Source organism: Halovivax limisalsi, from assembly GCF_023093535.1.
GTDB classification, from domain to species: Archaea; Halobacteriota; Halobacteria; order Halobacteriales; family Natrialbaceae; genus Halovivax; species Halovivax limisalsi.
In genome coordinates this window covers 1936722-2050843 of record NZ_CP095757.1, presented here as the reverse complement: position 1 = coordinate 2050843, position 114122 = coordinate 1936722, and the positions used below count along the sequence as shown (strand labels likewise).

Below are 114122 nucleotides of genomic sequence, written 5' to 3'. Positions count from 1 at the left end.
GGCTCGGAGACGACGATTTCGAACTCGTTGCCGAGCAGGTCGCCGAACTGGATCGCGCGGCCAGCCCGCCCGACCAGCTCGACGTCGGCGGCGGAGAGCGACGGGATATCGGACGGATCGACGTCCCGGACGGTGAAGAGCTGGGTCGTCACGGCCCGTTTGTCCTTCGTCCCGGCCCAGGAGACGCGTTCGCGGCTGATGCCGAGCGCGTCGGAGAGGCGGGCCGCGAAGTCGTTCGTATCCCAGCCGGACAGGGTGGCGCGGACGACGACGTGCGGGTAGGCCGAGGGGTCGGCGTCGAGGGGCTCCGCCGAGAACGATTCGCGCTCGCGAACGCGGAAGTGTTCGTCCCGTTCGCGGAGTCGGCCGCCGGTCCCGTCGGCGTCGCTGACGTAGTAGTCGACGCCGACGGTCCGCTCGGTCGGGTGGGCGGGGCGCATTCGAACTGTCCGGACGGTGGCGACGGACGGATAAATGCGTTCGTCTTCGTCGCGGGCGACCGAGTGGACGGATGCTCGGTCCGGCCACGGGTAGTCGGCGCTGACACCACACCGAAGCAGTTAGTCGTCGCTCGCGACGGACCCGACGAGGTCGCGGACGAAGTCCATCTCGTCCTCGATGATCCCGTGGCTCATCCCCTCGTAGATCCGTTTCTCGACCGAGGCGTCGAGCGAATCGAAGGCGTCGGCGGTCTCCACGACGCGTTCGACGGGGATGTGCGGGTCCTGATCCCCACAGCCCAGAAACACCGGCGTCCCGTCCATCGATCCGTCGTACGAAAAGTCGGTTCCCTCGGGGCCGATCAATCCGCCGCTCAGGGCGACGAGCCCACCGTACCGTCTCGCGTTCCGGGCGGCGAACTCGCTGGCGAGACACGCACCCTGCGAGAAGCCCGCGAGGATCGTCCGCTCGAGCGGAACGCCAGCGTCCGTGACGGTCTCGAGCTGGGCGTCGAGTTTCGACAGCGCCGAGCCGAGGTGGGGTTGGTTCGCCTCGATCGGCGCCATGAACGACTGGGGGTACCAGGTGCCGCGATGGGCCTGGGGCGCGAGGTAGGCGACGTCGTCGCGCCCGATCTCGTCGGCGAGTCCGAGCATTCCGGTCGCACGCGCGCCGCGACCGTGAACGAGGATCACGGCCGCGGACGCGTCCGATAGCGACGGTCCCGCTCGCTCGACGTCGGTCCCGGCGTGTGGATCGTCACCAGCTCGACCGGAACCGCTCGACTGACTGGGCATAGGCCACCCACGAGGTCGTCGCCCAAATCGCTTCGCGTCCCGGCGAACGACCGTCGCCCGACTCGATCGGTTCGAGCGGTCTCCGACAGCGACGGTCAGAACAGCGAGAGGTCGCCCGTCACTCGGTCGACGGCGTCCTCGGGCCCTGGACCGACCGCGAGTGCGGTGACTGTCCCGGGTTCCAGTTGCGTGTGGCCGGCGTCCCGGATGATGGCGTTCGCCAGACCCTCTCGGTCCGCGATCGACGCGAGTTCGTGCAGTTCCCGCTCGCCGGAGCCCTTGAGCACGATCTTCTTCTGGCCGCCGGTCTTCCAGGCGCGCCGATCCCGTTCGTCCGCTTTCTCGTAGGCCGAGAGGGAGGCGTGGGCGACCTGCGCGGCGAGCTTTCCGGTCCCCATCCCGACGTCGGTCCGGGCGACGATGGCCTGCTTCATGCCGGATACTCGCGGGCGGGCGCTATAGGGGCCACGATCCGCGGGCGGTCACGGTGATTCCGTGGACTGCACCAGTTTGCGGACCGGCCGACCAGCCACCTCGAACCCGTACGTATTAACTGGCGGCGCGCGAGTCACCGATCATGATCCTCTCGGACGCGGACATCCTCGATCGCCTCGAATCGGGCGATCTCGTCGTCGAACCGCTCGACGATCCGGAGTTGCAGATCCAGCCCGCGAGCGTCGACCTCCGGCTGGGAAACGAATTCCTCGAGTTCAGCCGGACGAACATCCCCTGTATTCACCCGAGCGCCGAAGGCGAGGTCGACGACTACCTCACCGAGACGGTCGTCGAACCGGACGAGGACTTCATCCTCCACCCCGGCGATTTCGTCCTCGGGACGACCCACGAGCGCGTGGAGATCCCGCCGGACCTGATCGCTCACGTCGAGGGGCGATCCTCGCTCGGCCGGCTCGCCGTGGTGGTCCACGCCACCGCCGGGCTGTGCGATCCCGGGTACCGCGGCCAGATAACCCTCGAACTCTCGAATCTCGGGACGGCACCGGTCGCCCTGACGCCGGGGATGCGGGTCTCGCAGCTGACGTTCACCGAACTCACGTCGCCGGCCGAGCGCCCCTACGGCGCGGCCCGCGGCTCGAAGTACCAGGACCAGTCCGGCCCGCAGGCGTCGCGGATCGGCGGCGATCACGAGTTCGGCGGCGATCAGCGCCCCACCGAATGATCGCTCTCGCCAGCGGCCGGAGGCGGGTTCGACCGGGTGGCCCCCGGGCGCACTGTCGAGGAAACGGTCGGACGGGTTCGAACGACCGTAGAGTTATTTCCTCGGGCGGCGTAGCGGAGGCCAGTCGATGAGGTTTATCGAGGAGATCGTCGTCGAGGAGTTCCTCCCGACGGTCCGGTCGCTGCTCGCCGCCGAGTTGCGCGATCGCGGACTCACGCAGCGGGAGGTCGCGACGCTGCTCGGCATCAGCCAGAGCGCCGTCTCGAAGTACGCCCACGGCGACGTGCGGATCAACGAGACGGTCGCCGCGGACGACCGCGTCGCGGAGGTGATCGCCGACCTCGCCGACGGGCTCGCCGACGACGAGCTCACGCCCGTGCAGGCGCTCGTCGAACTCGAGGTGCTCATCCGCGAACTCGAAGGGGGAAGCGACCTCCTCGCGCGGATGCACGAGGAGGCCGAACCGGAGCTGGCGAACTACCCGTCCTTCCGGGTGCACGATCCGGAGAACGAACTCAGGACGAGCGAACGCGTCCGATCGTCGCTTCGCCGGGGCCTCCACCTCCTCGAGAACGCGAGCGGGTTCGCCGGACTGATACCGGCTGTCGGATCGAATCTCGTGGCGTGTACGCCCGACGCGTCCGGGATCGACGACGTGGCGGGCGTGCCCGGTCGCATCGTCGACGTCAAGGGCCAGGCGACGATCCCGGCGGACCCGGAGTTCGGCGTCTCCGAACACGTCGCCTCCATCCTGCTGGCCGCCCGCGCGAACGGCAGCGACGCGCGAGCGGCGGCCAACGTCCGATACGACGACGCGATCCAGGACGCGCTCGCGGACGCGGGCCACGAACTCGCCGAGTTCGACGAGAGCGGCGACATGGAGAAAAACGCGGGTCGGGCCGTCGCGGCGAACCCAGACGCCACCGTGCTCTATCAGACCGGCGGCGAGGGAATCGAGCCCATCACGTACGTACTCGGCCCAGATCCCGAAACGGTCGCCGACTCGCTTCGCACGCTGGCGTCGTCAGTTCACGGCCCCTGAATCGACGGACATGACTACCGTTCCGATCTCCCCTAGCTAAACACGATCGATCCGTCTCACTACCCCGATGGACCATCCCTCGTCCACCGACCGGCCCGACGGCGCGACCCCAGCCCGGTCCTTCTACGACCGGTGGGCCCGTCTCTACGACGTCATTTCCAGATCCACGCCGGGCATCGGCGGCGTGCGCGAACGCGTCGCGGACGCGTGTCGACTCGAGGCGGGCGAGACGGTGGTCGAACTCGGTTGCGGGACGGGTGCGAACCTCCCCTACTTGCAGTCGGCTGTCGGTGAACGCGGGACGGTCGTCGGAATCGACGTCGCGCGCGGCGTGCTCGATCGGGCGGAGCGAGTCGTCGGACAACGGGAGACCGTCCACCTGGTCCGCGGCGACGCGACGCGGCCCCCGGTTCCCGACGGGTCGGTCGACGCCGTCGTCGCGACGTTCGTCGTCGGAATGCTCTCGGACCCGGCAGCGGCCGTCGATCGGTGGTGCGACCTCGTTCGACCGGGCGGGCGGGTCGTCCTCGCGAACGCCGCGTCGTCGGAGCGGTGGTACGCACCCGCGGTGAATCCATTCTTCGACGCGATCGTTCGTCTGTCGACGCCGCCGACCGCGCAGCTTCGGTACGAAACTGACCAGCGCGCGCGACTCGATCGGCGCGTTCGACAGGCCCACGACCGTCTCCGATCGAACGCGAGCGCGACCGTCCGGGCGGACTCGCACTTCGGCGTCGTTCGCCTCACCGGCGGCGTGATCGACTGATCTCCGCCCCGCCAGGGGAATCGGCGAAAATAACGGCGTTTAAGTCGCGGGTCGGACAACCTGCGGGCATGGACGATCGCACCTACACGGCAGACGCCGAGCCCGGCGAGACGGTCACGGTCGCCGGCTGGGTCCACGAGATCCGCGACCTCGGCGGGATCGCCTTCCTGATCCTCCGGGACACGTCCGGACGCATCCAGATCAAGTTCGAGAAGGACGACATGCCCGATGACCTCGTCGAGACGGGCCTCGGGGTCGCTCGAGAGAGCGTCGTCTCGGTCACCGGCGAGGTCGACGAGGAACCGCGCGCGCCGACGGGCGTCGAGATCGTCCCCGAGTCGGTCGACGTGGTCGCCGAGGCCGATCCTGAGCTCCCGCTCGACCCGTCCGGCAAGGTCGACGCCGAACTCTCGACTCGACTCGACAACCGGACGCTCGACCTCCGGAAACCCGAGGTGCAGGCGATCTTCGAGATTCGGGCGACGGTCCTCGAGGCCGTTCGCGATCGATTCCGCGAGCTTCGGGCGACCGAGATCACGACGCCGAAGATCGTCGCGACCGGCACCGAGGGCGGGACGGAGCTGTTCCCGATCACCTACTTCGGCGAGGAGGCCTTCATGAACCAGTCGCCCCAGCTGTTCAAGCAGCTGATCGCCGGCTCGAACGTCGAGCGGGTCTTCGAGATCGGGCCGATCTTCCGCGCGGAGGAGCACAACACGCCGCGACACCTCAACGAGGCGACCTCGATCGACTTCGAGGGCGCGTTCTGCGATCACCACGACGCGATGGACGTCGCGGAGGAAGCCGTCACCGCGGCCTACGAGGCCGTCGCCGAGGAGTGTGCGGATGAACTCGAGACGCTCGGCCTCGCCGAGACGTTCGAGGTTCCCGACGAGGGCTTCCCCCGTCTCTCCTACGAGGAGGCCATCGAACGCATCAACGCGACGGGGGAACTCGACGAGCAGCTCGTCTGGGGTGACGACCTCCCCACGGAGGGCGAGAAGGCCCTCGGGGACGACGTCGGCGGCCACTACTTCGTCACCGACTGGCCCAGCGAGATCAAGCCGTTCTACATCATGGATCACGCGGACGACGAGTCGCTCTCGACCGGCTTCGACCTGATGCACCCGCGCATGGAGCTCGTCTCGGGCGGCCAGCGCGAACACCGCTACGACGAGCTCGTCGCCGGCTTCGAACAGCAGGGCCTCGACCCCGACCAGTTCGAGTACTACACGAAGATGTTCAAGTACGGCATGCCACCGCACGCCGGCTTCGGCCTCGGCGGCGAGCGCCTCATCATGACGCTGCTCGACCTCGACAACATCCGCGAAGCGGTCCTCTTCCCGCGAGATCGCCAGAGACTGAGCCCGTAAGGGCGAAGCCTCCGGGAGCTAGCGAGGCGCGACCAACGGGAGCGCCCTCCGGTATGCCAGTGGGAGCGTAACGACCGAGCGGCGACAACGCATTCGTCGAGAGGGAGTTCGACGGCCCGAAGGTGCGACGGTATTCCCGCGGGGTCGCCAGTTGGTCGCGGTGCGAGGACGATGCGGCGCTACTCGGCCTGTTTCCGAAAGACGAGGACGTACGAGTGGTCGTAACCGTACCCGAAGTGGCCGTCGCGGTCGTACTCGTCCGTACCGGGTTCCCAGGTGATGACGTCCTCGCCGAGAAAGTGAAAGACGTTCGAGACCCGATCGGCCACGTCCCAGGCGAGCGGGGTCACGGCGCCGTCGTGGGTCATGTTCGCAATGTCGATTACCACGTGGGCGCCAGGGATCAGGGCGGGGTCGAGTCGAGTGAAGACCGTCTCCACGTCGTCGAGGTACTCGTCGTAGGAACTTTCGCCAGCGTAATTCTCGAACGGGTTGCGTTCGTCCGACCGCTCCATGAACGGCGGCGAGGTGAAACAGAGATCACAGGCCGGGAGTTGCGAGTAGTCGAACGAGAGGGCATCGCCGCGATGGACGTTCTCAGGGCTGTCGATCCGTTCTCGGGCGGAAGCCACGCGATCGGGTTCGTACTCGATGCCGTAGGGGATCCGGTCAAGTCGTTCGGCCGCGCGGAGCGTGGTTCCGAACCCCGCGAAGACGTCGAGGACGCGGTCGTCCGGCTCCGAGTACGATTCGAGATAGTGGTCCACGAGCGCGTCGGGCGTCCGCAGGTCGTGGTCGAGCGCCTCGGGCGACGGCGTCCGGTGAGCGTACTCGAACCGGTGATACGTCGGCATGGATGGGCCGTGTCACCGATCGACCAATATCGTTCTGGTCCGCAGCCAGTGCCGAGTCCCCGGGGCCAGCGACGGTCCGGTCGCGACGAAGCCGCGGCAGGGGGAGCCCGCGTCGAGGGTCAGTCCTCGGCTGGTGCCGGCGTCGTCTCGGGCGCGCTCGTCTCGAACTCGTCGAGCCGTTCCTGTAGCGTGCCGGCGCGGCCGGCGAGTTCGCTCGCGCTCTCGGTCACCTGCGAGATCGCCGTCGTCTGCTCTTCGGCCGCGGCGGCGGCCGTCGCCGCCTCGTCGGCCACCTGTTCGCTCAGCGCCTCGGCCTCGTCGACGAGTTCGATTACGTTCTCGATCGCGGCGGTCTGCTGCTGGCTCGCGGCGCTGATCTCGCGCGTGCCGTCGCGAGTGTCATCGGCGTGGTCCGCGATCTCGTCGAGCGCGTCGATCGCGTCCGCGACGGCGTCGGCGTTGCGGGCCACCTCCTCGCGCGTGCGCCGGACCTCGTCCGCGGTTCGGTCGGTCTGGGCGCCGATCTCCTCGACCAGTTCGTCGATTTCTGCGGCGGAGTCCTGAACGTCAGTGGCCAGTTCCTTGACTTCCTCGGCGACCGCCGAGAAGCCCTCGTCGCCCGCACCGCTGCGCGAGGCCTCGATGTTGGCGTTGAGCGCGAGCATGTTGGTCTGCTTTGCGACCTGCTGGATGGAGTCGGTGATCGCCTCGATCTCGACGATCTGCGACTGGAGCTGTTCGATCTCCGCGACCGCGGATTCGGCGTCGTCGTCGATCGCGTTCAGCGCGCTGACGGCGTCGGCCGCCGCGTCGCGTCCCTCGTCGCCGGCGGTCGCGGTCCGTTCGGCGATCTCCGACACCTCGGACGCCAGCGAGGCGATCTCCTCGGTCGTCGCGGAGAGGCCCTCCATGCGGTCGAGGACGGTGCCGAACGTCCCGTGTTGCTCGTCGGTCCGCGTCGAGATGCCCTGGACCGACTCCGTGACGCGCTGGCTGGCCGACTGCACCTCCTCGGTGCTCGCGGTCACCTCCTCGCTGTGGCTGGCGACCTCGTCGGCGAAGCGCTTGAGTTCGACCGTCGTCGCCTCGATCTCGCGCATCATCTCGTTGTACTCCGCGGCGATCTCCTCCATCGCGTCGTTCTCGCTGGTTTCGTCGAGGCGGGCGGTGAGGTCGCCCGCTGCCGCCGCGGCCATCACCTCGCTGAAGGATTCGGCTTTCGTCTGGAGGTGATCTGCGAGCTGGGCCAGCTCTTCGCCGCGCGCTTCGGCGCGCTCGCGTTCGTCCTCGACGGCCTCGAGCGAGTCCTTCAGCGAGTCGCGCATGGTGTCGAACGCGTGGTAGAGCTGGCCGATCTCGTCGCGACGGCGGGTTTCGAGTTCGGCGTCGAGATTGCCGGACTCGAGCTCCGCCGCGCGCTCGGCGAGGTCGCGCAGCGACCGACTGGTGTTCCGACCGACCACGACACCGATCAGTCCGAGCCCGAGGACCGACACGAGGATCAATCCGAGGACCGACCGCGAGACGGTGGATTGGAGCGCGAAGGCCTCGGATCGCTCCTCGTGTGCCATGACGTACCAGTCCGCCCCGGGAACCCTGGCGTACCCCATCGACATGACGCCGTCCGTGCCGCTCCAGTCGACGGTATCAGCCGAGAGCAAGAGGGGGTTGATCGCTTCCAGGCTGTCCCGGTACGCGCTCGGGGAACTCCCCGGCGCGTAGTAGGTCGTCCCATCGTCGCCCTCGACCTCGTGGACGGTCCCACCCAGCCCCCGGTTGCGCGACACGCGTTCGGCGTCCTCGCGATCGGCGAAGGCGGCGTACCCCTCGTCGGTCCGGATCGGCTCCTCGCCCAGATCCATCTCGACGTAGCCGGCGGCCTGTGCGAAGTCGTCGCTCGCGAGGTGCTGTTCGTCGACCTTGCCGATCCGTCCCGAATCGCCGCTCATGACGACGATCCCTTCCTCCGTGATGACGTGGAGGTTCGCCGCATCCTCGTCGGTAACGTCGTTGAGACGTTCGGAGAGCGCGACCATGTCGAGCAGGACGACGATGCGGGTGTTCTCGTCGAGGTCCATCGTGATCGCGCCGGCGGTGGTGTCGAGGGCTTCGTCCTCGAACGGGCCGATCATCTGCGGTCGTCGGGGCTGATAGTCCAGTTGCATCCACGGCTCACCCGAGACGTCGCGGTCGATCCCGTCTGCCGTGCTCACCGAGATCACCCCGCCCTGCCTGTCGACGAGGTGGATGGCGGCGACCGAATCGTCCATCGTATCGAGTTGCTGGTCGAAGAACGAGCGGATCGTCTCCGGGTCGCCGCTCCTGACGGCGCTGCTCTGGGCGATGAGGGCCGTCTGGCGTTGGTTCGCGGCCACGCCCTCGTAGATCGTCTCGGCCTGCAACTGCGCGGTCTGTTGGAGGTTTCGTTCCGTGTCGTCTTCGAGAGCATCACCGGTCTGTACGTAGATCAACCCCCCGATACCGCCGACGAGGATGCCGACGATCAGTAATAACAGGACGAGTTTGACAGTGAATCGACTCCGAATGCCGGCCAGTGGTGAGACGTCGAGGACACCCATGCGAGGTCGTTCACCCATTACGATGCGGGATAAATATAGGATTCGACCGATATATCCACGCAAATTACAGAGTAAATATATCCTTCTGGACGCCGTACCGACACGAACACCCGATTCGACCGGGTGGAAATCGGTAGCGAGCGTGCGAATGATACGGACGGGCGGTGGACGACCTGGCGGGTGATCGGTCGATCGAGTCGTGCGATGGTGCGCACGGACCGCGGCAGGTTCGACGGACCGACGACGGTGCCACCGACCGACGCCCTCGAGTGCGCGTTCGGCGAGCTGATGGCACGTTCGGCGTGGTCGACCGCGATGGGATCGCCGCTCGATCGGACGGAGAATATACACCGTTATGCCCCTCCCGCGGAAAGTGCGCCCCAATGCCCGCAGCGCGCACCGCGTTCGTCCCCGGACACATCACCGGCTTCTTCAGCACGCACCCGGACGACGATCCCACCAGAGCCGGGTCGCGCGGGGCCGGACTGACGCTCACCGACGGGGTGACGACGACGGTCACTCGCGCATCGGAAACGTCGATTTCGCTGAACGGGCAGCCGATCGACGTCGAACCCGTCAGGACGGTCCTCGACGCCCTGCGAGCGACGGCGCGCGTCGAGGCCGAGTCCGATCTGCCCGTGGGCGCCGGTTTCGGGGTCTCCGGGGCGCTTGCGCTCGGAACGGCGCTCGCGGCCAACGGCGCGTTCGACCGGCGGCTGTCCACGAACGAACTGGTGACGATCGCCCACGGCGCAGAAGTGCAGGCCGGAACGGGGCTCGGCGACGTCGTTGCGCAGGCCCGCGGCGGCGTGCCGATCCGGCTGGAACCCGGCGCGCCGCCCCACGGCGCGCTCGATAGCGTCCCCCAACGCGCGCGCATCGAATATTGCTCGTTCGGGGAGCGATCCACGGAAGACGTGCTGGCGGGCGATACGGGTTCACTGGACGAAGCGGGCCGAATCGCCCTCTCCCGGATCGTGGAGGAACCCACGCTCGGGTCGTTACTGTACGCCTCACGCCACTTCGCCCGCGAGGCCGGCCTCCTGAGCGAACCGGTCGAAGAAGCGATCCGGGCGGTCTCGGAGGCCGACGGGCAGGCGGCGATGGCGATGCTCGGAAACACCGTCTTCGCGCTGGGGTCGGGACTCTCGGACGCCGGATACGACGCTGCCGCGTGCACCACGCACCCGGCGGGCGCGATGCTGAAGTAACCGAGCCGGTCTGACCCGGCGAGCGGTCTATCGATTCGACGACACTTCCCCTCCCCGGCTCGACCTCGACCGGCCGTTCGCGACCGGCCGTCGTCGATCGTCGCCAACCGGGCGATCGGTCGGCGACGGGCTCCCGGTCGCGCTCCCGTCGGCCGGTTCGAGCGGGCGTTCAAGCAGACCCAGATCGGTCGGCGATCCTGTTCTTACATCGATACATAGCCAATAATTTATTAAGCTTCATTGGAGTTATCCGTTCGACTTCCAATGGCATCACCCGGGAATTTCAACGATACGCTGTACCGACTCTACGAACACTACGTCGGCGAACCGGAATCGAGCAAGGACGTCTACGGCTACTGGGTCTTCATTCTCGGCTGCCTCATCGCGTTCGTCGGCCTGGTGGCGTTTCTGGTCATGTACGGCGGCGGCGCGATGGAGACTGATTACATCAAGGTCGCCGGCATTCTCGGGATGATCGCGCTGACGCTCTGTCTGTTCGGGATCGTCCTGATGCTACCCGTCCGGAAACGGGGAATACAGGCGAGCGTGCTGGGGATGCTTATCGCGTTCGCCGGCGTCTCGTCGTTCGGCATCGTCTACCCCGACGACTGGCGCATGTACGGCGGCGACTACACCATCCCAGTGATCACGACCTACGCCGCCGGGATCGCCGTTCTGGCCGGCATCACCGCCCTGATCCCGGCGATCACCGGCCAGAAGGGCAAGTACGTGGCGGAGGAAGGCGCCACCGAGGATCCGCCGGTGCTGACCGGCGACGCCCTCGACGGCGCCCAGTTCGCCGCGTTCAGGGACGAGGACGGCGACTGGCAGTGGCGCATCCTCCACCTCGAGGCGCTGGCCGCGAGCATGGAGGGATCGCTCACGCGGCCCGACGCCGAGGCGGACATCGAGGCGGTCAAATCCGAGATCGGGTCGGCCGGCCTGATGGAACTCACCACGTCGGCGTTCAGGCTCTACGAGACGGCCGACGGCGAGTGGCAGTGGACGCTCGTCCGCGAGGACGGGAGCGTCGTCGCGCGCTGCGGGGACGCGTTCGCGGACAGGGACGGCGCCGAGGAGGCCGTGAGCTTCCTCAAGGATCGCGGGCCCGTCGCCGACGTCATCGAGATCGAGGACGCCGCGTTCAACTACTACGAGGAGCGCGATCGCTGGCACTGGCAATTGCTCGACGACGAGCGGCGGGCCCTCGCCGTCTCGCCGACCGATTACGGGAGCAAGGCCGACGCCGAAGCGGGCGCGTCGTCGTTCGTCGAGGACTTCGAGGACGCCGGGTTGCTCTCGATGGACGAAGTCGGGATCGAATTGCTCGACACGCACGAGGGGTGGACCTGGCGCGTCGTCGATACGGACGACGTCGAACTCGCGACGGCGGAAGACGCTTACGATTCGCGTCGCGATGCAGAGGCGGCGGTCGAAGCGTTGTTGCCGGCCCTGGAGGAGGCCGCCGTCACCGTCGCCGGCGAACCGACGTACGAACTGTTCACCGCGGGCCACGAGTGGCGCTGGCGACTCGTCGGCCGGAACGAACGAGTCGTCGCCAGAAATCCGAACACGGCCGGCACGTACCAGGAGATCGAGGAGACGACGGATCGCTTCGCCGAGAACGTCGAGGACGCGGACGTCTTCGAGATCGACGGGGCGCGATACGAGCGCTACCGGATCGGCGAGGACTGGCGCTGGCGACTCGTCACCGAGGATCGCTCGGTGATCGCCGCGAGCACGGAACCCCACCAGTCGGCCGACGCCGCCCAGGCCGCGATCGAGCGGATGCGCGAACAGGCCGACGAGGCCGACCTCATCGAGTTCGAACAGTCGGCCTTCCAGGTCTACGAGGCCGACCAGGGCGAATGGCGCTGGCGGCTGATCGACGAGGACGGCAACGTCCTGGCCGACAGCGGGGCCGAACACGGGTCGAAGAGCGAAGCGGCGGAGGCGATGATGACGCTGAAAGAACAGGCGCCCAACGCGGAGCTCCTCGAGATCGAGACCGCCGCGTTCGAACTGTTCGTCGACGACGGCGACTGGGGCTGGCGACTCATCGACGACGGCGGCAAGCTGATCGCGGAGGACCCGGGCTCGCACCCGACCCGCGGCGCCGCGCGCCAGGCGATGGACCAGCTCGTCGAGAACCTCGACACGGAGAGCCGGACGATGGAAGCCGCCGCGTTCCAGACGTACGTCTCCGGCGACGACTGGAACTGGCGGTTCGTGCTCCCCGACGGGACCGTCGTGGCCGAGAACGAGGAGGCCGCCTCGACCAGGGATCAGATCGAATCGGAGATCGAACGGATCCGGGCGGTGGCCTCGAGCGCCGGTCGCTCCCGCATCGGCGACGTGTTCGTCCAGATCTACGGCAGCGACGCCTGGCGATTCCGACTGCTCGACCGCGACCGGACGCCGGTGGCGACCGGGGCGGACACCTACGACGACCGCGACGCGGTCCACGAGGCGGTCGACGAACTCACGTCGGCGGCCAGCGAGGCGCCGATCTTCCAGATCGAGGACGCGGTGATCCGGCTCACCAACGGCTCGGGCTGGTCCTGGGAACTGATCGACAGCGACCGGACGGTCCTCGGGCGCTCCGGTATCACCGCAGAGAGTCGGGAGACGGCGACCGAGCTCATCGACGAGTTGCGACACCTCGCCCCGCTGGCCGGTCGCGTCGACTTCGACGTCGCCTCCTACGAACTGGTCTCCCGCGAGTCGGGCTGGAGCTGGCGCCTCATCGACGAGAACGGGGCCGTCGTCGCGGAGTGTGCCGAGCTGTTCGAGACCACCGACGGCGCACGTTCCTCGATCGAGGACACGCGCGACCTCATCCCCAGCGCGAGCATCCTCGAGATCGACGGGGTCTCGTTCGAGCTCCACGACAGCGGCGACGGCTGGGTCTGGCGACTGGTCGACGAGCACGGCGAGACCATGTCCGAGAGCACGAAGTCCTACCAGCACCGCACCGACGCCCGCGAGGCCATGACCGCGGTCAAGGTCCACGCCCCCGACGGCTGGATCGAGTTCACCGAGTGAGCGCGCCGCGCGAAACGCGTCACTTTTTTAGGCCGAACGCGAATCGGTCGGCCGTGAGCGACTACGAGAGCGTTCCCGCCGAGGTCGACCGCGAGACGGAGATCCCGGCGGACCACCCCCGGTACGAGGACCTCGTCTCGCGCCACCGGATCGAGGCGGGCGTCGAGCAGGGAATCACGCACCTCCAGGGGATGCACGCGGAGGGGCGCGGCAGCGCGTTCGACTACCTCCTCGGCGAGGAGACGATCCCGACGGCGGACGATGCCGAACGGGCGGCCGCCGCCCAGCTGTTGCTGGCCGACCACCCCGTCCTCTCGGTCAACGGGAACGTCGCGGCGCTGGTCCCCGGCGAGATCGTCGAGTTGGCGGACGCGACCGGGGCGAAGATCGAGGTGAACCTGTTCAACCGGACGCCCGAGCGGATGCGACGCATCGCCGACCACCTCCGGGGCCACGGGGCCGATGAGGTTCTAGGCCTCGAAGCGGACGCGCGCATCCCCGGGCTCGACCACGAACGGCGAAAGGTCGACGCCGACGGCATCGCGGCCGCGGACGTGGTACTCGTCCCGCTGGAAGACGGCGATCGCGCCGAAGCGCTCGCCGAACTCGATAAGACCGAGATCGTCGTCGACCTCAATCCGCTCTCGCGCTCGCCGCAGGTCGCCGCGATCCCGATCGTCGACAACATCATCCGGGCGATTCCGAATATGACCGATCACGCGCGCGATCTCGGTGGCGCCGATCGGGCGACGCTGCGGGAGATTGTAGATTCGTTCGACCGGGAGGAGGCTCTGGCCGCCGCGGAGAAACGAATTCGGTCGGGCGACCTCGCCGGCGAGTGAGACCGATTCGGGCCGACCCACTCCGAGGGGTTGCAGTCTCGATGCCACGCGAGTGGGTTCGAGCTGCGACAGTTGGTCTCCCGTTGTCCGGTCTGTGAATACCAGACAGCGGTGCGCGACGGCGGCCAACCCCGTTCGACAACCGGCGAGCGAGAGCGATCGGCGGCCGAACCGAGCCGGCGAAGCGGTCCGATCGTCGAATTGGTTCGGAAAACCCGTCACGATACCCTTTTCACTACCGGAGAATAACACCCGGTTGTATGAGCGACTTCGAACAGTTCAGCGACGTCGGCGAAGCGGACGTAACGCGCGCGATCGGACAGGAGTGGACCGAGGAGTTCATGGACTTCTCGGACTCGGACGTCATCGTCATCGGCGGCGGGCCGTCGGGGCTGACGGCCGCGAAGGAACTCTCCGAGCGCGGCGTGAAGACGATGGTCGTCGAGAAGAACAACTACCTCGGCGGCGGCTTCTGGCTCGGCGGCTTCCTGATGAACAAGGTCACCGTCCGGGACCCGGCCCAGCGCATCCTCGACGAGCTCGACGTCGATTACAAGCGATCGCAGGACAGCGAGGGGCTGTACGTCGCCAACGGGCCGGAGGCCTGTTCCGGCCTCATCAAGGCCGCCTGCGACGCGGGCGCGAAGATGCAGAACATGACGGAGTTCACCGACATCGTCATCCGCGAGGACCACCGCGTCGGCGGCATCGTCATGAACTGGACGCCCGTCCACGCCCTGCCCCGCGAGATTACCTGCGTCGACCCGATCGCGGTCGAGGCGGACCTCGTCATCGACGCGACGGGCCACGACGCGATGGCAGTCAAGAAACTCGACGAACGCGGCGTCCTCGACGCTCCCGGCATCGGCGAGGCCGAGGCGGCGGCGACGGGCATGGACCAGACCGGCGACGACAGCTACGGCGCCCCCGGCCACGACTCGCCCGGGCACGACTCGATGTGGGTCGGCAAGAGCGAGGACGCCGTCGTCGAGCATACCGGGCTCGTCCACGACGGCCTGATCGCGACCGGGATGGCCACGGCGACGACCTACGGCCTGCCGCGCATGGGCCCGACCTTCGGCGCCATGCTCGTCTCGGGCAAGCGCGCCGCCCAGGAGGCGATCGACGAACTCGGCGTCGACGCAGAGCCGGTCGACATAACCAGCCGCGCGACGCCCGCCGACGACTGATCGATCAGCCAGCCTGCCGAGTTCGGTCTCCGCTCCGGCGTCGGTGATCGACCACCCGCCGGGGTCGCCGATGCGAAACTGATCGAGAAGCTACCGCGAATTCCGACTCGGGCAGCGTACGTACGGACCAATAGACCGGGTAGTCTCCGGTTCCCTGCGGTTCGATGGGGATTACTGCGTTCCGTCTTCGGTGATCGAGACGGAATACTCGCCCCAGCCCTCGGCCGCGTAGACCATGATGCCGACGTCGGTCGTGCCGGAGAGGCTCCCCGAGACGGATTCGGTGGCCCCGGAGCCGGCCGATCGATCGTCGTAGTCCTCGCGGGTCGGCGTGCGCCCGTCGTAGGTGACGTACAGATCGAAGTCGGCGAAACCAGGTCCGTCGAGTTCGACCGTCACGCCGCACGGGCTGGCCGTCTGGGTTGCGTACGTGTGCACCTGCTCCTCGTTCCACCACGCGAGGTGGCCGTCGGCTGAGCCCGTCGCGGAATCGGCGCCGCAGTCCTCGCCCTCCTCGACCATGACCGTCTGCGTGGTCGAGTCGGTCGCGCCCGCGTCGTCGGTCACGGTGAGTTCGGCGGTGTACTCGCCGGCGGCGCTATAGGAGTGGGTGTCGGTCTCGCCGCTTCCCGTCGATCCGTCGCCGAAGTCCCACTCGTAGCTCGTGATCGACCCGTCGGGGTCGCTCGAGGCGCTCGCGTCGAAGGTGATCGTCTCGTCGACCGCGGGGTCGGTCGGGGAGATGTCGAAGCCCGCAGAGGGTGGCTGGTTACCGCCTTCGCCGTCGTCGTTCTCCCAGCTGTACTGGTTGGCCAGCGTCGTACACTCGGTCGGGGTGAGGACTTCCGTAGCGTTCGGTTCCTCGCGACCGCACTGGCCCGCAGCGGCGTGTCCGTCCTCCACGTATCCCGCGGTCATGGGCGAAATCTCAGCGCCTTCGAACACCTTCCCCAGACTGTGTTCGTAGTCCTGGGCGTAGCCCATCTCCCGGACTTCCGGGAGGCTGCTGTTGATGAAGTTGTGGAGCACCTCCTGGGAGAAGACGAACCCCTCCAGCATGGAGACACAGACCATCGGCTCGATCCACGCGTGGCCGGACCCTTCGGCGATGCCGCCGTATCCTTCGGCGCCCAACAGGTGCGAGCCGGGCCCCTGGAACGCGTCGTTTTGCTGCAGCCACTGCCGCCAGGGTTGAATCATATCGTATATCGAACCGGCCTGGATGTTCGGGTTCTCGTCCATGATCTGGACGTCGAACGCCGGAATCGTGGAATCGGCGACGATCATGTCGAGCGTCTCCTGAAGTCCGTTTGCCGGCGTTTCGACGTCGAGTCCCGACGTGTTCGCGTAGACGTAGACGTTGAACGCGTCCGTCATTGGGACTCACCCCCGGCGAACCCGAAGCTATCGAAGTGGGTTTGCGTCAAACGCACCTCGTCGGGATAGGCGACGACGTCGAGGATCCGATTGGAATCGCCGAGTCCGGCCTCGATCGAGATCGAATCGTACCGATCGTCCGCGTCCGAAATCGCGAGGGTCGCGCTGCCGGTCTCGCCGACGGTCTGGACGATCGTCGACTCGAAGACCGATCCGATCGAGTCGATGGTCGTCGATTCCATCGGCGCGAGGGAAACCGCCGTTCGATCAGTTTGCAGACCGGCCCCAGACGTCGTTGTCCCGAGCCTGAGTTCGAGCGTCCGCGCCCGATTACTCAGATTCGACAGCATGACGTCCGGCAGCGAAGCCGGCGTCGCGGTCGTTTCGTTCGCACCCGCGCCGACGCTGACGAACGGAACGAGGCCGGCCGCACCGGCCGCCCGAAGGACGGTTCGGCGTTCTATCGGCGAATTACTCTCGACCGGGTCGCTAGTGTGATCGTGACTGTCACCCATGGAAGAACGCACGCACGCATTATATTTCAGTATTTCTTAGTCTGAGAAATATATGCCTGTATTATAATTAAGTAATGTAACATCACAGTATAATAGGGGGCTGATAGCGGTGCCGGGGACGGAACTCGGTTCGATCACGTTCCGAGCAGTCCGATCCGACGCACGGATCGGCCACCCGGGCCCAGTACACGACCCAGCAATCCCCGGACGCGATAGACCTCGTGCTGTCGATACCGACGGCTGCACCGTGAGGAGGCACGGTTACGACGGAGTGACAGACATCGATGGTGTCGGGATCGCGTCGGCTGGCTTTATCGTCCTCGTTCGCCGATCGTCACCGAGTACTCGCCCCAGCCGTCGGCGCCATCGACGAGAATGCCGACGTCGGTCGCACCGTCGAGATCGCTCGAAACTGACTCGCTAGCGCCCGAGCCCGCCGACCGATCGTCGTAATCGTCGCGCGTAGGCGTGCGCCCGTCGTACGTGACGTAGAGGTCGAAGTTCGCGAAGCCGGGGCCCTCCAGTTCGACCGTCACCCCGCACGGATCGGACGTCTTGGTGGCGTACGTGTGGACCGCATCGCCGTTCCACCAGGCGAGGAATCCGGATTCGGTCGTCGTCTCCGTCTCGGCGCCGCACTCGCCGCCCTCGTCGCCGACCGTGATCAACTCCGACGCCGAGTCCGTCGCACCGTCGTCGTCGGTGACCGTCACCTCCACCGTGTACTCGCCGGTCGACTCGTAGGCGTGAGTAGCCGTCTCGCCGGTCGCCGTCTCGCCGTCGCCGAATTCCCACTCGTAGCCGTCGATGGAGCCGTCCGGATCGCTCGACGCGCTCGCGTCGACGGAGACGGTCTCGCCCACCGACGGATTCGTCGGCGACGCGTCGACGCTAGCGGTCGGCGGTCGGTTGCCGCCACCGCCATCGTCTGCCGGGTCGGGGAACGTATAGAACCCGCCGTCGCCACCCTGTACGGACGAGTTCGTGGAGATGAAGAATTCACCGGGAACGGCAACCTTGGCGGTCCAGAACGACGCGACGATCGATTGGAAGCTCGCGACCTCCTGTGGGTCCGACGGATCCGAAATATCGTGGACGCGAACGCCACCGTAGTACCACGAGGTGTAGAGGTAGTCGCCGACGATGTCCAGATTGTGCGACGTTCGGTTGCTGCCCGACTCCGGCGGCTGGATCTCCGCGAGGAACTCCGTATCCGTCTTGTCCGAAACGTCCCAGAGTTCGACCCCGAGCGGCTCTTCGACCATCTCCTCTTTGCCGATGGCGAGGATGGTCCCCGCCTCGTTGAGCGTTGTGTAGTGGTCGTTATTCGGATACTTGTCACTGCCGTCCCGAACCTTTCCGATCATCGACGGATCCGACGGACTCGAGACGTCGAGCATCACCGTGCCGTCGTCCCAGTAACTGAGGTAGGCGACGTCGTCTTGCACCCAGACGTCGTGGAGGATGCTGGCGTCTTCGGACAGGCTCCACTCGGTGAGCTTCGTCGGATCGTCGTCGGAAACGTCGATCAGGTTGATCGTCGCGTCCGCACTGTTGATAATGTACGCGATATCCTCGGTCAGGTACGCGTTGTGAATCGGGTACTCCGTCTCGTAAAAGGCGAGTTCCTCGGGGTTCGACGGGTCCGACACGTCGTAGAGGGCCATCCCGTTGACGTCCCCCGCGACACCCGATGGGCCGACGACGATCAGTCGATCGCCCTCGACCTTGACGTCCCACACGTCTTGCAGTCCCGAATCCGTCCGTCTGGCGATCTCCGTCGGATTCTCCGGGTCGGACACGTCGACGATCGCGACGCCCTCGTACAGCGACACATAGGCGGTCTGTCCGTCCTCGCTCACGACGCCCTCGGCGACACCGCCTTCCATATCGATCGAGGCGAGCGGTTCGAACTCCGCCCGTGCACTGACCGTGCCCGTACCGACGGTCCCGCCGACGACCGATGCAGCGAGCGACGAAAGTACCGTCCGGCGATCTGGTGTGAATGTATTCGGAGCCATGAGTAACGACATAGTACAATAATAGGCTATTATAATTTTTGTTTAAAGGTATCGGGGAAATTTGCCGATCGTGTGCGGTCGCGTTCGCGGTGTTTGACCCGCCAGTACCGCCACGGCGGGGACGGACATCGCGGTTACCGCGTGAGACCGATCGACTGTCTGGGGTGTCGAATCGGGGTATCTGCCCGCAATCGGTCGATCGCACCCATCGGGTCGACGGTACTGCAATTAAAGTCGGATCGTTACCGGCCGTCTTCGCCGATCGTCACCGAGTACTCGCCCCAGCCGTCGACACCGTCGACGAGAATGCCGACGTCGGTCGCACCGCTCAGGTCGCCGGTGATGGATTCGCTGGAGCCAGCGCCCGCCGATCGGTCGTCGTAATCCTCCCGCGTCGGTGTGCGTCCGTCGTAGGTGACGTAGAGGTCGAAGTTCGCGAAGCCGGGGCCTTCCAGTTCGACCGTCACCCCGCACGGATCGGACGTCTTGGTGGCGTACGTGTGGACCGCATCGCCGTTCCACCAGGCGAGAAATCCGCTCTCCGTGGTGGATTCGGACTCGGCGCCGCACTCGCCGCCATCGTCAACGACCGTGATCAACTCCGACGCCGAGTCCGTCGCACCGTCGTCGTCGGTGACCGTCAGCGCGACCGTGTACTCGCCGGTCGACTCGTAGGCGTGAGTAGCCGTCTCGCCGGTCGCCGTCTCGCCGTCGCCGAAGTCCCACTCGTAGCTCGTGATCGATCCGTCTGGATCGCTCGACGCGCCCGCGTCGACGGAGACGGTCTCGCCCACCGACGGATCCGTCGGCGACGCGTCGAACGCAGCCGACGGTGCCTCGTTGTCCCCTCCGTCTTCGCGCGGATCGGGGAACACGTACAGTTCAGTGTTGGCGTAATCGTTCGCGATGAACGACTCGCCGACGACGCCAACCTTGGCCGTCCAGAAGCTGACGTTGTTCTGGCGCCACCAGTAGATCTCCTCCGGATTCGCGGGATCGCTGATATCGTGAACGCGAACGCCACCGCCGTACCACGACGAGTAGAGGTAGTCGCCGACGATGTCGCAGTTGTGCGAGGTTCGAGTCCCACCTTCGGACGGCGGATCGATCTCCGCGAAGAAGCTGGTGTCGGTGGGATCGGAGATGTCCCAGATCTCGACGCCGAGGCCGTCACCGAAGGCCTCCTTGCCGATGATGATGATCGAGGCGTCCTCGTTGACCTGCACGTAGTGGTCGTTGTTCGGGAACTTGTCGCTGCCGTCGCGGACCTTCCCGATCAGTTCGGGGTCGGCGGGATCGGAGATGTCGACCATCGGCGTCCCGTCGTTCCAGTACGCCATGTACATGACGTCGTCCTGCACCCAGAGATCGTGCAGGAGGGGATTGTCGCCCAGGTCGCTCGGTTTGTACCGGCCGATCTCCTCGAACTCGTCGTTCGACACGTCGTACATGACGATCTCCGCCTCGGGATCGTTGATGGCGAACGCGATTCCATCGTCGAGAAAGCAGTTGTGGATCCCGAACCCGTTGTTGAACGCGTCCAGTTGCGTCGGGTTCGCCGGGTCGGAGATGTCGTACAGTCCGATGTCGCGGCGGCCCGCGAGGAACAGTCGATCGCCGTCGACCTTCGCGTCGAGGATCCCGCTGATCCCGGTGTCGCCGAGATTGGCCAGCACGGTCGGGTTCGACGGATCCGAGATGTCGACCGTGGCGAATCCGGTGTCTCGGGAGACGTACGCCACCGTGCCGTCGTCGCCCGTGACGGCCTCGTTCGTCGTTCCTTCTATCTGGACCGTCCCGAGCGGCTCGGTGAGCGCGGCCGAGTCGCTCGTACGGGCAGACGCCGTTGGCCCGGCGCCGAGCGCGCCGAGCGTGGTCGCCGCGCCGATCGATCGCAACACCGATCGTCGCTCGATAGGTGAGTCTGAGTCGGACATACGCCGATACCAACAACATTAATTGTATTAAGTCTATATTTGTATGCAAAATATATCACCTCCCGACCGGCGGCCAGTCGGACAGTTGGTACCGTCGCTACGGTTACTGCGTTGCCATCACAGCTACCGAAATCGTTCGAATCGAAGTACCGGGACGGACGGTCGGATAGCGAAACGGCAGTACGAACGCGGGACAGACAACTGGTTCGAGCAGCGGCGGGTAAGCAACCCGCTCCGCGATGGGAGCGCGGTGACTCCTTACGACCCGTTACTTGACGCCGTCTTCCCCGATCGCCACCGAGTACTCGCCCCAGCCGTCGGCGCCATCGACGAGGATGCCGACGTCCGTGGAGCCGGAGAGGTCGCCGGAGACGGACTCGCTAGCGCCCGAGCCCGCCGATCGATCGTCGTAATCGTCGCGCGTGGGCGTGCGCCCGTCGTACGTGACGTAGAGGTCGAAGTTCGCGAAGCCGGGGCCCTCCAGTTCGACCGTCACGCCGCAGGGGTTGGCGGTCTGGGTCGAGTACGTGGTTACCTCCTCGGTGTTCCACCACGCGAGGAAGCCGTCCGCCGAACCGGAGGCCGACTCCGCACCGCAGTCGCCACCACCGCCGCCGTGATCGCCCGGGTCGGGGAAGGTGTAGAGATAATCGTTGCCGTAGTCGGTGCCGATGAAGAACTCGCCGGGGACGCCGACCTTCGCGGTCCAGAAAGACGCTCCGTCGCCGCGCCAGTTGTAGATTTCGTCCGGATTCGCCGGATCGCTTATGTCGTGGACGCGGACGCCGCCGTCGTAGAACGAGGAGTACATGTAGTCGCCGACGATGTCGAGGTTGTGCGACGTCCGCTGACTCCCGGCCGACGGCGGTTCGATTTCGGCGAGGAAGGCGGTGTCGGTCGGGTCCGTGATATCCCAGAGTTCGATGCCGAGGGGCGACCCGGTCATCTCCTCCTTGCCGATCGCGACGATGGTCCCGTCCTCGTTGGGGATCACGTAGTGGTCGTTGTTGGGGTACCGATCGCTCCCGTCCCGGACCTTGGCGATCGGGCTCGGGCTCGAGGGGTTCGAGACGTCGACCAGGTGGGTTCCGTAATCCCAGTAGGCCATGTAGAGGACGTCGTCCTGCACGTAGATGTCGTGCAGGGGGCTGCCACCGCCGTCGTAGGTCGTGATCTCCGTCGGATCGTCGTCGGAGACGTCGATCAGGTGAATCTGCGCTGCGCCGTTGTTGATGAGATACGCGATGTCCTCGGTGAGGTAGGCGTTGTGAATCGTATAACTCGTCTCGTACCACTCGATGAGCTGGGGGTTCGCCGGATCCGTGACATCGTAGTAGCCCATCCCCCTCGGATTGCCGAAGTTCCCGGGACCGACCGCGATGACGCGGTCACCGGCCGTCTTGACGTCCAGCACTTCGCTCATCCCGGTGTCGGTCCGCCTGGCCAGCTCCGTCGGGTTCTGGGGGTCGGTGATATCGACGCTGACGAAACCCTGGTCGATCGCGACGTAGGCGGTCCGCAGGTCGTCCGAGACGACCCCTTCGGCGATGCCGCCGCCGATGTCGAGCCGCGCGATCGGATCGGCCGATTCGGTATCGATCCCTGCGACATTCGTCTCCGAGGCGAATCTCGTCGCCTCCCTCCCGTTCGCACCGGCCAGATTCGCACCGCCACTGGCCACGCCCAGCGCACCGAGCGCCCCCATCGATCGAAGAACCCGTCGTCGGTTCGGTCTCTCGTCATCGGATGCCATGCTCACCGAGACAACCCATTATTATAAATAAATTTCTTAGATAAAATTATTCAATTTATAGATCATATATAACCGCAGTCATATTCGGCGGGCGAGAGACGCAGGTCGAGGGGAAGGTCGAACCGACCAATGTGGCCGGACTGGTCAGACCTGAATGGGAACACAAACTCGGGGCTACAGCCCACCAACCAGTACACCGGCACTTCGATCTCTGCCACTCGCAACCACTGCCGACGGATCCGTGGCCGGCCCCAGCTGCGGCGCTCGAGAACGAGTAGAGCGTCCGTCACCGACGCGGAAACCCGGCGGGACAGCGCGTCAGCGTGCGGGAAGAGAAATCGCCACGAACGGGGGACGGGTGCTAGTTCGGTTCGATCTTAGGCGCCGTCTTCGCTGATGGAGACGGAGTAGTCGCCCCAGCCCTCGCTGGCCGCCACCAAAATGCCGACGTCCGTGGAGCCGGAGAGGTCGCCGGAGACGGACTCGTTAGCGCCCGAGCCCGCCGACCGATCGTCGTAATCGTCGCGCGTGGGCGTGCGCCCGTCGTACGTGACGTAGAGGTCGAAGTTCGCGAAGCCGGGGCCCTCCAGTTCGACCGTCACGCCGCAGGGGTTGGCGGTCTGGGTCGAGTACGTGGAGACTTCCTCCGTGTTCCACCACGCGAGGAAGCCGTCAGCCGAACCGGAGGCCGACTCCGCACCGCAGTCGCCGCCGCCCTCTTCGACGGTGAGCGACTGGGTCGTGGTGTCGGTGGCGCCTGCGTCGTCCGTCACCGTCAGCTCGGCGGTGAACATCCCGGTCGAGGAGTAGGAGTGGGTCGCGGTCATACCGCTGCCCATCGAACCGTCGCCGAAGCTCCACTCGTAGCTCGTGATCGACCCGTCGGGGTCCGAGGAGGCGCTCCCGTCGAACTCGACGGATTCGCCCACCGTGGGATTCTGGTTCGAAACGTCGAAATCAGCCATCGGCGGCTGGTTGTCCCCGCCGCCGTCCGCGGGGTCGGGGAAGACGAACAGGCGGTTGTTGCCGCCCGAGATGCCTTCGTCGGTGCCGATGAAGAACTCGCCGGGGACGCCGACCTTCGCCGTCCAGAAGGACGAATCGTCGCTCCGCCAGTGATACACTTCCTCGGGGCTGGCCGGGTCGGTGATGTCGTGGACGGTCACGCCCGCGTTGTACCACGAGGAGTAGAGGTGGCCGTTTTTGATGTCGAGATTGTGCGAGGTTCGCTCGCTCCCGACCGACGGCGGTTCGATGTCCGCGAGGTGGGTCGTATCGGTCTTGTCGGAGACGTCCCAGAGCTCGATGCCGAGCGGGTTGCCGCCCAGTTGCTCCTTGCCGATGGCGACGGTCGAGGCGTCCTCGGTCAGAATCACGTAGTGGTCGTTGTTGGGGTAGCGATCGCTCCCGTCGCGGACCTTCCCGATCATGCTCGGGTTCGACGGGTCCGACACGTCGAGCATCACGGTCCCGTCGTCCCAGTAGGCCATCCAGAGGATGTCGTCCTGCCACCAGATGTCGTGGAGGATCGACGCGCCGGAGAGCCCCCAGTTCGTGATCTCCGAGGGGTTGTCGTTCGAGATGTCGATGAGGTGGATCTGGGCCGCACTGTTGTTGATGAGGAACGCGATGTCCTCGGTCATCACCGAGTTGTGAATGGTGTAGCTCGTCTCGTACCACTCGAGGAGTTCCGGATTCGCCGGGTCGGAGGTGTCGTAGAGACCCATGCCGCTCGGGCTCCCGTAGTTACCCGGACCGACGGCGATGACGCGGTCACCGGCCGTCTTGACGTCCAGCACTTCGCTCATCCCGGTGTCGGTCCGCCGGGCCAGCTCCGTCGGGTTCTGGGGGTCGGTGATATCGACGCTGACGAAACCCTGGTCGATCGCGACGTAGGCGGTCTGCTGGTCGTCCGAGACGACGCCCTCCGCCACGCCGCCCGAGATACTGAGCGTCGAGATCGGCTCCTGGGCCGCGCTCCCGTCGAGCGTCGACCCCGTTTCCTGGGCGAGGGCACCCGTCGATCCGACCGCACCAGCGGCAGCGAGGCTGCCGGCGGTGCGCAGTACTGTTCGTCTGTCCGGATTGGAGTTATCGTCCGTCATGCAACAGTCAATGTTTTCCAGAGTATTATTAATCTATTTCAACCATAGATATATAAAATAATTAATTGCAAAGTGATCGGTCCGATATCGGTAGAGGTTGATCGGAAACGGCGGTGCGAGATGTAAGAGCGGACTTCAGCCCTGCCCGCGACGGGGAGCCGTGCGAACGAATTCAGAGTTCGAGGTTCGAGCGCAGCGGTCCAGAGAACCCGTCGACCCGTACACGCGAGGACAGAGCGAGACACGACCGCTCGACACCGGCGTCGGTGCGCCCGGTCGGTGGCAGCCGTACTATCGAGAATCAGTTCGCTTCAGCACGAGGCTATCAATCGGAGCGGCGACCGAAGGCGAACGAGGTCATCGGCGCCCGTCCGCTCGCCGCCGGCTCGAAATGTTCGGTCACGAGGTCGTCGAAAAACGTCAGTCCCAGGCCGCCGAGGTCGCGGTGGGCGTACGTCGCGAGGTACAACCGACCGAGCGTGAGTCCCGCTTCGAGGTGGGCAAGTCGGTAGCCCCGATTTCCGAGCGAATCGACGATTGCGTCGAGATCGGCGAGCAAGTAAACGGTCACGTGAGCGTCGCCGGCCCACGGCTGGTCGAGCGCCAGGTGCGCTTTCGTCTCGCGATCGACGTCGCCGAGGCGACCGAGCCGATCCGTCGCCGGCCGGTACCGATACGAGCCGTCGGGAAGCCCCTCGACACCGGTCGCGAGCACGTACGCGTCGAGGAACGACAGATGATCGGCGTTTCCGCCGTTCCAGTCGCCCGGCACGCCGCGCGTCGCTCGATCGAGGACGGTGGCCACCTGCCGTTTCGTCGGGCCGTCATTGGCGTAGTCCCGACACGAACCGCGGCGGAGGACGACCGAATGGAACGGGTGCGCGCCGGCTGTCGCGGGATCGGCCGGCGCGAAATCGATCCGCTCGGTCGTCCCACCGGTCGCCAGTTCGTCCGTCGCTCCGCTCGCCGTCTGGGCCGGGGAGTCCCCGGCCGGCGGGCCGTGACCGTCCCTCGAACCGACTGGCTCGGAACCCGTTCCGTTCCGTCCACGGCTCGGATCGGAACGAAACGCCCGAACGCGGTCCCGCCACTCGTCGGCGTCGGATCCGTCCGTCAGCGAACTGGCCGTCCACGCGTCCCTGATAGCCGAGACCGACACCGCCTCGTTCGTTGGCGATTCGATCGACGGATCGATCGCCTCGAGGGTCGTCGAGGCGGGCGCGGACCGACCGTCGCCGATCGGAACGACCGCGGTGGGACCTTCCTCGGTCGGATCGACGCCGAGCAGGCGAGCCACTTGGTCGTCCGCGAATCCGGCGACGACGTCTGCGGGGAGCGAACACCCGTGGGCCGCGGCGAGCAGATTCGCCAGGACGGTCCCGCTATCCCAGAAGGCGTGTCGGTAAGTCCGATCGGCGTACTTCCAGGCGTTGCGCCACCAGTGTGACGTCGTCACCACGGTCACCGGCGCGTTCGAGACGCGCTCGGCCGGTCTCGAGCCGGTCGACGGGTCGCCCACCGCCGTCGCGAGCGCGTTCCGGACGTCGCCAGTCCGGATGGCGTCGAGCCCGAATCGAGTCGGGTCGAAGTGGTAGACGCCCGCGTCGATCCCATCGAGATCGCCGCAGACGACGTAACACTCGACGTGATAGAGCTTGCCGGTGCAGGAAGCCGCGCGGAACGCGTACGGCGCCCCGTCCCGTTCGACCACGCTCGTGATCCCGGACGCCTCGTAACAGAGCGTCGCGACGGTCTCGGCGTCCACCCGGTCTGAGGCCGGCCCCGCCGCGTCTGGACGCGGGTCGGTCCGCGTCTCGGTGAGCAGCGACAGCGTCGAACTCCACGGCGGTGCGATTCCGTCTAGCTCGACGACGGGGCGATCCGCGTACCGCTTTTCCGGTGGCGGTCGAGTCGTCGAATCTCGATCCGGTGCCGCGTGGATATCCTCCGGGTGGTGGTTCGTCGCCTCGTGAAACGAGCGTGCGTCGGTCATACCCACAACGTACGGCGGCCCGACCAAAGCTATTGGGCCAGCCGAACGAGGCCATTGGCTCGGATCGACCCCCTCGCGCAGCCGGCCGAGCGATTTGGAGTTCCGCGAGCGTCGACGGCCGCCCTCGAGACCGCAACCGTTTCGGTGGGGGTGATCGTAGCGACGATATGGTCGATCGGGTCCGACTCTACGCCGCACCAACGACCCAGGCGGACGCGGACGAGCTGGCGTCGTGGCTCCGCGAACGCCTCTCGGTCGCGTTCGAGGAACCGCCGTCGGTTACCGTCGAAGAGCGGTTCCTGGATCGGTACGCGACCGAGGACCTCCCGCGCGAGTTCGCGAGCGCCAGGGTCACGTCGCCGTACGACCGCGAGACGGGCTCCACCATGCTCGGCATCGTCCGGTACGAGGAACGCGCCCTCGAGGACCCGACCCGCGAGGGCGGCGTCCTCTACGACGGGCTGGCCGTCCAGCGCGCGCTCAACGGACGCCTGCCAGAGAACGACGCCGATCTCTCGACGGCACACGTCGTGTTGCTCGATCGCGCGCTCGGCACCTGGGGCGACCACGACGGGCGCTGGCACAAGCGCGTGAGCGTCCTGGGCCAGCCCGCGCTGTGCTCCGTCCCCGGCCTCTACGAGGCGCCGGCCAAGCCCGAGGGGTACTACAAGGAACAGCAAAAACACGCCATGCTCGCGGGCGACGCGCCGCCCCGCGAAGTCCTCGAGAACCAGGTCGACGGCGACTTTCTGATCGAGGACGACCCCCGGACGACCGACGCGCTCAAGGGGTACGTCCTCGGGGCAGTCCACTACCTGACGACCGGGGAGGCGTTCTGCGAGACCGAGGGCTGTCGGCTTTACAACGCCCACTACCACGAGACGCTCGTCGAAGCGCAACTCCGCGACCCCGCGTTCTGTCCCGAACACGCCAGGCGGTACGACCCTGACGGGAGACGGACAGACGGTTCGGCCGCCGAGTAACGACCCGGGGCCTCAGAACAGGTTCGCTTGCTGGTGCACCGAGATGCCCTCGTTGGTGATCTCGTAGGGTTTCTTCTCGCGGGAGTGGTTGGCGTCGCGGATCTTCTGAATCTCGACGGCCAGGCGCGTCTCGCGGAAGTCGTCGGGGCGAACGTACTGGAGGACGAACACCGCGTCCGTGAGGTACTCGACGATGCCGTATCGCGAGGCATATGGCGTGTTCTCGGCCGCTTCGCTCGTCAGGAGCGCCGTCACGCCCGCCCGTTTCAGGCTCTTCGTGAAATCGTAGATCTCGTTGCGACGGGCGGCGCGGTCCTCGTACATCATTTCGAGCAGCGAGACCGAATCCAGGACCAGTCGACTCGCCCCGAAGTCCTCGATAAGCGCCGGGAGTTCGTCCTGGATCGCATCAAGCTGGGTCGCCATCTCGACGGGGTCGACGTCGACGATGGCCAGATCGCCGCGGTCGTCGAACTCGTCGAACCGCCAGCCCTTCTCCGTCGCGCTGTTGATGACGCGCGAGCGCGACTCCTCGAGCGTGATGTAGACGCCTCGTTCCCCGTTTTCGAGTCCGTGGTTCAGAAACTGCAACCCGCAGGTCGTCTTGCCCGTCCCCGCGCTTCCGATGGCTACCATGAGCGACCGTTCCGGAATGCCGCCCTGGATCATCTGGTCCAGCCCCTCGATTCCCAGTTGAATGCGCGCAAGCGACGTCTCGAGATCCTCGTCGAAATCCGGCGTCCCCTCGTCGAGGCCGAAGTCGACGTCGGAGAACCTGTCAGGCCCGCCGCCGGACCCGCCCATCGACGGCGCCCCGGCGGACTGGAGCGCGGATCCGAAGTCCTCCTCGAAGAGTCCGTCCGACTCGTCCGCGGACGCGGTCGCCTCCGGCGCAGCCGGTTCGGACCCAGCGGTCGACCGCGCCGTCGTTTCGGCGGAATCGCCGCCCGCGACAGTGTCGACGGGCGCCGATCGGTCGTCCGGTTCGTCGGATCCGTTGGCCTCGCCCGCCGTGTCGAACCGATCGATCGCTGTATCGGCCTCGTTCCCGTTCCGGCCGAGGGCAGATTCCGTCGCCGCTCCGTGCTCGATCGTGTCGTCCGTCCCGTCGTCGGTCTCGGCCGGGTCGGTCTCGATCTCCGTCCCCTCGTGGGCCTCGATCGGCTCGCCGTCGGCCGCTTCCGATTCGCCCTCGCCCCCCGCCGATTCGTCGTCACCTTCGACCGGTTCGTCGTCGGCCGCCGCCATGGCGCGTTCGAACCAGTCGTCCTGCAACTCTTCAGCCATCGAAATCACCGGACGGTGTCGCACTCAGCCGGCGCTCTGTGGACGAAGCCGATAGTGCGCGACCGGCGGGAGCGGTGGGGGTCACAGTGACGTCCGTCGTTACGCGAAACGGTCGGATTCCACGAAGATATATGTTGTTGCCGTAGTCGGAGCTTCGCAGACGGGTCGCCCGCGTCACAGTGGCACGTCTGCCGCTGGGCCCGTCGTCCCCCACTCGGACGCAACCGGTGCCCGCAAGACTGGCCAGCGACGGTCGGACTGAGGCACGCCGCGATCGACGCCTCGTCGTTTCCGGCGTCTCGCCCCCTGAGGTGACAGTCCGCTCGACCGCCGTCACCGCTCTCGCCCAACAACTATTTCAGGGTCGGGCGACAGGTGCCGCCAACAACCGTGCAATCCGCGTTCGCACACCGCTGTGGGGGCCGCCTGCGTCCGGCGGCCGGCATCACTTGCTTCGTCGGGGCCAGCGGGTTGTTCGCCGCTGGTGGCCTCGTCGCCGGCGGGCTGGCAGCCGGAACGATCCTGCTCGGTTGCGCGCTCCTGGCCCGGTGGGTCGAGACCGTCGACCGACGGACGCACGCGACGGTCGCCCTGGGGCTCTGGCTGGTCGTCCTCGGTGGGTCGCTGTCCGTCGGTCTCGGCCGGAGCGCCGCGTCGGTCGCGTTCCAGGGTGAAGCCGAACTCGTCCACGCGGTCGTCGGTGTCGCCCTCGCCGGCATCGTCACGACCGTCTACCTCGCGTTCCGCGAGTACGGCTCCTCGTCCCGCGTTCCCCCGTCCGACGACATTCTCGAGACGGGTCCGGAGTACTGACACGGAACGGGGGCGTTGCCGTCCACGAGAGGACCGACGCCTCCGCTGATCCGACCCGCCGATCGGTCCGGATGAGCGGAACAATCTTGAGGATGCCACGAGAAGGCGAATACGCCACACCATGTCCGTCTCGAACCCAGTTTCGGAGGCCGTGGAGAACCTGATCCACGAACCGACGCAGGTCCACGAGCGCGGCGTCGACCTGACCGCCAGCGTGCTCTACCGGATCTCCGAACCCGGGGCGCTCGACTTCGGCGGTGACGAAGCGGCCGACGCCGACCTCGAACCGGTCGAGTCGGTCCAGCGATCGGCCGAGGACACCTACGAGTGGTGGGAACTCGACGGCGGCCAGTACGTCGTCCAGTACAACGAGTTCCTCGCCGGCGAGCCCGAGGCCTCGCTGTTCCTCCAGCCGCGAAACGAACTCCTCGCCCGGGGCGCCTCCCACCCGTCCGTCCTGGTCGACTCGCATCTCCCGCTCCTCGCGCTCTCGGTGCCGGCCGGCGGCATCGACCTCAAGGAGAACGCGCGGATCTCCACGCTCGTGGCGGTCGACGGGGCGCCGTCGCCCGACTCGAGCGCCTGACGGTCGGTCGTCGCGCTCCGTGCTCGATGGGCCGCTCACTCCTCGCGCCACTTGATCGAGCAGCCCCGCGAGGGCTGCCAGTCGAGATCGACGGACTCGCCGGCGAGAACGGCGTCGATCGCCTCTCTGATGTGATACCGGGTCGGCTCGTCGTCCGGGTTCAGGGCGTCGTCGAGCCGTCCCTGATAGGCGAGGTGCCACTCACCGCCATCGCACTCGAAGAGGTACGGATCCGGCGTACAGACCGCGCCGTAGGCGTCGGCGACGGCCTGGGATTCGTCCCGCAGGTACGCGTCCCAGTCGATCGTTCCGTCCTCGACGAGTTCGACCATTCGATCGAGGGAGTCCTCGGGGTACTGTTCGGCGTCGTTCGGGTTGATCCCGACGACCGCCGCGTCGTCGTACTCGGCGGCGAGTTCGTTGAGCACGTCGAACTTCGCCTCGGCGTACGGACAGTGATTGCACGTGAACACGATCAGCAACGCGCGGGCGTCGTCGAACGACTCGAGGGTGTGAGTTTCGCCGTCCGCCCCGCGCAGTTCGAAATCGGGGGCCGCGTCCCCCGCTTCGAGAGCCGGTGAGGATTCCATCTCGACCATGTGGGTTGCACGGCCGGAGCGGCCAAAAGGGCGCGGATCGAGTTCCCGTCGACCGGACCCTGCTGTATCGGAAGGCGGCCGAACCGGCGGACGATCGCAAACCGGCACGACCCGCCGGCTCGAACAGTTATGTACCTCCCGCCACATCGCCAGGATATGCAAACGATCGAGGTGACGGACGCACAGCACGCGTTTCTCACGCAGCTTCGCGAAGAGCTCTCGCGCGAGGTCGTCGGCCGATACGGCACCTGTCGGGACTGCGACGCGGTCCAGTTCCTGATCGACCATCTCGACACCGACGGCGACCTGACGCTCGACGTCGACGCCGGCGACGGGACGACGATCAGCTTCGATGGCATCGACGACGAACTGACGACCGAGTCGGCGCCGAACGCGGCGGACGAATCCGGCGAGGACGCTGACGATGACTCCGACGAAGACGCCGACGGCGAATCTACCGATGACGCCTCCGAAGAGCCGGCCGACGAAGGCGAGGCGGAGACCGGCGACGACGACGCGATGCTCGATAAGATGATGAACCTGCTGGACACCCACGAGGAAAAGTGGGCGGAGTCCCCCGCGGGGGACTACCGCTACCGCGTCGAGTTGCCCGACGGCGGGACGGAGGACGTCCAGACGAAAGACGACGTCAAAGCGATCCTCTTCCGGGAGTACTGACCCCAAACACGGCACGTCGAGAGTCGACGGTTCCGAAGCTGTAATACGTTCGGGGTGAATTACCACCACCATGATCGGGTCGCGCGAGCGAACTGACCGTACCGAGCTGCCGAGTGTCCCCCTCGTTACGAGCGCTCGCGCCGCCGCCCGACTCGCCACCAATCGATCACCGGACGTCGCTGCCGGTTCCTCGCCGTCGCCGGAGGGTCGGTGATTCGATGATCGACCCCGCAGACCGGGTGACAGCGGTCGACTCCTCCGGCATCCGCGAGTTCTTCGAGATCGCCGCCGAGCGAGACGACGTGATCTCGCTGAGCGTCGGCGAACCCGACGTCTCGCTCGCCCCGGCCGTCCGGACGGCCGCGATCGAGTCGATCGAATCCGACCGGACGAACTACACGGCAAACCGGGGGATGCGCGAGCTTCGCGAGGCGATCGCGGACCACGTCGAGCGGTACGACCTGACGGTCGAGCCGGAGGCGGTCCTGGTGACCGCCGGTGCCAGCGAGGCGATCGACCTCGCGCTCAGGGCGCTGGTCGACCCCGGCGACGTCGTCGCCATGGCGGAACCGAGTTACGTCTCGTACCCCTCGGGCGTGACGTTTTCCGGAGGCGAGGTTCTGCCGGTCGAGACGTCACCCGACGAGGGGTTCGAACTCTCGGTCGAGAGACTCCGGGCGGCCGGTGCAGAGGCGGCCGACCTCCTCCTGCTCAACTACCCGAACAATCCGACCGGTCGCACCTACGATCGGTCCACGCTCGCGGAGATCGCCGCGTTCGCCCGGGAGCACGATCTCGCCGTCGTCGCCGACGAGATCTACGCCCCGTTCACCTACGACCGCGAGCACGTCTCGATCGCCTCGCTGCCGGGCATGGCCGAGCGAACGGTCGTGATCAACGGGTTCTCGAAAGCCTACGCGATGACCGGCTTCCGGCTGGGCTACGCGATCGGCCCGACCCGCGTCGTCGACGCCATGAACCGCATTCACCAGTACACGATGCTGAGCGCGCCGACGACGGCCCAGCACGCGGCGCTGGCTGCGCTCGAATCGGGTGACGACGCCGTCGCCGAGACGGTCGCGACCTACGACGACCGGCGACGCGTCGTCACCGATCGACTCGCCGAACTGGGCTTCGACTGTGCGGACCCGAACGGTGCGTTCTACGCCTTTCCCCGGATCCCGGGCGGCGGGGACGACACCGCGTTCGCCCGCGACCTCCTCGAGGACGCGGGCGTCGCCGTCGTTCCGGGAAGCGCGTTCGGCACCGCGGGAGAGGGACACGTCAGACTCTCGTACGCGGCATCGCGCTCCCAACTGGCGGCGGCGTTCGAACGCATCGAAACGTTCCTGCGCGATCGGCCGACCGTCGCCGCACGGGAGTGACGCCGGCCGTCGGGCCGGAAGAGCCGCCATTCGCCGCGCCGGCGGCCACGACACTGAAATACTCTCCGTCGAAACGGGCGAGACGAACAGCGCGCGAACGTCCCCGAGACGCGAGCCGACGACACCGCGTTCACCCACGCACGATGACGGTACACCCAAATGTCCGGTGACTCAGCCCTCGAACGCATTTCTGACGTCTACTTCACCGTCGACAGCGACTGGCGACTGACCCACTGCAATCAGTCCGCGCGAGGACTCTTCGACGACTCGAACGAATCGGTCGCGGGACGCCTGCTCTGGGACGTCCTTCCGCCCGGCCTGGACGAGACGTTCTCCGAGGTCTGTTTCGAGGCGATGCGGTCGGGCACGATGCGGACCGCAGACTGTTACGCCGAGAGCGGCGACACCTGGTACGAATCGCGCGCCTACCCGACGGAGTCCGGCCTCTCGGTGTTCCTCCTCGACATCGACGAGCGAAAACGCAGGGAGTCACACCTCGAACAGCAAGCGGCGGTCGTGTCGGCGCTCGACGACGGCGTCATCACGCTCGACGCCGACTACCGGATCGTCTCGGTCAACGAAACCGCCGGCCGGGCGCTCGGCATGGACGAAGCCGACCTCGTGGGGGAACACGTCGACCTCGTCACCGATCGCGCGTCGATCCCGGACGACGATACGGTCGCGATCGGCCGGGCGATCGAGGAGGTCGGAACCGGAAAGGCGACGCAACGAACCCTCGACGTCAGCTACATGGTCGATTCGTCCACCGATCACCGGGCCGAGGTCCGGATCGCGCGAATCGAATCGACCGAGGCCAGCCTGGCGCTGGTCTTTCACGACGTGACTGATCAACGCGACTTCGAACGGCTCGTCCACTCGTTACACGAGGTCACCCGCTGGTTGCTCGAATCGTCCGACCCGGAGGAGATCTGTGCGATCGCCGTCCACGCGGGCAGCGACCTGCTCGAACTGCCGATCAGCGGCATCTGGTTGCTCGATCAGGAGCAGGGCTACCTCGATCCGATCGCGGGGACCGCCGGGGCGCACGAGGAGTTCGGCGGCCTCCCGCGGTTCGGACCGGGCGAGGGGCTCGTCTGGGACGTCTTCGAGGAGGGTACCGCGACCCTGTACGACGATCTCAGCGAGGAGTCGGGCGTCTACAACCCCGAGACGCCCTTAGAGAGCGAAATCATCGCGCCGATCGGATCCTACGGCGTCCTGATGACGGGGTCGTTCCGAGCGAACCGCTTCGACGAGACCGACCTCGAACTGCTCTCGACGCTGGCGGAGAACACGCGCGCCGCGCTCGACCGCGCGGATCGAGAGCGCATCCTCCGGGATCGTACCGAGCGCCTCGAACGCCAGTCGGAGCGACTCGAAGCGGTCGCGACGGTTCTCTCCGAGGAGCTGAAAGCAGAGCTTGACGATGTGTCGAACTCGCTCGAACCGGAGGGGGGCGAATACGAGCTGGATTCGACGGTCGAATCGGTCGACGAGGCGGCCGCGACGCTCGACCGCGCGGAGCGACTGATCGACGACATTCGCGAGTACGCCCGCAACGCCACGTCGGTCGGACCGCGCGCCCGAATCGACCTGGAGACGGCGATCGACGACGCCGTCGCCGCCTCGCGACTGGAGAGCGCCGCCGTCGTCGTCGAGGACGGGGCGACGCTGCGAGCCGATCCCGATCGGTTTCGATACCTCCTCGAAACCATCTTCAACGACGCGGCGAGCCGATCCGTCGGTGACGTCACGATCCAGATCGGGACCGTGGGCGTCGACGTCCGACCGACCGGTTCGCGCGGCTTTTACGTTCTCGACGACGCCTCGAAGAACCCGCCGTCCGGGTCGGCGTCGATACCGGACTTCTCGATCGACGAGCAACCGCGGGACGGACTCGGCCTCGCCGTCGCCCGGGCCATCGCCGAAGCGCACGACTGGTCGGTTTCCATCGGCGTCGGCGAGCGCGGCGGGACGCGGTTCGAGGTTCGCGACGTCACCACGCTGGAACCGACGTCAGACTGACGGGATGGTTCACTCGACCGGCTGATCGGCGTGCTCTCACTCTGAGGGCGCGGTTCGACGGGTGAGATCCTCGCACAGCCGGCGGTAGACGTCCTGGTCGAACAGCTGGGCCATCGTGTCGTCCACCCGGGTTCGCAACACGGCCAGTTGATCTTCGAGTGCGGCGTACTCCTCGCTCGTCTTCCGTTCGACCTCCGACTTCTGGGCGTCCAGCAGCGCCTTCTTGGCCGCCAGCGAGAAGTACTCCTGCAGTTGCTCGTCGTACGTCGACCGGAGGAGTAACTGGTTGACGACCGTCGTGAGGTCGTTCTTCGAGACGGGTTTGACGAGGTAATCGTCGAATCCCATCTCGATGATGTCGAAGTCGGGTTCGACGGCGGTCACCATCGCGACGCGACAGTCGAGTTCGCGGTCCCTGATCGTATCGAGGACGTCGTCGCCGGAGAGCCCAGGCATACGTCGGTCCAGGAGAACGACGTCGACGGCGTCGTCGATCAACTCGAGCGCTTCCGAGCCGTCGTAGGTCTTCTCGACCGTACACTCGTCTGCGAGCCAGGCGGCGTACAGGTTCGCCAGATCAGGCTCGTCTTCGACGATCAGGACGTGTGGCGATTCGACCATGCAGTACCTCGGGGGATAGTCGAAGCCAGACGGCCGACACTCAAGAAGATGTCGGCAGATACCGGCCAAACATACCGATTCTGAAACGATCCCGTCGGTCCCGACCCCGCGGTCATTTCATCTGCAAGACGCCGGCCGGTTGATGCTGCAACGGCACGACTTCGACCGTCGAATCGCACGTATTGACCCGTTCATACAGGCAGTTATCGGACGTTGCTCCGTGTCGATTTGGTCCGATGCGATGGGAAGTCATAGTGTGCTACTTCGTTTCGCTTCAGCATGAACAACGGCGAAAGCCATTCTGACAACCGATGCCGTGTTCCGGAACCGGCCCGGTGTATTCGAAGCGGCCGTACGACCGCGGTACCGAAATCCCTCCCTGAACCGCGACGCCGCGAGCCGTGTCGATCAGCCCATCGAGGCGGGTGTCGGGGATCGGCGAGACGGTCGGTGGCGTTTCGCAGTGGCCACGCGAACCGAGATCCGTTACGCGAGTTCGTCGGTGATGGTCGACCGAAGCGATGCGATCCGCTCGGCGTCGAGACGAAGCGACGACGCGCCCGCATCGATTGCCAGCTCGCCGGACGTCGTCGGCGTACCCAGAGCCGTGACCGACGCGCGATCGCCCACCAGTTCGCGCACGCGTTCTGGATCCGTCGACTGGACCAGCACGCGACCCGGGCGCTCGTCGAAGAGGATCTCCGCGGGGTCGGCCTCGAACGGCGACGCCGAAAGGTCGACCGAGAGCCCGGCGTCGGGCGAGATCATCTCCGCGAGCGAGACGGCGAGCCCGCCGTGGCTGACGTCGTGGACCGCCCGCGTCGAGTCGGCCAGCGCGACCGACGCGATCGCGTCGACGAGCGCACCCGGATCGTCCGGGAGGGCGGGGAATCGGTCGCTCCCGTCGTACTGACCGAGGTAGACCGACCCGCCGAGCGCCGGCTCCGTCGACGCGGGGTCCGGGCCCACGAGCAGGAGGTCGCCCTCGGCTGTGGCGGCCGCGGGAGGCGCGTCGACGCCGGGCCGCGAGCCGACCATCGCGAGCGTCGGCGTCGGCGGGATCGGCCCCGACGGCGAGTCGTTGTACAGCGAGACGTTGCCGCCGACGACCGGCACCGAGAGGTCGGCGCACATCTCGGCGAGGCCGTCGACGATGCCCGTGAAACCGCCGTAGACGCCCGGCTTCTCGGGATTACCGCCGTTGAGGCAGTCGACCGCGGCGAGCGGGCTCGCGCCCTTCGCCGCGAGGTTCGTCGCGTTCTCGAGCGCGACCGCTCGCGCGCCCTCGTAGGGCGCCACGCTCGTCCAGTTCGGCGCCGCGCCGCTCGAGATGGCCAGACCGACTGGCCGGTCGGTCGCGTCGGCGGTCCCCACGGGCGCTTGCGACCCATCCGCGGCCGCGTCGGTCGCCGGCGCAGTCACCTCGTCGAGGGCGACGATCGCCGCGTCGTCGCCCGGTCCGAGGGCCGTCCGGGTCCCGACCTCGTGGTCGTACTGGCGGTACACCCAGCGTTTCGACGCCGTGTTCGGACTGGCGACGACCGATTCGACCGCCGTCCGCAGGTCGGGCGTCAGCGAGGGAAGCGACCGGGTCGGGGACTCGGGCTCCGTCGCGGGGAGGTCGTTCATCGGCGCGCCCTCGCCCAGGAACTCCGCGTCGACGTCGACGATCACGTCTCCCTCGAACGAACAGCGGTAGGTGTCTTCGGTCACCTCGCCGATCACCGAGCAGCCGAGGTCGAACCGCTCCGCGATCTCGGCCGCGCGATCGACGTTCTCGGGCGCGATTTCGTAACACATGCGCTCCTGGGACTCGGCGAGCAGGACCTCCAGGCCCGACATGCCGGGTTCGCGCTGGTGGACGCGTGAGAGCTCGATGTCGGCGCCGAGTCCGCCCTTCGCGACGAGTTCGCTCGAGGCACCGCCGAGACCGGCGGCACCGAGATCGCGAGCCGATTCGACGAGACCCGCCTCGACGAGGAGCTCGTTGGCCTCGATGAGGCGCTTTTCCGCGTACGGATCGCCCACCTGCACCGCGGGGCGATCCTCCGTCTCCGCGTCCTCGTCGAGGTCCTCGCTCGCGAAACTCGCGCCGCCCAGCCCGTCCCGGCCGGTCGCGTTGCCGAACAGCACCAGCTTGTTTCCCGCTTGCTGGGCCTCCGCCGTGACGAGTCGGTCGGGATCGAGCAGTCCGACGCAGGCGACGTTGACCAGCGGGTTCCCCTCGTAGTCCGGGTGGAAGTCGACGCTGCCGGCCACCGTCGGCACGCCGATGCAGTTGCCGTAGTGGCTGATGCCCTCGACGACGCCCTCGAAGAGGTACTTCGCGTGCTCGTCCTCGAAGTCGCCGAAGTAGAGGCTGTCCGCGAGCGCGATGGGGTAAGCCCCCATCGAGAGGGTGTCCCGGACGATGCCGCCGACGCCCGTCGCCGCGCCGTCGAACGGGTCGACGTAGGAGGGGTGGTTGTGGCTCTCGATACCGAGCGTGATGTAGATAGGATCAGAATCGGCGGCGGTCGGGACCTCGACGACGGCCGCGTCGTCGCCGGGACCGATAACGACGTTCTCGCCGTCGCTCTCGAACGCCGAGAGGAGCGGTCGGGACGAGCGATAGGCGCAGTGTTCGCTCCAGAGATTTTCGAAGAGCGCCGCCTCGGCCGGCGTCGGCTCCCGGCCGAGTTCCTCGACGACGAGTTCGCGATCGGACGCGGAGAGACTCATTAGGAGAGGCAAGCCAACCGCGGAGTAAAGGGGTTTCTATGTGGACGGCGGACGCGTCGGGTCGCGCGATATCGGCCGAGTGGGGAGGGGTCGAACCGAGCATCGCAATCGGTGGGCCGCCTCCGTTCATCGACCCCACTTTCCGCTTGCTCACCGGGCAGTCGGTGATCATTTACCCGGCCGGCGCCCAGGAACTCGCATGCGCGTCGGCATCCTCGGCTGCGGCTACGTCGGACTCGAACTGGGTCGACAACTCCTCGAACGAGGTGACGAGGTCTGGGGCGTCCGCCGGTCTGCAGACGGCCTCGACCGGGTGGAGGCGGCCGGGATTCGGCCGGTGCGGGCGGACGTGACCGATCGCTCGACGCTCGAGGCGGTCCCGGACGTCGACGCCCTGGTCTACGCGGTCAGCAGCGGCGGCCGGGACGCCGCGGCCGCCAGGGAGCGCTACGTCGAGGGGCTCGAAACCGTCCTCGCGGCCGTCGGAGCGCGACCGGATCCGCCGGACCGGCTCGTCTACACGTCCTCGACGGGCGTCTACGGCGATCACGACGGCGACTGGGTCGACGAATCGACGCCGATTCGACCGGCCACGGAGCGGGCGTCGGTGCTCGCGAACGCGGAGGAGATCGTGTTGAACGCGGGCGATCGATGGGGAATCAACGGCACCGTCGCCCGCCTCGCCGGCATCTACGGGCCAGGTCGATACCGGATCGACCGCTATCTCGACGGGCCGGTCCTCGACGGGTATCGGAACACGATCCATCGGGACGACGCGGCCGGCGCCGTCGCCCATCTGCTCGCGACGGACGCCGCGCGCGACGAGGTGGTCCTGGTCGTCGACGACGAACCGGTCTCTCGCTGGGCGTTCGCCGACTGGCTGGCCGAGCGCTGCGGGCGTCCCTCGCCGCCGAAAGAGACGGTCGCGGACCGACTCGCCGGCGACGACCGCTCGGAGCGGGCGCGACGGCGGGTCCGGACGAACAAGCGGTGTTCGAACGACCGACTCGTCTCCCTCGGATACACGTACCGGTATCCGACCTATCGCGAAGGGTATCGGGGCGTCGTCGACGACACCGCGTAGGGGTCGAACGTAGATTTGTGATGGAGTAGAACGGAAATACACCCGACCGGGCCGCCAATCCGGCCCAGCCGCCGAAGGGGAACATTCATGGTCACCGACTTGAACAGTGGGGTATGGTCGTCCGGTTCACCGCGGGACGGGCCGGTGATCCGTCGGGCCAATTGGTGGGTCTGATCGATCGCACGCGGAACGGGCTCGAGGCGGTCGACCCGCTGGTCCTCTCCGCCGCTGTTCTCGCGATGCTCCTCCTCGCAGCCGGGAGCTGGTGGCTGTACCGATGGCTCAACCGCCCGCCCGGGCGACGCCTGCGACGGCTCGTGGCCCGGCAGGACGAAATCGCGGTGCTCATGCACCCGAACCCGGATCCGGACGCGATGGCGTGTGCGATGGGCGTCGCCGCGATCGCGGAGACCGTCGAAACGGACGTGACGCTGCAGTACCCCGGCCAGATCCGTCACCAGGAGAACCGCGCGTTCAGGACGGTGCTCGAACTCGACCTCGATCGGATCGAGACGGCGAGCGAACTCGCCGCCGACACCGTCGTCCTGGTCGATCACAACACCGCACGCGGCTTCACCGGGGCCCGGGACGTCGAACCGATCGCCGTCGTCGATCACCACCCGGGAAACGGCGCCGGGACGGAGTTTACCGACGTGCGCCCGGAGTACGGCGCCGCCTCGACGATCGTCACGGAGTACCTCCGTCAACTCGACGCGACCCTCGAAGCGGCCGTCGACGCGGAGGTATCCGACGGGCTCGTCGTCTCGACCGACCTCGCGACCGGCCTCCTCTACGGGATCCAGTCCGACACCGACCAGTTGACCAAGGGCGCGACGCCCGCGGAGTTCGACGCCTGCGCGTTCCTCTTCGACGGCATCGACGAGGACGATCTCGATCGGATCTCGAACCCGCAGGTCGCGGACGAGGTGTTACAGACGAAGGCGGACGCGATCCGGCAGAAACGGGTCGAGGGGTCGTTCGCCATCTGCGACGTCGGCGAGATCGAGATCGTCGACGCGATTCCGCAGGCTGCGGACGAACTCTTACACCTCGAGGGCGTCACCGCCGTCGTCGTCTACGGCGAGTCGGACGACACCTTGCACCTCTCCGGTCGGTCTCGCGACGACCGCGTCCACATGGGCGAGACGCTCCGCCACGTCGTCGAGGACATTCCCATGGCGTCGGCCGGCGGCCACGCCCGCATGGGCGGCGGCCAGCTCTCGGTCGAGCACATGAACGGTCTCGGGCCGTCCGAAGGTGTGAGCAAGGACGAGTTCGAAGCGCGCCTCTTCCGGGCGCTCTCCGGTGAACGCTGATCGCGGCCGTTCCCGCGCGGTTCGTCCACCCGCCCGAAGGCACACAGGAGGGACGCGGTGACGTGACACGCTCGGGTAATGGAAACGAACGACGAAGGACCGAACCGGACGACGAGGGACCGACGGAACCGAGCGCCGACGGGCGTCGCGCGAGCCTCGCCTCCCGGCCAGCCACGACGAACGAAGATAGTGTGACCCTGAGAACGAACGGCCAGGGTCACGGGCGCACCCGGGAGACGGCAGTCCGGCGCGTCAGCGAATCTCCTTCCACTCGGTGCCACAGTCCGGACACCGACGGATCGTCGTGATGGTGTCCGGATCGTTCTCCGTCTTGAGCGCCTTCTCACACTCCGCGCATGTGACCCGTTCGTACGTATCCTTGACGAGTTCGCCTTCCCGCAGCGCCTTCCGGATGGATTTCATGTTTCGGGCCTACGAAGGACGGGGAGAAAAAGACCCGGGTCGAAACGTGACGGTATCGTCGCCTAACATGTAGTATTCCGGATGGGTTTCGAGGGGGAACAATCACGTACCGTCGGCCGGACGAGGGCAGCGTTCGGTCACCGACACGCGGCGGTCGCCCGAGCCCGGGAATCGACCGCGGGTCACTGCCCGCAGCACCGACGAGCGACCGGAAGGGGCGTTACCGATCCGAACCACCGACGCGCCGTCTGGCGCCGATTCGCAGCGTTTTTCGGAGTGGCGAGCGACGACCGGTCGATGGAGTACGTCCAGGAACGCATCGCGACGCTGCACGACTTCGACGGCCGCGGTCCGCCGGTCGGAACCCAGCGGATCGATTCGGCGGCCGTCGTCGTGCCGATAACCCACCGGGAGTTCGCGAGCCTCGCCGCGGAGCGCGTCTTCTCGACGCTCGAATCGCTCGCGCCTGCGCGCGTGATCGTCCCCGTTCGGGCACCAGCGGATCGGATCGAAGCGATCGACGCCTGGCTCTCGACGTTCGACCTCGAACGAACGACGCTGTGGTGCAACGCGCCGGGGGTCGAGACCCTGCTCGACGACCTCGGCCTCGAAAACGGGTTCGGGAAGGGGCGCGACGTCTGGCTGGCGCTCGGACCCGCCGCGACGGCGGGCGAAACCGTCGTGGTCCACGACGCCGACGCGGAAAATTACGACACGGACCTCGTCTCCAGGCTGCTCGCGCCGCTGTCGATGGGGTACTCGTTCTCGAAGGGGTACTACGCCCGCGTCGAGAACGACCGGCTCTACGGCCGACTCTTCCGACTCTTCTACGCGCCGCTGCTTCGCGCGCTGACCGATCGCCACCGGGCCGACGTGCTCGCGTATCTCGACGCGTTCCGCTACGCGCTCGCCGGCGAGTTCGCGATGACCGCCTCGCTCGCGAGGCAGTTGCGCGCGCCGCGCTCGTGGGGACTCGAAGTGGGGACGCTGGGCGACGCGTTCGATCACGCCGGGTTCGCCGGCAGCGCGCAGGTTGACCTCGGGCGCCACGAGCACGACCATCGCGCCGTCGCCGGCGACACCGGCCTCGAGGGGATGAGTCGGGCGGTCGCGGCGACGCTCTTTCACGTTCTCGAGGACCACGGCATCCACCCCGAGTACGACCTCCTCCGGGGCGCGTACGCCGAACGGGCGGACGAACTCGTCTCGCAGTACCGGGCGGACGCGACGTTCAACGGCCTCGACTACGATCCGGAGCGCGAGCGAGGACAGGTGCGACGGTACGCCGACGCCATCGCGGAACCGGGCCCGGACCGTCGGCTGCCGTCCTGGTCGACGGTCGCGCTGGAGCCGGCGGAGGTGGTCGACGCCGGACGTCCAGAGGCCCCGTGACCAACCGCTCCCGGCTCGGGTCGCGGGACCGAGCCCAACCGATGCCGAGCCGCCCGAACCGCGGACCGACCGTTCCGAATCGACGGCGGCAGGTGTTCCGTTCGCCTCGCCCGGACACAAGAGTCTATACGGTTCGAGACCGACCTGGAGGTATGCCACCGACGGCGAACGAACTGGCCGGCGTCGTCGACCTCTTCGGCGCCCTCACCGACGCGGAACTCGAACGGGCGGTCGCGGAACTGGACGCCCGAGGCGGGCGCGAACCGACCGACGCGGCGGCCCTCGAGGCGGTCGTCGACGACGCTCGCGAGCGGTTCGTCCTCCTCGAGTGCGACCTAGACGGCCAGCCGGGAGTGACCGTGGGCCCGACGGCGTTTCCCGAACGGCCGGCCCACGCGGAGGACCTCCCACACATCCTCGAGATCGAGTACCGCGAGATCGACCCGGAAGCGCTCGAATCGCAGGTCCGCGAACGCTTCGATGCGGCCGTCGAGCGCGCCTGCGAGGAAGGCGACGGTCCGCGGGCGCGCACCCTGCTCGACGTGAGTTACGACCTGGAAGCCTGGGCGCCGCTCGACCTCTCGGGCCGACGATCGCGGCTCGAACCGGTGATCGAGTGAGATGGCGCGGTTCGACCTCGACCCCGTCGCGTCGTTCGATCCGAGCGAGATCGACGATCAGCCGAGCGACGCGGCCGTCGTCGTGCCGATCGTCGCCCGCGGCGACGAGCACGCCCTGCTGGTGACCCGGCGGGCGGAGGACCTCGGCGAACACCCCGGCCAGATGAGTTTTCCGGGCGGCGGCGCCGAGGTGTTCGACGCGTCGCCGCTCGAAACCGCGCTGCGCGAGGCCCACGAGGAGATCGGCCTCGCGCCCGCGGAGGCGGATGTGATCGGTCAGCTCGACGACATTCGCACGATTACCGGCTACGCCGTCACGCCGTTCGTCGCCAGGATCCCGGATCGAACGTACGAACCGGACGATCGGGAGGTCGCCGAGATCGCCGTCCTTCCCCTCCAGGGGTTCCTCGACGAGACGAACTACGAGTACGAGACGCGAACCCACCCGGATGCGGGCGAGGTGCTCGTCCACTACTTCACGATCGACGGCTACACCGTCTGGGGTGCGACCGCGCGCATGCTCGTGCAGCTACTCGAACTCGCCACGCCGTTTCGGCCACCCTCGCTCTCCACGCAGGTGACCCCGAACGCGGGCGAGCCGACGGACGGTTCCGACGGACGGACCGAGTGAGAATCCACGGTGGACAGACGGGATGAACGGCCCGCCGGTCGACCCTCCGTGCCCGTCGATCGATTCCATCTCGGAGCCGTCGCAGGCGCCGACTGTTGCATCCGTCGAACGTCACACTTTAATACGTTCGCGCCGAGGTGAGACGTACATGGTCTCACAGACGATGGATCGAGTTCCGAATCGTTTCTAACCAACCCATCGTCTCGGGGGGTGATCGTCGATGTTGAACGAGCGATCCAGAGGCGTCGCCAGCGCGTGCGACCGCGTGGGCCTCGACGCCATCGCCATCAAGCCGACCGAGAGTGACCTCTCGGCCGTCGACGAGGTACCCGTCGAGACGATCGCGATCGATTACGAGGGCCGGGACGCCTTGCCGGACGCGTCGACCCTGGAGCGACTCGCCGAGCGACACGACGTCCGGACGACGACGCCGGTCCGCGCCGACGGGTTCGACCCGCTCGGCGACGACAGCCTCGTCGACACCCTGCCGTCGGATGTAGGGCGCATCCTCGTCGCCGGCCACCCGGCGTACCTCTCACCGGACGAGCGATCGCGCGCCATCGCGCCGCGCCTCGGCGCGGCGGTCGAGGCCGTCCCGGACGCGTGGGTCGGGACCGAGAGCGTCGAGCGCATCGCGCTGGCGACCGGCGCCGCGCAGTTCGAACTGCTCTCGGGGTCGACCGAGCGGGCCGTACGGGCGCTGCGCGCGGCCGGCTTCGACGGCGAGATAGCGGTCTACGCGCCGACCGTGTTGACGGCCGACGAGGACGCGATCCTGGACGCCGTCGGCGAGTACGTCGCGCGTCGCGGCTCGGTCGCCGCGGACCTGCCGGACGAGGCGCCGACGGACGCCGGCGCGACGGGAGCCGTACGCGAAACGCTCCTCGAGGCGGCGAAGTCGTACGCGCTCGTCGGCGACGTCGCGACCGTCGGCGCCCGCATCGACCGATTTCGGTCGGCGGGCGTCACGACCGTCGTCGGCTATCCCGCGCGCGGGCTGGATCACCTTCTCGAGTGATCGACGGGCGTTTCGCGCGAGCGAGTTATCGGCGACGTCTCCCGTGGTCGGTCGCGAGCCGAGATTCGCCGGTCTCCAACGGCCAATTTCGGCGTCAGAACACCCACACGTAAGTAGGTCCCGTCCGCACCCACGGGTATGCCCGAACTCGCATCGCTGTCGACGACGGGGGCGGCCGACGCGCTCGACGCGGCCGAGGTCGCCGTCTTGCCGACGGGCAGCACCGAACAACACGGCCCGGCGCTCCCGCTGGGGATGGACCACCTCGCCGCCGAGGCGTTCGCCGGCGCGGTCGCGGATCGTCCGGAGACGATCGTCCTGCCGACCATCCCGATCGGCGTCAGCCCGCACCACATGCAGTTCGACGGTTCGCTCACCGTTTCCGACGAGACGTTCGCGACGTTCGTCGAGGAGACGGTGCGGAGTCTCGCCGAACACGACCTGCGAAAGGTCGTACTCGTCAACGGTCACGGGGGGAACGTCGGGGCGCTCGGACGGGCGACGCGCTCGCTGCGCGCTGACGAAGTCGCATACGCCCCGACCTGGAACTGGTGGGACGCCGTCGACGACGTCGCCGAGGAGCTGTTCGACGAGGCGGGCGGGCACGCGGACGCCGCCGAATCGAGCCTCATCTGGCACCTCCACGAGGAACTGGTCGACCCCGAGTCGCTGGAAGACGCCGAGGCCGACGGCGCCGAGGGCTGGGGCGAGACCGTCCACGGCGCCCAGGTCGGCTTCGACACCGTCGACTTTACCGAGAGCGGCGCCGTCGGCGCGCCGACGCAGGCGTCGCCGGAGGCGGGCGAGACCCTCTTCGAGGCCGCGCGCGAGGAACTCGAGGGGCTGCTCGACTGGCTGGCCGAGCGCCCGATGGACGACTGCTGGCAGCGGGCGCACCGATGAGCGAGGACGACCCGCTCCCCGAGGCCGCCGTCGGTCCGGACGCGTTCGTCGACGCGGGCGCCGGTGTCTCGGTCGCGGTGGTCGGCGCCGGCGCCGTGGGCGCGACGTGCGCCTACGATCTCGCCCGCCGCGGCGCGGACGTGACGCTCTACGATCGCGGTTCGGCCGGCTCGGGCTCCAGCGGCCGCGCGGCCGGCGTCTGTTACGACGCGTACGCCGACCCGATCGACGCCGAGATCGGCCGCGAGTCGATCGAGCGATTTCGCGAGCTATCGGGACCCGACACCTTCCCGTTCACCGAGTGTCCGTACGCCTGGCTGGCCCGCGAGGGCGACGACGATATCGTCGACGAGATCGAGGCGAGCGTCGAGCGGATGCAGCAACACGGCATCGTCGCCACCGCGATGGACGCGGACGCGCTCGAGGATCGCTTCGACGCGCTTCGCACCGACGACGTCGCACTCGCCGGCGTCGCCGGAGGCGCCGGGTACACGGATCCGGGACGATACGCCGCCTGTCTGACCGCGGCCGCGACGGGCGCCGGCGCGACGTTTCGCGACGAGACGGCGGTGGACGTCCGTCCGGACGCGCCAGGGGTGACCGAACGCGAGAGCGGCGCGGACGCGACGTTCGACGCCGTCGTCGTCGCCGCCGGCGCCCACTCGAAGTCGCTGCTGGCCGACGCCGGCATCTCGATCGCGATGAAACCCTACCGCGTGCAGGCGCTCGTCGCGGACGCGGGATATTCGGAACCGATGTGCTTCGACGCGAGCGCCGACGTCTACGTGCGGCCGCACCCCGAGGGCCTGCTCGCCGGCGACGGAACCGAGCGCGTCGAGGCCGATCCGGACGACTGGGACGGGGCCGCCTCGCCGGGCTTCGCCGAGTCCGTGCTATCGACCGTCGACCACCGGTTTCCCGATATCGACCCGACAGTCGAGCGCGCCTGGGCGGGCCTGTGCACCGCGACGCCCGACGGCGACCCGCTGGTCGGCGAGGTTGCAGCGGGCGTCTACCTGGCGACGGGCTTTCAGGGTCACGGCTTCATGCGCGCGCCGGCGATCGGCGACCGCCTGGCACAGCAAGTCCTCGGCGACGGCGGCATCGAGGAATTCGACCCCACCCGGTTCGACGGCGACGAACAGTTCGAGATCACGCCCGGTATGTCGATCGAGGACGGCTGAACGAACGCTTCGAAACCCCGTCCGTAGCGGATTGGACGTCCGACCAGCTCCAGCAAACTGCCGCTTCTGTGAGTGGCCGCACCGTCAGTCGTCGATCGGGATCTCCTCACCGACGGCCGAGTCGGGGCGGTCAGCCGGCGAGTCTTTCGGGAGCGTGATGTTGACCGTACCGAGTCGGGACAGGCGCGCTTCGGCGGCCTCGGGATCGACGACCGCGTCGTCGGGGAGGGTGATAGAGCCAGAGAGCGACCGCGTCCGTCCGACGTAATGGCGGGTGAAACCGACAGACTCGCGGAGCGAGCGATCGCTCGAGATGGATATACGACCGTCGACGTACCGGATATCGAGGTCGGCCGCGCGGACGCCGGGCGCGTCAACGACGACGAGGTAACTGGTTTCGTTCTCCAGCAGGTCGGCGTCGAGCGATCGGATCGACTGGAGGGATCGGGCGAGTCGCCCGACCTGACGGTGCAGGTGCTCCCGGCCGCTCTCGAGAAGCGACTGCGGATTCACCCGCGCTCACCCCGAATCCGTGCCCGCCGGAGGGAGATGTTCGCACAGGGAATCGTCCAGGGCATCGGTTACAGGGACGTACGACGAACGCGTTTATACCTCTTGTGATAGTTCTAAAAAATCGTCAGACGTTCCGACCGGTTGCGGCGGGTTTATTTCGCCGGCAGCGTCGTTGCAGGGGTCGAGGCGGTCGATCTCTGACGGCACCGATGGGCTCGATACGAAGCGACGACAGTGCGATCCCGTCCGTCATCGACGGTCACTGGCGTTTCCGTTCGCGGCTCAGAGTTCGATCCGTTCGAGGCAGTCGGTCCCGTCACAAACCGGGCAGGACAGCGCCGAAACGTCGTGATCGTCCGGCCGGTCGTAGGTGTAGTGGTTCTCGAACATGTCGAGGTAGCACGACTCCGCAGTACACCGGATCTCTTCGGTCGATGGCATGCGTGCACGGTGGGCCGGGAAGTCCTTCAACGCTCGGCCAGCGGCGAGGGAGACGACGACCGAAGTGGGCACACCGCTTTCGCCGGTGAGTCAGGGTTTTCACCGTCGGGGCGCAACGAGTGGTATGACCGACCCCGCGTCGCTCTCCGTGACCATCGTCGACGGCTACGTCGACGAGCCGGCCCACTTCGGGGTCCCGCCGTACGTCTCGACGTACCCGCGCTACACCGCCGGCGCGCTCGTCGACGCCGGCGTCCCCGAAGCGGCGATCACCTACCACACCATCGACGGGCTGCGCGACGAGCCCGGTCGCTGGCGGGACGTGGACGAGGCCGACCTCACCATCTACCTGGGCGGGATGACCGTCCCCGGCAAGTACGTCGGCGGGACCCCCGCCGAACCCGACGAGGTTCGCGAGATCGCCTGGACCGCGAGCGGCACCTCCCTGATGGGCGGGCCCGTGAAGTTCGGCGTCGGCGACGCCAACGAGGGCGCCATCGAGACCGAACGCCAGGACCTGGATTTCGACTTCGTCGCGAAAGGCGACGTCGAGGCGGCCGCCCACGACCTCGTGCGAAACGGCCTGGAGGGCTTCGGCGATCGGATGCGCGACGTCCCTGAGGTGAATCGATGGGCACGAAAGGGCGCGTTCGTCGTCGAACAGCACCCGAACCATCCCGACTACCTCATCTGCGAACTCGAGACGTCGCGCGGCTGTGCCTACCGGTGTTCGTTCTGCACGGAGCCGCTCTACGGGGACCCGTCGTTTCGCCCGCCCGAGAGCGTCGTCGACGAGGTCGACGCCCTCGCAGACCGCGGCGTCTCGCACTTTCGGCTGGGCCGACAGGCCGACATCCTCGCGTACGGCGGCGACGGCGAGGCGCCAAATCCCGACGCTCTCCGGGAACTCTACGAGGGAATCCGGTCGGTCGCACCCGACCTCGAGACGCTCCACCTCGACAACATGAACCCGGTCACGATCGCGAAGTGGCCCGAGGCATCCCGCGAGGCGATCCGGACGATCGCCCGGTACAACACGGCGGGCGACACCGCCGCGTTCGGCCTCGAATCGGCCGACCCGGCCGTCCAGAAGGCGAACAACCTCGCGGTCACCACCGATCAGTGTCTCGAGGCGATCCGGATCGTCAACGAGGAAGCCGGCTGGCGACCGGGCGAGGACCCCAGCGATGCGCCGACGCACGGCCGGGACGCGGCGAATCGCCTGCCGAAGCTGCTCCCCGGGATCAATCTCGTCCACGGGCTGCAGGGCGAACGGCCCGAGACGTACGAGCACAACCTCGAGTTCCTCCATCGCGTCCTTGACGAGGGGCTCATGCTCCGGCGGGTCAACATCAGACAGGTGATGGCCTTCGCCGGGACGGAGATGGCCGAGACGGGCGCCGACATCGCGCAGGCGCACAAAGAGCAGTTCAAGCCATACAAGCGCCAGGTGCGAGAGGAGATCGACAATCCGATGCTCCAACGGCTCGCCCCGGCCGGGACGGTGCTCCCGGACGTCCACCTCGAGTACCACCAGGACGGCTACACGTTCGGGCGCCAGCTCGGCACCTATCCGCTGCTGGTCGGGGTTCCCGGCGAGCGGGAACTGGGTCGGACCATCGACGTCGCCGTCGTCGATCACGGCTACCGATCGGTGACCGGCGTGCCCTACCCGCTGGACCTGAACAGTGCCTCGATCGACGAACTCACCGCCATTCCCGGGATCGGCGACTCGCGGGCGGGATCGATCGTGGTGAATCGCCCGTACGACTCGCCGACCGACGTCGCGTCGGTCGACGGGCTCGACCTGTCCGAGTTCGCGACGGTCGAATCGGGGGCGGAATCGAGCGAACACCCGCCGGCCACCTGAGGATCCCGCTCCAGGATTGCGGCCGCTTCCGGAGTGGGCCAGACGCCGGACAGGAAACGGCCGATCGCCACGAGAACGTCGGACTGGCCCGGTCGCGCCCGTCAGATCCGTCGGTAGTTCTATAAGTAATGGACCTGTTGATGCAGGTGAGGATCTGGCTATGGAGATCTCTGATAAGTTGCTGTGTCTGTTCAGTACGGACGTATCCGAAGAGGAAGACCGGTACGTACTCGAGGTACCGAAACACGAAGTCGAAACCGGCGACGTCGATCCGGGCACCGTCTATCGCGTCGCACTCATCGAGCGCTCGAGCGCCGACGGCGGGTCCGAGGGCTCGACCGACGTCTCGCGGTCCCGTCCGAACGAACCGCAGCCCCCCGTCGACGTCGGTGAAACCCGCTACGTCGAGATCGAAGATATCGGCAAGCAAGGTGACGGGATCGCCCGCGTCGAGCGCGGCTACGTCATCATCGTTCCCGGCGCCGAGGTCGGCGAGCGCGTGAAGATCGAGGTCAGCGAGGTCAAGTCGAACTTCGCCGTCGGCGAGATCATCGAAGAGACGTTCTAGATCGGTCGCCCACGCGACGGCGCCGGTCGACTTTTTCGGACCAGGAGCGGGCCGCCCGCGGCGTCGCCTGGTCCCGGCTCAGTCCTCGATCGGCGTCCCGTCGGGGTGTTTGGCCTCCTCGGAGTCGACGACGACCACCCGATCGGTCGCGTCGGCGGGGTCGTACCCCTCCGTCAGGGCGATCGCCTCTTCGAGTTCGCGAACGGCACGTTCTTTCAGCGCGCGGGCGAGCGAGCGCGCCTCCTCGCGGTCGATCGATCGACCCAGTCCCTCGCACTCGTGGGCGCGGACGAGTCCCTCGCGATCGACGGGGTCGCCCATCGGCTGGCTCGTCCCGCCGAGCGCGACGCTGAACGGGTAGGTTCGACAGATCAGCGGGCGGTCGTCGTGGACCCGACAGCCGCCGCCGTCGGCCGCATCGTCGTAGAAGGTACAGTCGCCGCAGCCGTCGGTCTGTAACGCCCACTCGAACGTCTCGCCGACGGTCGTGCCGTCATCGCGCTCGGAGAGGCCGTACGGCATCGGTCGGGCGACGTCGCGCCACTCGGTCGAACTATCGTCGGCGTCCCGCAGGGTTCGGACCTCGTCGGGAAAGATCGTCGCCGTGTGCGGGGAGCCACCGGCATCGTCGGAGTCGATCGTCTCCGACGGGTCCGCTTCGGTGATCTCCGGGCTACTCGCGCGCGATTCGTCGTCGGTCTCGGTATCGCACGATTCGTCGTCGGTCGCTCCGGTTTCGCACGCCTCTGCGTCATGCGTTTCCGTCTCACAAGCCCCCGAACCCCGCGTTCCCGTCCCGCACGCCTCGACTCCTGGATCGGCCCGACAGCACGCGCCGCAGTGGGTACACTCGAACCCGATCGACTCGATCGCGTCCGCCAGCTCCGCGACCGAGAGCGAGCGTGCCTGTTCGAGTTCCGCCTCGAGCGTCGTCACGCGTACGATTCCGGTCGGTACCCGGAAAAGGATCGCGGTGTCGGTACTGACCTACGGCGAGTCGTCGACCGGCCGAGCGCGCTGGCCGTCCCACGCGAGGACGCCGTCGGCGTCGAGTTTTCGCAGGTGGGCTCCGACAGTCTCCCGGGCCAGTTCCTCGACACCCGAGAGGTCTTTCTCGTAGCTCGCCTCGACGATGTCGGCCAACCGCCGATGGCCCGATTCCACCGCCGCGCGCACGCGGTCTTCGCGCTCGAGTCGATGTGACAGCAGGCGCTCGATCGTCCGGGTGGGGTCGTCGATCACCGGGCCGTGACCGGGGTAGAGCGCGGGCGGATCCAGCGCGGCGAGCCGGCGAAGCGATGCGAGGTAGGCACCCATGTCCGCTTCCGGACCGGCAACGGCGACGCTCCCCTCGGCGACGGCACAGTCGCCACAGCAGATCGGTCCCTCCGCACCCAGACCGAGGCCGACGTGATCCGGTGCGTGGCCGGGAAGGGCGTACAGCCTGACCGAGTCGTCACCGAGGGGAATTCGGTCGCCGTCGGCGAACGGTTCGTCGGGTTCGACGCCCGTCGTCCGTTCGAATCGATCCGCGTGCCCCTCAAGCGCCCAGCAGGTGAGGTCGAACTCGTCGACGAGACGGTCGACGGCGCCGACGTGGTCCCGGTGGCCGTGCGTCACCACGAGGTGTTCGGTCCCCCGATCCGCAATCGCGCGTTCGAGCGCCGGGTCGGGGGCCGCCGGATCAACGAGCAGCGCGGGGTCGCGACCGAGCAGATAGGCGTTCGTCCGTCCGCTCGGGACCCGCCCGTCGACAGGAACCGGGTGCCTGCTTCGCTCCATAGCGGAGGCCGTCCGCCCAGCCGCAAGTGGGTAGCGGTTCAGCGCGGTGCTGTCTCGTGGTCCGACTCGAGAGAGAGAGAGAGAGAATCACCGAACGGTGCAGCCGAACCGGTTCCTGACGGTGTTCGTCGAGCGAGGAAAGGTGAGCGGGTGGATGGCGATGGGGGTCGGGTCGACGAAACGTCGCCGAGCGACCTACCGGGTCAGCGAGTATACCTGTTTGCGGGCATCCTGGAAACTGTAGCGGGACTCGACCAGGTCGACTTCTTCGAGGCGATTGAGGGCGTAGCGGACCGTCCGATCGGGCAGGAGCGATTCCTCGACCAGCTGGCCCTGCGAGAGCGGTGAATCGGTTTCGAGTACCTTCGCCACCAGTTTCGCGCTCGGGGGCATCTCGCGCAGACGGTCGCGGTACTCGTCGTCGGTCGTCGGGGGATTGTGTTCGACACTGCCGTCCTCTGACAAGCTCGTGCTCATACGAAAAGGCCGCGCGGGGTGAGTGGTAAACGTTCGCTATATACAGATTCATATTCTGGGTTTAATAATAGGTATATAATGGCATACATATGCCGTCCGCAGGTACCCGTGTGGAGCGGTCGAACCGATTCGACGATCACCCGCGTACTGGCGACCGAGCGCGTCCGGCGAACCGGCTCGCCGGTCGGGCGAGCACCGAAGCGGTCGCGGGCGGTTCGAGTCCAGTATTGTTTTATCCCCCGGAGAGTCTACCAGTGAGTAGCGTGAAAGGACAGGAGTGGTACCAGGCCGACGAGATCGCCGCCGAGTACGACGACAAGCGCTTCTCCCGGGGCGGTCGGCTGATCGACCGGCGGGAGAAGCAAGCCGTCCTCGAGGCGCTCGCGCCGCTCGAAGACAAGACCGTCCTGGAGATCGCCTGCGGGACCGGCCGGTTCACGACGATGCTGGCCGACCAGGGTGCCGACGTCGTCGGGCTCGACATCTCGGCGGCGATGCTCCAGCAGGGCCGCCAGAAGGCCCACGAGGCCGGCGTCGACGAGACCCTCGAGTTCATCCGTGGCGACGCGGCGCGCCTGCCCTTCCCCGACGACCACTTCGACGCCGTCCTCGCGATGCGGTTTTTCCACCTGGCAGACGATCCACAGGCGTTCCTCGGGGAGATGCGTCGCGTCTCTCGGGAGCGAATCGTCTTCGATACCTTCAACCGCTACTCGACGCGGAGCATCTACAACTGGGCGCTCCCGATGGGGTCGCGGCTGTATTCCAAGCGCGAGGTCGAGGCCCTCGCCGAGACGCACGACCTGTCGATCGTCGACTCACAGCACGACTTCGTCCTGCCGTACGGCCTCTACCGGATCACCCCGAACGCCCTGGCCTCGCCGCTTCGGCGAATCGGCGACGTCTTCGACGCGCTCCCGGGCGTGAACAGACTGGCCTCGGTCTCCTTCTGGACGACCAGGATCGACTAGCCGAGCGCAACACTGTGGAGCCGCCCATCCGCGTCGATCGACGCGGGAGCGGTGGCTCGCACCCGGGAGCGACCGGCTACGGACGGCGAATTTATACGGCCACGTCCAGATAGGGGCCCGTATGGAGCTCTCGGTGGTGGTGACGGCGCTGAACGACCGCCCGTCGCTCGTCTCGTGTCTCGACGAGTTGCGCGAGGAGGTACCGACCGGGAGCGAATGCATCGTCGTCAACGGCCCGTCGACGGACGGGACGACGGGAATCGTCCGCGAACGTGCGGACGTCGACGTGCTCGTCGAGATCTCCGAGCGGAGTCGGAGCGTCGCTCGCAACGCCGGTATCGAGGTTGCAACCGGCGAGGCGATCGCGTTCGTCCACCCCGAGTACGCGGTCCAATCGGGCTGGTACGACGCCATCGAGACCGCACTCCAGGCGGAGACGGACGTCATTACCGGACCGGTCAAACGCGATGGGACGGGGTCGGCGCCCGAATCGATCCACATCGCGAAGCGGACGGTGACGCCGTTTACGAGCGGGAACGTCGCCTTCGACGGGGCCGTCCTCGATCGCCTGGACGGATTCGACGAGGCCCTTGAGACCGAAAGCGCCAGCGACTGCGCCCACCGCCTCGCCGCCAACGCCTATACGGTGACCTGGAGTCCGGACATGGCCGTCTCACTCGACGGCGAGCGCTCGAACGGCGACCCGACCTGGGGCGAACGATACTGGGCGCTGGGCTATCGGCTCGCGAAGAACTACGGCCCGCGCCCGACGGTGTTCGCCCGGACGGTCGGGAGCGCCCTCGCGGACGGCTTCGACGACGCCCGCGGGATGGTCCGCGGAGCAGTGGCGCCGACGGCCTGGCTTCGAAACGGAACCGACGTCGTCGTCAACTCGATGACCGGGCTCTCCCACGGGTTTCGCGCACGATACGCCGACCGAACGCCCCGGCGAAATCCCCGCGGCGTATCGAGCCGACACGACCGTGCCGTGCAGATCTACGATCGGCGGGACGCAGCAGAAGCCGCCGGGTCGGGGGACGCGGACGAGGCGGAGGGAACGGACGGGACGGATGCCGAAGCCGACCCGCCTCGCGACGGAGCCGGGCGAGACTCCACCGACTCGCTCGACGCTTCGGCGACCGACGACGAAACTGCGGCCTGAGAGCGGGGTGAAATCGACGCGCGGGCGGGCATTCGATTACTCCTCGTCGCCGTCGCGTTCGTCGAGTTGCGCTTCGATGCCCTCGCGGAACGCCGCCGACTCCTGCAGTTCCCGCCCGAGGGCCCGTTCGTACGCGAGTCCCTGTTCGAGGGGGGTATCGCTGGCGGCGTGCAACGCGCGCTTGGCGTGGTGGAGGGCGCGGGGTGCCTTCGACGTGAGGTCGTCCGCGACGGCCGTCGCCCGATCCTCGACCTGGTCGGTCGGGACGACGTGGTGGACGAGCCCGATCGTCTCGGCCTCCTCCGGGGCGATATACTCGCCGGTGAGGACCAGTTCGGTCGCCTTCGACCGACCGATGAGGCGGGGTAATCGCTGGGTGCCGCCGCCTTGCGGGAAGATCCCGAGGTTCGTCTCGACGAGTCCGTAGGCCGCGTCCGCACCCAGGACGCGCAGGTCACACGCCAGCGTGAGTTCGAACGCCGTTCCGGGCGCCGCTCCCTCGATGCCGGCGATCACCGGCTGTCGAACGCCCTCGATCGTCCGCAACAACTGGGGGAACACCTCGTCCGCGAACGTCGAGACGTTCGAGGCGGCCCTGACCTCCTCGAGGTCGACGCCGGCCGAGAACGCCGGCCCCTCGCCGAGGAGGGTGATGGCGCGGATCTTCTCGTCGGCGCCGACGCGACGGAACGCTTCGGTCAGATCCTTCACGAGGTCGACGGTGAGCGCGTTTCGCTTGCGCGGGCGAGTGAGGCGGACGTCCGCCCGGGGGCCGTCACGATCGATCGCCGCCAGACCGCTCCCGACTGAACGCATAGTAATTTTCTCAGAGCGAGACGACTTAATACTGCCTGCATCCACAGGTGAGCCTGTCGCCGTCGACCGGCAGACGGTCGGATCCTCGAACCGCTGAACGTCGGGTTTCTCGACGGCAGAACGTCGGTCCCGAATCGTCGGAGCGAGCGCCAACGCGGTAGATCGGTCCGGGACGACGTGGCCGGTCAGGACGGGTCGGGGGCGACGGTCTCGACGAGTCGGCTCGCGTTCTTCGAGAACGCCCGCCGCAGGAGGTCCTCGGAGACGTCGAGCGTCAGCACCTCCATTACCGAGACGTTCGGGTGGACGGCGGGGGCCGCGCTGCCGAAGCAGACGCGGTCCGGGTGTTCGAGGAGGGCGCGCTCGAGCAGTTCGCGATAGGAGATGAAGCTCGTATCAAGGTGGCAGTTGTCGTAGCGCTCGAGCAGGTCGATCGACCGAGCCATCGAGGCGCGATCGAGACGGTCGTCGCCGAAGTGACTCACGACGATCGGGAACGACCGCTCGAAGAAGACCTCCGCGAGCGTCTCCGGCGGCGCCGCGCGACTCACGGTCAGACAGACCGGCAGGTCCACGGCCTCGAGCTGATCGAGGACGGCGTCGTCGGGGAGGCCGTCGACGCCCGGGTCGATGACGAACCCGTGAAACCGGTCGTCGTAGGCGTACTGCTCGACGTCGGCGGGGGAGGTGTGGGCCTCCCGACGCGTCGCGAACGCCGAGCGCAAGCGGTTCGTCGCGCCCTGTCCGGGCGGTCGGGGGCCGTTGATGCGCGCGAACGCGACGAACGGCCGGTCGACGCTCAGGCGGGCGACCCCGTTGTTCGCCTGGACGTAACTGGCGTCGGGTCGGGGGATGGGACTGACGATGGCCCGGACGATGCCGGCCTGGTGCATCTCGCGCTCCAGTCGCTCCGGCGAGATGGGCCGCCCCCGATCGCGTTGCCAGGGACCGTCCTCCGGGGTCAACCGGGCGGTCACGTCGACGATGCGAAAGCCGTGCTCCAGCTCCAGCATTCGGTCCACCTTTCGACCGTACCCATATTGGCCTACCGACTTCGAACGGCCCGCCCCGACCGCGACGGGGAAACGACATCCCCCCGTGCCAACGGGTCACAACCACCTGACGGTGGCGGGCCGTAGGGAAACGCTTATATAGAAGTGCTGATGATACAAGTAGTGAGGCTTCAACCATGGCACAACAGCAGCGCATGGGCGGACAACCCATGTTCATTCTCAGCGAGGACAGTCAGCGGACCGAGGGCCGAGACGCCCAGTCGTCGAACATCATGGCCGGGAAGGCCGTCGCCGAGTCCGTCCGGACGACGCTCGGTCCCCGGGGCATGGACAAGATGCTCGTCGACTCGGGCGGCGAGGTCGTCATCACCAACGACGGTGCGACCATCCTCGAGGAGATGGACATCGAGCACCCCGCCGCCCAGATGATCGTCGAGGTCGCCGAGACGCAGGAGGCCGAAGTCGGCGACGGCACGACGACCGCCGCCGTCATCGCCGGCAACCTCCTCGGTGAGGCCGAAGACCTCCTCGATCAGGACGTCCACGCGACGACCATCGTCGAGGGCTACCACGAGGCCGCCCGCATCGCCCTCGAGGCCATCGACGACCAGGTACTGGACGTCGAGGTCGATCACGACCTCCTCGCGGAGGTCGCCGAATCGAGCATGACCGGCAAGGGAACGGGCGGCCTGACGCCCGCCGAACTCGCCGAGACCGTCGTCACCGCCATCGACCACGTCAGCGACGACGACGGCGTCCGACGCGACGACGTCTCCGTCTACACGCAGGTCGGCGCCTCCTCAAGCGCGACGGACCTCGTCGAGGGAATCGTCGTCGACGAGGAGCCCGTCCACGAGACGATGCCCTCGAGCGTCGAGGACGCCGACATCGCCATCCTCGACGTCGCGCTCGAGGTCCGCACGGGCGAGGTCGACGCGGAGTACGCCATCGACTCCATCGACCAGCTCAACGCCGCCCTCGACGCCGAGGAGTCCGAACTGCGCGGCTACGCCGAGGCGATCGCCGACTCCGGCGTCGACGTGGTCTTCACGACCGACGACGTCGACGATCGCGTCGCCTCCTACCTCGCCGGCGAGGACGTTCTCGTCTACGAGGACATCGGCAGCTCCGACGTCAAGTCGATCGCGTCCGCGACTGGCGCCCGCCGCATCGGGACGCTCGACGACCTCGACGCCGAGGACTTCGGCCACGCCGAGCGCATCCGCACCGAGCGCTTCGGCGACGACGACCTGACGTTCATCGAGGGCGGCCAGGCCGCCGAAGCCGTCACCGTCTTCGTCCGCGGCGGCACCGAGCACGTCGTCGACGAACTCGAACGCGCGGTCGGCGACGCGCTCGACGTCGTCGAGACCGCGCGCGAGTCGGGCGAGGTCGTCCCCGGCGCCGGCGCCAGCGAGATCGCGATCGCGGATCGCGTCCGCTCGGAAGCCGCCGGCATCGAGGGGCGCAAGCAGCTGGCCGTCAACGCGTTCGCCGACGCCATCGACGTCATCCCGCGCACGCTCGCATCCAACACCGGACGCGACCCGATCGACTCGCTGGTTGACCTGCGCGCCGCCCACGAGTCCGAGGGCCGCGCCGGTCTGATCACGGACCGCGAGGAGGTCACCATCGACGACCCCGTCGAGTACGGTATCGTAGACCCCGCGGACGTCAAGCGCGAGGCCGTCGAGAGCGCCGCCGAAGCCGCGACGATGATCGCTCGCATCGACGACGTCATCGCCGCCGAGTAACGCCGTCGAGCGTCGCGAGCCGAGCGCTCCCGACGCGATTGCGAGTCATTTTTCGACGATCGGTCGATTCGGCCGCCGTCGAGCCATCCTGGTAGCCGTGCGGTCCCCGAGTAGTCGAGTCCGATAGAGCGTGGTGGGATCGGATGCCGACGTACTCGATCGAGCCGTTCGAAACGATCTCCACGCCCCGACCCCGGTCAACTCAATCGAGCGGGAATCGGCCCGGACGGCTCGACGATCTCCGCGTTCCGCCGCCGAAGACGGCGGCGCCACCCAATAATGTTAAGTGGTAACACGTTACAATTACTGATGGTATGTCCCGCACCGACGATGGGGACGACCGCGTTCGAATCGAGGAGCAAGCGCCTGCGACCCAGGGAGGGAGGGATGCGTTCCACACGATCGTCGACGTGGGCGGTACGAACGATCCGGTCGTCACCGAACTGGTATCGGCCGTAGCCGCGGTGACGGGAACGAATGTAACCCGGCTCGAACCGATCACGAAGACGGTCGATCCCGACGCCCTCGAACGGTTCGTGGCTCACTGGCAGCGAGGCAGTCGAAACCGACCGCCGGCGACGCTGGCGTTCGAATACGAGGGGTGTACGATCGAGGTGCGGGCGGATGGAAGACTGACCGTGGACGCGACCGACTGGCTCGAGGGTGAGCGAGTCTAGCCAAGCGACGGGGCACACGCCCTGCGATAGGTACACACCCCGGCCAGGCGTCGGGAGCGATCAGGGCGCCGTCCCGCGCGGCGCTCAGGATCGTCGGATGCGCACCGAGTCGCCCGTCTCGAGGCCGAACGTCTCGTCGCCGCGGCCGCGGTTGACGTCGAGTTCGAGGTTACCGTGGCTGCCGACGGCGGCGAGGGCGACGCCCGGATCGACCGCGTCGAACGCCTCGACCACCGGAACCCGCCGGGTGTCGACGACGACCGCGTCGGCATCCGCGACGAACGAGCCCGGCACGTTCGTGATGCAGTTCCCGAAGTCGTCGACCGCGAGAACCGAACCGTCCGCGACGGCACCGTCGATCGTCGGTTCGGGCAATTCCATCGAGACGTACTCCGCAGTCGCGGTGAGCGCGTCGGTTCCGCCGAGGGCCTCGAGCGACCGGTCGTGAACGGTGGCGGCCGCCGGAGCGAAGACGTCACGGCCGTGGAACGTCGAACTCTCGGGATTTCCCTCGTCGATTCGGTAGCGCTCGATCGGGCCATCGTCTCCGAGTCGGCGACTGACGGGATCGAGGACGCCGTTGTCGGGGCCGACGAGGACGTGGTCCCCAGCGCGTACGACGAGGGCGGCCCGCTCGGTCCCGACGCCCGGGTCGACGACGACCAGGTGGACGGCCGGCGGGAAGTACGGGAGCGTCTCGCACAGCCAGAACGCGGCCGACCCGACGTCCTGCCGGGGGAGTTCGTGGGAGACGTCGACCAGTCTGGCGTCCGTTCGCGAAGCGATGACGCCCTTCATCGCGGCCGGGTACGGCGAGCCGAAGTCAGAGGTGAGCGTGATCATACGTCGTAGTCCGATCGAGCGCACAAAAGGATCGTCGCCTCGTCTCGAACCGAGCCGCGGACCGATGTCGGTAGAAGGCGACCGACAACTCTCGGAACGCCCGATCGATCGTGCGGAGTCGGCCGGATCGATTACGCGGAGTCGGCCCGCCCGACCAGTTCGCGCGCGCTGTGTCGCCACGTTCGGACGTGTAGCACGTCGAGGTCCAGCGCCGACGCCACCTCGCCGGCGTGCACCGTCGCGAGCCGTTCGGCTGAGACGATCCCGCCCTCCGCCAGTCGGTCGGCGTTGGCCTCGCTGACGCCGGTCACCGCCGTCACTGGCGTCGGCTTCGAATAGGGTCGCTCGTCGGGGCCGTCGACGGTCGAGGGAATCGAGCGCGTGCCCGCGTCGGCGAATCCCTGCCAGTCCTCGTCGGCGCTGGCCGCGACCCAGGCGCGCTCGTCCGCGCCGAGTCCGGAGACGGCCTCCGAGCGACGGTCGAGATCGCCGTCCGTCTCGAACGACCACGGCAGCGAGAACTGTCGCCGGAGTCTGTCGGCCGCTGCCTCCTCGACGCCGGCGTCGAGCAACTGTCGGTAGGAGTACTCCTTATCGACGACGCCGGACGGATCGACGCCGATATCGCCCAGCGCGTCGGGGTCGACGTCGGCCTCGGCCAGTGCCCGTCGCTCCTCGGCCTCCAGCGGGCGCAGCCGGTCGGGACTCCCGTCGACGGCGTTTCGTTCACTCATGCGGCTGATTCAGGTTACTCACCCGTGGGAGTGAGCCACCTTCAACGTTTCTCTCTCGGTACCGTTTCGGCGATCGGTGTCCCCCTGATTGAAAATCAGACTGCTCCGTTCCGTCCGCCACCGAACGGACGACCCCTGTCACACGATCGAAGATTTCGTCACGGCAAATCGTCACCTTAACGACCGAGACCGCGAACGCAGACGTATGGTACGCACGGACATCGACCGCGTCGGCGTCGTCGGCGCGGGAACGATGGGTAGCGGCATCGCGCAGGTCGCCGCGACGAACGGCTACGAGGTCGTCATGCGCGACGTGGCGGCGGAGTACGTCGAGTCCGGGTTCGAGACCATCGACGACAGTCTCGGTCGGCTCGCCGAGCGTGATTCGCTCCCGACGGATCCGTCGACGATCAGGAACCGCATCGAGGGGACGACGGAGCTGGCCGACCTCGCCGACTGCGACCTGGTCGTGGAGGCCGTCCTCGAAGACCTCGACGTCAAACGGGACGTCTTCGCCGACCTCGAAACCCACTGCGACGCAGAGGTCCTCCTCGCGACGAACACGAGCACGCTCTCGATCACCTCGATCGCGTCCGACCTCGACCGGCCGGAGCGCGTCGTCGGCCTGCACTTCATGAATCCCGTTCCGATCATGGAGGGCGTCGAGATCGTCGTCGGCGAGAAGACCGCCGACGAAGCCGCGGGGCTGGCACACGACGTGGCGGACGACCTCGGGAAGACCACCTGGGAATCGGACGACAAACCCGGCTTCGTCACCAACCGCATCCTGATGCCCTGGATCAACGAGGGGATCCGCGCGTTCGACGAAGGGGTCGCGTCGAAGGAAGACATCGACGCCGGGATGGAGCTTGGCACCAACGTCCCGATGGGACCGCTCACGCTCGCCGACCACATCGGCCTCGACGTCTGCCTGCACGCCACCGAAACGCTGTACGAGGAACTCGGCGACCGGTACAAACCCGCCTACCTCTTGAAGCGGAAGGTCGAGGCCGGCGATCTCGGGAAGAAAACCGGCGAGGGCTTTTACTCCTACGACTGAGCGGGATACCCCGATCGGACGATCCGATCGCAGCGACGCGGTCGACCGATCTCCTCGTCGACAGGTGTTCGACCGACGGAGGCGGTTCAGACGGCGGAACCGACCTCAAGGAGACACCGCTTGTGGGTCGGTCCGGAAACCCGCTGAACTAAATTATACCTAAATAAATCGGATAAATATAAATATCTCGATGCCAATGGTGGCCTATGCCCGAGACGTCGCGATCGCCGTCGTGGCCGCTCTCCCTGATCGCGCTGGGGATCGCGGTTCTCGTCGTGGCGAGTGCCGGATCGGCCGTCGCCGCGCCGCCGCCGAAGTCGCTTTGCGGCGTCTGCGGCGATACGCTCCCCGGCGCGACCGACGACGGCACGCTCGAAATCCACGTCGACGAGAGCGGCGATTCCCGGTGGGTCGCGCGCGTGCCGGTCAACGAATCGACCGCCGCGGCGTACCGGGACAACGGGATCGACCTCGTCGTCGACGTCAACGAGCGGTGGAATCGGTACGACGTCGCCGTCGACGACGCGGCGAACATCCAGACTCGCGTCAGTGACGGCACGGTCGTCGTCGAATACACCGTCGAAGACGTGGCCCGCGAGGGGATGGGCGGTGCGTGGATCGTCGAGTACTTCTATCGGGGCGGGACCGGCCACCGATACGAACTCCGCGCGGACGCGGTCACGGTGACCGTCCCCAACGGATCCGTCGTCACGAACCGACCGCCCGACGCGAACGTCGACGGTCGATCGGTCACCTGGACGCAGGAGACGGCCGGCGGGATCGGTGGCCTCTCGTCGAAGACGTATCTCACCTACGGCGACGACGGCGTCGGCGGCCGGATCGCCGCGATGGCGACGGCCGCACGCTCGTTCGGCCCGGCGAAGGTCGCCGACGGGGCGCTCGCGGCCGTCGGTCCGGTGGCCGTCCTCGGCGTGGCGACCGCCGTGCTCGGACTGGCGATCGGGCGATGGGAGCGGCGTCCGGCGTCGATCCGGCGCCTCGCCAGGCGCGTCGGGGCGTCGACCGCCACCGAGCGGATCGTCGACCATCTGCGGGGTCGGGGGGTCGGCGGGCGCGGGCTCGTGCTCGGCGCACTGATCGCCGCCGCCGTCGTCGCCGCGGTCGGCTGGCCGACCGTCGGTTGGCCGACCGGGATCAACGTCGCGGCGTTCGTCCTCGGCGTCGGCCTGTTCGTCCCGTTCGGGTACGTCGTCGGGGCGGGACGACGACCGTGGGGCCCCGGGGTGCTCCTCGCACTGGTCCCGACACTCCCGCTCCTGGCCCACGCGCCGTACGTCTGGCCGGTCGGCGCCGGGATCGTCTTCGTCGGGTGGAGCCTCCTCGTGGTGCTGGTCGGCGCACCGCTCGCGGTCCTCGGGTGGCGATACGGTCGCGCGGACGTGGACGAGGAACCCGACAGCGCGAGCGGGGTGACCACTCGCGTGGCCGAAAACGATTGAGTCGCGATGCAGGAGAGACGGTCGATTCGTCCGTCGCCGCTGGACCGACCGAAGGCTCCGGGCCGCGGCTCAGCCGAGGACGACAGATTCGAGGCCCAGCATGACGATCGGGAGCAGGACCGAGGCGACGAGCTGGCTCAGAATCGACGGCGACATCGGGTAGAGTCGGGTCGCCCGATAATCGTCGTACAGCTGTTGGAGCCGCTGGAGTTCGAGTAACGTCCCGACGTCGTCGACGTCGTGGCCGGGCGTCGCCGCCAGGTCCTGCTGGAGCGCGGTGATCTCGGACCCGAGCGCGTCGAGGTGTTCGACGCGAACCTCGTCGGCGCTCCGATTGACGAGCCAGGTCGGGTAGGCGAACGAGCCCGCGATCACCCCGACGTAGAGGGCGACGGCGAGGTAGATGGGCGATTCGAAGGGCGTCCCCGCCGCGAGCTGGAACGCGAACGGGAGCAAGAGCGCGCCCGTCGAGAGCAGCAGCGTCGTGCGAATCGCGAAGTAGCCGACGGAACTCATGCCGCCCAGTCCGTCGGGGTGATACGGATCGATCGAGAGGATCGTTCGGTCGACGAGCGTCCGGAGGTAACCCACGGTCGTGAGCGCGCCGTGGAAGCCGATTCCGGTCAGCAGCCCGCCCCAGCAGAAAAACGCCGCGACCGCCCAGAACAGCGGGTCACCGACGCCGGCGATGCCCTGGGCCGCGAACGTCGGCAGGCTGACCGCGACCACGCCGAGGAGCAAAATCGTCCAGGGGACCACGACCATCGGATATCGACGCGCGAACCGTCGTTCGTACGTCGCAGCGGTGTCGGCGAGCGCGTCCTCGTCCGCGACGCGCTCGCGCATTCGCCCGGCGAAGCGAGTCAGCACGCGCGCGTCGTAGTACCAGATGAGAACCGGAAAGGCCGTGAGCAGCCCCGCGGTCAGGGCGAACGAGGCCAGGAAGGCGGGCGTCGCGGTGTCGATTAGCCCGGCGAGGACCACGCCCCCCAGCGCCAGCGGCGGCCAGCCCAGCGCGACCGTGCCTGCGACGACAGGTCCGTACGGAAGCCGGTCGGCCGCCGCGTCGACGAACCGACTCAGCCAGATTCGCGAGCCGTCGTACTCGATCGATTCGTCCCCCTCCGACGCGTAGCCCGTCGCCGGGCCGGGCGCCACGCCGTCCAAGGCCGGACGCGTCGCAGTGTCTCGCACCATGGAACCGCCTTTCGAACAGCGGGTGTTGGGTTTTTGGGCCAGTCGGTCCGCTGCCCGGAATCCGAGACGGGAATCCTCGCCGTTCGAGAGGCGACGTCGACGGTCTCGAAGCCGACCACCCGCCGATCCGAACGGGCGGGAACGCCGGGCCGTACTGGCAACGTTCTCCGCGAGGAGGAACACCTAAACCCGGAGAGACGGAATCTGCCCGTATGGATTTTACACTCTCGCCGGAGCAACAACAGATTCGTGATATGGTCGCGACGTTCGTCGACGAGGAGGTCGTCCCGCGCGCGGCCGAGATCGATCACGAGGACGACTTTCCCCGCGATCTCGTCGCCGAGATGGGCGAGCTGGGCCTGATGGGCATGCCGTTCCCGGAGGAGTACGGCGGCGCCGGGCTCGACTATCACGCCTACGCCATCGGGCTCGAAGAGATCTCGCGGGGGTCTGGCGGACTGGGGACCATCGTCGCGGCCCACACCTCCCTCGCCGGCAACATGCTCTACGAGTTCGGGGACGACGCACAGAAGGAAGCGTACCTGACGCCGCTGGCCGAGGGGCGCGACGTCGGCGCCTTCGCCCTCTCGGAACCGGGTGCGGGGAGCGACGTCCCGGCGATGGAGACGACGGCCGAACCGATCGGCGCTGGTGCCGAGGAAGACGAGCCCGAAGCCTACCGGCTGAACGGCGGCAAACTCTGGATCTCGAACGGTTCGGTCGCGGAGACGGTCGTCGTCTTCGCGAAGACCGACCCCGAGGCGGGCAACGAGGGCATCTCCTCCTTCGTCGTCCGTCCCGACGAGGACGACGGCTTCCACGTCGAAGGAACGGAGGACAAGCTCGGCGACAAGGGCTGTCCGACCGCCGAGCTCCGGTTCGACGGCCTCGAGATTCCCGCCGATCGCCGCCTCGGCGAGGAGGGCCGCGGGTTCGTCCACGCGCTGAAGACGCTGAACGGCGGCCGCATCACCATCGCCGCGCGGGGGGTCGGCATCGCGCGAGCCGCGTTCGAGGAGGCCCGCGACTACGCGACCGAGCGCGAACAGTTCGGCCAGCCCATCGGCGAGTTCCAGGCGATCAAGCACAAGCTGGCGGACATGGACACCAAGATCCAGGCCGCGAAACTCCTGATGCACAGGGCGGCGGACAACAAGATCCGCGGCGAGGACTACATCAAGGAAGCCGCCCAGGCGAAACTCTACGCCAGCGAGATCTCGCGAGAGGTGGCCAACGAGGGCATCCAGATCCACGGCGGCTACGGCTACACCAAGGACTTCCCCGCCGAGCGCTTCTACCGCGACGCGAAGCTCAACGAGATCTACGAGGGGACCAGCGAGGTGCTGCGGAACACGATCGGGGATCAGCTGCTGGAGTGACCCCGGCGGTCGCCGCCCCGAAGTCGAATCGACGTTCGAGCGGCGAACATCGCCGCTAGCGTCGTCTGTGTGCCCGGCACACCGATCACGCTCGGGCGGCCGGAGGCGGCTGGAACACGGTCTGCGGAACCTCTCGATCGTGCAGAACCGACCGTCCGGCCCGCGAATCGATTCATCAACACTCATTATCCACGCTGACGAAGTATTCGGAGATGAGCGACCAGTACGACGTGATCGTGGCGGGTGCGGGCCCGGCGGGCGCCCAGTGTGCGCGCGACCTGGCGACGCGGGGGTACGACGTCGTCGTCCTCGAGACCGAGGCCGAAGACGTCTTCCCCAAGACCAGTAACAAGTCCACGGCCGGCACTTTCCCGTCGATGATCACCTCCTTCGGCGTCCCCGACGACGTGGTGATGAACTTCACCGACAAGGTGGTCCTCGAATCCCCCAATCACCACTACACGCGCAACCACCCGGGCGCCGTCCTCGAGTTCGCGGACTTCAAGCGCTGGCTCGTCGAGGCGGGCCGCGAGCAGGGTGCCGAGTACCGCTTCGACGCGCGAGTCACTGCGCCGATCATGGAGAACGGCGAGATCGTCGGCGTCAGGTACGACGGCTCCGAAGAGGTGCGCGCCGATATCACTATCGACGCGACGGGGCCGAGCGCGCCGCTGGCGAAAGCACTCGGCGTGAGCGACCTGCGCCGCGAGAACCACGCGATCGGTATCGAGTACGAGCTGACAGGCGTCGACCTCGACCACCCGGACTTCGGCGACCTGACCGACGCGATGATGCTGCGCCTCGACCACGACCTCGCGCCCGGCGGCTACTCCTGGATCTTTCACACCGGCGCGGACGAGGCGAAGGTCGGCCTCTGCTACATCCAGAACGACAGCCACCGCGAGAACGCCCGCGAGGGCTTCTCGGTCGACGACTACATGGACTACTGGCTGGACCGGGACCCGCGCTTCGCCGACGCCGAGCGAAAGGAGGGAATCCAGCACCGCGGTTCGGCCCACATCCAGATGCCGGATCGGCTCTCGACCGACCGGTTCATGGCCATCGGCGACACGGTCCCGAGCATCGACCCCGTCTGGGGCGAAGGAATCCACAAGGGCATGAAATCCGCCCGCGCGGCCGCGATCACCGTCGAGGCCTGTCTGGACAAGGGGATGACCGACACCAGCGCCGAGCAGATGAGCGTCTACGACCGGCTCTGGCACCGCGACGTCGCACCGAACCAGCGCCGGCGGCTACTGATGACCGAGCTGCTGTACCTGGCCGGGAACGAGCGCTACGATCGCTTCATGGAGGACCTGAACGGGCTCGACGAGCGGACGATGCGGAAACTAAACTCGGGCAACCCGCTGGCGATCGCCAAACTCCTGCACCTCGACGACATCCCCCTGCTCAAGGAGTTCGTCCGCGAGAAGGTGGCCGTCGACCTCGACGGCATCATCCCGAAACCGGTGAACAAGCAGCGGAGCAACGCCTCCGCCGCGTTCGAATTCGAGTAGCGATCGTCGCCGACTCGTCCCCGGCTCCCCGCCACGTTCGGGTTATTCCTCGCTTTCTATCTCCCCGGTCTGGGCCGCGACCCACGCGACGTGGTCTTCGAGTCGACGACGTCCGCCGTCGGTCAGCGCGTACCGGTCGTGGAGTCCCTCGGTCCGTTTCTCGATCAGGCCCGCGTCGACCAGCGCCGAGAGCGAACCGTAGAACGATTTCGGGTCGATGCGCTCGTCGTAGTGCGATTCGAGCGCCGACTTGAGCCCCTGTCCCCGTCGGCCGTCGGTCCCGGCCAGCAGGTAGCAGATGTCCCGTCGCCGCCCGCTCTGGAGCCAGCGTGTCACGCGCCTGTGTCGGCGGGGCGGTCGCACCAGTCTTTCGGTCCGGCCGCTGACGGAGTGGCCCGGTTCGCGAACGTGGGTGGGTCGAACGGGGAGCGGGCCGGCGGAAACCGACAGGTTCCAGTCGACGCGCTCGCGAGTGGAAGCTATGTGCTCGGATCGGTCGAACGGGGGCGACGCGGACCGAACGACTGCGCGCGCCGACGGCGTGGTCGCGACGTATCGAGAGACGTCGGACGAACGGCTGCTCGAGTTCGACGTGGACGGCACGGGCGACACGGCCGCGATCGCCCAGAACGTCGACGGCTACGCGATGCTCGCGGTGCGGACCGCGCCCGACGGTGCCGAACTCGAACGCTACTACGGCCTGGAGATGGCGCTCGACCACGTCGCCGAACGCCTCGGCGTCTCGCCGGGCGCCCTCCCGGTCCCGGACGCGGCCGAAGACATGGGGATGTGACGACCGGGGCCGTTGACGGCGGAACCGGAATACGAGTCGTCCCCGGGACAGGGCGGCGGGGACATCCACCTCACGGCCGATAAAAGCGGGAACCATAATACCCTCGAGCGTAGACATCGTGACGAACCGTGACCGCCGAGGCATTTCCGTCACCGATCCGAACCAGATCGCGCTTTGCCGCCTTGCTCGCAGCGACGTCCCTCGGCGTCTACCTCCTCATCATTATCGGCGCGACGACGTCTGTCACCGACGCCGCCGCGACCTGTACGACCTGGCCGACCTGTGAACCACCGACGAACCCGCTGAGCCAGACGGAACTGGCGATCGCGTGGGCCCACCGACTCGCCGCCATCGTCGTCGGCCTGCTGGTCGTGGCGACGGCAATCGCGGCCTGGCTGGGCGATACGTCCGCACGGGTGCGGTCGACGATGCTCGTGGCCGTCGGGCTCTACGCGCTCCAGATCGGCGTGGGCGCCGTCACGGCGACGGACGGGCCGGACGCGCTCGTTCCGGGGCTGCACCTCGGACTCGGGGTGGCCGTCTTCGGCGCCGTCGTCCTCTCGCTCGCGTGGGATCTCGAGCGCGCGACCGGGAGCGACGACGACGTCGACCGCTCGGTGGCGACCGAGCCGGCCGACCCGCTGGAAGACGCCCCGGAACCGGGGATACATCCGACGCCAGACGACCTCGCCGACCGGATCAAACTGACCGCCACGGCGTACCTCTCGATGACGAAACCGCGCCTGATGTGGTTGCTCTGTCTCGTCGCCGCCGCCGGGATGGCGCTGGCTGCGGGCCCGGCCCTCGACGGCGCCACCGCCGTCGCGACGCTCCTCGGCGGCGTCCTGGCCATCGGGGCCTCGGGGACGTTCAATCACGTCCTCGAACGAGACGTCGACCGCCGGATGAACCGGACGGCCGACCGGCCGCTCGCGACCGATCTCGTCCCGATCAGGAACGCCGTCTGTTTCGGAATCGGGCTGTCGACCGCCTCGATCGCCGTCTTCCTGACGATCAACGGACTCGCGGCGGCGCTCGGGCTGGTCGCCATCCTCTTTTACAGCGTCGTCTACACGCTGGTTCTCAAGCCCAACACCGTCCAGAACACCGTCATCGGCGGCGCGGCGGGCGCGCTGCCGGCGCTCATCGGCTGGGCCGCCGTCACGAACGAGATCGGGCTCCCGGCGCTCGCGCTCGCGGGCGTGATCTTCCTCTGGACGCCCGCACACTTCTACAATCTGGCGCTGGCCTACCGCGAGGATTACGCGCGCGGCGGCTTCCCCATGATGCCCGTCGTTCGCGGCGAGACGGTGACCCGAAAGCACATCGTCTACTACCTCGGAGCGACGCTCGTCGGGGCGGCCGTCCTCGCGTGGCTCTCCGACCTCGGCGTCCTCTTCGCCGCGACGACAGTCGCCTTCGGCGGGGTCTTCCTCTGGGCGGCCGTCGAGTTGCACTTCGCCCGGACGGACCGGGCCGCCCTCCGGTCGTTCCACGCCTCGAACGCCTTCCTGGGGGCCGTCCTCGTCGCGATCCTGATCGACGCGATGGTGCTGGTCTGAGACGGCAATCGGGGAGAATACGATCGCGGGCGGCGATCGGATCAGTCGCGGGCCGCTTCGATCCGCTCGAACTGCTCGTCCGAGAGGTCGAGCGACACCGCGCCGAGGTTCTCCTCCAGCTGGTCGGGGGTGCGCGCGCCGACGATCGGGACGCAGGTGAATCGATCCTGTTCCATCAGCCAGCGCAGCGAGACCTGCGCCGGCGTCGCCCCGACCTCGTCGGCGACGGATTCGACGGCTTCGAGGACGTCCCAGGCGGTCTCCGTGGCGTAGTACTCGCCGAAGCGGTCCTCGAGCGTCGCGCGCGAGCCGTCGGGCGCCTCGACGGAGCCGTCGGCGGCGCGGTCGTACTTGCCGGTGAGGAAGCCGCCGGCCAGCGGCGAGTACGGACAGACTGCGAGGTCCTGGTCGGCGCAGACGTCGAGGTAGTCGCCCACCTCGTCGTAGTGGGCGGCGTTGACCATCGGCTGCGTGACGTCGAAGCGTTCCAGGCCCTCGACGTCGGCGGTCCAGAGCGCCTTGGTGAGCTTCCAGGCCGCGGCCGTCGAGATGCCGAGGTGGTTGACGTTGCCCTCGCGGACGAGATCCGTCAGGACCGACAGCGTCTCGCGGATCGGCGTCTCGTCGTCCCAGCGGTGGATGTAGTACAGATCGAGGTAGTCGGTCCCGAGGCGGTCGAGCGTCCCCTCGATCTGGCGACGGACGTGCTTGCGTCCCAGCCCGGAGTCGTTCGGCCCCGGTTCGCCCCAGCCGTCGAAGGGGAAGTAGACCTTCGAGGCGATGACGAACTCCTCGCGATCGTACTCCTCGAGCCACTCGCCGATCCACGTCTCGCTCGTGCCGTCGGGATCGCCGTAGACGTTTGCCGTGTCGATGAAGTTGATTCCGTTCTCGTAACACGTATCGAGGAGGGCGTGGGCCTCCTCGCGCGTGGTCTCGACGTCGTCGCCGTGCGTCTTTCCGAATCGCCAGGTGCCGAAGCACAGTCGGGAGACGGTGGTGCCCGTCTCGCCGAGGGTGGTGTACTCCATAGTACGTCGCCGTTCGGCCGCGGCCGGCAAAACAGGTGGGGTCCCGGAAGCGGTCGACGGAAAGCACTCGCCCGAAGGCCGATCGGTTAGTCCTCGGTCACCGACCGCCCCCAGTCGAGTGAGTGTCCGACTTCGATCCCGCGCTCCGCCGTCCACTCGTAGTTCACTTCGAGGACGTACTGGCCGCGCCCGGGATACCGCATCGACTCGCCGTCCTCGTCCGGGCCGGGTGCCGGTGCGTGGTGGATGGCCGTGATTTGTCCGTCGGCGTCGGCGTAGACGATGTCGATCCCGAAGTCCATCTCGCGCATGACGAACGTCCGATCGGCGACCGAATCGTAGACGAAGAGCATCCCGCGGTCCTCGGGAAGCGACTCCGTGTCGCTCAACCCCAGATAGCGGAGGTCGCGCGTGTCCGCGATGGCGGCCGTGACCGAGCCGAGTTCAATTCCATCATCGTCGGTGACGACGACCTCGGTCGTCTCGTACCCGGCGTGGATCTCCGGCTCTGTCGATCCGCCGTCGGTCGATTCGTTGCTCGAACCGTCGTCCCCGTCGCCATCGGCGCTCGAGTCGTTCGCAGGTCCCGGATCCGCTGCATCGATATCCTCTGGGCCGCCAGGGCCGTCCCCGGGCCACTCGATTCCACCCGCGCAGCCGGCAAGCGTCGAGCTGGCGACCGTCCCGCCGAGCGCGAGGAGTACCCGACGTCGGTTCGCCGAGAACCAGCCGTCAGACATACGACCGAACGCACGCCGTCACGGTCGATAAACCATTGGTGTCGTCGCGACCAGTGACGATTAGTATTCATAGTAACCGGTAACACGACCGGCGAGACCAAAGCAAGTGTCGGCCTGCGCGCCCGAGCAAACCTACCATTTCAGGCGAGTTCGCCGGCCAGTTCGTCCTCGAAGAACTCGAAGAACGCCGCCTGGTCGGGCCCGATCTGGTGGAAGTAGACGTGGTCGTAGCCGGCGTCGACGGCCGTCTCGAACGACTCGATCCAGGGTTCGGGATCGGGATCGGTGAGCGTCGCCGACTCGGCGACGGCTTCGGGTTCGACCATCGAGGCGACCTGCTCGAAGTGACGCGGACTCGGCAACTCCTGGCCGAGTTCGCCGGGGAGCGATCCGTTGGGCCAGATCTCGGTGACCGTCTCGACGGCCTCGTCCTCGGACTCGGCGTAACAGCCGTGGAGTTGCGTGTAGCGCGGCCCCTCGCCGCCGGCCCCCTCGTAGGCGTCGACGACCGCGTCCCGCGGACCGGAACACCACAGGCCGTCGCCGTGGTCGGCCGCCCACTCGGCGGTCTGCGGGCCGAACGCGCTCACGATCGTCGTCGGCTGGTCCTCCGGTGCGGTGAACAGTTTGGCGTTCTCGACGGTGTAGTGCTCGCCGCGGTGACTCGTATTCTCGCCCGTCCAGAGCGACCGCATGACGTCCATCGCCTCCTCGAGCAGTTCGAGCCTGACCTCGTGCTCCGGCCAGCGCTCGCCGACGACGTGTTCGTTCAGGTTCTCGCCGGTCCCCACGCCGAAGGTGAACCGATCGCCGCACATGACGTCGATCGTCGCGACCGCCTGCGCGACGTTGACCGGGTGGATGCGGATCGTCGGGCAGGTGACGCCGACGCCGATCTCGATCCGGTCGGTGGCCGTCGCGACGCCGCCGAGGGTCGACCAGACGAACGGCGATTCGCCCTGGGCAGTCACCCACGGGTGGAAGTGATCCGAGATCGAGACGAAGTCGAAGCCCGCCGCTTCGGCGCGCCGGGCGTACTCGACGAGCTCGGTCGGTCCGTGTTCCTCGCTCGAGAGCGTGTATCCGACGTCCACCATACCAGTGGCCGGACCATCCCCAGGTGCATATCGATTGGGCCTGCGAACCCGACGCACGGACGACGTCGGTCGCGACTCCGATCCCGGGCGTAAACGCGACCAGCAACGAGCCCGCCCGCTGGCGCCGAGACGACCGAAACCGAACGCCTTACCCGGGCTGGCTCGCTACTGGCGAGACATGGATCCGGTCGTATCCGCCGACGGCGTCGCCAAGCGCTACGGGGAGACGGTCGCCCTCGACGGCGTCTCGCTCTCGATCGCGACCGGCGAGGTCTTCGGCCTGATCGGCCCCAACGGCGCCGGCAAGACGACGCTCGTCCGATCGCTCACGGGGACCGTCGAGCCCGACGCCGGGACGGTTCGGCTGTTCGGTTCGACGCCGGAATCGGTGGACCCGACGGCGATCGGCGTCCTCCCGCAGGCGTTCTCGCCGCCGGCCCGACTCACGGTCGACGAACTCGTCCGCTACTACGCCTCGCTCTACCCCGATTCGCGCGACCCGGACGCGGTCGTCGACGCGGTGGGACTCGGCGATTCGACCGACACCTGGTACGAGAACCTCTCCGGCGGCCAGCAGCGCCGCCTCTGCGTCGGGACGACGCTGCTCAACGACCCCGACCTCCTCGTCCTCGACGAGCCGACGACGGGCATCGATCCGGCCGGGCGGCGGACGATCTGGGAGTTGATCGAATCGCTCGCCGAGCGAGGGACGGCCGTCCTCCTGACGACCCACGACATGGCCGAGGCCGAACGCCTCGCCGATCGCGTCGGCCTCCTGGCGGACGGGCGACTCCTCGACGTCGGCACGCCCGCGACGCTCGTCGACGACCACACCGAGGGCGCGTCCGTGCGGATCGAAATTCCGGACATCGCGCCGGCGCGGGCGAGCGAGGAGGACGAGGGGGCCCCGGACCCGTCGTCGATCGCGGCGTCGATCGAAGACCGGGTCGTCCGGCCGGTCACCGCGCGCGCGGGAGCGCTCACCGTCCACGACGTCGAAGCGACGGCGATCGGATCGATCGTCGAGACCCTCGAGTCGCTCGAGGTCAGGTACACGGAACTCGACTGGGCGGAACCCGGCCTGGAGGAGGTCTACCTGGCGCTCTTGGACGATCCGACCGATGCGGGTGCGTGGGCGGCCGACGGACGAGACACCGCGCCGGCACCTGACGGCACCGACACAACGGACGACAGCGTCACGGTGGACACGGCAGCGGGAGGTGAGCGTCGATGACGGACACCGCCGACGCCGTCGGCGCACGTCTGCGTCGCATTCGCGGCGAGGCCGACGCCGGCTGGCGCGCGTTCGTCCGCCGGCGGACGGCCGTCTTCTTCACGTTCTTCTTCCCGGCGATCATCGTGATCATCTTCGGTGCGCTGGTGGGCACCGACCCGACCGGCGGCGGCCTCTTCGCCGAACCCGCGGGCTACTACGTCGCGGGCTACGTCGCCGTCGTGGTCCTCTTTACGCCGCTCTCGCGGATGAGCAGCGAGGTCGCCCGTCACCGCGAGGGGAATCGGTTCGAACGGCTGGCGACGACGCCGCTGCGTCGGTCGGAGTGGCTGGCGGCCCAGACGATCGTCAACGCCGGGATCATCACGATCGCCGCCGGGCTCATCCTGGCGCTCGTCGTCGCGCTCACCGGCGCCTCGGTGTCGCTCCACCCGCTCGTCCTCGGGTACGTCCTCGTCGGCGTCGTCGGGTTCTGCGGGGTCGGGGCCATGCTCGGCAGTTACACCGGCTCGCGCGACGGCGCGGTCGCGGCGAGCAACGCGATCGGGCTGCCGCTGCTGTTCCTCTCGGAGACGTTCGTCGCGCTCGCCCAGCTCCCGGCGTGGTTCGAACCCGTCGTCGCCCTCTCGCCGCTCACCTACTTCGCCCGCGGCGTCAGAGTCGTGACGTACGACGAGACAGCCCACGGCGCGGTCGCCGGCCTCGACCCGGCGATCGGCAATCTGCTCGTCCTCGCCGCGTTCGCCGTCCTCGCGTTCTGGCTCGGCGCGCGATCCATCCCGCGAACCGAGTCCTGACGGCACGGCGTTGGCTGGCGCTCGAATCGATAGCGAAATCGCGTTCTATTCCGGGATATCGATCGGCCAACTACGCCGGAATCGGGGTCGCGAGCGCGAACGTGTAGTCGAAGACGTGGTTGAGCATGACGTAGGTGACCACCCCGAGCCCGAGACTGACGATCCACGAAGCGGCGGCGATCCGGCCGACGCGTGCGTGGGCGGTGTCCCGAAGTTCCGCCGGCGTGTGCGTCAGGCCGAGCAGGAGCGCGTAGAGGACGACCGGCACCGCGACGATCGAGAGGACGATGTGAACCGCCAGCATGAGCAAGTAGGCGTAGTAGTACGGATCGGGGCCGACGAACTCCTTGGTCCCACCGCCGCCGACTTTGAGCAGGTAGACGACGAGGAAGAGCAGTATCGTCGTGAACGCGCTCATCATCGCCCTGCGGTGGGCGTCCACCCGGCCGCGTCGGATCAGGTACCAGCCCGCCACGAGCAGGATCGTCGTCGTGGCGTTTATGACGGCGATCGCGTGAGTCATGAGATTCACCTGCGCCTGGGAGAGGTCCGGATAGATCGGGACGTCGAGGAGGAAGGTTCCGATCACGAGCGCGTAGCCGACGATCGTCAGGCCGATCGTCGCGCGTTCGGGTTTGCGTCGAATCGCTGCCTGCGCCTCGGCGACTGCCATTGGCGAGGCTTTCGACTCCAGCGCTTTCCGTCTTCGGATTCGACTCTCGCGATCCAGCTTCGGATTCGTCGTCCGGCTCAGCGTGGCCCGCCCGCGGCGTCGGGAGCGAACGGAATCGAGTCGTCCGCCTCCGAGACGGCGAAGAGGTACCGTTCGGTCGCTCGCTCGGACCCGTCGACGGCCGGACCGCGCTGGGTGTAGACGATCCGGTCGACGTCGACGCCCGCCGGCAGGTCGGCGGCCACGACGACGGCCCGAAGCGTCCGTCCCGGTTCGAGCGTCGCCTTTCGCGGCCACCAGTGGCCGGGAAACTGTCCGGCCTGCTCCCGCAGGATCGACGAGCCTTGATACATGAATCCGTCGGTCCCGACGAACGTCGTTTCCGTCCAGGCCGCCCACGAGAGCGCGTCGTCGGAATTGTTCGTCGCCTCGAAGAACGCGACCGGCCGCTCGACGTCCGGGGCGACGGCCGGACTCGAAACGATCGTGGAGAGTTCGAGCGACTGTCGCATCGAGACCAGCGAGAGCGAGAGGTACTCGCCGTCGACCGACAATCGGGTCCGCACCGGATCGGCGTCGTCCCGCACGAACGTCGGATCCGCGGACGTCGCCGGGAACGACGAACGCAGCGCCGAGCGGCGAGTCGGCGGAGGCGACTCGCCGGTGATCTCCTCGTAGGCCCGCTTGATCCGGAGAAACCGCTCGCGAGACCCGCCGTGATCGGGGTGGTGCTCTTTGAGCAGCCGTCGATACTGACGGCGGACCTCCTCGATCGAGGCGTCCGGGGAGATGCCCAGCGTTTCGTAGTCGCGATCCACACTGGTACTCTGCTGATTCGCGAAAAAGAGTCTTTCTGCCCGCTTGTGGACAAAGTTCCGACACGTCGTGGGTCGCGGCCGGGACGATACGCGCAGCGGCCCCATTACGACCGAAACGTGTCAGTTTCCGGCCAGTAGCGTCCGGGCCCTCGAACGGAGTTCACACCCCGTCTGCGGAACGGAATCGTTTCGGCCGCTGGACGACGGCCACGCGAACCCCGGTGCGATCGACGTCGGTCAGCACGGAGCGGAAGGGTCGGCCATCGGACGCGCCGGTAACGGTGGATCGTCGGCCCCAAAACGAAGCGTGGTTCCGATGTCGAGACGGAAGCGTCCGCCGAGTCCGGATCAAGGGTCGGAAGAGACGAATTGGATCAGTCGAGAGAGAGATTCGCACGACGAGTGGTGGGCGGGAAGAGGGGAACACTGCGGTCCGAAAACTAACTCGAGAGAGCCCTCAGTTCTCCGACTGCAGGTCCTGGAACGCACCGACGAAGTCGTCGTGGGAGGTCATGCCCGCGACGGTTTCGTCGACCTGCGCCCGAAGTTCCTCGACGCGGTCGACGAGATCGAGATACTCATCGTTGTTCTCGAGCTCGCGCTCTGCCTTCTCCGATTCGAGCAACGCTTTCTTCGAGACGAGCGAGTAGTACTCCTGGATGTCGGACTCGTAGTCGGAGCGATCCGTCACCGAATCGATCATCTCCAGGAGTTCGTCCTTCGAGACCGGCTTGACGAGGTAGTCGTCGAAGCCCATCTCGATGATGTCGAAGTCGGGATCGAGCGCCGTCACCATCACCACGCGGCAGTCGTAGCCAGTCTCCCGAATCTCCTCGAGTACCTCGTCGCCCGAGAGCCCGGGCATCCGTCGATCGAGGAGGACGACCTCGACGGCGTCGGTCATTTTTTCGAGTGCCGTTTCCCCGTCGTAGGCCGTCTCGACCGCCCGTTCGGTCTGTATCCACGCCGCAAAGAGATCCGCGAGACGGGCCTCGTCGTCGACCACGAGCACCGAGTACTCCTCGTCGCTCATGCGTAGACCACTCCCATACCATCACCATCCATTCGGGCCACGACAACAAAATAGCAATACTGGGTGATAAATCTCGCGACCAGTTGTCAATCTCCATATGCGTATCCCTCGCGTCGACTACACACCGCTCGTGTTCGGGAGTGGTTCGGCGACGAATGGACGTCGACGGCGCGAACACTACTCGTGAACGGAGCGCAAATACGGGCGAAGACGGGCGAGAGCAACCGTTCATCGCGGGAAGTAGTCATCGCACCGATCCACAGCGGACAGCCATATCGTATCACGTTGACTACCCAACTGGGGTATCGAGCCGGACCGGCCCCCGTTCGGCGGATCGTCGGGCCGTTACTGCCCCTCGAACTCCGGCTCGCGATCGGACTGGAATGCCGACAGGCCCTCCCAGAGGTCGTCGGTGGTAAACAGGTGCCCGAACGAGCTCGACTCCACTTCGAGTCCGGCGTCGATGTCGGTTCGCCCGGCGAGCATCGCGCGTTTGGTGAACGTCTGGGCGATCGGCGGGCCGGCAGCCAGGTCCCGCGCCAGTTCCCGGGCTCGCTCCTCGAACTCGTCGGTCGGGACGACCTCGTTCACGAAGCCGTAGTCGGCCATCGTTTCGGGTTCGTAGTCGTTCCGCGCGGAGAAGATGATCTCCTTCGCCCGACCCTCGCCGACGATGCGGGGCAGCCGCTGGGTCCCGCCCCAGCCGGGCAACAGCCCGAGGTTGTGCTCCGGCTGGCCGAACTGGGAGCGCTCGCTGGCGATCCGCATGTCCGCGCAGGTGGCCAGTTCCATCCCGCCGCCGAGACAGTAGCCGTCGATCGCCGCCACGACCGGCATCGGGATCTCCTCGAAGCGACCGAAGACCCGCTGGCCGAGCCGGGATAGGTCCGCGGCCTCGATGCCGCTGCCCGCCGATGCCGTCGAGGCGTCGAACCCGGCCGAGAACGCCCGATCGCCGTCGCCGGTGAGCAGGATCGCGCGCACGGCGTCGTCTTCGACCAGCCGATCGATCGCGACGTCGATCTCCTCGATCATGTCCGTCGTGATCGTGTTCATCCGGTGGGCGCGATCGATCGCGATGTGACCGACGGTGTCGTCGATCTCGACCGCGATCGCGTCGAAGTCGTACCCGCCGTCCTCGCCGGCGTCGTCCTCGCCGAAAAAGCTGCCGGCCTCGGCGAAGTCGGCGAACGCCCCCGAGGGTTCGTGCCGCGCAGCGCCGCTCTCCTCGTACGCTCCCTCGAGCGCGTCGTACAGCGCCTTGAGACTGCGGTCGTCGGCCATCCGGGCCGGCCCGTCGGGGAACCCGGCGCCGAGTTGCATCGCGCGGTCGATTGCGTCGGGGCCCGCGACGTCGCCGTCGACCAGCTGGGCGACCTCGTCGGCCATCACGGCCAGCAGGCGATCCGCGATCCACTCGGCGCCGGCGTCGACCGGGATCTCGACGCCCTCGCCGTCCTCGTAGTCGTAGACGCCCTTCCCGGTCTTCTTGCCGAGTTCGCCGGCCTCGACCTTCTCCTCGGTCATCGGACACGGCCTGTAGGCGTCGCCGAGCGTCTCGTGCATGTACTCCTGGACGTGGAGTCCGACGTCGAGTCCGACCTGGTCGGTGAGTTCGAACAGTCCCATCGGGAGACCCATGTCGTAGCTCGCGGTCGAGTCGACCTCGGCGACGGTCGCCTCGTCCTCGTAGACCATCCACGCCGCCTCGTTCATCAGGGGGACCAGCACCCGGTTGACGATGAACCCGGGCGAGTCCTTGTGGACGCGAACGGGCGATTTCCCGATGTCATCGGCGAGGTCGGCGATCGTCTCGAGGGTCTCGTCCGAGGAGTGAGCGCCGGAGATGACCTCGACGAGTTGCATCCGCACGGGCGGGTTGAAAAAGTGCATCCCGCAGAACTGCTCGGGTCGCTCGGTGACCTCCGACAGTTCCGTGATCGAGAGACTGGACGTATTCGTCGCGAAGATGGCACGTTCGGGGGCGTGCGCTTCGACCTCCTGGTAGACGTCCTTCTTGATGTCCATCTTCTCCGGGACGGCCTCTATCACGACGTCCGCATCTCCCACGGCCTCGGCCACGTCGACCAGCGGCGTGATCCGTTCGAGCGCCGCGTCGGCCTCGTCCTCGGAGACCTGCTCCTGTTCGACGAGCTTGCCGAGCGACCACTCGATCTGGTCGTAGCCGTCCTGGACGACCTCCTCGTTGATATCGCGCATCCGGACGTCGTAGCCCGCAAGGGCGACGACCTCCGCGATGCCGTGGCCCATGTTGCCCGCACCGAGAACTGCGACGGTGTTGATGTCGTCGAGATCCATGCCCGACAATCCGACGTGATCCCGTTTCAACGTTTCCCTCGCCGGTCGAAGAAACCCGTATTTAGTTTACTACGGGTTACGAAGCGCTTTAGGGCTGTGGCTGGTTGTCACGGACATGGACTTCGAACTCACCGACGAACAGCAGCAACTCCGGGAGGAGGTGCGACGGTTCGCGGAGAACGAGATCGCGCCCGTCGCCACGGAGTACGACGTCGAGGAGAAGTACCCCCACGAGATCGTCGAGAAAGCCGCCGACATGGGCCTGCTCGGGCCCCACATCCCCGTCGAGTACGGCGGCGCCGGCTACGGCTCCCTCGAGGTGGCCATGATCGTCGAGGAGCTCTTCGCCGTCGACCCGGGGATCGGCCTCTCGCTGATTTCCACCTCCTTCGGCTGCGAAGCCATCATCGCGTTCGGCTCCGACGAGCAGAAGGAACGCTTCCTCGAACCCGTCGCCGCCGGCGAGGCCATCACCGGCGCCGCCATCTCCGAACCCGACACCGGTTCGGACGTCTCCTCCGTCTCCACGCGCGCTGAGAAGGACGGCGACGAGTGGGTCCTGAACGGCAACAAGATGTGGATCACGAACGGCTCCGTCGGCGACTACTTCGTCGTCCTCGCCGAGACCAACCCCGACGCCGAGGGCCGGTACAACGGCTTCTCCCAGATCGTCGTCGAATCCGATCGCGACGGCTTCAGCGCCGAGAAGATCACGGGCAAGCTGGGCATCCGCGCCTCCGACACCGCCGAGCTCATCCTCGACGACGTGCGCGTGCCCGAGGAGAACCTCATCGGCACCCGCGACGCCGCGTTCCTCCAGCAGATGCAGTTCTTCGACGAGACCCGCACCGCCGTCGCCGCCCAGGGCGTCGGCATCGCGAAGGGCGCCCTCGAAGCCGCCACCGAGTACGCCAAGGACCGAGAACAGTTCGGCCGCCCGATCTCCGACTTCCAGGCCATCCAGCACAAAATCGCCGACATGGCCACCGAGACCGAGGCCGCCCGCAACCTCACCTACAAGGCCGCCTGGAAGGTCGACCAGGGCGAGGACATCACGAAACTGGCCTCCATGGCCAAGGAGTTCGCCTCCCGCGTCGCCGTCGACGCCGCCGACGAGGCCGTCCAGATCCACGGCGGCGCCGGCTTCGTCAACGACTTCCCCGTCGAACGCTTCTACCGCGACGCCAAGATCACCCAGATCTACGAGGGGACCACCGAGATCCAGAAGAACATCATCGCGCGCGAGCACCTCGGCAAGGGCGCGTTCTAAATAACGAACTTTTTACGCCGAACTTTTTCGCTGTCGTTCGAGAGAGCTTCGCTCTCTCGTGATGACGAAAGGCGCGAAGCGCCTTTCGAACCACGCTCTGGCGAGCTGACGCCAGCTTCGCTGGCGCACAGCTCGCCGACGCTCGGAAAAACTTCGATGAAAAAGCACTCCTCCCTCCCCGACAGCCGCGCCAAGCGCGGCTTTTGGATCGGTCGTCGGCCCGCTCGCAGCCGAGGGCTGCTCGCGGTACAACGTACTTGTTGTAAGCCAGCCCTTCCCCGGGTCGCGCGCCCTCACTACCGTTCGGGCACGCTCCCGGCCACCATACTCGATCACGAGTCGCTATCCGAATCCGTGTCGGTATCACCGTCGTCGCTATCCGAATCGCTATCGGCGTCGGTCTGTCCCGGGCGACCAGCCCGTTCCGGTCAACCGATCCCGGTGCCACCACGTTCGGTCGATCGCGAGTCGGTTGAACGGGGTGGCTCGGACGATCGCCCTTTTGGTTCGTCCGCCGGCTCGAACCGCGCGGACCAGTCCGTCGAGAAGAGGACGATCGGCGGGATGACGTACGCCGCGATGGCGAGGATCGCGAACAGCGGATCGACGAAGACGAGAATCCTGAAGATGGCAAGCAGCGCCGCCGAGAGGGCGTGGACCGGCGAGTCCACGTAGCCCCGATAGAAGGACCAGACGTTGCGAGCGGTTCGGCGAATGGCGAGCGCGTTCACGGGGTCTCCTACGACGAGCGGACGGAAAACACCCATCCGATTCGGGTCAAGTTGTGTGTGCCACCCCGCTCGAACGGCCAGTCGAGTCCGCTTCGGTCAGTCGTCACCCGGGACGCCGCCGGGCGCACCCGAGTGGTCGCCGACCCAGGAGCCGCGCTCGAAGTCGACCGCGCCGTTCCACTTCGCGACGAGGGTGGTCACCGCGAGGTCGCCGCTGATGTTCGTCATCGTGCGCAGCCGATCGAGGATCGGGTCGACGCCGGCGACGAAGGCGACGACGGAAAGCGGGAGGCCGAGCTGGGTGAGGACAAGCGTGAGCATGATGAGTCCGGCACCGGGGACGCCCGCGGCGCCGATGCTCGCGAGGACGGCGATGGCGACGACGGTTACCTGCTCGCCGATCGTCAGCGAGGCGCCTGCCAGGTTGGCCGCGAAGATCGCGGCGACGCCCTGATAGAGGGCCGTGCCGTCCATGTTGATCGTCGCCCCCAGCGGGAGCGAGAAGCCGTACACGCTCTCGTCGATGTGGAAGTTGTCGTCGGCGTTCGCCATCGTGACGGGGAGCGTGCCGCTGCTCGATCGGATACTGAGCGCCGTGACGAGCGCTTCTTTCGCGCCGGCGAGGAAGCCGGCGGGCGACTGGCCGACCAGGACGAGGATGATCGCCCCGAGATGAACGACGAGAATGTGGAGGGCGACGGCCAGCAGCAAGGTGGCGATGAGCACCGCGAACGTGGTGACCGCGTCGACGCCCGCCGCCGCGAAGACGGCGGCCATGAGGGCGAAGACGCCGATCACGCCGTACTCCATGACGCCCCAGACGATCTTGAACATCGCCTCCGCGCCCGCCTCGGCGATGTCGAAGATCGTCTCGACGCCCGCGGCGACTCGCTCGCTGTCGGTCGTCTCCGCCACCATCGCCAGCGCGAGGCCGAAGACGATCACGAAGAAGATCGTCGGAAGGATCTCGGTGTTCGCCATCGCCCCGATCGGGTTCTCAGGGACGATCCCCAGGAACACCTCTTCGAGCGGCGGTGGCGATTGCGTCTCGGGGTCCCCATCCTCGAGAGTCAGGCGAGTGCCCGGCGCGATCAGGTTCGCGACGGCGAGGCCGAAAAAGACCGCCGCGGCGGAGGTGAGGAGGTAGAGACCGACGACCTCGCCGCCGATCTTGCCCAGTTTCGACGGGGTGAGTCCCCGAATCCCCATCAGGAGGGTGAAGATCACGATCGGCACCACGATCATGCTCAGCAACCGGACGAACAGGTCGCCGAGCGGTTGCAGGGCCGTCGCCGGGTCGCCGACGATCAGGCCGACGATGGATCCGAGAGCGAACGATGCCCCGATCCGATAGACGATCGGGATCGACCGGTAGCGATTCCACGCACCGAGAACGCTGTTACTCGTTGACATGCCGCCACGCCCGGATCCACCCCGACCGCCAAAAAAGGTCTTCACAAGCGCCTCACTCGGTGAGAACGCGTCGGCCATCGGACGCTCGTCGCGCCGGTCACCGGCTGCTGTGGGCCAGTTCGGTCGGTATCGCGCTTCGGAACGGACGGTGGCCCCGCGGATCGGCCACGATCGAGAGATTCTTGGATGCCCCAGCCGTACCGCGTTCGAACCGATGCTCACGGACGAAGCGGAAGACGTCCTCCGGCGGGACCCGGTGATGGCGCGGCTCCTCGACGAACACGATCCCTACACCGAGCGGCGGTGGGACGAGTTCGAACGCCTCTGCGTCTCGATCATCAACCAGCAGCTCTCGACGGCGAGCGCGAACGCGATCAGGGAGCGGGTCTACTCGGTGCTGGACGACGGGATCACGACCGAGGCCGTCCTGGCCGCCGACGAGACCGCGCTCAGAGAGGCCGGACTCTCTCGAACGAAGGTCGAGTACATGCAGAACGCGGCCCGGGCGTTCGAGGAACGGGATCTCACGCGGGAGGGGCTGCGAGACCACACCAACGAGGAGGTCGTCGACGAACTGACCAAAATCAGGGGAATCGGCGAGTGGACGGCCGACATGTACCTCCTGTTCGTCCTCGAACGGTCGGACGTGCTTCCGCTGGGCGACCTCGCGATCAGAAACGGGATCCAGCAGCTCTACGGGAACGGCGAGGAGCTGACGCGCGCCGAGATGCGCGAGGTGGCGTCGGCGTGGCGGCCGTACCGATCGGTCGGAACGCGCTACGTCTGGGCCGAGTACGAGGCGGACGACTGAGCGGCGGCCCTCGGTTCGACGGTGGTCGAACGGCACGAGCCGTCCGGCGGCGCGCCCGCGGCCGTCGCCGACCGGGGACTCATAGCTGCGGCACCGAACACCCGTTCGCCGGCGCGGTTCCTACTCCACGTGCCGGCGGTTGTCGTATCCCCGCTGGAACGACCCGCCGGACTGTGCGATCGAGAGCGCGCGCATGATGTCCGTCCGCGAGAGGAGGCCGACGAGTTCGTCGTCGGTCATCACCGGCACGCGACCGACGTCGTTCGACTGCATCAGCTGGAGGACGTCCATCACGTCGGCGCCGGGCGCCACGCTCGGGACGTCGCGCGTCATCACGTCGCCGACCTGGTAGGCGTCCCGCTCGACGTCTTTGACGGACCGGGTGTCCTCGAGGCGGACCATCCCGACGTACTCGCCGTTTCGCAGGACCGGGTAGCCGACGTGCCGGTCCAGGAGCATCCGGTCCAGGAGCTCCGCGACCGTCGTCTCCTCGTCGACGGTCTTCAGGTCGGACGCCGGCGTCATGACGTCGCGGACGGTGATCCCCTCGAACGCCGCCTTGAGGGTCGTCCGCTGGGCCTCGCCAGAGGCGCCCATGTAGATGAAAAACGCGATGGCGATCAGTATCAGGTCGAACGCGAAGAGGCCGACGAATCCGAGGAGCACGGCGAAGGCCTTCCCGACCGACGCGGCGATCCGGGTCGCCCGGACGTGCGGGCGGTTCCGAGCGAGCAGCGCCCGAAGGACCCGTCCACCGTCCATCGGAAACCCGGGGAGCATGTTGAAGCCCGCGAGCGCGACGTTCATCAGGGCGAGATAGCCCACGACGAACCGGATCGCCGGTTCGCCCGGCGGAATTGCCTGAAACGCCACCCACGAGACGACGCCGAGCGCGACGCTGACCACGGGCCCGGCGATCGCGACCGCGAACTCCTGGCGCCAGTCCTCCGGCATCTCCGTGAACTGGGCGACGCCGCCGAGCAGCCACAATTTGATGGAGTCGATCTGGAAGCCGTAGTGCATCGCCACGAGCGAGTGGCCCAGTTCGTGGAGCAGGACGCCGACGAACAGCCCGATCGCGGCGCTCGTTCCGAGGATCCACGGCGTGAGCCCCTCGGTCAGCGCCCCCTCCGAGACGGCCACGTCGGGCAGAATCCCGAGGATGTCGACCCAGAACTCCACCTGCGTGCCGATGATCCAGGCGAACAGCGGCAGGACGAGCAGGAACGTCAGGTCGAGTTCGATCGGAATGCCGAAGATTCGCCCGATCCGATAGCTAGGCATACGCCTCCGTACGGGCGCGGGACAGGTAAACGAATGGCTCCGAGCAAGATGGGGCGTCGGGATCGCCGGCGTCGATCCGGTCACCGGGTGCGTTCGGACCGAAACCGATCGAGGGCGACGGGGGTCCGGTGGTCGGATCCGCCAGCTCAGTGCGCGACGGCCCGGCCGGCGTCGATCGCGTCCCGTTCGTTCGCGACGTAGGCGGCGAGGTCGAGCATCTGTTTCGAAAAGCCGTACTCGTTGTCGTACCAGACGAGGATCTTGAGCATGTCGCCGGCGACGACCATCAGCGAGTTCAGGTCGACGAACGACGGGATCGGCAGGCCGACGACGTCGCGGGAGACGATCTCGTCGTCGGTGTAGCCGAGGACGCCGGCGAGGCGGCCGTCGGCGGCCTGTCTGATCACGTCGGCGACGTCCGCCTCGGTCACGTCGGTTTCGAGGGTGAGCGTGAGATCGGAGATCGAGCCGTCAGGGACCGGAACGCGCATCGCGCGACCGTCGAATTTCCCGCGCAGGTTGGGCAGGATTTCGGTGGTCGCGACGGCGGCACCGGTCGTCGTCGGGACGATATTCTCCGCGGCCGCCCGACCGCGCCGGCGCTTCTTCTTCGGCCCGTCGATCAGGCCCTGGCTCCCCGTGTAGGCGTGGACCGTCATGAGGAACCCCGATTCGATGCCGAACGCCTCGTCGAGGACCATCATCACCGGCGCGACGGAGTTCGTCGTACACGAGGCGTTCGAGACGACGGCGTCGCCGTCGTAGGCCCGGTGGTTGACGCCGTAGACGAACATCGGCACCGGCTCGTCACCCTTCGGCGGGGCCGAGATGAGAACCTGGTCCGCACCCCCGTCCAGATGCTGGGCGGCTTCCGCACGCGTGCGAAACAGGCCGGTGGCTTCGAGCGCCAGCGACACGTCGAGGTCGTCCCACGGGAGCGTCGTCGGATCGGGTTCCGAGAGGAGCCGGATCCGCTGGTCCCCGATCACGAGCCGATCCCCGTTCCGGGCGACGTTCTCCGTGCGACCGTGGACGGAATCGTACCGGAACAGGTACTCCATATCGTCGTCGTCCATCACGTCGTTGACCGCGACGACCCGGAGATCGTCGCGAGTCAGCGACGCGCGTAGCAGACTGCGGCCGATCCGGCCGAAGCCGTTGATTCCGAGTCGAAGCGGTTCGCCCGAGCCGCCGCGATCGACTGTCGTTCCCATAGTCGGCGGCACGCGACGAGCGCGTAAATTGGTGTTGGAAGATTGGTAATAAATGCTGAGAGACAGCAACGGTGCACCGTCAGTCGCGCGCATCCGTTCGGTTCGTCGAACGGAGTGCGACGAGGTTCCTGCGGCGCCGACTGCGACCGCGCTCGCGCCCACCGCACCGACCGGCAGCGGACGATGCCATCGGTCGGTCGCGAGCGATCGACGCCGACGGTCGCTCACTCACGAGCGGCGGCCAACGATCGATTACCATCCTGAAACGGTACGTCGCCGTCATCCGCCGACTCGCAATTTATTACCGCGTTCGTGGTCGGAGGACGACATGTCCCGGTCCGAGGCGGGGCGATCGATCGATCACGAGGAATTCGAACCCGTGGGGACGCTCGCCCTGGTCGCGCTCTACTTCGCGGTGTTGAGTATCATGTGGCTGTTCACGTACTTCGTCGAGTTTCTGGGAAACGGACCGACGGTCGTCGGCCTGCTCGAACCGACCGCCGCGGCCGCAATCGGCGGCGTCCACGGGCGGGCGAGCCGCGGCGGAGGTGACCGATCCCGACGGCGTGGAAACGAAGGCGACGGCCCGACGCGCCCCGACTGTCCACGATTCCCCGGAGGTGACGGGCAGCCGTGAGAATCCACACCTACGAGCGACTCTGGCTGGTCGCCTCGCTGGTGCTGATCGTCGGGTTCATCGCGACCGTCACCTACGGCGCGGTCGGGATCGGCATCGAGATGATCGGCGACGAGCCGGGGACGATCGACCCGGACGCGATCGGCGACGACGACCGCTTCGGGGACCCGCGCGTCGAGCAGGTCGGACCGAGCGAGTACGAGGTCTACGTCGTCGCGTACACGTTCATCTTCCAGCCCGCCGAGATCGAGGTGCCCGCCGACAGCGAGGTCACGTTCTACCTGACGAGCGCCGACGTCATCCACGGCTTCGAGGTGGCGGGAACGAACGTCAACTCGATGGTGATTCCGGGCCAGATCGCCCAGCTGACGGTCGAGTTCGACGAGCCCGGCACCTACGGCGTCGTCTGTAACGAGTACTGCGGCCCCGGCCACCACACCATGGAAGGCTCGCTCACCGTGGTGCCGGCCGAGCGTTACGATCAGACGAGCGTCGCCGTCACCGCCCCGAATGCCGTCGAGGCGAGTTCGACGGTCGACCTCACGGCGACGGTGTCGAACGGGCTCCTCGAGGCTCGCGAGACGACCGTGACGGTCGATATCGCCGGCGAAACGGTCGAACGAGACGTGACCATCCCCGGCGATGGCAGCGAGAACGTGACAGTGGAGGTCGACAGCGGGGACCTCGGCGCCGGCGAACACGACTGGTCGGTATCCGTCGACGGACTGACCGAGTCGGGGACGATCACGGTCGACGAGCGAGCGGCGGCGACCGCGAATGCCGTCGACGAGCGGGCGGAGTCGGCGACGAACCCCGTCGAGAGCGAGGGAGCCCCAGGGCTCGTCCCCGAATCGAGTACGACCGGATCGAGCGGCGTCGAGCCCGGAGGTGACCGATCGTGACCGCTCACTTCGTCGATCGGTTTCCGTCGCAGGCGCGGCTCGTTCGCGCGGCGTTTCTCGCGTCGTTCGTCGCGTTCGGGATCGGTGCGGTCTTCGGGTTGATCCAGGCGTTCCACCGGACCGGCACCTATCGGTTCCTCGAGTCGGCGGACTACTACACGGTCCTGACCGGCCACGGCGTGTTCCTGGTCATCTCCTTCGTCGTCTTCTTCCTCGTCGGGCTCTTCCACTGGGCGGTCACCGACAGCCTGGACCGGGAGCCGGTCGATACGCGCCTGAGCTGGGCGTGGTACGGCCTGATGGTCGTCGGCTCGATCCTCGTCGCGATCACGATCCTCGGCGGATTCCTCCCCGAACCGCCGTCGGTCCTCGGCGCCCCGCTGAGCGCAGACGTCCTCTTTACGTTCTACGCACCGCTGCTGGCCAACCCGCTCTTTTACCTCGGCCTGGCCATCTTCTTCGCCGGAACGTGGCTCGCCGGCCTCGATTGGTTTCTGACGTGGCGAGCCTGGAAGCGCGAGCACGCCGATCGGCGCATTCCGCTCCCCACCTTCATGGTCCTGACGACGATGCTCATGTGGTACCTGGGTTCGGTCGGCGTCATCGTCTCGATCCTATTCTTCCTGCTGCCGTGGTCGCTCGGCGTCGTCGAAACGATCAACCCGTTGCTGACGCGGACGCTCTTCTGGTACTTCGGCCACATGGTCGTCTACTTCTGGGTGCTGCCGGCGTACCTGCTCTGGTACAACGTCCTCCCGAAACTCTCGGGCGGGCGGCTGTTCAGCGATCCGCTCGCGCGAGTCGTCTTCATCCTGTTCGTCCTGCTGTCCACCCCGGTCGGCATCCACCACCAGTACCTGGACCCCGGCATCGCGGAGGGCTTCAAGTTCGTCGCGATGACCAACACGATGTTCCTCCTGTTGCCGAGTCTGCTGACCGCCTTCACCGTCGTCGCGAGCATGGAACACGGCGCCCGCCAGCGCGGCGGGACGGGCCTGCTCGGCTGGATCCGCGACCTGCCGTGGTCCGACGCGGCGTTCACCGGGATGGCCCTCTCCGGCGCCGTCTTCGCCTTCGGCGGCTTCACCGGCATCGTCAACGCGGGGATGAACGTCAACTACCTGGTGCACAACACGCTGTGGATTCCGGGGCACATCCACACGCAGGTCGGGACCGCGACGGCGCTCAGCCTCATGGCCGGCTCCTACTGGTTGGTCCCCCAGCTCACGGGCAATCGACTCGTCGGCCGACAGCTCGCGCTCGGACAGGTAGTGCTGTGGTTCCTCGGCATCGTCTTCATGACCAACGCCATGTACCGCGGCGGGCTGTTCGGCATCCCTCGCCGGACGGCCGAACCCCAGTACGGCTTCGAGTACGACGTCGGCATCGGTTCGGTCGCCGAACTCGACGCGCAGATCGCGCTCGGGGGCACACTTCTGTTCATCTCCGGAGCGCTCTTCCTCGCGCTGATGGCGCTAACGGCGTTCAACGCGGACAGCGAACCGCTCGTCGACGGGGAGATTCCGCCCCCGCTTTCGGGCCCCGGCGATTCGCCGGCGATCCTGGACAACCTGGGGCTCTGGGCGGGAATCGCGATCGTCCTCCTGGTGCTGGCGTACGCGCTGCCGCTTGCTAGCATCGTCCGGAGCGGCGGGCTCTTCGATACCGGTATCGACCCGTATCCGGTCGTCGTCGCCGCTCGCGAGGCCCCCATATCGTCGATCACAGCGCCCCCGTGACGATGCGCACGTCGCCAGCCAAACTGCTGCTCGTCGGCGCGCTCGTCCTCGTGTTCCTCGTCGAGGGCCGGACCGTCCTCGCCTTCTTCGGCGTCGAGGTGACGCCGACCGAGACCGTCGCGCTCGGCGTGGTCGCGTTCGCCCTCCTGCTCGGGTGGGCGGTGTGGCCCGGCGAAAACGGCTCCGCCTAGCGATCCGTCACCGTGCCGCGAAGTGCAGGGCGGGTCACTATGGCTGCCCGAGTCGAAGCAGGACGATATGGCGTCCGCGCCGTCTCCCCGGATCGCGCTCGTCGTCGCCGTGCTCGCCCTGGGACCGACGATCCTCTTCGCGGTCACCGAGGCCGGACTCGGCGGTCTCATCGCCTCGGTGAACGTGCTCCTCATCGTCGGTTCCCTCGCTCTCGCGCTGTCGCCGATCGACGAATCCGTCGAATCGAACGGACGGGGTCACTGACCGACGGCGGGTCGGTGACGCGTCCGATCGGCGTCCAGACGGGGGAGAACCCGACTCGGCGACCGGCACCGACCGGCCGAACCGGCGCCGGGCGTTTCGCCACGCACGACGGGGGAGAGCCGCGGGACGGGTCACTCCTCGTCGAACTCGCGTTCCTCGCCATCGGTGCGCCGTCCGACGTCGACGCGATAGTTCGAGAGGATGTCCCGACCGAGGATCACGGGGTAATCCATGTGACTGCGATCCTCGACGCTCGCGGTCACGGTGTGCTGGTTACCGCCGACGCCGACGACCACGTCGACGACCGGCCGACTTCGGCTGCCGGAGGCGCTGCCCGTCCTGACCTTCGTGATGGACTTGATCGGGCCGGCGCCGATGTCCGCGGCGAGGCTGGTGTCGATGCTCGTCCGCTTTGCACCCGTGTCGGACTTCGCGACGACCGTCTCGGAGCCCCTCGTCCCGGTGAGAATGATCTCCTCGGTGTAGCCGATGTCGGACGGAACCTCGTCCTTGGCGACCGGCTCCGCGGGCAGGAACGACGGCCGGGAGTCGTCGAGCGTGCCCGCGAGGCGCTCGACCTGCTCGTCGTCGACCTCGCCGCCGACGCGCTCGATCGCCTCCTTCGCGATGTACGGCGCGGGGCTGACGCCCGTGGCCTGGAAGAGGCCCTTGAACCCGGCGGTCGGGTTCACCTCGAGGACGTACCAGCCGTCGTCGCTCTCGACGACGTCGACGCCCGCGTAGTCGAGGCCGATCGCCTCCGTCGATTCGATCGCGATGTCGCGTACATCCCGGGGAAGATCGTCGGTCGCGTCCTCGACCGACCCGCCGAGGGCGACGTTCGTCCGCCAGTCGTTGTCCGGCGCGTAGCGGTACATCGCGCCGATAATCCCGTCGCCCACGACGTAGATGCGGATGTCGCGGTGTCGGTCGGCGTCGCGCTCGATCAGTTCCTGCAAAAAGGCGTACCGGTTGCCGACCTTGGGGTTGACCCGCTCTTCGCGGCCGACCTTCCAGGTGCCGCCGCCGTGGGTTCCGATCGCGGTCTTGTACACCGCCTCGTCGCCGAACTCCTGACGGGCCTCGTTGAGGCGGTCGCTGCTGAGCGAGAGGAGCACGTCCGGAACGGGGAGTTCGTGCGCGGCGAGCGCGACGGCCGTCGACAGCTTGTGCAGGGCCGTCATGGTCGCGACCGGCGTGTTGAGCGTCGGGACGAGCCGGGAGAGCGTGTTGACCAGCCCGAGGGCCTCGCAGGGCTGTTCGGTGTTCGATAGCAGAAGGCGGTTCGCGATGACGTCGACCGACGGTTCGAGCGTCACCCGGCCGTCGTCGACCCGGATCGTCGTGTTGTCGGTCCGGAGCCACTGCGGCCGGTGGCCGAGCCCTTCGACCGCGTTGCAGATCGCCTTCGTCTCCTTGCTGTTGTGCAGGCTCAGTACGCCCACCGTCACCGGCTCGACCGTGTTCATACCGGAAACACGCCAGTGGGCCCGAAAAACGTTCGTACCGATCTCGGGCGCCGGTAACCGGCGATCGAGTGGCGTCACCGGAGACGAGGCGGGGTGGTCGGGCCCGGCGACGACGGATTGCTGCGAGCGGTGATCGCGATCAGGTGAGCACCGCGCGAAGCGACGCCGGGCGAACGAGGCCGCTCGCGACGGCCAGCACGCCCCAGACGAACACGCCGACGGCGATCGCGAGAACGAGTTCGCCCACCGTTGCGATCGTCGGCACGACGACGATCACACTGGCGGCCATCACCGCGGTGATCGCGACGATTCGAGTCAGCTCGATTCCCAGCGATCCAAGCCGCAAGGAGAGTTCGTCGTGGACGACGTAGCCGTTGACCGCGACGTAGACGGCGTGGGTGACGATCGTCGCGAGCGCCGCGCCGACGACGCCGATCGCGGGGATCAACAGGACGTTCAGGCCGGCGTTGCCGATCGCGGTCGCCCCTTTCGCGACGGCGCGGGCTCTCGCCCGACCGAGGTAGTCGAGCCCGTCGCTGGTCAGGTTGGTGATCGTCTGGAGGACGACGAAGACCGAGAGCACCTGGAGCAGCACCGCGGCGCTCGCGTAGTCGGCGCCGAAGACGAGCGTCACGAGCGGGTCGGCGACGATGGCGAGGCCCGCCGCGGCCGGCACGTACAGCGCCAGCGCGTTCGTCAACGCCGTCTCGTAGAGGGCTCGCGCGCGGTCCAGATCCCCGCCGGCCTTCTCCTCGCCGAAGTTCGGCGAGATGACGAAGCCGAGCGACTCCGCCGGGGCGAGCACGAAGTCCGTTATCTGTTTCGCGAGGGTGTAGACGCCGACGGCCGCCGGGTTCAGGAAGACGCCGACGAGCACGATGTCGATCTGTTTGTCGAGGACGTTCGCGCCGCGCGTCGCCGTGAGCGGCACGCTGTAGCCGAGCACCCGACGAGAGAGTCCGGGATCGACCGCGTCCGCAGGCTCGTGGGCCGCGTAGACGAGGACGAACGTCGCAGTCAGGCCGACTGCCGCGGCGACGAGGTAGCCGACGACGTACCCGAAGAACGCCCCGAGCGCGCCCAGCCCCGCGAGGACGAACGCGACGGCGAAGACGAGCCTGGCCGCGCCGCCGACCGCCCTGAGCGCGGCGCTGAAGACGAGTCGGTTCGACCCCTGGAAGACGATCTCCGTGAAGACGCCGAACGATTTCGCGACGACGAGCCCGGCGCCGGCGGTCAGGAACGGCGCGGCGGCCGGTTCGCCCAGCGCCGCGGCGAGCGGACGGGCGCCGACGAACAGCGCGGCGGCCACGATCGAGACGAGGAGGAGTTTGTAGCCGACGACGCGCCGGAGCAGGTGCGGAATCTGGCCGGGGTCGGTCTCGCGGTACTCGGCGAGGTACCGCGCCGCCGACTTCCCCAGCCCGAGGTCGGCGACGAGCTGGACGACCGCGAGGACGCCGATCGACCAGTACAGCAGGCCGTACCCCTCCGGATCGAGGAAGACGCGCGCCAGCAATACCAGCAGCAGGGCGCTCGTGAGCATGTAGACGGCTCGCGCCGCGAGCGTCGCCGTGAACCCCCGTACTAGCCGTCCCCTCGATTGCATCGGAAACCACACCCTCGGGTATCGACGCGAACCGCCTCCGCCGTCGACCAGGTCGAGGGTACCGGGGCGTCCGAATTGTTATCCGGTCCGATCAGACCGCAGGCGCTCCGTACCGGTCCGCAAACTGATCGGTATGCGGGCCAGCGTCTCACGCCGTCCCCCGACCCAGAGGGTTACAGGTAGGACGCGTCCCACCGGGTCGCCTTGCGTTTGTTTCCGCAGACGTTACACGCGATGCGGCCCATCGAGTCCATCGCGTTGTCGAGGGTGTCGCAGTTGCCGCAGAACCAGCCGTAGCGCTCGTCCTCGTCGGTCGACTCGTAGGCGGCGTAAAACGGCGCCTGCGAGCCGCGGGCCGCCTCGCCGTAACTGACGTAGGCCGTCGTTCCGTCCGCGAGTTCGCGTGCCTCGATCGCGCGCCACTCCGCGTCGGCCACGTCGCTCTCGACGTAGACGTTCTCGGTGTGGGTCTCGTCGCCGATTCGGATCGAGCGCGTCCCCGCGCGCTCGAAGCCGTGCTCGTCGTAGAATCGGTTGCCGTCCTCGTTGCCGGCGAGCACGAATCCCCGAACGCCCTCCGCGCCTTCGTCGAGCAACGCTTCCCGCGTCCGCGTGAGCAACCGGGAACCGAGTCCGGCGCCGCGTTCGTCCGGCCGGACGTGCAACCAGTGAATGTGTCCGGCCGTCTCCCGGTCGCCGACGATCTCGGACTGGCTGAAGCCGACGGGGCGACCGTCGTCGACGGCCAGCAGAACGACCGAGTCCTCGCTCTCGACGAGATCCCGGGTGGCGTCGCCGCCGTACCACTGCGCCAGGGCGTCGTCGATCGTCTCCTCGTCGAGAAACGACGCGTAGGACGCTTTCACCGACTCCCGAGCCATCGATCGGAGCACCTCGGTATCTGACGCCGTCGCCTCGCGAAATTCCATGTCGAAGACGATCACGCCCTCGTACATAACTGTCGCCCCGGTGCGCACGTCGCGAACCTGGCCCGTCGGACGGGAGGCCGCCGACGCGGACGCACCGAGAACCGACAGCTCACCCGTGGGCCGGTGCCCCGGTGCGGCCGTACCGGAAGTCGACCGACTGCCGCTCAGCGTCGACTCACAATCCGTCGGGGCGATACCGATCGACCCGTTCGTCGTCACACGCACTATTTTTAGGGCCCCGGAAGATGGAGAGCGTATGGCCGACGCCGCGTCCGGGTCGGACGACGATCGCGAGCCGGAACCGTTCACCTACTCCGGCGGGCGGGTCGATCCCGGCGAGACCGCGAACATCCGATACGGGATCAGCGAGACCTACCTCGGGGATCCGATCCGGATCCCGGTGACGATCGTCAACGGGAGCGGGCCCGGCCCGACCGTCTTTCTCACCGCGGCCTCGCACGGCGACGAACTCAACGGGATCGAGGTCGTCCGCGAGGTCGCCCACGACTGGGATCACACTGACCTCCACGGGACGCTGGTCTGCGTACCGGTGCTGAACGTCCCCGGCTTCCTCGCGCAGGAGCGATACCTTCCGATCTACGACCGCGACCTCAACCGGTCGTTTCCGGGGAAGTCGGACTCGACCAGCGCGAAGCGGATGGCCGATCGCATCTTCTCGAACTTCATCGCCCCTTGCGACTTCGGCCTCGACTTTCACACCTCCACTCGCGGGCGAACGAACATGCTCCACGTCCGGGCCGACACGGGCGACGAGGCCGTCAAGCGCCTGGCCTTCGCCTTCAGTTCGAACGTCGTGATCGACGGCGAGGGCCCCGAGGGAACGCTCCGTCGCGAGGCGACGAGGGCCGGCGTTCCGACGATCACGATCGAGATGGGCGAGGCCCACCGATTCCAGCGGACGCTCATCGATCGGGCGCTGACCGGCGTCGCGAGCGTCCTGGCCGAGGTGGGCTGTCACCCCGAATCGTCGGTTCACTGGCCCGGGTGGCGAACCGTCATCGAAGAGGCCGGCGAGAAGACCTGGCTCCGCGCCGACGCGGGCGGCATCGTCGACATGAAACTCGGCCGGGGCGAGCTCGTCCGCGAGGGCGAGGTGATCTGTACGATCACGAACCCGTTCAAGGAGGAGGACGACATCGTCTCCGTCGAGGCGCCCTTTACGGGACTGATCGTCGGCGTCCTCGAGAACCCGGTCGTCTATCCCGGCAACCCGCTCTGTCACCTGGTCGCGCTCGACGACGACACGCTGCGCGCGCTCGAGCGCGAACTCGAGAAGTCGCTCTCCGGCCTCGGCGTCGGGTGATCGAGGCGGCCGATCGATGCCAGTTACCGAACACCGACCGATCGGGCCGGCCCGACCGAACCAATTCGGGTTCGGCCGGTCGCGTGCTACGAGGTTCTCGGCGATTGTGGGGACGGAAAGTAACTTCTATACCAGCGGGGTTCGATCCCTCAGACGAGCATGAGCCAGTCTTACAACCGCGGCCTCGTCGAGGACTTCGGTCGGTGGCGGGAGTTCGCGCCCGGGATGTGGGCGTGGATCCTCCACAAGTTCACCGGCTGGATCCTCATCGGCTACCTGTTCACCCACATCGCGGTGTTGAGCACGGCGCTGGGCGCGGCCGACGCCACGATGGCCGAGATTCAGGCCAACGAAGACGTCTACACCACGACGCTACAGGGTCTCGAGGGGCTCTTCATCGTTCGCGTCCTCGAGGTCGGCCTGCTGGCCGTCGCCGTCTTTCACATCCTGAACGGGGTTCGGCTGCTGCTGGTCGACCTGGGCATCGGCCTCGAGGCCCAGGACAAGAGCTTCTACGTCTCGCTGATCGTCACCGCCGCGATCACCGTCGCGAGCGTTCCCACGTTCATGACGGAGGTGGGCGTCTGATGGCCGAGCGCTACTCCAGTTTCACGCCCGGCGGGACGGGCTGGCTCCTCCAGCGCGTGACGGCAGCGTTTCTGATCGTCACGCTCGCGTTTCACTTCTTCCTGCTGCACTTCGTCAATCACGCCTACGAGGTCACGTTCGCTGGAACGACCATGCGTATGGAGAACGTCGGCTACATGGTGACGATGATCCTCTTCCTCTGGGCGGCCGCCTTCCACGGCGTCAACGGCGTCTACAACGCGCTGGTCAATCAGGGCCTCTCCGGCACGCCCAAGCGGATCGTCCTCGGCATCTTGATCGTCGCCGGGCTCGCGCTCGTCGCGCAGGGAACCTACGTCGCCCTCGTCATGGGGGGAGTACTCCAATGAGCACGCAACAGGAACAACCGCAGACCGACGAGACCGAACCAGGCGACGACAGTGGGGACGCGGCCGAGCCGGAACCGGCCGGACCCTCGCCGCAGGACCGTCGGATGGAGCGGAAAGCCGACCGGGCGGCCGAGCGTGAACGGGCGGCCGAGGCCGCCGGGCCGGCCGGCGACTCGGTCCACCTGAAGGTGTTCCGGTTCGACCCGGAAGTCGAGGCCAAGCAGAAACCGCGCTTCGACGACTTCCACGTCCCCTTCGAGAAGGGGATGACCGTCCTCGACGCGCTCATCTACGCCAGGGACGAGTTCGACTCGTCGCTGACCTTCCGTCACTCCTGCCGGCAGGCCGTCTGCGGCTCGGACGCGTTCTTCATCAACGGGCGCCAGCGCCTGGGCTGTCAGACCCAGATCTCGGACCTCGACCAGCCGGTACGCGTCGAGCCCCTGCCACACCAGGAGGTCGTCAAGGATCTGGTCGTCGAGATGGAGCACTTCTACGAGCAGATGCACGCCGTCGAGCCGTACTTCCAGTCCGAGGAGACGCCGGACGCGGCCGAGCTCGAAGAGCAGCACCAGACGCCCGAGAACCGCGAGAAGGTCAAGATGTCGACGCGGTGCATCTGGTGTGGCGCCTGCATGTCCTCCTGTAACATCGCGGCCGGGGACAACCAGTACCTGGGCCCCGCGGCGATCAACAAGGCCTACCGCTTCGCGATGGACGACCGCGAGGAGGCCGAGCTGAAGGAGCATCGACTGCGCATTCTCGAGCAGGAACACGGCGTCTGGCGGTGCCAGACGCAGTTCTCCTGCACCGAAGTGTGTCCGAAGGACATCCCGCTCACCGAGCACATTCAGGAGCTCAAGCGGGAGGCCGTCAAGCAGAACCTGAAATTCTGGTAACCATGTACGAACACGACGTCATCGTCGTCGGCGCGGGCGGCGCCGGCCTCAGGGCCGCGATCGCAGCGCACGAGGCGGGCGCCGACGCGGCGCTCGTCACGAAACTCCACCCGGTCCGCAGTCACACCGGCGCGGCCGAGGGCGGCATCAACGCGGCGATCCGCGAGGGCGACGACTGGGAGCTGCACGCCTACGACACGATGAAGGGCTCGGACTACCTGGGCGACGCCCCCGCGATCGAGACGCTGGCCCAGGATTCGCCCGAGGACACGATCACCCTCGAACACTGGGGGATGCCGTTCTCCCGCGAAGAGGACGGCACCGTCTCCCAGCGACCGTTCGGCGGCCTCTCGTTCCCGCGGACGACCTACGCGGGCGCCGAGACCGGTCACCACCTGCTGCACACGATGTACGAGCAGGTCGTCAAGCGCGGGATCCCGGTCTACGACGAGTGGTACGTGATGAACCTCGCCGTGACCGACGAGCCGGACCCGAACGACCGCTCCTGTCACGGCGTCGTCGCCTACGACGTCAAATCCGGGCAGGTGGAGGGGTTCAAAGCGAACGACGGCGTCATCCTCGCCACGGGCGGGCCCGGCCAGGCGTTCGACCACACGACCAACGCCGTCTCCTGTACCGGCGACGGGCAGGCGATGGCCTACCGCGCGGGCGTCCCGCTGGAGGACATGGAGTTCGTCCAGTTCCACCCGACGACGCTGCCGAGTACGGGCGTGCTCATCTCCGAGGGCGTCCGCGGCGAGGGTGGCATCCTCTACAACGAGGACGGCGAGCGCTTCATGTTCGAACACGGCTACGCCAACAACGACGGCGAGCTGGCCTCGCGGGACGTGGTTTCGCGGGCGGAGCTCACCGAGGTCAACGAGGGTCGCGGCGTCGAGGACGAGTACGTCCACCTCGACATGCGCCACCTCGGCGAGGAGCGCATCGTGGACCGCCTGGAGAACATCCTCCACCTCGCGGAGGACTTCGAGGGCGTCGACGGGCTCGTCGAACCGATGCCGGTCAAGCCCGGTCAGCACTACGAGATGGGCGGCATCGAGACCGACGAGAACGGTGCGACGTGTATCGACGGCCTCTACGCGGCCGGCGAGTGCGCATGCGTCTCCGTCCACGGCGCGAACCGCCTCGGCGGGAACGCCCTGCCAGAACTGATCGTCTTCGGCAAGCGCGCCGGCCGCCACGCAGCGGGTGAGGACCTCGGCGAGGCGGAGATTCGGACGGGGTACGGGGACGACGTCGAGGACGAGACCGACGTCGACGCGCCCGTCCAGCCCGGTCGCGCCGGTCTCGACGAGACGAGTCCCGCGGGCCAGGTCGCGACGGACGGCGGCGGCCAGGCGCTGGCGAGCGGGGACGTCCTCGACCGCGCCGTCGAAGCCGAGCGCGAGCGCGTGGAGTACCTGATGGAAAACGACGGGACGAACCACGCCGACATCCGCTCGAAGCTCCAGACGGCGATGACGGACTACGTCAACGTCTTCCGGACAGAGGAGGGCATCAAGAAGGCGCTTTCGATCATCCGCGAGTGTCGCGAGGAGTACCAGCACGTCGGCGTCGCCGACCCCTCGCGAACGTTCAACACCGACCTCCAGATGACCTACGAGACGCGCAACCTGATCGACGTCGCAGAGACGATCGCGCTCGGGGCGCTCGTCCGCAACGAGTTCCGCGGCGCTCACTGGCGCCAGGAGAATCAGGTTCGCGACGACGAGAACTGGCTCAAGCACACGATGATCACCTGGGACGACGGTGAACCGTCGATCTGGTACCGGCCCGTCATCCTCGAGGGCGAGGACAAAACCTACGAGCCGAAGGTCCGGAGCTACTGAGGAACCGTCCGGGACTGTTTTTCTCGACTGCGGGTACGAGCGTGCGCCCTACGATCGAGCACCGAATCGGCTGGGCCGGCGGACTTAGAGGCCGAGTACGTCAAGCAGATCGACGCCGATCTCGAGGTGGTCGACGAGTCGATAGCCCAGGAAGAGACCGACGATTCCGAGCAGGCCGGGTAACTCCGGCGGCGCCGGAATCGGAATCGAGAGGAACCGAAACAGGCCTCCGGTGAGCAATCCGGTCAACAGGGCGAGCGCGGCGAGTGGTGTCGACATCGCGTTCGACTGCGCCGAGGAACGGGAAAAAGGATCCGACCGTCGAGCGCCCGGCGCCCGACCGTCGCGAACTCGAGCGACTGATTTCGACGATCGACGTAGGTCAGTTTTATTATCGTCGAACCACAGAGTCAGGGATATGAGCACAAACGCGATGGAGCAGTTCGACGTCTCGATGCCAACAGACCTCAGCTCGGCGCGGGCGAAACTCGTCTACTTCTGCCTCGCCGTCCGAGGAGCCGCGACGGCCGACGAACTGTGTCTGGCACTCGACCTCGATAAGAGTACCCTCCTCGCCATCGTCGCCACGCTCCGCGATCGGAAGCACGTGGTGCGCGAGAACGGCCGCTATCAACTGGCCTGACCGGACGGTCGCCGAGCGACGGGAGACGACGAACTGAAGCGGGCGACGACGGGGACAGGCCCACGGGCGTGCCGGACGGACCGGCACGCGAGGAGTTCAGAGTTCGATGCGTTCGACCAGTGCGTCCCGATTTTCGTTGGTGTTGACCGCGACGATGCGGACGTGTTCTTCGAGCATCGAGCGTTCGAGCTTGGCCTTGAGGAGGTTGTCGACCTGGTAGACGCCGGCGGCGTTCGTCATCTCGATCTCGACCATCACCGGCCGCGAATCGCCCTCGTAGAGCGACACCCGACTGATCGCCTGACTGGAGAGGGTGTTGATCCCGCGCCCGCCCTGTTCGTAGGGGATGCGAGAGCGCCCGCGCTCCATGTCCAGCGCGTCGGCGACCCGGATGACGCCCGCTTCGAGGGTCAGCGGATCCACCGGCGTGTGGTGACAGAGGATCGCGTGCAGGATCTCGCCTTTCATCCGGACGGCGTCGGCGACGCCGTAAAATTCGGGGAGCACCCGATCCAGCACGTCCGACGCCAGCGGGACGGAGTAAAACGGATGTCGGTCGCGGTGGACGATGTGCCCGATGTCGTGCAGCGTCGCGGCCAGCGCGATAATGACGGCCTCGTCGTCCGCGTCGAGCGATTGTTGGCGAGCGCCGTTGAATTCGACGCCGCCCGCTTTCATCAGGTCGTAGAGACAGAGGGCGCGGTTCCGGACGATTTCGATGTGTTTCGGGCCGTGGTCGTTGTAGCGCATTCGATCGACGGCGTTGACGTTCTGGGCCTCGAGGTACGCCGAAATCTCCGCGTCGCTCTCGACGTACGCGAGGACGTCGTTCACTTTGTCGTCGGGGAAGGCGTGGGGTTCGTCGGGATCGTACACCCGATAGCCGTTGCCGGTAGAATCGCTCATACGGGTGGGACACCGGCCGGAGAGAAAAGCGCTCCGCACCCGTCACCTCCCCGGCCAAGGGAGACTCCGTCCCGTGACGGTGCCTCCCCATCGGTTCTGGCGGGACCGTCGGACCGCCCCCGGCGAGTGTGGTCTCGTCGGCCATCCCATACGCGGATGTACACACTGCCTCGCCAGAGCAGACGGCGTAAGCGAGACGGACAGGGATATCGTACTATATGAATTTTGTAGCACGTCGATCGCAGATTGAATCGTGGGACGCCAAGAAGAGGTGGTTCCCTCGCCCGCAGTCGACCGCTCGGTCCAAAAAGGTTATAATTGCCGCTCGGTAAGCATCGGATAGAGATGGTAGCCGATATCGCACCGTTGTTCGTCCCCGGCATGCCCGGGGGACCGGAACTGTTGATCATCCTCTTCATCGCCATCTTGTTGTTCGGTGCCAACAAGATCCCGAAACTCGCACGCTCGACCGGCGAGGCGATGGGCGAGTTCCAGAAGGGGAGAGAGAAGGTAGAAACGGAACTCGAAGAGATGCGCGAAACCGGGGACTTCGACGACACGACCGCCGACGACGACACCGACTTCGTCGACACCGAGCCGGTCACGAGCGAGGACGCGACGGAGACTGAAACGGAGACGGAGACGAGTAGCAAGTAACGCTGTTTCTGGCCGGGGCGTGTGGCCTAGCGGAGAGGGCAGGAGGTTCCTAACCTTCTGATCGCGGGTTCGAATCCCGTCACGCCCGTACTCCGACGAACGCGGTGAGTCGTGAGTACGGCTCCGTCGGGCTTCGAATCAGGGAGGTCGCGCGCAGCGACGCGAGCACGTCCGACCGCGGTTCGAATCCCGTCACGCCAGTTCACCGGCGAACGATAGCGAGCCGTGTGAACGGGACGAGGGATTCGAAGCCTACCAGTCGCGCGGAGCGAACGAAGTGAGCGAGCACGGCTGGGTTCGGTTCGAATCCCGTCACGCCCGTACGCCGACGAACGCGGTGAGCCGGGAGGACAGCACTGCCGGGAAGTGTAATATCGAGACGACATTGTTCTGACCGCCGTTCGAACGGATCGGCCGGCTAACGGAAGGAACGGGATCCCGATCTCGCCGCCGGAGGCCGAACGCGGATCGGGACTACCGACGAACTGTTTCGGCCGTCAGCCGAGCAGGAATTTTTCAGGCCATAAAATAAAAGACCTATTAGATACCACGATACAAATCAAGAAGGGGGTATTGATAGATGGGGATTGGAATTCGAATGACGGACCGGCACCATCGGCCGAAAACGGCCGGGTTTCGAATTATCACGGCCGATAATTTGTGCATGAATTTTTTGATGGGTGAGTGTTTGGGGGGAGTTAATGGCTATTGACGAGGGTGACCCCGCCGAAGCGTCGGAGTTTTCTGATGGTGAGCCATCAGAATCGACGGTCGCGACGGGTGAAAGTAGCGGACCGACGCGTGAGAGCTCGGTTCGAGTCGGCGAGTACACGTGGTCGGATTTCATGGCCGAGTACGGGTACGAATCCGAGGTCTCCACGCTCTATCCCGAGGGACCGGATGGGTCGAACGACCGGCTGGGTCTCGACGCCGACGACGGCGCCGGCGTGCCGCGCGGGTCGGACTGGGACCGCGTATCGTTCGATCCGACGACGTATCTCGGCTATCATCCGGACGACCTCTCGTCGCTCATCTCGGAGACGTTCGCCCCGAACGCGAACGTGCTCTGGAACGAGTTTCTGGAGTACGTCGATCCGGAGACGACGCCGGTCGTCAAGGACGTCTACACCTGGGAGCACTACAAGTGGGAGTACTACTACGAGGATGACGGGAGTCGACCCCGAACGAGGGACGGCGAAATCGATCGCTTCGACGACGAGGCGGCGCTCGGCTTCGATCCGGAGACGATCGAGGGACGACTCAACGCGGCCGGGTCCGCCGCGATGGAACTCGACGAGGTCGTCGACGAACGAACGGTGAACGTCACCGAAGACCTCGACGAAGACGACTTCTTCTCGACCGACCACGGGAACACGACGGTCGTCAATCGCTACGATCTCGAGAAGGCCGTCCCGTTCGAGAAGAAGACCCACTTCATCGAGTCCGAGCGATACTGGGTGAACAAACCCTACTCGTTCGTCATCATCTTCCACTCCGAGAAGGAAAACGAGAAGAAGTACTACGTCATCGAGCCGTACCGAAACGAGATCGAGCGCGAACTGCAGGAGTTCCTGTCGGGGAAGCTCCGCACGGCGATCAAGTACGCCGACGAGGGCGTCAAGACGAAGCGAGACGAGACGGGACGACGCGAGGTCATCGAGCGCGAGACCCGCCGGCTGCTGAAACGCTACGACCTCTTCGAGGCGACTTCGAACGAGACCTCGCTCGGAATCCTGGATTCGTTCCGCGATTTCTTCGCCGAGGACGACGAGACCGACGAGGAAGCGGCCGAGACGGTGTCACAACTCGAGGGGATGTCGGTGCGACCGGAACCGATCATCCTCGAAGAGGACCCGGACACGCTGAGCGAGTACCAGGTCGAAAAGCTGCTCTACATGCTCAAGCGGGATTTCATCGGCTACGAGCGGATCGACCCGATCAAACACGACATCAACGTCGAGGACATTTCGTGTGACGGGTACAACTCGCCGGTCTTCGTCTATCACTCCGAGTACGAACAGATCATCTCGAACGTCTACCACGGCGAGGACGACCTCGACGACTTCGTCGTCAAACTGGCCCAGCGATCCGGCAAGGGGATCAGCAAGCGACTCCCGCAGGTCGACGCCACGCTGCCGGACGGATCGCGCGCGCAGCTCACGCTCGGGAAGGAGGTCTCCGACCACGGGACGAACTACACGATTCGTCAGTTCAAGGACGTTCCGTTCACCCCGATCGACCTCATCAACTGGAACACGTTCAGCCTCGACGAGATGGCGTTCCTCTGGCTCTGTATCGAGAACCACAAGAGCCTGATCTTCGCGGGCGGCACGGCGTCAGGCAAGACGACGTCGCTGAACGCCGTCTCGCTGTTCATCCCCGCGAACACCAAGATCGTCTCCATCGAGGACACGCGCGAGGTCGAGTTGCCCCAGCGCAACTGGATCGCCTCGATGACGCGGCCGTCGTTCGCCGACGATTCGACCGGCGACATCGACGAGTTCGACCTGCTGGAAGCCGCGCTCCGACAGCGACCCGACTACATCGTCATGGGCGAGATCCGCGGGGAAGAGGGTCGGACCCTGTTCCAGGTCATGTCGACGGGCCACACCACCTACACCACGTTCCACGCCGACTCCGTCGACGAGGTCCTGAAGCGTTTCACGACGGACCCGATCAACGTCTCGAAGACGATGTTCACGGCGCTGGATCTCGTCTCGATCCAGACTCAAACGCGGGTGCAGGGCCGGAAGGTCCGTCGAAACAAGTCCCTGACCGAGATCAACCACTACGAGGCCGAGAACGACGAGATCAACGTTCAGGACGTCTACCAGTGGCAGGCCGAGACGGACGAGTATCTCAAGATGGGCGATTCGAACACCCTGGACGAGATCATGTTCGACCGGGGCTGGAACCACGAGAAGCTCCAGGACGAGCTCTTCAAGCGGAAGGTGATCCTCGCCTACCTGATTCGCAACGGGCTCAACACCTACGCCGAAGTGGCGGCGACGGTCCAGGCGTTCATCAACGATCCGGAGACGATCCTGACGCTGATCGCCAACGAGCAGTTAGAGAACAGTCTGGCCGACTTGCGCGAGATGGAGAGCGTCCACATCGACGTCGATCCGTCGAAGGAGGAACTCGTCCCGCGCCCGGACGCCTCCTCGGAGACGCTCAATCTCTCGATGGACCTTCTCGAACGGGCCGAGGAGTCGCTCTTCGACGAGTACCGCGGCAAGGTTCCGAGCGGGCTGGCGAGTGCCCTCGACGACGTCGAGGCGGACGACGGCGCCATCGATTCGGGCGTCGAAGAGGCGTTCGACTTCGAGGAGACCGCGGTCCCGCAGTCGTCGGAGACGGCGTTCGAGGACGTCGACGACTCGTTCGCCGTCGACGAGTCGAGCGCGAGCGAGGCGGGCGCGGCGGAGGCGCCATCGTGGCTGGACGACGACGCCACCATCGACGCCTCCACGGCCAGCGCATCGGGAACCGCGCAGCGAATCGAGAGTGACGCGCCAGCGGCCGAGTCCCCGGCCAATCCGGAGCTGGACGGCGAAACGAACGAGCCGGTGACGCCGGAACTCGACGGTGCGGCCGGCGACCACGCCAGCCCACCGGAGCTCGACGGCGACACCGACGATCCGTCCCGCCCGGAGAAACACGACGGCGAGGAGGAGGCCGTACCGAGCCTTGAGGGGGCAGAGCAGCCGGCCGAGGAGGGCGAGTCATCGTCCGTGGACGCACTTGAAAGCCTCTTCACCGGGATGGACGAAACGCTGAAATCGCTCGAAACAGGCGCGTCGGATACGGAGGAATCCGACTCGGCGGCGGGCACATCGCGCTTTGAACCCGACACATCGGAGTTCGACTCGATGTTCCCCGATTCCGAACTGAATTCGGTCTTCGACCCCGACGCCGGCGAATCGGGCGAAGCGACCGAGCCGACGTGGGACCTCGGGAAACACTCGGGCGCGTCGCCGGCGGACCAGGCGGAGACCGGGGTCCCGGACGCCGATCGGTCGGACGACGACGGCTGGTTCCCTGCGAACGCGAGCGACCGCGAGGAGTGGCCCGACGACGCGAAGGTGGCCGAGGATGGCGATTCGTCGGCGTCAGACGACGTCAGTGAGTCGCAGCCGACCCGTGACGGGTCGAAGCGATCCGAGGCGACCGACGAGGATCTGACGGACGCGGGCGACGGTCAGGACTCGATATTCGGGTCGGAGGACGAGGACTCGGTGTTCGGTACCGACCCGTCCGAGCCGGACGACGAAGCGACGGGGTCGTTCGTCGCGGGCGACGATCGCGAGTCGTCGATCTTCGGGTCGGGATCGGCCGACGCCTCGACGCAGACCGGCGACGGGACGGAATCGAGTCGCGACGCCGACGACGAACAGGCCGTCGAGGGCGTGGGTGACGACGCGGTCGACGAAACTGGCGAGGGCGAACCGGCCGACGCGTCCCCCGACGATGCGCAATCGACCCCGTCCGACGGGGCCGACGACGCGAGTACTGCCGACAGAGCGGACGGTCCGCAGGAGGAGGATCGATGAGTCTCGGGCGAGGAACGTCCACCGACGAGCGCTTCGGCGACTCGGATGCGCTCGGAGATACGTTCTACCCGCTGTACGCGCGCCTGTTCTCCGAGGAGAGCCAGTTCGTCGGCGACGTCGAGAAGAAACTCGCCCAGGCGCGGATGACCGACACCGTGGAGATGTATCTCTCGCGGGCGCTCGGGATCGGCTTCATCAGCGGGCTCTTCCTCTGGATCCTCGGGTTGCTCGTCGGCTGGGGAGTCTTCGGCACCGGGCTGGTCGAGGTCGATCAGTTGATCGGCGTGCCCGTCCCGAGCGAGCGCGTCCTCGCCATCTGGGAAGCGGTGAAGATTCCGACGCTGATCGTCGTCTGTGGACTGGTCTTCGGGACGCTGGGATTCGCGCTCGGGTTCGGTTCGCTCGTCGCGGTGCCGTACTCGCGGGCGTCGGCCAGAAAGCGCGAGATCAACATGCTGCTGACCGACGCCGTCTCGTTCATGTACGCGCTGTCAGTCGGCGGGTTGAATCAACTCGAGATACTCCAGGCGATGGCCGAGGCCGACGACACGTACGGCGAGGTGTCGAAGGAGTTTCAAAACGTCGTCAACGAGACCGAGTACTTCGATACGGACTACCGGACGGCGATCCGAAACCAGGCGATCGAAACGCCGAGCGACGAACTCTCGCAGTTTCTGACCGACATGCTCTCGATCGTCAACAGCGGCGGGGACATGGAGAGTTTCCTCTCGGACAAGAAGGAAAAGCACATGCGGACCGCCAAGCAGCAACAGGAGCTCACGCTCGAGACCCTGGAGCTGTTCGGCGAGATGTACATGACGCTGTCGTTGTTCCCGCTGTTGCTGATCATCATCTTGGTGATCATGCAGATGATCCCCGACGCCGACGTCAGCACGAACATGATATACATCGCCGTCTACGGGCTGATTCCGCTGACGGGCGTCGGCTTCATCGTCCTGGTGTCGACGGTGAAACACGACGAGGTCGGCGACGGCTACCTCAGCCCGGACGGTGGGCACAACCGATTGAAGGCAACCCAGAGTAGCGGCATACTCGATCTCGGCCTCATCGAGGAGTTCTCCGGCAGTTACCGGGTGTTCGACCGGATCAAAAACCGCGAGGGGACTCACGAGACGATGGACGTCCTCGCCAGGCCGCACCACTTCTTCAGGGAGAACCCGATGTATACGCTCGCGTTGACCGTGCCGGCGGTGCTGGTGGTCCTCACCTCGGCGATGGTACAAAACGCCGCCCCGACCAGCTGGTCGGCCTTGAAGGAAGCGCCAGTCTGGGGGACGTTCATCTACGTCTACTTCCCGCTGTACGTCCTCGCGGTGCCGCTCGCCGTCTTCTACGAGTGGAACGTCCGCGCTCGTCACAAGGTGGTTTCGACGTTGTCGGAAGATCTCCGGAAACTATCGAGCGCCAACGACACGGGACTGACGTTGCTCGAGTCGCTCAAGTCCGTTTCCGATACCACGAGCGGCAAACTCGCCAGCGAGTTCGAGGAGATGAACACGAAGGTCAACTACGGGATGGGACTGAAAGCGGCGATGATCGAGTTCAACAACAAGTACCACATTCCGCGACTGGCTCGATCAGTCAAGCTCATCACCAAGGCCCAGGAGGCGTCGAACCAGATCTCGAACGTGTTGCGCACGGCGGCCCGCGCGAGCGAGAACCACGACGACATCGAGCGCGACCGCAAGTCCCGGACGCGGATGCAGGTCGTGATCATCATCATGACGTTCATGACGATGCTCGCGGTGATCGCCATCCTGCAGACGCAGTTCCTCGAGACGATGGCGGGGCTCGAAACCTCCGGGGACGCCGATCCCGGACAGCAGGCCGCCGGCACGCCGATGAGCGACGCGAGCTTCAGCGAGAACGTCGACATCCAGCTGATGTCGCTGCTGTTCTTCCACGCCGTGTCGATGCACGCGATCCTCTCGGGGTTCATCAGCGGGTACATGCGAGACGCGAAGCTGTTGAGCGGTCTCAAGTACGTACTCGGACTGGCGACGGTTGCCCTGATCAGCTGGTCGCTGGTCGCCTAATATCATGCATCGAGACGCACTCACCCGGACGGATGGACGATCGAGCGACCGCGGACAGACGGTTCAGGACTTCGCCGTCGGGATCGGGTTGTTCCTGCTCGCCGTGGCGTTCGTCTTCGCGTTCGTCCCGACGATCATCACGCCGTTCGCGGACGCGGGCGGCGCCCGGACCGCACAGGCCGATCGGGTCGCGTCGACGATCGTCGAGAACGAGACCGTCGCGGGTGAAGAAATAAACCAAATCAACCTCACGGCGTTCGAGAACACGTACGACGTCGGGGAAGACGAACTGGCAAAGCGCCTGGGATTACGAGGCGTCGGCGACCACGTGAACGTGACCGTCATCACGCTCGATGCCTACGGCACGGGACAACCGGCCAACGAGAGCGCCGGCGAGGCGTACGACGACCAGATCGGTGCCAGTACGACGCGCCTCGTGACGGACACCGAGGGCACGTGCGACCCCGTCTGTAAACTCATCGTGAGGGTGTGGTAAGATGAAGGACACGAGAACTCCACAGCGGGCCCAGGCGTTCACCCTCGAGGGATTCATCGGGGCGATCGTCCTCCTGACGGCGGTGCTGTTCGCGCTCCAGGCCGTCGTCATCACGCCGACGACGGGTGGCGCCGTCGATCGCGGCGTCCAGGCTCAGGCCGAACAGGAGGTCGTCGACGCGCTGAATACGGGCCAGTCGACGGGCAACCTCTCGGAACTGGTCCGGTACTACGACGATCCCCAGGATCGGTGGCACAACGGAACAGGGGGGAATTCGAACTTCGTCTACAACAACAGCCAGTACGCAAACGAGAGCGCGTTCGGCCGGGTGCTCGATACGCACTTCTACGAACACGGCGGCAACTCGTTCAACGTCGAGTACATCTACTGGAACGGGAGCGGACATCGGGAGACGATCGACGCCGTCAGGATGGGCGGCGCTCGCGGCGAAGGCGCCGTCTCGGCCAGCTTCACGGTGACGCTACACGACTCGCAGAACCTGACCGAGCCGGGAAGCGACGGGCAGCCGACCGAGGGATCGACGGAACTCGGGAATGCGAATAATTACCCGATCCCGGACGCCTTCAGTTCGAATCTCTACAACATCGTCGAAGTACGGGTGACAGTATGGTGAGACGGACGACCGACAGCGCGCGAACAGACCGAGGGCAGCTCGTGCTGATCGGCGCGATTACGATCGCGTTCATCCTCCTCGGCGTGGTCGTCGTCTACAACGGCGTCCAGTACACGGAGACGGTAAACACCGGCGGAGCCGATCGCAGCGTCGAACACGTCCGGACGGTCGAGGCGGAACTCGAAGCTGGGATCGCGGTGTTGATCGAATCGGCAGGGGGCAAGTCCGAGTTGGACACTGCATTGGGGGAGTTCGAATCTGAGTATCCGAACACGACCGCCCATCGTCAACCGGCGGTCGTCACGCTCGGGAATAGATCGATCGACTGGCCGAACGAGACGGTCACGGTCGATTATCGATACGACGACGGGGCGATATCCACGTCGAAAACGCTCACGGTGAACGCCTCGGAGGGATCGCCGTGACCCTCGAGCGCGACGAGCGGGCGGTTTCGATCGCGGTCACGCACGTCCTCACCATCGGGATCACGACGATACTCATCTCGGGGTTACTGCTCGGCGCCGGGTCGATGCTCGAGAATCAACGCGAGGAGGCGACCAAATCGTCGCTAGAGACGATCGGCGAGCGCCTGGCGAGCGAGATTACCGACGTCGATCGGATCGCGTCCGATGGCGCCGACAACGTCACGGTCCGCACCGACCACCAGCGATTCGTCACCGGTTCGCAGTACACCGTCGAGTTGATCGAGACTGGCTGCGCGAGCGAGTACCCGCTGATCGACACCGAGCAGTGTATCGGCCTCACCTCGAACAGCGAAGGTGTCTCGGTCGGCGTCCCGCTCACGACGAACCAGTCGATCGGCGGCAGCGTCACCGGCGGCGCGATCATCATCGAGTGGGACGGCGGGGACATCACGCTGGAGGAAGAACCATGAGGCGGGCCCGGGCGTCGAACGCGTCCGCTCCCGGTTCGTCACGGTTCGCGTTCGTCGACGAGCGCGGGGTGAGCGAGGTCGTCGGCTTCGTCGTCGTCTTCGGCATCATCATCGGCTCGGTCGGCATCCTCTACACGACCGGATTCGGCGCCATGGAGGAGTTCCGGGAGAACGAGCAGCAGCGAAACGCCGACTACGCCTTCGACGCGCTCGCGGAGAACTTCAACGACCTGGTCCGAAACGACGGCATTCGACAGCGCTCGGGCGAGTTGAACCTGCGGAAGGGGACGATCGAGGTCGGATCCTCGAACGTGGTCAAGGAGGTGACCGTCGACGGGACGGACGTCCTCGAACCGCATCTGAACGACACGGGTCGAAGCGATATCGGCTCGTTCACCTACGAGTACGAGGGGACGACCGTCGCCTACCAGGGCGGTGCCGTGACGAAAGTAACCGACTCCGGCGAACTCGCCGTTCGCAACCCGCCGATGCAGTGTATCGACGGCGAGACCGCCATCGTCTCGCTCGTCGTCGTCGACGGCGATCCGCCCCGCCTGACGAGTTCGAGCGGCCGCGAGATCACCGCCAGCAAGCGAGCGACGACGGTAGTGCGTGGCAACTCAGTGGATATCGTGCTCGGGACCTCACCCGCCGAACCGGCGTGGAATCGATCGCTGAGCGAGCAGGGATTCAGCGGCAGCGGGAATACGTTCACCTGCGGCGGAGGCAGTTCGGGATCGGTCGTCGTCAGGATTACGACGGTCGAGATCGCGTACGACTGAGGCGGCCGTCAGGATCGATTCTCCCAGTCCCCGCTGAGCATCACCCTGAGGCTCGCCCGGTCCGCGAGTGCCTCGACGCGCGCGGCTCGATCCGCGACGGTCCCGCTCGTGTTCAGGAAGGTTCCGTTCGACAGCCGCTCGTACGCGTTCCAGCGCGTACCGTCGCCGTCGGTCGGCCGTTCGGCGAGGACGACCACGCCATCGTCCGTCTCCCACGGGAGTCTGACGCCACCGAGGCCGCGTTCGAAGAAGTACTCGGTCGCCTCGCGGAGCGCGCCGGCCGACGTCGAGTGACCGACGGCGCCGATCGACCCGCGCTCGTTGAACACCCGGACGACGAACTCGCCCTCACGGTCGGTTTCGGGGGGATGCGACGGCGGGGGCGCCGCTGAGTCGGCTTCCGATCGCTCCGGCGCCGACGATGTGGCGTCCTGAGTAGGGTCTTCTACCGACCGGCGTTCGTCAGGAGCATCCGTCGGCTCGTCTCCGCCGGAAGGGTCCGACGGCTGGCGATCGAATCGCGTGTCGCTTGCCGGTTCGCCGGCAGGCCCGCGCGAGTTCGGAACGCCGTCCGCGAGCACCGCATCGATGACGCGTTCGACGACCGGTCGCGTCGTCGCCGGGTCGAGGTCGACCGCGTCCGAAAGCCCGGCGACGATGTCGTCCCGGACAGCGCTGGCGGTCGCTGCGAGTCGTCGGTGCGACCGCCGGGACGCGTCGAGATCGGCGATTCGGGACCGAACGGCGTCGCGTCGGTACTGGCCGAGCGTGTCAACCCCGTCGCCGAACGACTCGAACCGGACGGACTCACGCTCGGGTGTCGCCCCACCGGTTACGCAAACCAGTTCGGCGTTCGTGACATAGAGGCCGCGATCGACGCCGGTCGCGGCCATCGCGCGCTCCATCGCGGCGAGTCCGTCTCGGCCGACCGGGTTCACGTCGATCACGACAAGTGTGGCTGGAACCAGGCCGTCGACATCCACCGACAGGAGATAGTCGACTGACTCGCCGACGATCCGGACGTCGGGACGGACTGCCTCTTCCGTCACCGTCCAGCCGAGCGCGTCGAGCAGCGGCCGGACGATCCACCGGCGCAGCTCCGCTCCGGATTCGAACGGCCCCTCCGACGCGACCGACTCGATCCGCTCCGCCAGCCGATCGATCGGGGTCCCGTCCATTGGCGGGAGAAGACGCTCCGCCGCAATGTAAGAACCGGTTCTCGAACCGCGATCAGATGGTCGCTCTCGCCCGTCAGCCGTTCGACGGCGCGGACCCGTCGGTCGAATCGACGCGATAGATCCGCAGTCGACCGTCGTGGATCGTGAACGTGGCCTTCAACGACGGCGGAATCGTCTCGGCCTTCCCGATGACCAGGTAGCCGCCCGGCCGAAGCGATCGGGCGATCGTCTCGAGCATCGACTCCTTGTACGCCGGGTCGATGTAGATGAAAAGGTTGCGACAGATAACGAGATCGAAGCCGGACTTCGGTTCGTCGTTGATGAGGTCGTGGCGCTCGAATCGAACGGTTTCGGAGAGCGTCGGACGGATGCGAACGCAGTCGTCCTCGCACTCGACGTAGTCCTCGTAGGTCTCGAGGTACGAGAGCTGGTCGTCGATATCCGTCGTTCGGGTCCGTCGATACACGCCCTGCCGTGCCGTCTCGAGGGCAGGGTCGCTGATGTCGGTGCCGAGGACGTAGACGCTCGACTCGTCGATCTCCGGATCGTCGCGAGCGAGCATGGCCAGCGAGTACGCCTCGCGGCCGTCGGCGCAGGCGGCCGACCAGACGTGGACGGTCTCGTTCGACGCGGAGAGCGACCGCAGGACCGACCGAACGCCGTCCCAGACGTCGGGGTTACGGAAGAACCCGGTGACGTTGATCGAGAACGAATCCAAAAGCGCCGTCTGTTCGTCCGGGTCCGATCGAAGCAGGTCCGCGTAGGCCTCGTATCCCTCGCTGTTGGTCCGTCGAATTCGCGAGGAGATGCGGCGATCGAGATAGCTATCGTTGTAGTGACTCGTCGCGAATCCGAGGTCGGATTCGACGAACGAACAAATCGCGTCGAACGCCTCGTCGCTCACAACTCGGACACTCCGTGGTCGCCGTCCGCGCGCTTGATGCGCAGGACGCCCGTCCCCGGGGTGAACTCGACCGTCCGGCCGAAACTGCCGCCGACGTCCTCCGAGACGAGCGGGACGCCGAGCTTCTCGAGTTCGGCCCTGGCCGCCGCCGTGTTGCGCCGGCCGACGCCGTCGCCGAAGCTCTGAAACTCGAACATGTCCGCACCGCCGGCGATCTTCGCCTCGACGTCGGTGTAGGTCGCGCCTCGCTCGACCATCCGGCGGAGGAGCGCGCGGATGGCCGTGTCGGCGTACTTGCCGGGTTTGACGTCGCTGTTGTCGGCCGCGTCGCCGTCGGGCAACATCGTGTGCGCCAGGCCGCCGATCCCCGTCTCCGGATCGTACAGCGCGATCGCGAGACACGACCCCAGCCCGTAGGATTTCAGCGTGTCGTCGCCCTCGGAGACGGCGAGGTCGGAGATGCCGACCTGAACCGGTTCCGGCGCGCCGGGTTCGGTTCCGTACGTTTTCATGTGCCTTCGATGTCCGCGAACTCGGCGGTCGTCGGCGTTTCGTCGATTCGATCGACCTCGAGGGCGTTCAGCGCGCGTTCGAGATCGTCCTCGTCGGGGATCGCGTACACCTCGCAGTCGAACTCGCGGCCGTCGGCGACGACCTTCGTGTCGAAGACGAACGCGTAGTCCTGGGATTCGCCGAGCCGGACGACGACGGGATCGACGGCCGCGGCACCGATGTCGTGGATGAACTCCGGCGTGGAGTGGTCGATCGTCGTATCGAGGACGTTCGCCCAGCCGTCTAAAAATCCACTCGCCATGATGTTTCCAAGTTCCGTGATCGCGCTCCGACCCATCTCGTCGAACTCGCCCTCGCCGTCGGTCTCGGTCGGGACCATCGCGTCGACGATCTCGTGGGCGGAGTCCTCGTCGAACAGGAAGAGCAGGTAGCCACTCGGGGTGCCGTCGAACTCGAAGGCGACGCCGACGAGGCGCTCGTCGGCGACTTCGGCCGGAATGGCCTCGAGCGAGAGGAAGTTGAGGCGCCTGATCTCGACGCTGGTCTCGATTCCGGTGAGCGTCGTCGCCGTCTTCGCCACCTCCTCGGCGCCCTGCTCGGCCATCCGATCGAAGCCTTCCAGTTTGTCGTACTCGATCCCGTCGCTCGTCCGGATCCGATCGAGTAGGCGGGCCATCGAGTCGTGTTCGGGAAAGAGGTAGTGTCTGAACCCGGTCTCGTGACCGACGGCCTCGATGTGACTCTGGAAGACGAGCGCGAGATCGTCCGAGTCCGGCGCGGCCTCGAGCCCGCC

The 114122-nt window shown here is 67.0% G+C and carries 104 protein-coding genes, 1 tRNA gene and 1 pseudogene (2 of these 106 cut by a window edge); 58 read left to right on the top strand and 48 right to left on the bottom strand.

Annotated features, from left to right (window positions below; all coding sequences use genetic code 11):
* The 3 genes from truD to pth2 all read right to left on the bottom strand — a co-directional run.
* On the bottom strand, nt 1–440 hold the beginning of the coding sequence (gene truD / locus MXA07_RS09370; protein WP_247728342.1) for a tRNA pseudouridine(13) synthase TruD. The gene continues 970 nt to the left of window position 1, outside the view; 440 of the gene's 1410 nt are visible here — the first part of the coding sequence; its start codon is at nt 438–440; its stop codon lies beyond the left edge, outside the window.
* Between the two features lie 120 nt (nt 441–560).
* On the bottom strand, nt 561–1238 hold the full coding sequence (locus tag MXA07_RS09365; RefSeq protein ID WP_247728341.1) for an alpha/beta hydrolase: 678 nt from the start codon (nt 1236–1238) through the stop codon (nt 561–563).
* A gap of 95 nt (nt 1239–1333) precedes the next feature.
* Nucleotides 1334–1672, bottom strand: coding sequence for a peptidyl-tRNA hydrolase Pth2 (gene pth2 / locus MXA07_RS09360; protein WP_247728340.1), 339 nt, complete (start codon nt 1670–1672; stop codon nt 1334–1336).
* A 143-nt stretch (nt 1673–1815) separates the two neighbouring features.
* On the opposite strand from pth2, the gene dcd reads away from it, so the two are divergent.
* The 4 genes from dcd to aspS all read left to right on the top strand — a co-directional run bounded on the left by dcd (nt 1816) and on the right by aspS (nt 5596).
* Complete coding sequence (gene dcd / locus MXA07_RS09355; RefSeq protein WP_247728339.1) at nt 1816–2415, top strand: dCTP deaminase; 600 nt, start codon at nt 1816–1818, stop codon at nt 2413–2415.
* Nucleotides 2416–2542: 127 nt separating this feature from the next.
* Complete coding sequence (locus tag MXA07_RS09350; RefSeq protein WP_247728338.1) at nt 2543–3457, top strand: thiamine-phosphate synthase family protein; 915 nt, start codon at nt 2543–2545, stop codon at nt 3455–3457.
* A gap of 67 nt (nt 3458–3524) precedes the next feature.
* Nucleotides 3525–4223 carry a class I SAM-dependent methyltransferase gene (locus tag MXA07_RS09345; protein ID WP_247728337.1) on the top strand — a complete coding sequence of 233 codons (699 nt, stop codon included), beginning with the start codon at nt 3525–3527 and terminating at the stop codon, nt 4221–4223.
* 68 nt (nt 4224–4291) lie between these two features.
* Nucleotides 4292–5596 (top strand): aspartate--tRNA(Asn) ligase, encoded by a 1305-nt coding sequence (gene aspS / locus MXA07_RS09340; RefSeq protein WP_247728336.1) that lies wholly within the window; start codon nt 4292–4294, stop codon nt 5594–5596.
* 179 nt (nt 5597–5775) lie between these two features.
* Here the strand turns inward: aspS and MXA07_RS09335 are convergent, their stop codons facing one another.
* Together MXA07_RS09335 and MXA07_RS09330 are read right to left on the bottom strand one after the other, a co-directional pair.
* Nucleotides 5776–6450, bottom strand: coding sequence for a DNA methyltransferase (locus MXA07_RS09335; protein ID WP_247728335.1), 675 nt, complete (start codon nt 6448–6450; stop codon nt 5776–5778).
* 119 nt (nt 6451–6569) lie between these two features.
* Nucleotides 6570–9029, bottom strand: coding sequence for a methyl-accepting chemotaxis protein (locus MXA07_RS09330; protein ID WP_247728334.1), 2460 nt, complete (start codon nt 9027–9029; stop codon nt 6570–6572).
* A 383-nt stretch (nt 9030–9412) separates the two neighbouring features.
* On the opposite strand from MXA07_RS09330, the gene MXA07_RS09325 reads away from it, so the two are divergent.
* The 4 genes from MXA07_RS09325 to MXA07_RS09310 all read left to right on the top strand — a co-directional run bounded on the left by MXA07_RS09325 (nt 9413) and on the right by MXA07_RS09310 (nt 15317).
* A complete protein-coding gene (locus MXA07_RS09325) occupies nt 9413–10240 on the top strand; it encodes a pantoate kinase (protein ID WP_247728333.1) in 828 nt (275 codons plus the stop codon).
* 264 nt (nt 10241–10504) lie between these two features.
* A complete protein-coding gene (locus MXA07_RS09320; RefSeq protein WP_247728332.1) occupies nt 10505–13285 on the top strand; it encodes a YegP family protein in 2781 nt (926 codons plus the stop codon).
* A gap of 53 nt (nt 13286–13338) precedes the next feature.
* A complete protein-coding gene (locus MXA07_RS09315; protein WP_247728331.1) occupies nt 13339–14127 on the top strand; it encodes a 4-phosphopantoate--beta-alanine ligase in 789 nt (262 codons plus the stop codon).
* A 260-nt stretch (nt 14128–14387) separates the two neighbouring features.
* Nucleotides 14388–15317, top strand: a complete 930-nt coding sequence (locus MXA07_RS09310) for a sulfide-dependent adenosine diphosphate thiazole synthase (RefSeq protein WP_247728330.1) — start codon at nt 14388–14390, stop codon at nt 15315–15317.
* Nucleotides 15318–15488: 171 nt separating this feature from the next.
* Here MXA07_RS09310 and MXA07_RS09305 read toward each other — a convergent pair whose 3' ends face one another.
* The 7 genes from MXA07_RS09305 to MXA07_RS09275 all read right to left on the bottom strand — a co-directional run bounded on the left by MXA07_RS09305 (nt 15489) and on the right by MXA07_RS09275 (nt 27018).
* Nucleotides 15489–16694, bottom strand: a complete 1206-nt coding sequence (locus MXA07_RS09305) for a PKD domain-containing protein (RefSeq protein ID WP_247728329.1) — start codon at nt 16692–16694, stop codon at nt 15489–15491.
* The gene (locus MXA07_RS09300; protein WP_247728328.1) at nt 16691–17209 is read right to left on the bottom strand and encodes a hypothetical protein; all 519 of its coding nucleotides are present in this window, start codon (nt 17207–17209) and stop codon (nt 16691–16693) included. Before MXA07_RS09300 ends, MXA07_RS09305 begins: the two co-directional genes overlap by 4 nt.
* A 311-nt stretch (nt 17210–17520) precedes the next feature.
* Nucleotides 17521–19230: a PKD domain-containing protein gene (locus tag MXA07_RS09295; RefSeq protein WP_247728327.1), complete on the bottom strand. Its 1710-nt coding sequence runs from the start codon at nt 19228–19230 to the stop codon at nt 17521–17523.
* Between the two features lie 242 nt (nt 19231–19472).
* Nucleotides 19473–21167, bottom strand: a complete 1695-nt coding sequence (locus tag MXA07_RS09290) for a PKD domain-containing protein (protein ID WP_247728326.1) — start codon at nt 21165–21167, stop codon at nt 19473–19475.
* A 268-nt stretch (nt 21168–21435) separates the two neighbouring features.
* Nucleotides 21436–22920 (bottom strand): LVIVD repeat-containing protein, encoded by a 1485-nt coding sequence (locus MXA07_RS09285; protein ID WP_247728325.1) that lies wholly within the window; start codon nt 22918–22920, stop codon nt 21436–21438.
* A 377-nt stretch (nt 22921–23297) separates the two neighbouring features.
* Complete coding sequence (locus MXA07_RS09280) at nt 23298–25025, bottom strand: PKD domain-containing protein (RefSeq protein ID WP_247728324.1); 1728 nt, start codon at nt 25023–25025, stop codon at nt 23298–23300.
* 325 nt (nt 25026–25350) lie between these two features.
* A complete protein-coding gene (locus tag MXA07_RS09275) occupies nt 25351–27018 on the bottom strand; it encodes a SagB/ThcOx family dehydrogenase (protein ID WP_247728323.1) in 1668 nt (555 codons plus the stop codon).
* Between the two features lie 167 nt (nt 27019–27185).
* Here MXA07_RS09275 and MXA07_RS09270 point away from each other — a divergent pair, with 167 nt between their 5' ends.
* Nucleotides 27186–28001 (top strand): DUF7001 family protein, encoded by an 816-nt coding sequence (locus MXA07_RS09270; protein ID WP_247728322.1) that lies wholly within the window; start codon nt 27186–27188, stop codon nt 27999–28001.
* A gap of 12 nt (nt 28002–28013) precedes the next feature.
* Here MXA07_RS09270 and MXA07_RS09265 read toward each other — a convergent pair whose 3' ends face one another.
* On the bottom strand, nt 28014–29288 hold the full coding sequence (locus tag MXA07_RS09265; RefSeq protein WP_247728321.1) for a KaiC domain-containing protein: 1275 nt from the start codon (nt 29286–29288) through the stop codon (nt 28014–28016).
* A gap of 390 nt (nt 29289–29678) precedes the next feature.
* Between MXA07_RS09265 and MXA07_RS09260 the strand changes: the two genes are divergently transcribed.
* Together MXA07_RS09260 and MXA07_RS09255 are read left to right on the top strand one after the other, a co-directional pair.
* Nucleotides 29679–30101 carry a hypothetical protein gene (locus MXA07_RS09260; RefSeq protein WP_247728320.1) on the top strand — a complete coding sequence of 141 codons (423 nt, stop codon included), beginning with the start codon at nt 29679–29681 and terminating at the stop codon, nt 30099–30101.
* Between the two features lie 121 nt (nt 30102–30222).
* On the top strand, nt 30223–30687 hold the full coding sequence (locus MXA07_RS09255; protein WP_247728319.1) for a dCTP deaminase/dUTPase family protein: 465 nt from the start codon (nt 30223–30225) through the stop codon (nt 30685–30687).
* A gap of 35 nt (nt 30688–30722) precedes the next feature.
* On the opposite strand, the gene MXA07_RS09250 is transcribed toward MXA07_RS09255, so the two are convergent.
* A complete protein-coding gene (locus tag MXA07_RS09250; RefSeq protein WP_247728318.1) occupies nt 30723–31286 on the bottom strand; it encodes a thioredoxin family protein in 564 nt (187 codons plus the stop codon).
* Nucleotides 31287–31442: 156 nt separating this feature from the next.
* On the opposite strand from MXA07_RS09250, the gene MXA07_RS09245 reads away from it, so the two are divergent.
* The 3 genes from MXA07_RS09245 to MXA07_RS09235 all read left to right on the top strand — a co-directional run bounded on the left by MXA07_RS09245 (nt 31443) and on the right by MXA07_RS09235 (nt 35374).
* On the top strand, nt 31443–31964 hold the full coding sequence (locus tag MXA07_RS09245) for a hypothetical protein (RefSeq protein ID WP_247728317.1): 522 nt from the start codon (nt 31443–31445) through the stop codon (nt 31962–31964).
* Nucleotides 31965–32182: 218 nt separating this feature from the next.
* Entirely contained in the window at nt 32183–33349 is a 1167-nt protein-coding gene (locus MXA07_RS09240) for a pyridoxal phosphate-dependent aminotransferase (protein WP_247728316.1), read from the top strand.
* Between the two features lie 159 nt (nt 33350–33508).
* Nucleotides 33509–35374, top strand: coding sequence for a PAS domain-containing sensor histidine kinase (locus tag MXA07_RS09235; protein ID WP_247728315.1), 1866 nt, complete (start codon nt 33509–33511; stop codon nt 35372–35374).
* A 36-nt stretch (nt 35375–35410) separates the two neighbouring features.
* Here MXA07_RS09235 and MXA07_RS09230 read toward each other — a convergent pair whose 3' ends face one another.
* Nucleotides 35411–35995: a response regulator transcription factor gene (locus tag MXA07_RS09230; RefSeq protein WP_247728314.1), complete on the bottom strand. Its 585-nt coding sequence runs from the start codon at nt 35993–35995 to the stop codon at nt 35411–35413.
* 486 nt (nt 35996–36481) lie between these two features.
* Nucleotides 36482–38716, bottom strand: coding sequence for a phosphoribosylformylglycinamidine synthase subunit PurL (purL, locus tag MXA07_RS09225; RefSeq protein WP_247728313.1), 2235 nt, complete (start codon nt 38714–38716; stop codon nt 36482–36484).
* A 199-nt stretch (nt 38717–38915) separates the two neighbouring features.
* Between purL and MXA07_RS09220 the strand changes: the two genes are divergently transcribed.
* Both MXA07_RS09220 and MXA07_RS09215 read left to right on the top strand, forming a co-directional pair.
* Nucleotides 38916–39800: an SDR family oxidoreductase gene (locus tag MXA07_RS09220; protein WP_247728312.1), complete on the top strand. Its 885-nt coding sequence runs from the start codon at nt 38916–38918 to the stop codon at nt 39798–39800.
* Nucleotides 39801–39913: 113 nt separating this feature from the next.
* The gene (locus MXA07_RS09215; protein ID WP_247728311.1) at nt 39914–41116 is read left to right on the top strand and encodes a DHH family phosphoesterase; all 1203 of its coding nucleotides are present in this window, start codon (nt 39914–39916) and stop codon (nt 41114–41116) included.
* 252 nt (nt 41117–41368) lie between these two features.
* On the opposite strand, the gene MXA07_RS09210 is transcribed toward MXA07_RS09215, so the two are convergent.
* Nucleotides 41369–41539, bottom strand: coding sequence for an HVO_0758 family zinc finger protein (locus tag MXA07_RS09210; protein ID WP_247728310.1), 171 nt, complete (start codon nt 41537–41539; stop codon nt 41369–41371).
* A gap of 297 nt (nt 41540–41836) precedes the next feature.
* On the opposite strand from MXA07_RS09210, the gene MXA07_RS09205 reads away from it, so the two are divergent.
* The 6 genes from MXA07_RS09205 (at nt 41837) to MXA07_RS09180 (ending at nt 47287) form a co-directional block, all read left to right on the top strand.
* Nucleotides 41837–42931 (top strand): glycosyltransferase family protein, encoded by a 1095-nt coding sequence (locus tag MXA07_RS09205; RefSeq protein WP_247728309.1) that lies wholly within the window; start codon nt 41837–41839, stop codon nt 42929–42931.
* Nucleotides 42932–43083: 152 nt separating this feature from the next.
* A complete protein-coding gene (locus MXA07_RS09200; RefSeq protein ID WP_247728308.1) occupies nt 43084–43551 on the top strand; it encodes a DUF7109 family protein in 468 nt (155 codons plus the stop codon).
* A gap of 1 nt (nt 43552) precedes the next feature.
* The gene (locus MXA07_RS09195; protein ID WP_247728307.1) at nt 43553–44182 is read left to right on the top strand and encodes an NUDIX hydrolase; all 630 of its coding nucleotides are present in this window, start codon (nt 43553–43555) and stop codon (nt 44180–44182) included.
* A 220-nt stretch (nt 44183–44402) separates the two neighbouring features.
* Nucleotides 44403–45200 (top strand): DUF7388 family protein, encoded by a 798-nt coding sequence (locus MXA07_RS09190; protein ID WP_247728306.1) that lies wholly within the window; start codon nt 44403–44405, stop codon nt 45198–45200.
* 138 nt (nt 45201–45338) lie between these two features.
* Nucleotides 45339–46103, top strand: coding sequence for a creatininase family protein (locus MXA07_RS09185; RefSeq protein ID WP_247728305.1), 765 nt, complete (start codon nt 45339–45341; stop codon nt 46101–46103).
* Nucleotides 46100–47287, top strand: coding sequence for an NAD(P)/FAD-dependent oxidoreductase (locus MXA07_RS09180; protein ID WP_247728304.1), 1188 nt, complete (start codon nt 46100–46102; stop codon nt 47285–47287). The genes MXA07_RS09185 and MXA07_RS09180 overlap by 4 nt, the downstream gene beginning before the upstream one ends.
* 84 nt (nt 47288–47371) lie before the next feature.
* Here the strand turns inward: MXA07_RS09180 and MXA07_RS09175 are convergent, their stop codons facing one another.
* Nucleotides 47372–47800, bottom strand: coding sequence for an Hsp20/alpha crystallin family protein (locus tag MXA07_RS09175; protein WP_247728303.1), 429 nt, complete (start codon nt 47798–47800; stop codon nt 47372–47374).
* Between the two features lie 282 nt (nt 47801–48082).
* Nucleotides 48083–48241, bottom strand: a complete 159-nt coding sequence (locus MXA07_RS09170) for a DUF7559 family protein (protein ID WP_247728302.1) — start codon at nt 48239–48241, stop codon at nt 48083–48085.
* 124 nt (nt 48242–48365) lie between these two features.
* Here MXA07_RS09170 and MXA07_RS09165 point away from each other — a divergent pair, with 124 nt between their 5' ends.
* Nucleotides 48366–50111, top strand: a complete 1746-nt coding sequence (locus tag MXA07_RS09165) for a radical SAM protein (RefSeq protein WP_247728301.1) — start codon at nt 48366–48368, stop codon at nt 50109–50111.
* 160 nt (nt 50112–50271) lie between these two features.
* Nucleotides 50272–50679 (top strand): TRAM domain-containing protein, encoded by a 408-nt coding sequence (locus MXA07_RS09160; RefSeq protein ID WP_247728300.1) that lies wholly within the window; start codon nt 50272–50274, stop codon nt 50677–50679.
* Between the two features lie 78 nt (nt 50680–50757).
* Here MXA07_RS09160 and MXA07_RS09155 read toward each other — a convergent pair whose 3' ends face one another.
* The 3 genes from MXA07_RS09155 to MXA07_RS09145 all read right to left on the bottom strand — a co-directional run bounded on the left by MXA07_RS09155 (nt 50758) and on the right by MXA07_RS09145 (nt 52938).
* Entirely contained in the window at nt 50758–51615 is an 858-nt protein-coding gene (locus tag MXA07_RS09155) for a YkgJ family cysteine cluster protein (protein ID WP_247728299.1), read from the bottom strand.
* 51 nt (nt 51616–51666) lie between these two features.
* The gene (locus MXA07_RS09150; RefSeq protein ID WP_247728298.1) at nt 51667–52461 is read right to left on the bottom strand and encodes an MBL fold metallo-hydrolase; all 795 of its coding nucleotides are present in this window, start codon (nt 52459–52461) and stop codon (nt 51667–51669) included.
* Between the two features lie 195 nt (nt 52462–52656).
* Nucleotides 52657–52938 carry a helix-turn-helix domain-containing protein gene (locus MXA07_RS09145; RefSeq protein ID WP_247728297.1) on the bottom strand — a complete coding sequence of 94 codons (282 nt, stop codon included), beginning with the start codon at nt 52936–52938 and terminating at the stop codon, nt 52657–52659.
* A gap of 263 nt (nt 52939–53201) precedes the next feature.
* On the opposite strand from MXA07_RS09145, the gene MXA07_RS09140 reads away from it, so the two are divergent.
* Both MXA07_RS09140 and MXA07_RS09135 read left to right on the top strand, forming a co-directional pair.
* Complete coding sequence (locus MXA07_RS09140; protein ID WP_247731732.1) at nt 53202–53909, top strand: class I SAM-dependent methyltransferase; 708 nt, start codon at nt 53202–53204, stop codon at nt 53907–53909.
* 121 nt (nt 53910–54030) lie between these two features.
* Nucleotides 54031–54918, top strand: a pseudogene (locus tag MXA07_RS09135) (glycosyltransferase family 2 protein); the annotation flags it as partial.
* Between the two features lie 189 nt (nt 54919–55107).
* Here the strand turns inward: MXA07_RS09135 and MXA07_RS09130 are convergent.
* Nucleotides 55108–55887, bottom strand: coding sequence for an enoyl-CoA hydratase/isomerase family protein (locus MXA07_RS09130; protein WP_247728296.1), 780 nt, complete (start codon nt 55885–55887; stop codon nt 55108–55110).
* A 185-nt stretch (nt 55888–56072) separates the two neighbouring features.
* Entirely contained in the window at nt 56073–56900 is an 828-nt protein-coding gene (locus tag MXA07_RS09125; RefSeq protein WP_247728295.1) for an amidohydrolase family protein, read from the bottom strand.
* A 209-nt stretch (nt 56901–57109) separates the two neighbouring features.
* On the opposite strand from MXA07_RS09125, the gene thsA reads away from it, so the two are divergent.
* Both thsA and MXA07_RS09115 read left to right on the top strand, forming a co-directional pair.
* A complete protein-coding gene (thsA, locus tag MXA07_RS09120; RefSeq protein ID WP_247731731.1) occupies nt 57110–58654 on the top strand; it encodes a thermosome subunit alpha in 1545 nt (514 codons plus the stop codon).
* A gap of 314 nt (nt 58655–58968) precedes the next feature.
* The gene (locus tag MXA07_RS09115; protein WP_247728294.1) at nt 58969–59331 is read left to right on the top strand and encodes a HalOD1 output domain-containing protein; all 363 of its coding nucleotides are present in this window, start codon (nt 58969–58971) and stop codon (nt 59329–59331) included.
* A gap of 84 nt (nt 59332–59415) precedes the next feature.
* On the opposite strand, the gene MXA07_RS09110 is transcribed toward MXA07_RS09115, so the two are convergent.
* Nucleotides 59416–60174 (bottom strand): SAM hydrolase/SAM-dependent halogenase family protein, encoded by a 759-nt coding sequence (locus MXA07_RS09110; protein ID WP_247728293.1) that lies wholly within the window; start codon nt 60172–60174, stop codon nt 59416–59418.
* 131 nt (nt 60175–60305) lie between these two features.
* Entirely contained in the window at nt 60306–60908 is a 603-nt protein-coding gene (locus MXA07_RS09105; protein ID WP_247728292.1) for a hypothetical protein, read from the bottom strand.
* A 205-nt stretch (nt 60909–61113) separates the two neighbouring features.
* Here MXA07_RS09105 and MXA07_RS09100 point away from each other — a divergent pair, with 205 nt between their 5' ends.
* Both MXA07_RS09100 and MXA07_RS09095 read left to right on the top strand, forming a co-directional pair.
* Nucleotides 61114–61968: a 3-hydroxyacyl-CoA dehydrogenase family protein gene (locus MXA07_RS09100; protein WP_247728291.1), complete on the top strand. Its 855-nt coding sequence runs from the start codon at nt 61114–61116 to the stop codon at nt 61966–61968.
* Nucleotides 61969–62174: 206 nt separating this feature from the next.
* Entirely contained in the window at nt 62175–63428 is a 1254-nt protein-coding gene (locus MXA07_RS09095) for an NADH-quinone oxidoreductase subunit J (RefSeq protein ID WP_247728290.1), read from the top strand.
* 69 nt (nt 63429–63497) lie between these two features.
* On the opposite strand, the gene MXA07_RS09090 is transcribed toward MXA07_RS09095, so the two are convergent.
* Nucleotides 63498–64625 carry a hypothetical protein gene (locus tag MXA07_RS09090; protein ID WP_247728289.1) on the bottom strand — a complete coding sequence of 376 codons (1128 nt, stop codon included), beginning with the start codon at nt 64623–64625 and terminating at the stop codon, nt 63498–63500.
* A 212-nt stretch (nt 64626–64837) separates the two neighbouring features.
* Here MXA07_RS09090 and MXA07_RS09085 point away from each other — a divergent pair, with 212 nt between their 5' ends.
* Nucleotides 64838–66004 carry an acyl-CoA dehydrogenase family protein gene (locus tag MXA07_RS09085; RefSeq protein WP_247728288.1) on the top strand — a complete coding sequence of 389 codons (1167 nt, stop codon included), beginning with the start codon at nt 64838–64840 and terminating at the stop codon, nt 66002–66004.
* A gap of 212 nt (nt 66005–66216) precedes the next feature.
* Nucleotides 66217–67521, top strand: a complete 1305-nt coding sequence (locus MXA07_RS09080; protein ID WP_247728287.1) for a digeranylgeranylglycerophospholipid reductase — start codon at nt 66217–66219, stop codon at nt 67519–67521.
* A 42-nt stretch (nt 67522–67563) separates the two neighbouring features.
* On the opposite strand, the gene MXA07_RS09075 is transcribed toward MXA07_RS09080, so the two are convergent.
* Nucleotides 67564–67857 carry a PadR family transcriptional regulator gene (locus tag MXA07_RS09075; RefSeq protein WP_247728286.1) on the bottom strand — a complete coding sequence of 98 codons (294 nt, stop codon included), beginning with the start codon at nt 67855–67857 and terminating at the stop codon, nt 67564–67566.
* Nucleotides 67858–68002: 145 nt separating this feature from the next.
* Here MXA07_RS09075 and MXA07_RS09070 point away from each other — a divergent pair, with 145 nt between their 5' ends.
* Both MXA07_RS09070 and MXA07_RS09065 read left to right on the top strand, forming a co-directional pair.
* Nucleotides 68003–68314, top strand: coding sequence for a DUF7111 family protein (locus MXA07_RS09070; RefSeq protein ID WP_247728285.1), 312 nt, complete (start codon nt 68003–68005; stop codon nt 68312–68314).
* 128 nt (nt 68315–68442) lie between these two features.
* On the top strand, nt 68443–69876 hold the full coding sequence (locus tag MXA07_RS09065) for a heme o synthase (RefSeq protein WP_247728284.1): 1434 nt from the start codon (nt 68443–68445) through the stop codon (nt 69874–69876).
* Between the two features lie 41 nt (nt 69877–69917).
* On the opposite strand, the gene MXA07_RS09060 is transcribed toward MXA07_RS09065, so the two are convergent.
* From MXA07_RS09060 to MXA07_RS09050, 3 genes are all read right to left on the bottom strand, one after another.
* On the bottom strand, nt 69918–70907 hold the full coding sequence (locus tag MXA07_RS09060; protein WP_247728283.1) for an aldo/keto reductase: 990 nt from the start codon (nt 70905–70907) through the stop codon (nt 69918–69920).
* 86 nt (nt 70908–70993) lie between these two features.
* Entirely contained in the window at nt 70994–71647 is a 654-nt protein-coding gene (locus MXA07_RS09055; RefSeq protein WP_247728282.1) for a DUF192 domain-containing protein, read from the bottom strand.
* A 140-nt stretch (nt 71648–71787) separates the two neighbouring features.
* Nucleotides 71788–72744, bottom strand: coding sequence for a TIGR03557 family F420-dependent LLM class oxidoreductase (locus tag MXA07_RS09050; protein ID WP_247728281.1), 957 nt, complete (start codon nt 72742–72744; stop codon nt 71788–71790).
* Nucleotides 72745–72922: 178 nt separating this feature from the next.
* Between MXA07_RS09050 and MXA07_RS09045 the strand changes: the two genes are divergently transcribed.
* Entirely contained in the window at nt 72923–73978 is a 1056-nt protein-coding gene (locus MXA07_RS09045) for an ABC transporter ATP-binding protein (protein WP_247728280.1), read from the top strand.
* Nucleotides 73975–74775: an ABC transporter permease gene (locus MXA07_RS09040; RefSeq protein ID WP_247728279.1), complete on the top strand. Its 801-nt coding sequence runs from the start codon at nt 73975–73977 to the stop codon at nt 74773–74775. The genes MXA07_RS09045 and MXA07_RS09040 overlap by 4 nt, the downstream gene beginning before the upstream one ends.
* Nucleotides 74776–74845: 70 nt before the next feature.
* Here MXA07_RS09040 and MXA07_RS09035 read toward each other — a convergent pair whose 3' ends face one another.
* From MXA07_RS09035 to MXA07_RS09020, 4 genes are all read right to left on the bottom strand, one after another.
* Nucleotides 74846–75448, bottom strand: coding sequence for a DUF420 domain-containing protein (locus MXA07_RS09035; protein ID WP_247728278.1), 603 nt, complete (start codon nt 75446–75448; stop codon nt 74846–74848).
* A 77-nt stretch (nt 75449–75525) separates the two neighbouring features.
* The gene (locus tag MXA07_RS09030; RefSeq protein WP_247728277.1) at nt 75526–76266 is read right to left on the bottom strand and encodes a J domain-containing protein; all 741 of its coding nucleotides are present in this window, start codon (nt 76264–76266) and stop codon (nt 75526–75528) included.
* A 457-nt stretch (nt 76267–76723) separates the two neighbouring features.
* Nucleotides 76724–77299 carry a HalX domain-containing protein gene (locus MXA07_RS09025; RefSeq protein WP_247728276.1) on the bottom strand — a complete coding sequence of 192 codons (576 nt, stop codon included), beginning with the start codon at nt 77297–77299 and terminating at the stop codon, nt 76724–76726.
* Between the two features lie 345 nt (nt 77300–77644).
* Nucleotides 77645–79618: a 3-hydroxyacyl-CoA dehydrogenase/enoyl-CoA hydratase family protein gene (locus MXA07_RS09020; protein WP_247728275.1), complete on the bottom strand. Its 1974-nt coding sequence runs from the start codon at nt 79616–79618 to the stop codon at nt 77645–77647.
* A 115-nt stretch (nt 79619–79733) separates the two neighbouring features.
* On the opposite strand from MXA07_RS09020, the gene MXA07_RS09015 reads away from it, so the two are divergent.
* Nucleotides 79734–80888: an acyl-CoA dehydrogenase family protein gene (locus tag MXA07_RS09015; protein WP_247728274.1), complete on the top strand. Its 1155-nt coding sequence runs from the start codon at nt 79734–79736 to the stop codon at nt 80886–80888.
* A gap of 428 nt (nt 80889–81316) precedes the next feature.
* Here the strand turns inward: MXA07_RS09015 and MXA07_RS09010 are convergent, their stop codons facing one another.
* Nucleotides 81317–81619 (bottom strand): hypothetical protein, encoded by a 303-nt coding sequence (locus MXA07_RS09010; RefSeq protein WP_247728273.1) that lies wholly within the window; start codon nt 81617–81619, stop codon nt 81317–81319.
* 96 nt (nt 81620–81715) lie between these two features.
* Nucleotides 81716–83032 (bottom strand): dicarboxylate/amino acid:cation symporter, encoded by a 1317-nt coding sequence (locus tag MXA07_RS09005; RefSeq protein WP_247728272.1) that lies wholly within the window; start codon nt 83030–83032, stop codon nt 81716–81718.
* Nucleotides 83033–83246: 214 nt separating this feature from the next.
* On the opposite strand from MXA07_RS09005, the gene MXA07_RS09000 reads away from it, so the two are divergent.
* Nucleotides 83247–83843, top strand: a complete 597-nt coding sequence (locus MXA07_RS09000) for a DNA-3-methyladenine glycosylase family protein (RefSeq protein ID WP_247728271.1) — start codon at nt 83247–83249, stop codon at nt 83841–83843.
* A 120-nt stretch (nt 83844–83963) separates the two neighbouring features.
* On the opposite strand, the gene MXA07_RS08995 is transcribed toward MXA07_RS09000, so the two are convergent.
* On the bottom strand, nt 83964–85127 hold the full coding sequence (locus MXA07_RS08995) for a CBS domain-containing protein (RefSeq protein ID WP_247728270.1): 1164 nt from the start codon (nt 85125–85127) through the stop codon (nt 83964–83966).
* A gap of 146 nt (nt 85128–85273) precedes the next feature.
* Entirely contained in the window at nt 85274–86341 is a 1068-nt protein-coding gene (gap, locus tag MXA07_RS08990; protein WP_247728269.1) for a type I glyceraldehyde-3-phosphate dehydrogenase, read from the bottom strand.
* Between the two features lie 328 nt (nt 86342–86669).
* On the opposite strand from gap, the gene MXA07_RS18290 reads away from it, so the two are divergent.
* From MXA07_RS18290 to MXA07_RS08965, 5 genes are all read left to right on the top strand, one after another.
* Entirely contained in the window at nt 86670–86978 is a 309-nt protein-coding gene (locus tag MXA07_RS18290) for a hypothetical protein (protein ID WP_425492148.1), read from the top strand.
* Nucleotides 86975–87880 carry a cytochrome c oxidase subunit II gene (locus MXA07_RS08980; RefSeq protein ID WP_247728268.1) on the top strand — a complete coding sequence of 302 codons (906 nt, stop codon included), beginning with the start codon at nt 86975–86977 and terminating at the stop codon, nt 87878–87880. The genes MXA07_RS18290 and MXA07_RS08980 overlap by 4 nt, the downstream gene beginning before the upstream one ends.
* On the top strand, nt 87877–89619 hold the full coding sequence (locus tag MXA07_RS08975) for a b(o/a)3-type cytochrome-c oxidase subunit 1 (RefSeq protein ID WP_247728267.1): 1743 nt from the start codon (nt 87877–87879) through the stop codon (nt 89617–89619). The genes MXA07_RS08980 and MXA07_RS08975 overlap by 4 nt, the downstream gene beginning before the upstream one ends.
* A 2-nt stretch (nt 89620–89621) precedes the next feature.
* Entirely contained in the window at nt 89622–89810 is a 189-nt protein-coding gene (locus MXA07_RS08970; protein WP_247728266.1) for a CbaC protein, read from the top strand.
* 67 nt (nt 89811–89877) lie between these two features.
* Nucleotides 89878–90075 (top strand): DUF8131 family protein, encoded by a 198-nt coding sequence (locus tag MXA07_RS08965; RefSeq protein ID WP_247728265.1) that lies wholly within the window; start codon nt 89878–89880, stop codon nt 90073–90075.
* Nucleotides 90076–90206: 131 nt separating this feature from the next.
* Here the strand turns inward: MXA07_RS08965 and MXA07_RS08960 are convergent, their stop codons facing one another.
* The 3 genes from MXA07_RS08960 to MXA07_RS08950 all read right to left on the bottom strand — a co-directional run bounded on the left by MXA07_RS08960 (nt 90207) and on the right by MXA07_RS08950 (nt 94082).
* Complete coding sequence (locus MXA07_RS08960) at nt 90207–91544, bottom strand: RimK family alpha-L-glutamate ligase (RefSeq protein ID WP_247728264.1); 1338 nt, start codon at nt 91542–91544, stop codon at nt 90207–90209.
* Between the two features lie 139 nt (nt 91545–91683).
* Entirely contained in the window at nt 91684–93153 is a 1470-nt protein-coding gene (locus tag MXA07_RS08955; protein WP_247728263.1) for a flippase, read from the bottom strand.
* A gap of 173 nt (nt 93154–93326) precedes the next feature.
* On the bottom strand, nt 93327–94082 hold the full coding sequence (locus MXA07_RS08950; RefSeq protein WP_247731730.1) for a GNAT family N-acetyltransferase: 756 nt from the start codon (nt 94080–94082) through the stop codon (nt 93327–93329).
* Between the two features lie 256 nt (nt 94083–94338).
* Between MXA07_RS08950 and MXA07_RS08945 the strand changes: the two genes are divergently transcribed.
* The 5 genes from MXA07_RS08945 to MXA07_RS08925 all read left to right on the top strand — a co-directional run bounded on the left by MXA07_RS08945 (nt 94339) and on the right by MXA07_RS08925 (nt 99111).
* Nucleotides 94339–95406: a succinylglutamate desuccinylase/aspartoacylase family protein gene (locus MXA07_RS08945; RefSeq protein WP_247728262.1), complete on the top strand. Its 1068-nt coding sequence runs from the start codon at nt 94339–94341 to the stop codon at nt 95404–95406.
* A 159-nt stretch (nt 95407–95565) separates the two neighbouring features.
* Nucleotides 95566–95994 carry a succinate dehydrogenase, cytochrome b556 subunit gene (gene sdhC / locus MXA07_RS08940; protein WP_247728261.1) on the top strand — a complete coding sequence of 143 codons (429 nt, stop codon included), beginning with the start codon at nt 95566–95568 and terminating at the stop codon, nt 95992–95994.
* Nucleotides 95994–96362 (top strand): succinate dehydrogenase hydrophobic membrane anchor subunit, encoded by a 369-nt coding sequence (locus tag MXA07_RS08935; protein WP_247728260.1) that lies wholly within the window; start codon nt 95994–95996, stop codon nt 96360–96362. The genes sdhC and MXA07_RS08935 overlap by 1 nt, the downstream gene beginning before the upstream one ends.
* Nucleotides 96359–97261, top strand: coding sequence for a succinate dehydrogenase/fumarate reductase iron-sulfur subunit (locus MXA07_RS08930; RefSeq protein WP_247728259.1), 903 nt, complete (start codon nt 96359–96361; stop codon nt 97259–97261). The genes MXA07_RS08935 and MXA07_RS08930 overlap by 4 nt, the downstream gene beginning before the upstream one ends.
* Before the next feature lie 2 nt (nt 97262–97263).
* Nucleotides 97264–99111, top strand: coding sequence for an FAD-binding protein (locus tag MXA07_RS08925; protein WP_247728258.1), 1848 nt, complete (start codon nt 97264–97266; stop codon nt 99109–99111).
* An 84-nt stretch (nt 99112–99195) separates the two neighbouring features.
* On the opposite strand, the gene MXA07_RS08920 is transcribed toward MXA07_RS08925, so the two are convergent.
* Nucleotides 99196–99390: a XapX domain-containing protein gene (locus MXA07_RS08920; protein WP_247728257.1), complete on the bottom strand. Its 195-nt coding sequence runs from the start codon at nt 99388–99390 to the stop codon at nt 99196–99198.
* A gap of 139 nt (nt 99391–99529) precedes the next feature.
* On the opposite strand from MXA07_RS08920, the gene MXA07_RS08915 reads away from it, so the two are divergent.
* Nucleotides 99530–99754, top strand: a complete 225-nt coding sequence (locus MXA07_RS08915) for a helix-turn-helix domain-containing protein (RefSeq protein WP_247728256.1) — start codon at nt 99530–99532, stop codon at nt 99752–99754.
* A 96-nt stretch (nt 99755–99850) separates the two neighbouring features.
* Here MXA07_RS08915 and MXA07_RS08910 read toward each other — a convergent pair whose 3' ends face one another.
* Entirely contained in the window at nt 99851–100660 is an 810-nt protein-coding gene (locus tag MXA07_RS08910) for an HD domain-containing protein (protein WP_247728255.1), read from the bottom strand.
* A 345-nt stretch (nt 100661–101005) separates the two neighbouring features.
* Here MXA07_RS08910 and tatA point away from each other — a divergent pair, with 345 nt between their 5' ends.
* The 9 genes from tatA (at nt 101006) to MXA07_RS08865 (ending at nt 110734) form a co-directional block, all read left to right on the top strand.
* The gene (gene tatA / locus MXA07_RS08905) at nt 101006–101317 is read left to right on the top strand and encodes a twin-arginine translocase TatA/TatE family subunit (RefSeq protein ID WP_247728254.1); all 312 of its coding nucleotides are present in this window, start codon (nt 101006–101008) and stop codon (nt 101315–101317) included.
* Nucleotides 101318–101332: 15 nt separating this feature from the next.
* Nucleotides 101333–101405 (top strand) — tRNA-Arg (locus MXA07_RS08900).
* Nucleotides 101406–102018: 613 nt separating this feature from the next.
* Nucleotides 102019–105870, top strand: coding sequence for an ATPase, T2SS/T4P/T4SS family (locus tag MXA07_RS08895; protein ID WP_247731685.1), 3852 nt, complete (start codon nt 102019–102021; stop codon nt 105868–105870).
* Complete coding sequence (locus MXA07_RS08890) at nt 105867–107927, top strand: type II secretion system F family protein (RefSeq protein ID WP_247731684.1); 2061 nt, start codon at nt 105867–105869, stop codon at nt 107925–107927. The genes MXA07_RS08895 and MXA07_RS08890 overlap by 4 nt, the downstream gene beginning before the upstream one ends.
* A 4-nt stretch (nt 107928–107931) precedes the next feature.
* On the top strand, nt 107932–108423 hold the full coding sequence (locus tag MXA07_RS08885) for a DUF7287 family protein (RefSeq protein ID WP_247731683.1): 492 nt from the start codon (nt 107932–107934) through the stop codon (nt 108421–108423).
* A gap of 1 nt (nt 108424) precedes the next feature.
* Nucleotides 108425–109057: a DUF7288 family protein gene (locus MXA07_RS08880; protein WP_247731682.1), complete on the top strand. Its 633-nt coding sequence runs from the start codon at nt 108425–108427 to the stop codon at nt 109055–109057.
* On the top strand, nt 109051–109482 hold the full coding sequence (locus MXA07_RS08875; protein ID WP_247731681.1) for a DUF7261 family protein: 432 nt from the start codon (nt 109051–109053) through the stop codon (nt 109480–109482). Before MXA07_RS08880 ends, MXA07_RS08875 begins: the two co-directional genes overlap by 7 nt.
* Complete coding sequence (locus tag MXA07_RS08870) at nt 109479–109952, top strand: DUF7266 family protein (protein ID WP_247731680.1); 474 nt, start codon at nt 109479–109481, stop codon at nt 109950–109952. The genes MXA07_RS08875 and MXA07_RS08870 overlap by 4 nt, the downstream gene beginning before the upstream one ends.
* Nucleotides 109949–110734: a DUF7289 family protein gene (locus MXA07_RS08865; RefSeq protein ID WP_247731679.1), complete on the top strand. Its 786-nt coding sequence runs from the start codon at nt 109949–109951 to the stop codon at nt 110732–110734. The genes MXA07_RS08870 and MXA07_RS08865 overlap by 4 nt, the downstream gene beginning before the upstream one ends.
* Before the next feature lie 8 nt (nt 110735–110742).
* Here MXA07_RS08865 and MXA07_RS08860 read toward each other — a convergent pair whose 3' ends face one another.
* The 4 genes from MXA07_RS08860 to MXA07_RS08845 form a co-directional block, all read right to left on the bottom strand.
* A complete protein-coding gene (locus MXA07_RS08860) occupies nt 110743–111912 on the bottom strand; it encodes a hypothetical protein (protein WP_247731678.1) in 1170 nt (389 codons plus the stop codon).
* Nucleotides 111913–111985: 73 nt separating this feature from the next.
* Nucleotides 111986–112816, bottom strand: a complete 831-nt coding sequence (locus MXA07_RS08855) for a CheR family methyltransferase (protein ID WP_247731677.1) — start codon at nt 112814–112816, stop codon at nt 111986–111988.
* Nucleotides 112813–113328, bottom strand: a complete 516-nt coding sequence (locus tag MXA07_RS08850) for a chemotaxis protein CheD (protein ID WP_247731676.1) — start codon at nt 113326–113328, stop codon at nt 112813–112815. The genes MXA07_RS08855 and MXA07_RS08850 overlap by 4 nt, the downstream gene beginning before the upstream one ends.
* On the bottom strand, nt 113325–114122 hold the 3' portion of the coding sequence (locus MXA07_RS08845; protein WP_247731675.1) for a chemotaxis protein CheC. It continues 441 nt past the right edge of the window; 798 of the gene's 1239 nt are visible here — the last part of the coding sequence; the start codon falls outside the window, past its right edge; the stop codon is at nt 113325–113327. The genes MXA07_RS08850 and MXA07_RS08845 overlap by 4 nt, the downstream gene beginning before the upstream one ends.

What these genes read in the sequence shown, in the direction of transcription:
- MXA07_RS09365 (WP_247728341.1), bottom strand. Translation starts at nt 1,238, where the DNA reads ATGCCCAGTCAGTCGAGCGGTTCCGGTCGAGCTGGTGACGATCCACAC.
- tatA (WP_247728254.1), top strand. Translation starts at nt 101,006, where the DNA reads ATGGTAGCCGATATCGCACCGTTGTTCGTCCCCGGCATGCCCGGGGGA.
- MXA07_RS08915 (WP_247728256.1), top strand. Translation starts at nt 99,530, where the DNA reads ATGAGCACAAACGCGATGGAGCAGTTCGACGTCTCGATGCCAACAGAC.
- MXA07_RS08930 (WP_247728259.1), top strand. Translation starts at nt 96,359, where the DNA reads ATGAGCACGCAACAGGAACAACCGCAGACCGACGAGACCGAACCAGGC.
- MXA07_RS08935 (WP_247728260.1), top strand. Translation starts at nt 95,994, where the DNA reads ATGGCCGAGCGCTACTCCAGTTTCACGCCCGGCGGGACGGGCTGGCTC.
- aspS (WP_247728336.1), top strand. Translation starts at nt 4,292, where the DNA reads ATGGACGATCGCACCTACACGGCAGACGCCGAGCCCGGCGAGACGGTC.
- dcd (WP_247728339.1), top strand. Translation starts at nt 1,816, where the DNA reads ATGATCCTCTCGGACGCGGACATCCTCGATCGCCTCGAATCGGGCGAT.
- MXA07_RS09235 (WP_247728315.1), top strand. Translation starts at nt 33,509, where the DNA reads ATGTCCGGTGACTCAGCCCTCGAACGCATTTCTGACGTCTACTTCACC.
- MXA07_RS09105 (WP_247728292.1), bottom strand. Translation starts at nt 60,908, where the DNA reads ATGAGTGAACGAAACGCCGTCGACGGGAGTCCCGACCGGCTGCGCCCG.
- MXA07_RS08895 (WP_247731685.1), top strand. Translation starts at nt 102,019, where the DNA reads ATGGCTATTGACGAGGGTGACCCCGCCGAAGCGTCGGAGTTTTCTGAT.
- MXA07_RS09055 (WP_247728282.1), bottom strand. Translation starts at nt 71,647, where the DNA reads ATGTCTGACGGCTGGTTCTCGGCGAACCGACGTCGGGTACTCCTCGCG.
- MXA07_RS09220 (WP_247728312.1), top strand. Translation starts at nt 38,916, where the DNA reads ATGCGCGTCGGCATCCTCGGCTGCGGCTACGTCGGACTCGAACTGGGT.
- MXA07_RS09005 (WP_247728272.1), bottom strand. Translation starts at nt 83,032, where the DNA reads ATGTCAACGAGTAACAGCGTTCTCGGTGCGTGGAATCGCTACCGGTCG.
- MXA07_RS08950 (WP_247731730.1), bottom strand. Translation starts at nt 94,082, where the DNA reads ATGGAATTTCGCGAGGCGACGGCGTCAGATACCGAGGTGCTCCGATCG.
- MXA07_RS09250 (WP_247728318.1), bottom strand. Translation starts at nt 31,286, where the DNA reads ATGGTCGAGATGGAATCCTCACCGGCTCTCGAAGCGGGGGACGCGGCC.
- MXA07_RS09035 (WP_247728278.1), bottom strand. Translation starts at nt 75,448, where the DNA reads ATGGCAGTCGCCGAGGCGCAGGCAGCGATTCGACGCAAACCCGAACGC.
- MXA07_RS08960 (WP_247728264.1), bottom strand. Translation starts at nt 91,544, where the DNA reads ATGAACACGGTCGAGCCGGTGACGGTGGGCGTACTGAGCCTGCACAAC.
- MXA07_RS08880 (WP_247731682.1), top strand. Translation starts at nt 108,425, where the DNA reads ATGAAGGACACGAGAACTCCACAGCGGGCCCAGGCGTTCACCCTCGAG.
- MXA07_RS09265 (WP_247728321.1), bottom strand. Translation starts at nt 29,288, where the DNA reads ATGGCTGAAGAGTTGCAGGACGACTGGTTCGAACGCGCCATGGCGGCG.
- MXA07_RS09180 (WP_247728304.1), top strand. Translation starts at nt 46,100, where the DNA reads ATGAGCGAGGACGACCCGCTCCCCGAGGCCGCCGTCGGTCCGGACGCG.
- MXA07_RS09095 (WP_247728290.1), top strand. Translation starts at nt 62,175, where the DNA reads ATGCCCGAGACGTCGCGATCGCCGTCGTGGCCGCTCTCCCTGATCGCG.
- MXA07_RS09170 (WP_247728302.1), bottom strand. Translation starts at nt 48,241, where the DNA reads ATGCCATCGACCGAAGAGATCCGGTGTACTGCGGAGTCGTGCTACCTC.
- MXA07_RS18290 (WP_425492148.1), top strand. Translation starts at nt 86,670, where the DNA reads ATGTCCCGGTCCGAGGCGGGGCGATCGATCGATCACGAGGAATTCGAA.
- MXA07_RS08885 (WP_247731683.1), top strand. Translation starts at nt 107,932, where the DNA reads ATGCATCGAGACGCACTCACCCGGACGGATGGACGATCGAGCGACCGC.
- MXA07_RS09245 (WP_247728317.1), top strand. Translation starts at nt 31,443, where the DNA reads ATGCAAACGATCGAGGTGACGGACGCACAGCACGCGTTTCTCACGCAG.
- MXA07_RS08970 (WP_247728266.1), top strand. Translation starts at nt 89,622, where the DNA reads ATGCGCACGTCGCCAGCCAAACTGCTGCTCGTCGGCGCGCTCGTCCTC.
- MXA07_RS09165 (WP_247728301.1), top strand. Translation starts at nt 48,366, where the DNA reads ATGACCGACCCCGCGTCGCTCTCCGTGACCATCGTCGACGGCTACGTC.
- MXA07_RS09200 (WP_247728308.1), top strand. Translation starts at nt 43,084, where the DNA reads ATGCCACCGACGGCGAACGAACTGGCCGGCGTCGTCGACCTCTTCGGC.
- MXA07_RS09215 (WP_247728311.1), top strand. Translation starts at nt 39,914, where the DNA reads ATGGTCGTCCGGTTCACCGCGGGACGGGCCGGTGATCCGTCGGGCCAA.
- MXA07_RS08850 (WP_247731676.1), bottom strand. Translation starts at nt 113,328, where the DNA reads ATGAAAACGTACGGAACCGAACCCGGCGCGCCGGAACCGGTTCAGGTC.
- MXA07_RS09325 (WP_247728333.1), top strand. Translation starts at nt 9,413, where the DNA reads ATGCCCGCAGCGCGCACCGCGTTCGTCCCCGGACACATCACCGGCTTC.
- MXA07_RS09195 (WP_247728307.1), top strand. Translation starts at nt 43,553, where the DNA reads ATGGCGCGGTTCGACCTCGACCCCGTCGCGTCGTTCGATCCGAGCGAG.
- MXA07_RS08925 (WP_247728258.1), top strand. Translation starts at nt 97,264, where the DNA reads ATGTACGAACACGACGTCATCGTCGTCGGCGCGGGCGGCGCCGGCCTC.
- MXA07_RS09025 (WP_247728276.1), bottom strand. Translation starts at nt 77,299, where the DNA reads ATGAGCGACGAGGAGTACTCGGTGCTCGTGGTCGACGACGAGGCCCGT.
- MXA07_RS08920 (WP_247728257.1), bottom strand. Translation starts at nt 99,390, where the DNA reads ATGTCGACACCACTCGCCGCGCTCGCCCTGTTGACCGGATTGCTCACC.
- MXA07_RS09100 (WP_247728291.1), top strand. Translation starts at nt 61,114, where the DNA reads ATGGTACGCACGGACATCGACCGCGTCGGCGTCGTCGGCGCGGGAACG.
- MXA07_RS09335 (WP_247728335.1), bottom strand. Translation starts at nt 6,450, where the DNA reads ATGCCGACGTATCACCGGTTCGAGTACGCTCACCGGACGCCGTCGCCC.
- MXA07_RS09345 (WP_247728337.1), top strand. Translation starts at nt 3,525, where the DNA reads ATGGACCATCCCTCGTCCACCGACCGGCCCGACGGCGCGACCCCAGCC.
- MXA07_RS09210 (WP_247728310.1), bottom strand. Translation starts at nt 41,539, where the DNA reads ATGAAATCCATCCGGAAGGCGCTGCGGGAAGGCGAACTCGTCAAGGAT.
- MXA07_RS09255 (WP_247728319.1), top strand. Translation starts at nt 30,223, where the DNA reads ATGTCCGTCTCGAACCCAGTTTCGGAGGCCGTGGAGAACCTGATCCAC.
- MXA07_RS09060 (WP_247728283.1), bottom strand. Translation starts at nt 70,907, where the DNA reads ATGGAGTACACCACCCTCGGCGAGACGGGCACCACCGTCTCCCGACTG.
- MXA07_RS09290 (WP_247728326.1), bottom strand. Translation starts at nt 21,167, where the DNA reads ATGTCCGACTCAGACTCACCTATCGAGCGACGATCGGTGTTGCGATCG.
- MXA07_RS09020 (WP_247728275.1), bottom strand. Translation starts at nt 79,618, where the DNA reads ATGGATCTCGACGACATCAACACCGTCGCAGTTCTCGGTGCGGGCAAC.
- MXA07_RS09160 (WP_247728300.1), top strand. Translation starts at nt 50,272, where the DNA reads ATGGAGATCTCTGATAAGTTGCTGTGTCTGTTCAGTACGGACGTATCC.
- MXA07_RS09205 (WP_247728309.1), top strand. Translation starts at nt 41,837, where the DNA reads ATGGAGTACGTCCAGGAACGCATCGCGACGCTGCACGACTTCGACGGC.
- MXA07_RS09070 (WP_247728285.1), top strand. Translation starts at nt 68,003, where the DNA reads ATGTGCTCGGATCGGTCGAACGGGGGCGACGCGGACCGAACGACTGCG.
- MXA07_RS09090 (WP_247728289.1), bottom strand. Translation starts at nt 64,625, where the DNA reads ATGGTGCGAGACACTGCGACGCGTCCGGCCTTGGACGGCGTGGCGCCC.
- MXA07_RS09080 (WP_247728287.1), top strand. Translation starts at nt 66,217, where the DNA reads ATGAGCGACCAGTACGACGTGATCGTGGCGGGTGCGGGCCCGGCGGGC.
- MXA07_RS09230 (WP_247728314.1), bottom strand. Translation starts at nt 35,995, where the DNA reads ATGGTCGAATCGCCACACGTCCTGATCGTCGAAGACGAGCCTGATCTG.
- MXA07_RS08860 (WP_247731678.1), bottom strand. Translation starts at nt 111,912, where the DNA reads ATGGACGGGACCCCGATCGATCGGCTGGCGGAGCGGATCGAGTCGGTC.
- MXA07_RS09130 (WP_247728296.1), bottom strand. Translation starts at nt 55,887, where the DNA reads ATGCGTTCAGTCGGGAGCGGTCTGGCGGCGATCGATCGTGACGGCCCC.
- MXA07_RS09270 (WP_247728322.1), top strand. Translation starts at nt 27,186, where the DNA reads ATGGTCGATCGGGTCCGACTCTACGCCGCACCAACGACCCAGGCGGAC.
- MXA07_RS09015 (WP_247728274.1), top strand. Translation starts at nt 79,734, where the DNA reads ATGGACTTCGAACTCACCGACGAACAGCAGCAACTCCGGGAGGAGGTG.
- MXA07_RS09045 (WP_247728280.1), top strand. Translation starts at nt 72,923, where the DNA reads ATGGATCCGGTCGTATCCGCCGACGGCGTCGCCAAGCGCTACGGGGAG.
- MXA07_RS09185 (WP_247728305.1), top strand. Translation starts at nt 45,339, where the DNA reads ATGCCCGAACTCGCATCGCTGTCGACGACGGGGGCGGCCGACGCGCTC.
- thsA (WP_247731731.1), top strand. Translation starts at nt 57,110, where the DNA reads ATGTTCATTCTCAGCGAGGACAGTCAGCGGACCGAGGGCCGAGACGCC.
- MXA07_RS09145 (WP_247728297.1), bottom strand. Translation starts at nt 52,938, where the DNA reads ATGAGCACGAGCTTGTCAGAGGACGGCAGTGTCGAACACAATCCCCCG.
- MXA07_RS08965 (WP_247728265.1), top strand. Translation starts at nt 89,878, where the DNA reads ATGGCGTCCGCGCCGTCTCCCCGGATCGCGCTCGTCGTCGCCGTGCTC.
- MXA07_RS09285 (WP_247728325.1), bottom strand. Translation starts at nt 22,920, where the DNA reads ATGGCATCCGATGACGAGAGACCGAACCGACGACGGGTTCTTCGATCG.
- MXA07_RS08995 (WP_247728270.1), bottom strand. Translation starts at nt 85,127, where the DNA reads ATGCCTAGCTATCGGATCGGGCGAATCTTCGGCATTCCGATCGAACTC.
- MXA07_RS09295 (WP_247728327.1), bottom strand. Translation starts at nt 19,230, where the DNA reads ATGGCTCCGAATACATTCACACCAGATCGCCGGACGGTACTTTCGTCG.
- MXA07_RS09240 (WP_247728316.1), top strand. Translation starts at nt 32,183, where the DNA reads ATGATCGACCCCGCAGACCGGGTGACAGCGGTCGACTCCTCCGGCATC.
- MXA07_RS09280 (WP_247728324.1), bottom strand. Translation starts at nt 25,025, where the DNA reads ATGACGGACGATAACTCCAATCCGGACAGACGAACAGTACTGCGCACC.
- MXA07_RS09300 (WP_247728328.1), bottom strand. Translation starts at nt 17,209, where the DNA reads ATGGGTGACAGTCACGATCACACTAGCGACCCGGTCGAGAGTAATTCG.
- MXA07_RS09310 (WP_247728330.1), top strand. Translation starts at nt 14,388, where the DNA reads ATGAGCGACTTCGAACAGTTCAGCGACGTCGGCGAAGCGGACGTAACG.
- MXA07_RS09350 (WP_247728338.1), top strand. Translation starts at nt 2,543, where the DNA reads ATGAGGTTTATCGAGGAGATCGTCGTCGAGGAGTTCCTCCCGACGGTC.
- MXA07_RS09085 (WP_247728288.1), top strand. Translation starts at nt 64,838, where the DNA reads ATGGATTTTACACTCTCGCCGGAGCAACAACAGATTCGTGATATGGTC.
- MXA07_RS08945 (WP_247728262.1), top strand. Translation starts at nt 94,339, where the DNA reads ATGGCCGACGCCGCGTCCGGGTCGGACGACGATCGCGAGCCGGAACCG.
- MXA07_RS08955 (WP_247728263.1), bottom strand. Translation starts at nt 93,153, where the DNA reads ATGCAATCGAGGGGACGGCTAGTACGGGGGTTCACGGCGACGCTCGCG.
- MXA07_RS09305 (WP_247728329.1), bottom strand. Translation starts at nt 16,694, where the DNA reads ATGACGGACGCGTTCAACGTCTACGTCTACGCGAACACGTCGGGACTC.
- purL (WP_247728313.1), bottom strand. Translation starts at nt 38,716, where the DNA reads ATGAGTCTCTCCGCGTCCGATCGCGAACTCGTCGTCGAGGAACTCGGC.
- MXA07_RS09190 (WP_247728306.1), top strand. Translation starts at nt 44,403, where the DNA reads ATGTTGAACGAGCGATCCAGAGGCGTCGCCAGCGCGTGCGACCGCGTG.
- MXA07_RS08875 (WP_247731681.1), top strand. Translation starts at nt 109,051, where the DNA reads ATGGTGAGACGGACGACCGACAGCGCGCGAACAGACCGAGGGCAGCTC.
- MXA07_RS09115 (WP_247728294.1), top strand. Translation starts at nt 58,969, where the DNA reads ATGTCCCGCACCGACGATGGGGACGACCGCGTTCGAATCGAGGAGCAA.
- MXA07_RS09275 (WP_247728323.1), bottom strand. Translation starts at nt 27,018, where the DNA reads ATGACCGACGCACGCTCGTTTCACGAGGCGACGAACCACCACCCGGAG.
- sdhC (WP_247728261.1), top strand. Translation starts at nt 95,566, where the DNA reads ATGAGCCAGTCTTACAACCGCGGCCTCGTCGAGGACTTCGGTCGGTGG.
- MXA07_RS09330 (WP_247728334.1), bottom strand. Translation starts at nt 9,029, where the DNA reads ATGGGTGTCCTCGACGTCTCACCACTGGCCGGCATTCGGAGTCGATTC.
- gap (WP_247728269.1), bottom strand. Translation starts at nt 86,341, where the DNA reads ATGGGAACGACAGTCGATCGCGGCGGCTCGGGCGAACCGCTTCGACTC.
- MXA07_RS09110 (WP_247728293.1), bottom strand. Translation starts at nt 60,174, where the DNA reads ATGATCACGCTCACCTCTGACTTCGGCTCGCCGTACCCGGCCGCGATG.
- MXA07_RS08890 (WP_247731684.1), top strand. Translation starts at nt 105,867, where the DNA reads ATGAGTCTCGGGCGAGGAACGTCCACCGACGAGCGCTTCGGCGACTCG.
- MXA07_RS09125 (WP_247728295.1), bottom strand. Translation starts at nt 56,900, where the DNA reads ATGCTGGAGCTGGAGCACGGCTTTCGCATCGTCGACGTGACCGCCCGG.
- pth2 (WP_247728340.1), bottom strand. Translation starts at nt 1,672, where the DNA reads ATGAAGCAGGCCATCGTCGCCCGGACCGACGTCGGGATGGGGACCGGA.
- MXA07_RS09320 (WP_247728332.1), top strand. Translation starts at nt 10,505, where the DNA reads ATGGCATCACCCGGGAATTTCAACGATACGCTGTACCGACTCTACGAA.
- MXA07_RS09040 (WP_247728279.1), top strand. Translation starts at nt 73,975, where the DNA reads ATGACGGACACCGCCGACGCCGTCGGCGCACGTCTGCGTCGCATTCGC.
- MXA07_RS08910 (WP_247728255.1), bottom strand. Translation starts at nt 100,660, where the DNA reads ATGAGCGATTCTACCGGCAACGGCTATCGGGTGTACGATCCCGACGAA.
- MXA07_RS09050 (WP_247728281.1), bottom strand. Translation starts at nt 72,744, where the DNA reads ATGGTGGACGTCGGATACACGCTCTCGAGCGAGGAACACGGACCGACC.
- MXA07_RS09000 (WP_247728271.1), top strand. Translation starts at nt 83,247, where the DNA reads ATGCTCACGGACGAAGCGGAAGACGTCCTCCGGCGGGACCCGGTGATG.
- MXA07_RS09150 (WP_247728298.1), bottom strand. Translation starts at nt 52,461, where the DNA reads ATGGAGCGAAGCAGGCACCCGGTTCCTGTCGACGGGCGGGTCCCGAGC.
- MXA07_RS08865 (WP_247731679.1), top strand. Translation starts at nt 109,949, where the DNA reads ATGAGGCGGGCCCGGGCGTCGAACGCGTCCGCTCCCGGTTCGTCACGG.